This is a genomic window from Pseudomonas sp. SBT1-2 (genome assembly GCF_028640875.1).
Lineage (GTDB): Bacteria > Pseudomonadota > Gammaproteobacteria > Pseudomonadales > Pseudomonadaceae > Aquipseudomonas > Aquipseudomonas chlororaphis_I.
Genome location: NZ_JAQZAA010000095.1, coordinates 1 through 93,409, shown reverse-complemented (window position 1 = coordinate 93,409; position 93,409 = coordinate 1). Strand labels below are relative to the sequence as shown.

The following is a 93,409-nucleotide window of genomic DNA, read 5'->3' as shown; positions in this document are numbered from 1 at the left end:
GCGGTGCCTGGACTGACGCTATCGCGCGCAAGCTGCGCTCCTACAGAAGAGAGGGGGACATTGGTCACCTGGTCTTAGCCGGAATTGGTCATTGGTATGGACTGCGCGCAGGCTTAACGTAGCGCCACATTCACTGGATCTGGAGCCATCCCATGCAACCGCGTATCGACTTCTACACCGCTTCGCCGGACGCCCTCAAAGCCATGATCGCCCTGGAAACCGCGGTCTCGAAACTGCCCCTGGAAAAGTCCCTGATCGAACTGGTGAAGTTGCGCGCCTCGCAGATCAACGGCTGCGCCTTCTGCGTCGACATGCACACCGCCGACGCGCGCAAGAGCGGGGAAACCGAGCGCCGCCTGTACGCGGTCTCGGTCTGGCGCGAAACGCCGTTCTTCACCGACCGCGAACGCGCCGCCCTGGCCTGGACCGAGTCGCTGACCCGGGTCAGCGAAACCCACGCCCCGGATGCCGACTACGCGCTGCTGAGCAGCCAGTTCAGCCCCAGCGAACAGGTCGACCTGAGCCTGGCGATCGCCACCATCAACAGCTGGAACCGCCTGGCCGTGGGTTTCCGCAAAATGCCCCAGGCCTGATTCACCCGGGCTCAATGGCCGTCGCTGGCGGATCGAACGGACCGCCAGCGCCGGCGTTTGGCGAGGAGGAATCAGGGCACCAGCGGAAGCAGTTGGCGCAAGCCGTGGCGAAGACTATTGTTGGCAGTCTGAATAACTGCCCGAAGAGAGCGATGCCATGAACACCAGTGATTTGCTTGAACAGTTGCTGCGCGCCGGCCAGGCCTCGATGACGCAGCAGGGTGGCGGGGCCTCGGCACCGCAGGGCGGCCTGGGAGGCCTGGGTGGCTTGCTCGGCGGCCTGTTGGGCGGGAACAGCGGCGGCGGTGCTCCGGGTGGCCTGGGTGCTGGCGGGCTGGGTGGTCTGCTGGGCGGCCTGCTGGGTGGTTCCGGCTTGGGCGGCGCGATCTCTGGCGGCGCGACTTCCGCTGGAGCCCCTCAGGGCCGCTCCGGCGGTGGCATGAACTACGCCGCGCTGGCGTCCCTGGGGATGATGGCGTTCCAGGCTTACCAAGCCTGGCAACAACAGCAGCAATCGGCGGCCCCGCAACAGGCGTTGCGCACCGTCGACCAACTGGCCGGCCCGGAAGTCGAAGAACACAGCCATGCGATCCTCCGTGCCCTGATCGCCGCGGCCAAGGCCGATGGCCGTATCGACGAGCAGGAAAAACAACTGATCAGCGCCGAGATCGGCCGTCACACCGACGACCCGCAATTGCAGCAATGGCTCGACGACGAAGTCGCACGTCCCCTGGATGCCGCCGACGTGGCCCAGTCGGCCGCGGGCGAGCCGGGCATGGCGGCGGAAATGTACCTGGCCAGCGTGATGCTGGTGGACGACCAGCAGGACGCCGAGCGCAGTTACCTGGACGAGCTGGCGGCGGCGCTGCGGATCGACCCCGAGCTGCAACTGCACCTGGAGCAACAGGCCAAGGGCGGGGTGGCCTGACCCACAAGAACCGGCCCCCGCGGGGCCGGTTCATTGACCATGCCGGGCGTGCCATCGACGCCCGGCAATCCCGCATCCGTATCACTCCCAATCTCAGAGTCGTTTCGACAGTGCGACCACCCAGGGCCGAGGTGGATTGTCGCAGCGCGGATTTATTCGCCATCTCCCGGTGCGGGCAGGGTGATAATGCTGGCCTGTTCATCATGCGAGCGCACCGTCGCCATGTTCGAGATCCAGCCGCAGAACCCCGAGCTTTTTCGCCAGCAGACCCGTCGTAGCACCCTGTTTATCGCCCTGATCTTCCTGTCCCTGGCCATGCTGCTGTCCAGCGCCGCGGTGCTGCTGTTCGGCACGCCTGGCGGCGACAACTTCCGCCTGAATGTCGCCGGCGTGCTGGCCGGGCTGGTGCTGAGCATGGTGCTGATGCGCGTGCGTTTCTGGTCGCAGCCGTGGATGGCCGCAGCGGTCTACGGCTGGCAGCTCAAGCGCAGCCTGATGAGCGTGACCAATGTCATGCATCACGTCACCGCCGGCGTCGAGGCCGCAGACCCGACAGCGATGAAACTGCTGCGCTTCTACCACCTGGGCCTGACCCAGATGCACCAGCTGGACGCCAACTCTAGCGCGCTGAGCCAGGTGGTGCATGAGATCGACCGGCACAAGGAACGGATGGAAGCGCTGGGCATGGACACCGAGCAGAACCGCTTGAATCCGGACTGGATCGAAGCAGTGAAGCGGATCCCGGTAAAAAAATGAGCTGAAAAGGGCGCGGCGTCCAAGGTTTTTCCCGGCCGCCTCCAAGCCCATTTCGCCATGTGACTGCTGCATGAAATCCAAGGGTTACATGCGCTGGATACATGGCAAAAAGGCAAAGAGTTATAACGTTAGATTTTATTTATATAAATGGACATAAGCATTAGCGCTATGCTGCCGTCAGTTTTTTACCTGGCCGCGGTTGATGCGTAGGGCTTATTGATGGATGTGGGTAATTTTGGTTTTGTAATCGCGGGCCTGTTGGTGGGTTTCATTGTTGGGATGACGGGGGTGGGAGGCGGTTCGCTGATGACCCCGATCCTGTTGTGGTTTGGGATCAACCCGGCGACCGCTGTCGGTACCGACCTGCTGTATGCCGCCATCACCAAGTCCGGTGGTGTGCTGGTCCATCAGAAAAACCGCAACATCGACTGGAAGATCACCGGCTGGCTGACCCTGGGCAGCGTGCCCGCGGTGTTGGCCACCTTGTGGTTCCTCAAGAGCCTGGACACCGACCCGCAAGCGCTGAACAGCGTGATCAAGCAGGCCCTGGGATTTGTGCTGCTGCTTACCGCCCTGGCGATCCTGTTCAAGAAAAAGCTGCTGGCGTTTGCCCAGAAGCATGCCGGCGATCACTACCACCTGAAGGATTCCAGCCTCAACGGGCTGACGGTGGTCACCGGCGTGGTCCTCGGCACCATGGTCGCCCTGACCTCCATCGGCGCTGGCGCCCTGGGCACCGTGGCGCTGTTCATCCTGTACCCGTTCCTGGCCACCAAGCGCCTGGTCGGCACCGAAATCGCCCACGCCGTGCCGCTGACCCTGGTCGCTGGCCTGGGGCACGCGAGCATGGGCAACATGGACTGGCAACTGCTGGGCTTCCTGCTGATGGGCTCGCTGCCGGGGATCTGGCTCGGCAGCCACATGACCGGCCGCGTCTCGGACGAACTGCTGCGGCCGTTCCTGGCGGTCATGCTGTTTTCCATCGGTTACAAGCTGGCGTTCTGAATCCGCGCTGGCGGGCCAAGCCAAAAGCCTCCTGCGGGAGGCTTTTGTGTTTTTGGAGTTTGTGCAGATTGAGCCAGATCCTGGCAGACCTGCCTCCATGCCACTCTCAGCGTTGCGCCAACCAGTAATCGTGCAGCCCACGCGCCGCCTGTTCGACGCGGGCTACCGTCTGGCGATGCTGAACCAGATCCAGGTCGGCCGGCAGTTCGAAGTTGTCCTGTTCGGCGCAGGTGACGATGGCTTGCAACTGGGCGGCCTGGGCGGCGGGCAGTTCGGGCCAGTTGCTTACGGCCATGGCGCGCAGGTAGCCGAAGCACCATTCTTCCGCCAGCGTCAGCGGCTGGTCCTGATGTTCGGTCTGTTCGAAGCGCGGCTGAAAGCTCGCCGAGTCGCTCGCCAGTGCGGTGGCGAGGGCATTCAGGTGGCGCACGCTCAGCTCGATGAAGCGCTTGCACTCCTCGGGGTCCTGCCAGTCCGGGTTCTGCCCGCCCCAGATGGCCGGGAACCATTCGGCGATGTCCACCTGGGCCGGGCCGGACACCAGAGCGGTGCAAAAACCGTCGAGCTCGGCCAGGTTGAGCACGGAATGGTCGTCACCGTACTTGAGCAGGGTGTCTTCGATGAATTCGAACTCGGCGGGGCTGAGCGGCTGGTTGTGCATGGATGGCTTCCTTGGAAAAACGTGCGCCCCAGGGGCTGCGCGGAAAAAAGACGCGGAGGATGGCGCGTTCCGCGGCTTTTATCCAGCGCCGATCATCGTCACGGAGTGCGTTGTCATGGCGGCGACGCGCCCCCGGCTGGCCCAGCGACCGGGCCTGTTAACCGACCCGGCCGCTGTTTTGCTCAGGGTTGCTTCGCCGCGCCGACCTGGTCATCCAGGGCCTTGAGCAGGGCATGGGCGACCTTCACCCGTTCGGCGTTGGGGTAGTTCTTGTTCGCCAGCAGCACCAGGCCGATGTCCTTGCCGGGCACGAACAGCACATAGGCGCCGAAGCCGTTGGTGGAACCGGTCTTGTTCAGCAGGGTATTGGCCCGCGGTGCCTGGGGCGGGGTGAGCCAGCGGGTCGGGTGCGGTTCGAAGGCCATCTGCGACGAGTTGCCGGCCAGCAGGGCGTCGAGGCTGAGCGGGTAGGGGTAGAGTTCCCAGCCCAGGCCCTGGATCATGCCTTCGACCTGGTAATAGCCGGTGTGGGTGATGGCGATTGCCTGCGGCCAGGGCTGCGGCAGCGACTCGGGCTTGAGGTTGGCCTGGACGAAGCGCAGCAGGTCGGCGGCAGTGGTCTTCACCCCGTAGGCCTCGGCATCCAGGGCGCCGGGGCCGAGCCGCACCGGCTTGCCGTCCTTGCCGTAGCCCTGGGAGTAATTGCCCATCTGCGACTTCGGCACCTGGATATAGCTGTGCGACAGGCCCAGTTGCGGGAACAGCTTCTGCTCCATCAATTGTTCGAAGGGCTGCCCCAGGCTTTGCGCGGCCAGGTAGCCGAACAGGCCGATGCTCGGGTTCGAGTACAGGCGCTGGGCGCCGGGGGCAAAGGCCGGTTTCCAGCCCTGGTAGTAGCCGAGCATCTTGTCCTGGCTGTCCCACTGCTCCGGGAACTGCAACGGCAGGCCGCCGGCGCTGTAGGTGCCCAGTTGCAACAGGCTGATGTGCTCGAAAGGGCTGCCTTTGAATGCCGGCAGGTAGCGGCTGGCCGGGTCGTCCAGGGACAGTTTGCCGCTGGCCTGGGCATAGGCCCCCAGGGTTGCGGTGAAGAGCTTGCTCACCGAACCGACCTCGAACAGCGTGTCGGCGTCGACGGCTTTCTGCTCCTCTTTGGAGGCCAGGCCGTAGTTAAAGTAATGGGGCTGGCCCTTGAGGGTGATGGCCACCGCCATGCCGGCGATGTCCTGTTGTTGCATCAACGGGCGGATCGCCGCGTCGACCAGCGGCTTGAGGGCGCTGTCCGGCTGGCTGGCGGCCAGGCAGGCGTTGGCGCCGGAGAGCAGCAGGGAAACGGCGAAAAATCCGGATAGGGCAAGGTTTTTGTTGTGCATGATGGGCTGACATTCCATGATTTTGCAGGGTGATGGCCGCTACACTCCGAGCGGCTTTTGCCAGTGCCTGCCCTTGCAGTCAGGGGGCGGGGCGCTGCGAGCCGGCTCAATGTAGGCGGCCGGCGAAGGATCGGCAAACGACGATATTTCGCAGGAGCCATTAGAAAAACTAGGGAATGGTCATGATTCGACCCCATCTGCCGCTGAATGCGCTGCGGGCCTTCGAGGCCTCGGCGCGGCATTTGAGTTTTACCCGCGCGGCCATCGAGCTGTGCGTGACCCAGGCGGCGGTCAGTCATCAGGTGAAAAGCCTCGAGGCCCAGCTCAACGTCACCCTGTTCAAGCGCCTGCCCCGCGGGCTGATGCTGACCAGCGAGGGCGAAACCCTGCTGCCGGTGCTGTGCGAGTATTTCGACCGCATCGCCGAAACCCTCGGCCGCTTCGAAGGCGGGCACTACCGTGAAATGCTCAGCGTCGGCGCGGTCGGTACCTTTGCCGTTGGTTGGTTGTTGCCGCGCCTGGAGGACTTCCAGGCCCGCCACCCGTTTATCGACCTGCGCCTGTCGACCCACAACAACCGGGTCGACGTCGCGGCCGAAGGCCTGGACTACGCCATCCGTTTCGGCAGTGGCGCCTGGCATGGCACCGATGCCGTCCAGCTGCTGGAGGCGCCGCTGTCAGTGCTCTGCGTGCCGGAACTGGCGCGACAGCTGCGCAGCCCCGCCGACCTGCTCGGCCAGACCCTGCTGCGCTCCTACCGCACCGACGAATGGCCGGAATGGTTCAGCGCCGCCGGCCTGCCGGCCAGCACCCTGCCTGCGCGCAGCATCGTCTTCGACTCGTCCCTGGGCATGATGGAAGCCGCGCAGCAGGGCATAGGCGTGGCCCTGGCGCCGCCGTTGATGTTCGCCCGGCAGTTGCACGCCGGCAGCATCGTCCAGCCGTTCGCGGTGGGCATCACCACCGGCAGTTATTGGCTGACCCGCTTGCAGTCACGGGTGCAGAGCCCGGCGATGCTGGCGTTCAAGGAATGGTTGTTGGGGACCGTGCAGGAAGGCTGAATGGCTTGAATCAACGTTAGGTTGAATATTCAACGCTCTGTTGATATTTTCGCTCGATTCTTTTTCCGCGAAACCGCCATGAACAGCCCCGACAGCCATTTATCCCCTGAGAGTGCCGCCGAGCGCCAACTGGTGTTCAAGGTGCTGCACAGCACCCTGAACATGCTCGGTAGCGTGGTCGGCCGGTACACCGAAATCGTTCTGCACGACCTGAGCCGGTCCGAATCCTCCATCGTCGCCATCGCCAATGGTCATGTCACCGGTCGCCGGGTCGGCAGCCCGGTGCTGGCCGGGCCGCGCGAGGACCTGGGGTTTATCGCCGTGCGCCGGGCCATGGAGGATCGCTCCGGCAGCGAGCCGGTGCTGGTGGAGAATTACCCGACCACCGCGCCCGACGGTCGCCCGTTGCGCAGCTCGACGGTGGTGTATCGCGACAGCAGCGGCCAGCCCTTCGCCACCCTGTGCACCAACGCCGACCTCAGCGGCATCGCCGCCGCCCATGCCTGCCTCGGCGAGTTGCTGGGCCTGGGTGCAGCCCCCGAACCACGCCACGACGAGCCCCAGGACATGGAGCAGTTGATGGCACAAATCATTCAGCAAGCCTGCCCCGGCGGCCGGGCCTTGATGAAGAAAATCCAGAAGCTCGAAGCCGTGCGCCAGATGCAGGACCGCGGGCTGTTCATCGTCAAGGGCGGTATCGAGAAGGCCGCCGCGGCCCTCGGCGTCACTCGCTACACCATCTACAACTACCTGGAGCAGATCCGGGCCACAGACCACGCCAGTCAACAGGAATGAAGCCGATGCAGCTCGATATCTTTCAGGTGGATGCCTTTTCCTCCACGCCTTTTGGCGGCAACCCGGCCGCGGTCTGCCCGCTGGACGCCTGGCTGCCCGACGCCACGCTGCAACGGATCGCCGAAGAGAACAACCTCTCGGAAACCGCCTACTTCGTGCGCAACGGCGAGCTGTTCGAATTGCGCTGGTTCACCCCGTCCGTGGAAGTCGACCTCTGTGGCCACGCCACCCTGGCGGCGGCCTGGGTGCTCTTCGAACAGCTGAACGAACCCAGCGAACTGCTGCGTTTCAGCACCCGCAGCGGCGAGTTGCGCGTGCGCCGTGACGGCGAGCGCCTGTCCATGGACTTCCCGGCCAGGCAGCCGGCGGCCGTGGAGATTCCACCCAGCCTGCTGCACGCCCTCGGCCTGCCGCGCGCAGAAGCCCTGTACCGCACCGACGACTATTTGCTGGTGGTCGAGGACGAAGCGATCATCGCCGGCCTCAAGCCCGACTTCGCTGCCCTGGCCCAGTTCGATGTGCGCGGCATCGCTGTCACCGCGCCGGGCACGCAGTTCGATTTCGTCTCCCGCTGGTTCGGCCCGAGCGTCGGGGTCAACGAAGACCCGGTCACCGGCTCGGCCCACACCTCCCTGGCGCCGTACTGGGCCCGGCGCCTGGGCAAAACCCGCCTGAGCGCGGAGCAGGGCGGGGCGCGCAAGGGCCAGCTGTGGTGCGAAGTGCTGGATAACGGGCGGGTGCTGATCAGCGGCCAGGGCGCGCTGTATCTGAAGGGCACGATCTTTATCTGAAGACCTGGCGTTTGCTCCGCCAGGAGCATCAGTGATCGACTCGGGTCGTGCCTGGGGCCCTCAGGATCGATCACTGCCGGGTGGACGATACCTCTGTCAGATAGCCCATGTAGCCCTGGGCGAAGTCCAGGTAGGCCCGCACGATGGCCGACGGGTGACGATGGGACGGGTAGAGCAGATTGATTTGCTGCTCCGGCAAGGGATGGCCGGGCAGCAGCGCCAGCAGCCGGCCTTCGCGGATGGCACGTGCCGCGAGGAAGGGCGGCAGCTCGGTCACCAGGTCACCGGCCAGCGCGCGGCTGCGCAGGTGCGCATAGTCGTTGGTGGCGAGCATGGCCCTGGGCCTGAAGGCCACGTCTCCCAACTGCCAGGTCCCCGGGCTGCCCTGGCTCCAGACACCGCAGGGGTAAGCGTTCAGCGCCTCGACGCTGCTGGGTGGGCCCAGCCGCTCGATCAACCCGGGACTGGCCACCAGCAGGTGGCGATAGCTCAGCAGGCGGCGGGCAACCATGGTCTCGTGGGTAATCGCACCGACCCGCAGCGCCACATCCACACCGTCTTCGATCAGGTCGATGCGCCGTTCCGTGGTATGCACACTGACCTCGACCTGCGGATAGCGGCGCTGGAATGCCGACAGCACATCCCACCAGGGTTCGAACGAGGGCGGCAACGACAGCCGCAAACGGCCCTTCAACAGCGCCTGATCGCTGATCACCGCCTGTTCGCCCTCGACCAATGCCTCGATGCCGCGGCTGGCGTGTTCGTACAGGCGTGCCCCCGAGTCGGTGAGCTTGGTGCCCCGTACCGAGCGTTCGAGCAGTTGTACCTTCAGCTGTTGTTCGAGTTCGCGAATACGCCGGCTCAAGGTCGGCAGGGGAATCTCCAGGCGTTCGGCGGCGGCGGAAAGGCTGCCGGTCTGCGCCACGCTGACAAACATCCGGACGGCGTTGAAGTCCATGATTGCTCCTCTCATTGGTGAGAGGAAGCCTATCTTTTGCGTGGATTATCTTCCAGTTTCGATTGATGGATAGTGAAGCCACTTGCCCAGGCGGCAATGGCTTCAACCCACAACGTACTTGAGGAACTCCACCATGAAAGCTTATGTGATCGAACAAACCGGCGGCCCGGAAGTCCTGCAACTGCGGGATATCCCATCCCCCGCGCCGACGGCCGACGAAGTGCTGATCCGCGTCCGCGCCTTTGGCCTCAACCGCGCCGAAACCTATCTGCGTGCTGGCAAGATGGGCGCCATCAGCGCACCTCGGGTGCCGGGTATCGAGGCGGTAGGCGAAGTCATCCAGGACCCCTCGGGCCAGTTGCGCACTGGCCAGCGGGTGGTCACGGCCATGGGTGGCATGCAGTTCACCCGTAACGGCAGCTACGCCGAGCAGGTGACGGTGCTGCGCAACAATGTGATCGCGCTGGACGACACTTCGCTGTCCTGGGAACAGCTGGCCACGCTGCCCGAGGCGTACCTCACGGTATGGGGCGCACTGGACAAGAGCCTGGGCATCCAGAAGGGCCAGACCTTGCTGGTACGCGGCGGTACTTCATCGGTTGGCCTGGCCGCCATCACCTATGCCAAGGCTCGCGGATTGAAGGTCATCGCGACCACCCGCAACCCTGAAAACAGCCAGCGCCTCTACCAGGCAGGGGCCGATGCAGTGGTGGTCGACAACGGCGACATTGCCCCGCGTATTCGCGAAATCGCACCCGATGGGGTCGATGCCGCCCTGGAAATCGTAGGCGCGCCCACCCTGCGGGACACCCTCAAGACCCTGCGCCCCTTCGGCGCGGTGAGCGTGATCGGACTGCTCGGCGGTGCCCCCACCCTGGAACAATTCCACCTGATGCAGGACCTGCCCGCAGGCGTGCGGCTGAACTTCTTCCCGAGCGGCTTGTTCGGGACGCCGGCCTTGCCCCTGCAGGACACGCCACTGCCTTGGCTGGCCAAGGAACTCGCCGCCAAGCGCATACCGTCGATCCATACCCGAACCTTCGCCTTTGACGAAGTCCGCGAGGCGCACCGCTTGATGGAAAGCGATCGCGCACTGGGCAAGCTCGTCGTGGTGCTTTGATCTCAAGGAGAACAGCATGCGTATCCCATTGATCACACTGATGCTCGGCAGCCTGTTGCTGCCCCTGACGGCCCAGGCCGCCAAGCCGGGCGCCGAGGCGGGGGTGACCGCGGCGGTCACCCAGCAACTCAAACGTTATGAAACGGCGCTGAACACCTCCGACCTCGATCAGGTCATGACCCTGTATGCCGACGATGCGGTGTTCATGCCGCAGAACAGCCCGCCGGCCGTAGGCCGTGACGCGGTACACGCGGCGTATCGGCAGGTCTTCGACCTGATCAGGCTCGACGTGCGTTTCACCATCGATGAGATCCAACCGCTGTCACGGGACTGGGCGTTCGCCCGGACCCGTTCCAACGGAACGGTCAAGTTGCTGAAGGGCGATCAGCCTGCCAGCGCCGAAGGCAATCAGGAGGTTTTCCTGTTGCATCGAGAAAGCGATGGCCAATGGCGTTTTGCACGCTACATCTTCTCGACCACCCAGCCACGCCAGTAGATGAAGGAAGCAGAGGCGCGACGCTGTCTTGGGACCTGCCACGAGTGGATCACAGTTTTCAAGCGCGCCTCTTTTTTACAGGTCACCCGGCAGGCTAAAGGCGCTGAGTTTCTCCATCAGTGCTCCGGCCGCTGCCAGTTGTTTGCGTTCCTTATCCGTCAGGCAGGTGTTCACTGCGCTGTCCAGCCATTGATCACGTTGATCCCGGCTGGCCTGCAACACCAGCCGGCCTTTTTCGGACAGCTCTAGCCAGGTGCGGCGACGATCGCCGGTGTCCTGGGTGCGGGTAATCAGTTCACGGGCTTCCAGGTCCCGCAGCAGCGAGGCGAGGTTGGAGGAGCGCATGTTTTCCTCTTCGGCGATTTTCGAGGGCGTGGCCATGCCGTCCATCCGCTCGATTGCACTCATCACCAGCATCTGCGACCAGGTCTCGGGAGTGTTCTGCGCCTCCTGGCGCAGGCGTTTGCCCAGGCGGGTCAACTGTCCGCGAAACAACGAAATATCCATGCCGTCATACCTATGAAAAAATAGCTATGTAATTATAGCTAAATGCAGTTCGCGACGATGCCCATTCCGAGCGTCGGACCGGGAACATCACGAGGGGGGATTACGATGGCTAACGATCATCCGAGATTCGCGCGGATTCTTCTCACCAACGATGACGGCATAGACGCACCAGGGCTCAAGATTCTCGAACGCATCGCGGGCCAACTGGCGCGTGAGGTCTGGGTTGTGGCGCCGTTGCTCGATCAAAGCGGCACCTCTCATTCGCTGAGCCTTCACACACCTCTGCGGCTGAGTTGCCATGGCCAAAGACGCTTTGCGGTCACCGGGACGCCGGGCGATTGCGTGGCAATGGCGTTGGGGCATCTGCTCAATCACGACCGGCCCGACCTGATTCTGTCCGGGGTCAACCGAGGCGCGAACCTGGGGGTGGAAACGGTATTTTCGGGGACGGTCGGCGGCGCCATGACGGGGTTGCTGTTTGGCGTTCCTGCCATCGCCTTGAGCCAGGCCTTTACCGACAGAAGTGCGGTGCCTTGGGATAACGCGCTCAATCATGGGCCGCAAGCCATCACGCAACTGATGGACATGAACTGGCCCGAGGATGTTTGCTTGAACGTCAACTTTCCCGACTGCGCGCCGGATGCCGTGCTTCCATTGAAACTGACGCGTCAAGGCTCGGGGCGCTTGAACGGCGTTTCCGTGCGTACGGAAAACGATCCTCGCGGGCTTGAATATCACTGGCTGAAGCTGGACAGGCACACGCAAGCCGATGAGCCAGGCACTGAGACGGCGGAGCTTCTCGCCGGGCATATCACCGTGACACCGCTGCAATTCGAGCGGACTCACGACAAGGCACTCCTCTCATTTGAACAACAGAATCGAGGCTCGCTGGTTAGGTAGCGCGGCTTTTTCAGACGGGGGGATGGCCTTCAAACAGCTTCGGGCAAGGTCGACCGCAGACTATTTGGGCGAGTGATGATGTCGAGGGACGGCCTGATGATTCAGGCTTGTCATTACCGGGCGGGATTGGAGGCAGAGCTGCTCCAATCCCGTCCTTTCCATTACTGACCAGCCACCTGTTTACTGTCCACCAACGCCGGAGTCCGCGGCGGGATCAGGCGTTTGCTGCCGGTGGACTCGTAGGCTGCCGCCAGGCGCAGCAGGTTCGAGTCGTCGTAGGCGCGGCCGGCGAAGGTCAGGCCGATGGGCATGCCGATGTCCGGCATGACGCCCATCGGCACGGTGACCGTGGGCACGCCCAGGTGGCGGATGGCGAGGTTGCCGTTGGCCACCCAGACGCCGTTGCTCCAGGCGATATCCGCCGACGCGGGGTCGACATCGGCATTGGCCGGGCCGACGTCGGCCACGGTGGGGAAGATCACCGCATCGAGCCCCAGCGTGTCCATCCAGTCTTCCAGATCGATCTTCCGGGTTTTCTCCAGGCCGCGCAGGCCGTCGGGCACGGTAGGGATCTGATCCCAGGGGGTGATGCCGCGCTCGGCCATCTTCACGTACTCGTCCATGCCGGCGGCCAGGTCGCCTTCGCGGTTGGGCAGGGTGCCCGGGTCGTGAGGGAATATCAGCGGGCCGTCGACGTCCACCAGGCGATTGAGTTTCGGGTCGCCGTTGGCCCGCAGGAAGTCATCGAAGGCCCAGGCGGTCAGGTCCCACAACTCGTGATGCAGGAACTCCTTGGACACCAGGCCGCGGTTGAACACCGTCGGCGCGCCGGGGCGGTCGCCCTCGCAATTGGACACCAGGGGGAAATCCACTTCGAGCACTTCGGCGCCCGCGGCTTCCAGCGCCTGGCGTGCCTGTTGCCAGAGGCCGATCACCGAAGGGCGGGTGTGGATGCGTTGCCCGGTCGGGCCACCGATCCCCGGTGCTTCGCTGGTGCCTGCCTCGGGGTCGGCGTTGATGTACATGCGCGGCACACCGAAGCGTTTGCCGGCCAGGGCGCTGCCGGTGGCGGCCAGTTCCCGATAGGACGCCGGGCGCACCGAGGCCACGCTGGGAATCGGCACCCAGGGTTGCAGGCGCCACAGATCGCCACGGGTGTCCGGGTCTTCGGCGACCACCACGTCGAGCACTTCGAGCAGGTCGGCCATGGTCCGGGCATAGGGCACCACCACGTCCATGGTCGGGGTCAGCGGCCAGTTGCCGCGCACCGAGATCACCCCGCGCGAAGGGGTGTAGGCACACAAGCCGTTGTTCGAGGCCGGGCCGCGGCCGCTCGACCAGGTTTCTTCCGCCAGGCCGAAGGCGGCGAAACTCGCAGCGGTGGCAGTCCCTGCGCCGTTCGATGAACCCGAGGCGAAGGGCGCGGTGAGGTAGCCGGCGTTGTACGGGCTTTCCGCGCGGCCATAGACCCCGCGCTGCATGCCGCCGTTGGCCATCGGCGGCATATTGGTCTTGCCCAGGCAGATCGCTCCGGCGGCGCGCAGCCGTTCGATGGTGAAGGCATCGCGATAGGCGATCAGCTTGGCGAAGGCAGGGCTGCCGGAGGCCGCGGTGAGGCCCTTGACCAGGTAGCTGTCCTTGGCCGTGTAGGGAATGCCATCGAGCGGACCCAGGGTTTCGCCCCTGGCCCGGCGGGCATCGGAGGCCTGGGCTTCCTTGAGCGCGTCGGGGTTGCGCACCACCACCGCGTTGAGGGCGGTGGGGGTGTCGGGGCCGTCGTAGGCATCGATCCTGGCCAGATAGGCCTGGACCAGTTCGACCGCCGTGGTCTGGCCAGATTCGAGCGCGGCGCGCAGTTGGGCAATGGAAACCTCGGTGACTTCGATCATGCGGTTACCGCCGGCTGCTGATGGGTGATGTGGTGAAGGTTGCCATCACATTGGCGCTGGGGGTTGGGCGGCTTGGGCACATCGCTTATCTCACAATGGGTGTTCATATCGGTTCTCGTTGCGCGGCACGACGCGACTGGGGCTGGGCTACAACCTGAGCAGGGTATTTTGCACCAAGTTGCCGGCGGGGGAATCGCTAAACGCTTGGCCGTTGTTGTTGGCTGCTGATCGGTGTCTGGCGCCCGTCGTGTAGGGGCCCCCAGGCATCGGCGGTTTTTACCTCAGTCAGGCCCCAAAAAGTAAGTAGCTGTTTTAAAAACAAATTTATGCATCTTGGTCTTCACAGATACAGAAAAAGTTGATAAATTTCCGCGCGTTCTTGCAGAGGTCCCCCACGGGCCTTGCAGCGAGAGCAGGCAATACCAGAGATAGGGGCGTCGCCAAGCGGTAAGGCAGCAGGTTTTGATCCTGCCATGCGTTGGTTCGAATCCAGCCGCCCCTGCCATCTCTTATCCATCCAGGTACCCCTCGGCCGCCAGGCATGAGGCGAATCCTCCCGAAACACCCATCCTTCTGTTTTTATCAAGCGCTCTCGTAATGCCCGGTATCTGTGTGGATGCTCAAGCGGCGCATTTTCGCGTGCCCGGAATATCCCCATCACCTCGCCCGTGCCCGACGGCTAGCGAAAGCGCTGCGCGATGGCCTCGGCAAAGGGGTAATGGACAAAGTAGGGCCGGGCTTCGTCGATGACCCGCTGGAACGACGGCCGCTGTATCAGCCGCTCGAAATAGGCGCTCAGGTGGCGATGGTCGTCGGCAAAGGCCACGAGCGTGCTGGCATAGAACAAGGCCGGGGCGGCGGCGCAGTCGGCCAGGCTGAAGCCCGGGCTGGCCACCCAGGTCCTCGAGGCCAGGCGCTGCTCGAGCATGGCGTATGCGCTCAGCAGGGCTGCGCGTTCCCGGCTCAGGTCGCCGTGGGTGCCATACAGGCGATCGGCGACTATCCGCTGCATCGGCCCCTGGACATGGCAATCGAAAAAACGGTCCCACAGCCGGACTTCCAGCGCACTGTCCCAATCCTCGGGAATCAACGGCTGCTGGCCCCTATAAAACCGATCCAGGTACTCGATGATCACGCTCGATTCCGGCACATCGCGCTGCCGGGCGTGGTCGCGGATGACCGGGAACTTGCCCAGCGGCCACAGGCTTTGCAGCTCGGCCCGGTCGGCGTCGTTGGCCAGATCGATGATGCGCTTTTCAAAGGCGATGCCGTGTTCGTACAGGGCGATCAGCACCTTGTGGCAGAACGACGACAGCGGATGGAAATACAGGGTCAGCGGCATTTTCCGGTTCCTCGGTGAAGTGTGGGGCGCACGACGTGCCAGCAGGGCAACCCACACAGTATCGGCCTGCCTGGGTGGCAACGCGCTGGCAGGCGACGAGCCGGGCTACAACCCCCCGGAATATTTCACCGCCGCCGCGGCCCGCGACGGCACGTTGAGGATGCGCAGCAGCGAAGACACATGGATGCGCACGGTGAAGGGCGAGATCTCCAGTTCGCGGGCGATTTCCTTGTTGGTCTTGCCCTGGGCGATCAGGCGCAGCACCTCGAGCTGGCGCGTGGTCAGGGTGGCGCCGGTGCCCAGGGGCAGCAGGCCGGAAGGGGCGAACTTGACCAGCACCTCGCCTTCGCGAATGGCCAGGACGGCCTGGCCGATTTCGTCCGGGGCGATGTTCTTGCCGATAAAACCGTCGACGCCGGCGGCCATGACCTCGCCGATCAGCGCCTGGTCATCGACCATCGACACCACGATCAGGGTGGTGCGCGGCAGTTGCTTGCGTAGCTCAGCCAACTGGCTGACGCAGGTCAGGCCCGGAAAACGCAGGTCGAGGATCAGCGTGTCCAGCTCGTCGCCGGCCTGGGTCAGGGCGAGTACGGTGTCCAGGTCGCCGGCCTGTTCGATCCGCGCGTCCGGCAGCAGGCGCTGGACCGTGCGCAACATACCCTCGCGAAACAGCGGGTGATCGTCGGCTATGATAATCCGGCATGCCATGGGGTGACTCTCCTTGGGTCGAGCTTTCCTTGAGGCTGCTACTTTAGCAGCGGGTCAGGCAACTGCCCGTGATTCGTGCTGGGTACGACGACTGCCGGACAAGGATGTTCCCCATGAAATTCGAAAAAAACACCGAGCTCGACCAGGCCAACCTGCGCACCATCGTGGGCAGCTGCGCCTTGGCCTATATCAGCGTGCTGGGTTTCCTGCCCGGGCAGCGGCTCGATACCTACCTGCCGATCGTGATCTATATCGTCCTGTTCCTGCTGCTGTCGATTGTCCTGCGCCAGGCCATCGTGCGCTGGCCCGGGCATTATCCGGCGCGGCGGGTCCTGGGCATGGTCTATGACTACACCGGGACTTCGTTCGGCCTGGTGGTCGGCGGGGAAGCGGCGCTGCCGCTGTACGCGGTGATGGTCTGGGTCAACCTGGGCAACGGCATGCGCTTTGGTTCGCGTTACCTGGCGATTGCCACGGTCCTGGCGTTGGTGGCACTGCTGGCCATCTATCGCCTGACGCCGCTGTGGCAGGCGCAACCCTTCATGGTGCTGATGCTGTTGATCACCAGCACGGTGATCCCGATCTACGCCCATATCTTGCTGGAACGCACGCGCAAGGCGTCGGAGGAGGCGATTGCCGCCAACCTGGAAAAGTCGCGTTTTCTCGCCCAGGCCAGCCACGACCTGCGCCAGCCGATCCATTCCATCGGCCTGTTCACCGCCTGCCTGCGCGAGGCGCGCCTGGGCGACGAGGAGCGGCGCCTGGTGGACAACATCGACCGTTCGCTGCTCAACGTCTCGCAGTTGTTCCGCTCGATCCTCGACCTCTACACCCTGGACAACGGACGGGTGCAACCCAGTTACCAGGCCCTGCACCTGGGCGAATTCCTTGCCGACCAGCTGCGGCAGAACGCCGAAGCCGCGCGCTGGGCCGGGGTCGAGATGCGCCTGCGCCCCTGTTCGCACTGGGTCCGGGCAGACCCGGCGCTGCTCGCCACCATGGTCCAGAACGTGCTGTCCAACTGCTTCAAGTACGCAGCGCGGCGACCGGTGCTGATCGGCGTGCGCAAGCGCGGCGCGGGGCTGGCCATCGTCATCTATGACCGGGGCCGGGGGATTGCCGAGGAGCATCTGCCGAACCTGTTCGAGGAGTTCTACCGGGTGCGCGAGCAACGGGACAAGGACGTCGAAGGCGTGGGCCTGGGCCTGTCCATCGTCAAGCGCCTGGGGCAGTTGATGGGGCTCGAGGTGGCGATCCGTTCGCGGCTTGGCCACGGCACCGCGGTGAGCCTGTACGGGTTGCCCCTGGCGCCACCGCAGTTGCAGGCGGCGAGCCTCGACGAGGCGCGTCAGGCGGGGCTGTTGACTGGCTTGAAAGTGTGCCTGGTGGAGGATGATCGCAATGTGCTGCTGGCCACCTCGGCCTTGCTCGAGCGTTGGGGCTGTGTGGTCCAGGCCGAGCTTTCCGGTAAGGACCTGGTCAGCGACTGCGACATCATCGTCGCCGACTATGACCTGGGCAACCACGCCACGGGCATCGAGTGCATCGACAGCCTGCGCCGGCAGCGCGGCTGGGCGGTGCCGGCGTTGATCCTCACCGGGCATGAAGTCGAGAAGATCCAGGCCGCGTTGCACGACCGCAATATCGCCATCCTGTCCAAGCCGGTGCGGCCGGCCGAACTGCGCGGCAGCTTGCGGGCGTTGCGCCAGCAGTCTGCGTCGGCATCGGTGGCGGGGGTCATGCCCGAGGCGTGATGGCGCGGTTCAGCGAGCCCCGACCGCGTCCCTTGCCAGGATAAGGGGCGCGCTGGGCTTATCGCTTGCAGAGGCAGTCTTGGGTCGCGGTGCTTTGCAGGTCGGCCGGCGTTGCTGCTTGCCAATGCCGGTGTTCGGCCCAGGGCGATTAACTGAACGACGCTGATCGACAAGTACTTCAGCGCCCAAGTGATGGCGTTTGCCGAATTGCTTCACTCCCCACACACCTCCCGCACACAGTCGCGCAGCCAGCGATGCGCCGGGTCGCTGTTCATTCGCGGGTGCCAGAGCATGGACACGGTGATTTCCGGCGTGGCTACCGGCAGGGCGAAGCTGTGCAGGCCGCTACGCAGGTTGTGGGTGTGGCGTTCGGGGACGGCGGCGATCAGGTCCGAGGCGCGGACCAGCGCCAGGGCGGCGGAGAAACCGCCAACGACGGTGGCGATATCACGCGCCAGGCCCACCGCCTGCAATGCGTCGTCCACCAGCCCGCGACCTGGGCCCTGGCGCGATACCAGCACATGCTCGCCGGCAGCGTAACGGGCGGCGCTGATCGGCCCGCGGCTCAGCGGATGGCCGTTGCGCACCACGCCGATAAAACGATCGCGGAACAGCGCGCGGGTGTGGATTTCCGGGCTGGCGTTGGCGTCTACCACGCCGGTGTCGAGGTCGACCGTGCCGTCGCGCAGGGCTGTGCTGTCCTTGCTGGTTTTCTGCAGGAAATGCAGGCGCACCCCAGGGGCTTCGGCGCGCAGGCGAGCGACCAGGGCCGGGCCGAAGTTTTCGACGAAACCGTCGCTGCTGCGCAGGGTGAAGGTGCATACCAGGCGCTGCAGGTCGAGCCGTTCGACGGGGCGCAGCATGGCTTCGGCGTCCTGAACCAGGTGGCCGACCCGCTCGCGCAACTCCAGGGCGCGGGGTGTCGGTACCAGGCCGCGGCCGGCGCGCACCAGCAGCGGGTCACCGGTGGTTTCGCGCAGGCGCGCCAGGGCCCGGCTCATCGCCGACGGGCTCAGCCGCAGGCGTTGGGCGGCGCGCGCCACGCTGCCTTCGGCGAGCAGCACGTCAAGGGTGATCAGCAGATTGAGATCGGGTGTGGACATGGCGGCGGCCCCGTCTGGCGTAGAAGTGAGATGGCGTCAGATGCACGAATAACCTGCAAAGGCTGCGCCTTCCGCCATGTTAGACCGCGGGCTAGATTGGCGACAGCGCCGTTTCGCGCGGGTCAGAGAGGGAGTGCAACGTGAAGCCAGTCAATGCCGGAGCAGAACCGGAAGCGGTATCAGTCGGCTGGGCGCTGGCCAGCCTGTCGCTGTCGATGTTGCTGGCGTCGCTGGGCACCAGCATCGCCAACGTCGGCTTGCCGACCCTGGTGCAGGCGTTCGGGGCGAGCTTCCAGCAGGTGCAGTGGGTGGTCCTGGCCTACCTGCTGGCGATGACCGCGCTGATTGTCAGCGTCGGCCGGCTCGGCGATCTGTTGGGACGGCGGCGCCTGCTGCTGGTCGGGATCCTGCTGTTCACCCTGGCCTCCATACTCTGTGCCGTCGCCCCGACGCTGGGGATGCTGATCGGCGCCCGGGCGCTGCAGGGTGTCGGCGCGGCGATCATGATGGCGCTGACCCTGGCCTTGGTCGGCGAGACCGTCAGCAAGGCCCGCACCGGCAGCGCCATGGGCTTGCTGGGCACGATGTCGGCGATCGGCACCGCTCTTGGCCCGTCCTTGGGCGGGGTGTTGATCGCCGGGTTCGGCTGGCAGGCGCTGTTCCTGGTCTGCGTACCGTTGGGCGGGCTGACTTGGGTGCTGGCTTATCGGTGTCTGCCGGCCGCTGGTCAGGCGCGGACCCTTGAACGAGGCGCTTTCGACCCCCTGGGCACCTTGCTGCTGGCTCTCACGCTGCTGGCCTACGGGCTGGCCATGACCCTGGGCCGCGGCCATTTCGGCCTGCTCAACGCTGGGCTGCTGGTGATGGCGTTGGTGGCGGCTGGCCTGTTTGTCTGGGTGGAGGCGCGGGTGGCCGCGCCGCTGATACGCCTGGTGCAGTTTCGCGACGCGGCCTTGAGCGGCAGCCTGGCCATGAGTGCGCTGGTCTCGACGGTGATGATGGCGACGCTGGTGGTCGGGCCTTTTTACCTGGCCCACGGGCTCGGGCTGGAGGCGCTCGGGGTGGGTCTGGCGATGTCGCTTGGCCCCTGTGTCACCGCGCTGAGCGGCGTGCCGGCCGGACGCATCGCCGATCGTCTTGGCGTGCGACCGATGATCCTCGCCGGCCTTGGCGCCATGGTCCTTGGCTGCCTGATGCTGGCGTTGCTGCCCGTGAGCCTGGGCATTGGCGGTTACCTGGCGCCCATCGTTATCACCACCCTGGGCTATGCAACGTTTCAGACCGCCAACAACACCGTGGTCATGAGTGACGTGGGGGCGGAGCAGCGCGGAGTGATCTCCGGCCTGCTCAACCTGTCGCGCAACCTCGGGCTGATCACCGGTGCCTCGCTGATGGGCGCGGTGTTCGCCGCGGTGGCCGGCGACCTCAGCACGGCAAGCGCCGAGGCCGTCGCCAGTGGTATGGGCTTCACCTTCGCCCTGGCCGCGGGGCTGCTGGTCATGGCGTTGTCTATTGCGCTGGCCAGCCAGCTGCGTGGAGGGCGGACGGTGGATTCGACGGCTTAGCCAGGAGGCAGCATCAGCAAAAGCCTGACCACCGCAAACATCTTCTGTAGGAGCGAGGCTTGCCCGCGAAGACGGACTCCGGTTCGACGCAAGAGGTGGGTTGCATGTAATGGCCCTATCGCGGGCAAGCCTCGCTCCTACAGAGGCGAGGCGGGGAGAGGCCCGCGATTGCGCGGGACAATCGCGGGCTGTTCCTGGTCCGGCGGTTTTATTGGGCGCTCTCGACGTTCACCGCGTCGTTGTTGGCGCCTTTCCTGACGGTGCCGTTGGTGGTTGGGCAATTGGGCTTGTAGGTGCCGACAATGGTGTAGTTGCGCTCCAGATTGTCGTTCTGGCAGCGTTCGCGGCGGGCGTAACCCAGATTGATCGGGTCGTAGCGAGACTCGGGTTTTGGTTCGCGCTGAGGATGAGGCACTGGCAAATCGTGTTTATCCATTCTCAGGAATACGCTGGCATGGACCTTGTCCCGTTCCACCGGCTTGCGACGAATCAGCCCGGCTTTCTTGTAGGCGATATGGGGCAAACCTGTGGCATCGTGGAATTCATCGTGCAGCGGCCCGCCGATGCACTCGGCTGGCCAACTGCTGTTATTGGCGAAGATGCCGGCGTCACTGACGTTGGCCAACATCCAGCGCAGCGGGATGGTTTCCAGCCCCTGGCCGCCCTTGGCATAAGGGCTTTCACCGCACTTGGCGCTATCCGGGGCATTGAGGTAACCACCGCCCACATCGGCATGCACGCCGGCAAACCATACCTCTTCCAATACCTGTGATTTCGTTTGCGGCAGGCCGAAACGCAGCAGGCGGAACGAGGCCCTTTGTTCATCCAGGGACATGGCGTGGTAGCCGCGCTCGGCATACAGCTCCAGGCGGTGTTCGTCGGGTTCTTCCTTCAGGTTGGTGCCTACCGCCGGTACGGTGTCGAACACACCAATGACTTTGACCACGACTTTGTTCTCGTCTTTTTTAGCCGGGTCGTCTCCGTAGACCCGGATGTCGTTGGCGTCTTGGTAGCTCTTCAGGCGCTTGCGCAGCGTGTCATCGAAGCCGGGTACCCCATCGTTGCGCGACTTGTAGATGTCGTACATGTCTTCGACCACATCGTGCATATGGCCGGTCCAGCCCCACAGGGAGCTGTTGTCCCGGGCATCGGCCTTCAGGTTGCTGGGCAGGCCGGCGACTTCGATAAACCCGTTCAGCGAGCGTGCGGTGAAGGCGCCGCGGCTGAACCCGAAGATATAGATATCGTCGCCGGGCCGGTAAGCCTCGATCAGAAAGCGGTAGGCCTGACGGATATTCAGGCTCACACCGGTACCGAACAGTGCGCCGAAGGGCGAGGTGAAGCGGGTCCTTACGCCCTTGTCGTAATAGGGAATGACCCTGGCCCCATCCTTGGCCTGCTCGAGCGCCAGGTTGTACATGCGCCAGATATTGGTGTTGTCCTCCTTGGTGTTTTCCGTGCCGTCGAGCAGCACCACGAGTTTTCTGGGCTTGTTGTCGCTGTACAGGCAATCGAGGAGTTTCCAGCGCTCGCGGACTTTGAAGTAGCCGTCTTGAATACCTTCGGTGTTGAAAGCATCCGCGCATTTTTGTGCCGGTGCCTGTGGTGGGGTCGTTCGGGCTTTGCTCAGCAACTGGGTGTCGAGGAGTTGTGTGGTTTGCAGTTTCAGCGTGCTGTTGTGTGGGGTGGAACAGGCTGCCAGGAGGGCGAGGCTCAACAGAAGGGCTATGCGCATATCGAAGGTCTCCATGACCGGATACGGATGGCGTGGCAATGCAGCCGATCGAGGCCGATGAGCGCGCTCCGCTGGCTGCTCAAGTGAACCTAGCTGAAGGTAATCAAAATGCTATCAGTGGGTCGGGATCAGGTTCCCCAGAGCGACGCCAGCGCCCTGCTTGGGGCGGGCGGGCCAGGGATCAACCCGCGCTTTCCCCCACCAGCAACGCACTGTAGGCCCGCAGCCGCTGCACGAACTCACTCACCGAACCCTGGGGCACATAGGCCTGCTTGAGGAAGAACGCGGCGTACTCGGCCATCCCCGGCTCGGCTGCCGAGAGCAGCTGCGCATGCTCCTCCAGGGTGGTCGGCCAGCCGCGTTCCAGCTCGCCGCGCAGCAGGTTGGCCGAGCGTAGCGCCTTGCGCGCCGCGGCCCGTTGCAGGCGTTGCTGCTGTAAAGGTTCGCGGCTTTGTTCCAGCTGCTGCGCGTAGCCTTCCAGCACCTGGGGGAAGTCGCCATTCAGCGCCAGGGCGATGGTTCGGCTCGGGCGGAAGGGCTCGAAGCGCAGCCCCAGGTCATTGCCCCAGATGCAGCGGCACTGATGCTTGAGCCAGAAACCCCAGCGGTAGCGATTGTCGGGCGCCAGCACCTCGCTGAGCACGCCGATATCGAAATCGATCTTCGACACCTCCGGGTGCCGCGCCTCCAGCGCTTGCCGAGTCTCCTCCAGCCGCTGGCGTTCCTCGGGGCTCGGCGCCCAGGCCAGGACCAGCGTCACATCCAGGTCGGAAGTGCCCGGCCGCGCATCGCCACGGGCCACGCTGCCGTACAGGTACAGGCCGTCGAGCAGCGCCGGAAAACGCCGCGAGAGCATTGCGCACAGCTCATCCACCAGAGGGCTGAACGCCGGTTGCAACGGCTGGTCGGGCAGGGACTGGATAAAACCTTCGGCGTCGACGCCTGGGTACTGCGACATGGTGATCTCGATGGGAGGATGGCGATGAAAGCAGCCCGGCCAGGCGGGCGGTTGGCAGACAGTCTGGCTGACTTCACGGATCGCGCAAGCCGGCGCGGTTCAGCGCCACGCCGTCACGGATCGAGGCTCGCCAGATCGTTACCCAGTGGCGCCGGCGACTCGCCGCTGATCGCGCACAGCAGGGCGCTGATGGTTTGCCCCTCGACCGTGCCGCGTTCTTGCAGCAGGTCCGCCACCGCGCCGACCGCCGGCCAGTAGCGATGCACCAGGCAACTGGCGCGGGCCATGGCCCGGGATTCGGCGTCGAGCAGCTTGCGTGGCGGCAATAGGCTGATCAACTCGTGACCGCGGCTCAGGTCGCCACGGCCGCTGCCTTTTATCAGCTTGTCGGATCGGCCGTGGCGGTAGATCGCTTCGGCCACCGGGCCGGCAAAGCAATGCAGCAGGTCGCGCTCAATGGACTCGACCATCGACGGCAGGTATTCGGCGATCCCCGGGGCATCGAAGGCGGGGCGTGGGACCAGGTAATCGGCCTCCACCAACCCCTCTACATAGCGCGGGTTACCGCGCAGATCGAGCATCGGACCAGCGGCAGCTTCGGCCCTGGTACGCACGCTGACACGGGCGATCGGCTGACCGTTCCACCAAAAGGCCAAGGCGTGGCCGGCTTCGTGGATGGCCGTGCAACGCGGGCGCTGGTTCATGGTCTTCTCCCGTGCTGGGCAGGCTTGGGGCGTGACGAAAACGCGCCAGGCGCCGGAAAGCAGGCGACCCCGCAGGCGCTGTCCCTATCATTGGCTTCAACTGCGCAGGCCGGGTAAAAGCTTGTTCCTATCAACAAGCAATAGCCCGGCTATTAGCGATCCGCCACAGAGGGTCTAGCCTTAATTCAGCGCTGGCATGAGCCGGCCGGATGAGACCTGATCAAGAGATAACGAAGAACGAGTCAGAAGCGTACCGGGCTTACCGTGGGCCACCGTCCTGGCAACTTGCTTGCCGCTCTCCAGCAGCCTGTGGCCACAACCGTCAGTTGAGCGAACTGTGAGCCCTGCAACCTATGTCATTGCTTTCGCCTGTCGCTATTCAGCGCCCGCCCGGGCCGGATAGCTGGATGAATACGACCAAAGGTAGCTCCTCATGGCAAACGAATCGAAATGCCCGTTCAACCACGCCGCCGGCGGTGGTGTAACCAACCGCGACTGGTGGCCGAACCAACTGAACCTGAAGATCCTGCACCAGCACTCGTCCCTGTCCGACCCCATGGGCGAGGACTTCAACTACGCCGAAGCCTTCAAAAGCCTGGACTTCCAGGCCCTGAAACAAGACCTGCATGCGCTGATGACCGACTCCCAGGACTGGTGGCCCGCCGACTTCGGCCACTATGGGCCGCTGTTCATCCGCATGGCCTGGCACAGCGCCGGCACCTACCGCACCGGTGACGGGCGTGGCGGCGCCGGTTCCGGCCAGCAGCGTTTCGCACCGCTCAACAGCTGGCCGGACAACGTCAGCCTGGACAAGGCGCGGCGCCTGCTGTGGCCGATCAAGCAGAAGTACGGCCGCAACATTTCCTGGGCCGACCTGATCGTCCTCACCGGCAACGTCGCGCTGGAATCCATGGGCTTCAAGACCTTCGGTTTTTCCGGTGGTCGCCCGGACGCCTGGGAGCCGGATGAGGATGTCTACTGGGGCGCCGAAAGCACTTGGCTGGGGGGCGACACCCGCTATGGCAAGGGGCCGGGAGCCCCCGCCGCCGAGCCGGGGCGCAACCTGGAGAATCCGCTGGCCGCGGTGCAGATGGGCCTGATCTATGTGAACCCTGAAGGCCCCGAAGGCAACCCGGACCCGGTCGCGGCGGCGGTGGACATCCGCGAAACCTTCGCCCGCATGGCGATGAACGATGAAGAAACTGTCGCCCTGATTGCCGGCGGCCATGCCTTCGGCAAGACCCACGGTGCCGGGCCCGCCAGCAATGTCGGCCCTGAGCCCGAAGCCGCTGGCCTGGAGCTGCAGGGCCTGGGCTGGAAAAGCACCTTCGGCACCGGCAAGGGCGCCGATGCCATCACCAGCGGCCTGGAAGTGACCTGGACCACCACGCCCACCCGCTGGAGCAACAACTACCTGGAAAACCTGTTCGGCTTCGAGTGGGAACTGACCAAGAGCCCGGCGGGAGCGCACCAGTGGACGCCGAAAAACGGCGCGGGCGCCGGCACCATCCCCGATGCCCATGACCCGTCCAAGCGGCGCAGCCCGACTATGCTGACCACCGACCTGTCGCTGCGCTTCGACCCGGTCTACGAAAAGATCTCGCGGCGCTTCCTGGCCAACCCGGACCAGTTGGCCGATGCCTTCGCCCGCGCCTGGTACAAGCTGATCCACCGCGACATGGGCCCGCTCTCGCGTTACCTGGGCCCGGAAATGCCCAGCGAAGAACTGCTGTGGCAAGACCCTGTCCCGGCAGTCGACCACCCCCTGGTCAACCACGGCGATGTCGCCACCCTCAAGAGCAAGCTGCTGGCCTCGGGCCTGTCGGTGTCCCAACTGGTGTCCACCGCCTGGGCGGCGGCCTCCAGCTTCCGTGGCTCCGACAAACGCGGCGGCGCCAACGGCGGGCGTCTGCGCCTGGCCCCGCAGAAGGACTGGCCAGCCAACCAGCCAACGCAACTGGCGACGGTGCTGCAAACCCTGGAAGACATTCAGCGCGACTTCAACGGCGCGCAAGCCGGCGGCAAGAAAATCTCCCTGGCCGACCTGATCGTGCTGGCCGGCAGCGCCGGCATCGAACTGGCGGCGAAAAACGCCGGGCTCAATATCACTGTGCCGTTCACCCCGGGCCGCACGGACGCGAGTCAGGAACAGACGGATGTCCAGTCCTTCGCTCACCTCGAACCCATCGCCGATGGCTTCCGTAACTACCTCAAGGGCCACTACCGCGTGCCCGCCGAGGCCCTGCTGGTGGACAAGGCGCAACTGCTGACCCTCACCGCACCGGAAATGACCGTGCTGATCGGCGGCCTGCGGGTGCTCGACATCAACGTCGGCCACACCCCCCACGGCGTCTTCACCCTGCGCCCGGGTGCGCTGACCAACGACTTCTTCGTCAACCTGCTGGACATGGGCGTGGAATGGAAACCGCTGTCCGATGCCCAGCAAGAGTTCGAAGCCCGCGACCGCAAGACCGGCCAGGTCAAATGGACCGGCACCCGCGTCGACCTGGTCTTTGGCTCCAACGCCCAACTGCGGGCATTGGCCGAGGTCTATGCCAGCGCGGATGCGCAGGAGCAGTTTGTGAAGGACTTTGTCGCGGCTTGGGTCAAGGTGATGAATCTGGATCGGTTTGATTTGAGGTGAGGGCGGTTTCGAGGCCTGGAAGTGACAACCCCGACCTAAGTGTTCAGGTTGGGGCTTCAGGCTCGGAGTAGAAGCTGCATAAGCCATTCGGTGTGACTGAAGAACCATGACGCCTCCCATTGTGGAGGCGTTTTTTTGTCTGCCGACGGGGAAGGCACAGTGACTGTTCGCCAGATGGAGACTGCCTGGGCATTTCGAGAAGGGGGATGGCATATCCGCTTCTCCTTCGCGGGCATCGATAGCCTGCTCCTCCTCTGGCTGCTCAAGTGCATTCGAGATGATCAGGATCAAGTTCCCTTACTGCAATTTTGGATAATTCCTACACCCACTCCCTTGTCTCTTTGGCTATGGTGATGAGCCTGGTATTGGGACAGCTCATGTGACGGTCATACCCCGCGCAGAGTTGTTCGGGGGGACGAGGCAGAGGGTACTGAAGTCCGGCTTCGAGAGGGTGAAGGCAGTGTGCCATCTATCTGGTCCAAGGTTGACCCGTGCGAGTTTTTGCAAATAGGCTGCTGCCCTGACGAGTTGCCCGGGCAGGCCAATACGGCTGGATCATTGAGTCATCTCCAGATCCGATTCAGCTATCAGTCCAGGTATCACAAGGTGTGGTTGAGGCTTGGCATCTGGATGCCTCAATACATTGACCAAGGATAAGTCATATGCGTCAAAGGGATTTGAGATTCACCTTCTCCGTGCTGTCCGGCCGGATGGAGTTCGAGGTCGTAGAGTTCACCCTGGAAGAAGCCATTAGCGAGCCTTATCGGCTGACGCTCGAACTGGCCAGTGACAACCCCAGCATCGATTTTGCCCAGGTCCTCGATCAGCCGGCGTTGCTGACTATCTGGCAAGGCACCACGGCTGTTCGTTATGTCCACGGTTTGGTCTCCAGCTTCACCCAGGGCAAAACCGGCTTTCGTCGTACCCGCTACCGTGTGGTGGTCGAGCCGCAGCTTGCCCGGCTTGGCCTGAGTTCCGACTGGCGCATCTTCCAGCAGAAAAGCGTGCCCGAAATACTCAAGTCGGTGTTGGCCGAGCATGGGATCCTGGACTATCAGCAGAACACCCATACCGAGCACCTGCCTCGCGAATACTGTACCCAGGCGGGGGACACCGACCTTTACTGGTTCGACCGGCTTTCCACGGAAGAAGGCTTGTTCTACTACTTCAAATCCGACGCGACTTCTCACAGGCTGATCCAGAGCGACAAGCTCTACGTTCAGGAACGCATCCAGGGTGAGCCGGTGCTGTACAGCACGCAGCCGGCTGGAGACGCCGAACGGCCTGTGCTGTACGCGTTCAGCTACACGGAAAACGTCCGCACGGCCGAACAGACCCAGCGTGACTACACCTTCAAGCGTCCCGCGTTCAACCAGCAACAGCGCCTGGTCGGCGAGGACCTGGAACACCAGGCCCCACACTATGAACGCTACGACTATCCAGGACGCTACAAGGCCAGCGCAGCAGGTAAGCCCTTCACTGAAAACCGCCTGCGCGGTCACCGTCGAGATGCCCAGGTCGCCATGGTCGAAGGTGACGATCCGCGCCTGATTCCAGGCCTTTCCTTCCAACTGACGGGCCACCCCCGGGAAGACTTCAACCGCTGGTGGCGGTCAGTCCGAATCACCCACAGAGGCGTGCAGCACGCCAGTCAGCAAGAAGAGTCCGCCGACGCTGAAATGGGCGTGAGCTACGACTTCACCGCCGAGATCATTCCCGAGCAAATGGAGTGGCGCCCGGAGCCTCTGCCCAGGCCTCGTATCGACGGGCCGCAGATCGCCAGCGTGGTGGGCCCGGAAGGCGAGGAGATCCACACCGACGAGTTTGGCCGGGTAAAGGTTCAGTTCCCCTGGGACCGGGAGGGCAAGGACAACGAGTTCAGCTCCTGCTGGATCCGGGTCTCGCAGAACTGGGCCGGTGCTGACTGGGGCCATATGGCGATCCCGCGAATTGGCCAGGAAGTCATAGTCGACTACCTAGATGGCGACTGTGACCAACCGATCATCACCGGCCGCACTTACCGTGCGAGCAACATGCCGCCGTACCAACTGCCGAATCACAAGATCCTCAGCACCATCAAGAGCAAGGAGTACAAAGGCAGCCGTGCCAACGAACTGCGCATCGACGACACCACCAAGGAGATCAGTGCCGCGCTGATGAGCGATCACGGCAGTACCGCGCTGCACCTGGGGTACCTGACTCACCCACGCCCCGACGGTGGTGCGCCACGGGGTGAAGGCTTCGAGTTGCGTACCGACGAGCATGGTGCGTTGCGAGCGGCCAAGGGGCTGTTGCTCAGCACTGAAGAGCAGTTGAATGCCAATGGTGGGCATCTGAACCGGGCGGTTGCTGTTCAGGTATTGGAGGCGGCTCTGCAACTGGCCAAGGACTTGGGTGACTATGCCGCGGACCATGAGGGTGTTGGTCATGACACCGCGCCGCAAAAGACCCTCAGTGACGCGGTTCGCGATCTGGGGCATGGGGCCAACGATGAGTCGGGCAAAACCAACGGTGGTAACCCGGCCATTGCCCTGAGTGGTCAGGCCGGTATCGCCGCCGCGTCTCCTAACAGTGTCACCCTGGCGGCTGGCGAGCATATTGACAGCGTGGCCCAGCAGAACCAGCAACTGACGTCAGGGCAGAAGTTTGTGGTCAATGCCGGCACCGACCTTGGGTTGTTCGCCCAAAGCGGCGAGATGCGCCAGATCACCCATCAGGGGCCAATGTTATTGCAGGCCCAGAAAAACAACATCCGCGTGGAGGCGGATCAGAGCGTGGAAGTCAGCGCGAGCAAGCAACATGTGCTGATTTCGGCCAAGGAGCACATCACGCTGATGTGTGGTGGTGCCTACCTTACCCTCAAGGGCGGCAACATCGAATTGGGGATGCCCGGCAACTTCATTGTCAAGGCGGCCAAGCACAGCCTGGTCGGCCCTGCTCACGCCTCAACCACCTTCAACTCCTGGGAGTCCACGCCGTTCGACGACGCCTTTGTCCTGCGGGACGAAAACACCCTGGAGCCCCTGGCCAATACGGCCGTGGAACTGCTGCGCGGTGATGGGGCGCCGCTCAAGCTCACTACCGATGCCCAGGGGCGATTGCCGAGGCAACAGGACCTGGCAATGGATAGGGTTCAAATACGGGTTCTGGCCAAGGGAGCCAGTATCAAGGGTGACAGGGAGTCCACCACATGAGCAGCGAAGCGAATACCCAGGAAGTGATAGTCCCGCGCGCGCGTGACAACCTGGGGCGTCCCATCTACACCAGCCAGCTCACCCGCACTGAGGATCAGCGCGACAAGGTATTGCTGGTGAAGCAGCAGGTCACCATCCCGGTAATTTTCATTCCCGGCATCATGGGGACCAACCTGCGCAACAAGAAGACCTTGAACAGTGTCTGGAGCCCGCCCAATGCATCGTTCAGCCTTGGCGATATCGCGGGTGTCCTGGGGGCATTATTTGTCTGGGGGTTCCGAGGTCCGAAAAGACGACAGGAGTTGCTCAAGCCTGATGATGTCGAGGTCGATGATCGTGGATCTGTCGATCCCGGTGCATCGGGGCTGAGCGAAGAGGCCGCGCGGATGCGCGGCTGGGGCAAGGTCATGCGCACCTCCTACAACCCGATCATGGCTTTGCTGGAAAGCCGGCTGGACCATATCGTCAAACAGCGCGAGCTTCAGGGATGGTGGCAAGCTGAAAGCCTGCGCTCGCCTTCCGACTATGGCGAAGAGTTGGGCAGTGCCGCTCCCCTTAGCAGCGAGGAGCTGACTGCCGCGGGCAAGTATCAGTTCGATATCTGGTGCGGGGGCTACAACTGGCTGCAATCCAACCGCCAATCCGGCCAGGACGTGCGCGACTATATCGAGAACACCGTGCTGCCTTTCTATCGCGAGAAGGGCGGTGTCGATCCTGAGCAACTGGCCCGGACCAAGGTCATTCTGGTCACTCACTCAATGGGCGGTCTGGTTGCCCGATCGCTGACCCAGCTCCATGGCTATGAGCGGGTGCTGGGCGTGGTTCATGGCGTGCTGCCCGCGCTTGGCTCGTCGGCCATCTATCACCACGTGCGTTGTGGCTATGAAGGGGCACCCCAGATCGTCCTGGGAGCCAATGCAGGTGAAGTGACGGCGGTAGTGGCCAACTCACCCGGTGCGTTGGAGCTGGCCCCCTCTGCGGAATACCGGGGAGGGCGTCCCTGGCTGTTCCTTTGCGACGCGCAGGGACAGATCATGAAGGACATCAATGGGAAGCCTCGTGCTTATCCTCAGCACGGTGATCCTTATGAGGAGATCTATAAGAGTTCAGCCTGGTATGGGTTGGTGCCGGAGCAGAATGTTAAGTATTTGGATATGTCGGAAATCGTTAAGAGAAAAATCCCACGGGAGGAGTTTGATCAGCGAATAGACGACGTTTTCACCTTTCACAGTGATCTAGCAGCGGCAGGCTACCACCCCGAAACCTACGCTCACTATGGGGCTGACGACTCCTCTGACAGGCACAGTTGGCGGGACATGATCTGGCAAGGCGATTCAACTTCCTTGGAGTCATCAGGTTCTACCGTCAAGGACAATGAGAACGGTAGTTACAACGGCTGGTTTCGCCGAGGTCTGCCTTCGGTTGTTGAGGGGCCTCTACGATCTGCAATGTCCCAAGAGTCATTTGGCAGCGGCGGGGACGGAACCGTACCGACCGACTCCGGCCTGGCCCCTGGCAAAGCCGGCATCAAGGCCAGCTTCCGCCAGGGCAGCAAGGGCGTCGGGCAGTACAACACCGACAAAGGCTACGAACATCAAAAAAGCTACAACGACAAGCGTGCCCAATGGGCCACGTTCTATGGCGTTATCAAAATTGCCCAGAATGCTGACTGGGCAGGAGGTTCATGATGCGCCTGCGCCAGTTCTTCACTGTTCTTGGCATGGTCGCCTTGATCAGTATCACCAGTTGCACATCATTCTCCTCTTCTCGGAACTCTTCCATGGACAAGACCGGATGGATCACTCATTGCTTTGGCAGATTTCTGATCGACTTGCCGCCCCAGGCGGAAATTAGAGCGGGGTATTACCTCTGGGGCGATAACATCGAGGCGCTCGACGAAACACCGGTCACTCTGGCTGCCAGAATTAGTCAGCGTGAGCAGGAACTGAAGGCTCAACCGCATAGAAGGCAACAAGGTAGCCTGTTTCTTCGCCGACTAGACCTTGGGGGGAACTCGACAGGGCTGCTTTCCTGGAAATCCAATGCCAGTACAGCGATGTATCTATTGGATGCTTACGCTGTTTCCAAACCGACGTGGCGTGCTTACCGTTGGATGGGAGGTGTATCGAAAAGTCTTGAATCACAGGGTATTGAAAGTGCCACTTCTCTGGCCCACAGCCTACGTTCCCGCGAACCCAACGAGATTCCCTCAGAGCCTGGCTTTTGTATTGATCAAGCCTATATCGCGGGTAACAGTTTTCAAGGTGAACGGTTCGATATTGGCGTGACCTTTCCTGAGTATCCTGGCGCCCACTTTGAGTTCACTTCCAGCACCGGCGCCGAAGAGGATCGGCTGCTGGATCGGGTGGGTGGTTTCCTGGCGGGGGCCGCCAGGACGGTTGCGGGTATCGAGACCTTGCGCAAAAGAGAGCGTGGTGGAGCGGTCCCTGCTGATGAATACCTGCTTGCCGGTAGAGACAAGGGGCAGCGCATCTACACCTTCGCTTGGGAGGCGCAGGGTAAGGATGAATCGATTACCGAGCCAAACATTTCAGCCGCGCTTGGCGTACTCGAACGTAGCCCTGACAGCAGCGGCAAGCTGCCAGCACCTCCATTCAAGTCAGATAAAGAGGCCCTGGATCTGTGGGACACCATTATCGATTCGATCCGGTTACGCCCGGTGTCCTCGAAGCCTCGGGGCGATGGAAATGTGGGTAGCCCCTCTCCGACAGCCCCAACTCTGGGGAGTACGAAACCGATGACTGACGACTATGCCATCGAGGAGTTCCTGGCCGACATAAGGCCTAACAACAGCAATTGGATGGATGAGTTGTAAAAACTCCAGTGGCATCAGTATTTGTTGTGACAGGAGGCCGCTTGCGTCTCTGGAATATTGCCCTCCATGACCGAACCCTTGTCCTTCGGTAGGCATAAAGCCTGCCAAAGGACAAGTGTCTGATCGTGTAATGGAAAAGGAACAGGTATGGACAACATTCGAGACGATGAGAACCACAGTGACAACGACGGGTTTCGTCGAGGCCTGCCCTCGATTGTCGAGGGCTTCCCGCAATTCTCCCAGAGGGATGATGGGGCAGGAGGTTCATGATGCATCTGCACCAGTTCTTCACTGTTCTTGGCATCGTCGCCCTGACCGGTATAACCAGTTGCGCATTACTTCCTTCTTCTCGGAACCCCGCCATGGACAAGGCCGGATGGATCACCCATTGCTTTGGCAGATTCCTGATCGATTTGCCGCCCCAAGCGGAAATCAGAGCGGGTTACTACCTATGGGGTGACAATATCGAGGCACTCGACGATACGCCTGCGGCCTTGGCTGCCAGAATCAATCAACGTGAGTCGGAGTTAAAAAACCAGCAACATGATTCGAAGGGCAGTATGTTTCTCCGCCGTTTGGATTTTGGGGCCGGTGCGTCTGGATTGTTATCTTGGTCTTCAGAAGTCTCTTCCGAGATATATCTTCTAGATACCTACCTTGTTTCTCAGCCAGCATGGCGCGCTTATAAATGGGCAGGAAAGGCGTCGACAGATAGAGAGCTTCGCGCCATAGAAATTTCTACTACGTTAGCCCGTGATCTTCGCTCCCGCGAACCCAATGAAATTCCCAGCGAATCCGGATTTTGCATTGATCGTGGCTATATCGCAGGCAGTTATTTCCAGAGTGAGCGGTTCGACATTGGCGTGACTTTTCCCGAGTATCCCGGCGCCCACTTCGAATTCACCTCCAGCACCGGAGCCGAAGAAGATCGCCTGTTGGATCGGGCAAGTGGTTTCCTGGCAGGTGCCGCGAGGATGGTGTTAGGGATCGAGACCCTGCGCAAAAGAGAACGTGGCGGTGCGGTTCCAGCCGACGAATACCTGTTGGCCAGTACCGACAAGGGACAACGTATCTATACGTTCGCCTGGGAGGCCCAGGGCAAAGATGGCTCGATCACCGAGCCAAACATCTCAGCCGCGCTTGGCGTACTCGAACGTAGTCCCGACAGCAGCAGCAAGCTGCCAGCTCCTCCATTCAAATCAGATAAAGAAGCGCTGGCGTTATGGGACACCATCATCGGCTCCGTCCGCTTGCGCCCCGTCTCCTCTGCTTCGTCCGGCGGCAGTGCAGGAGGTTCTTGAGTGCTCATCCTTCGGTACCTGATGCACCGCTACAACTGGATCAGGTCGCATCAATTCAACGATGGGCTGCCGCCCGCCGTGGCCGAAGAAAAACTTAAACCACTGTCTGGGATGGGGTGACCACTACAGGTTGTGTGGCGACTTAAATTGATCAGGTTTCTTTAGCGTTTACATGGATTGAAATGCAATGCCAAAACCTGCTTCTGGACCGATGAAACCGGATCATTCTCTACTGATTGTGTGGTCAGCACTCATCGCTTTCTTTGCCTTGTTGATCGTGCTGCTGCGGATTGCGCAGCAAAATTACATGATGGCTATTGGTGCGGTCTGGGCCGCGAACAGTCTGACAATGGTCCTGCATGCGCTGTACTGGCGACGTTATGGTTTGTCCAAAGTCTGCAAGGTCGCCGTCGTGATTCAGGCCGTGCTTACAATCGCGCCGCTGTTGTTCGGAGAGCTCGGGCTGCTAATGGTTTTCTTCATGTTTGGTGGAGAGCTTCGTTATTGGTAGTGCACCGATATGGCGGTTAATTCATCTCGGACTCCCCGCGAGGGAGTCGCTAAACGTCTGAACATTGCAGCAGAAACGGAACAATCCAAGGAGCAGATATGGACATCATCCGACTCGGCGATTCCACCAGTCACGGCGGAACCGTGATTGAAGCGTTCAACCAAACCGACCTGAACGGCAAACCCATGGCCGGCGTCGGGCACAAGGTCACATGCCCTTTATGTAAAGGCGTGTTTCCTATTTCCGAGGGCAGCGCACTGCTGGATGTTGGCGGTGTTCCGGTGGCGCTGCATGGAATGAAAACCGCCTGTGGAGCCAGCCTGATCGCCAGCGGTCCGAAAGGAGACGCTGAGAGTTAGTCAGGTAAAGTTCTATGAAGGAAAGGCCTAGTAACTGTTGGGTGAGCTCAGACTTTCTGGCGCTTCGGGTGATGTGAGTGGCAATTCGTTGCTCCTTCATCAGTTGCGGCAAAATGGCTTAGGTAATTGAAGGCTGGAACTGAACATCTCGACTAACAGGACGCACATTTATGGAAACGCCCATCTCTCAAGTCAGCGAGCGTTTGAACAATCGCCGGTTTACTGTCGCGAACAACGCCCAAGGGCTATCCGGGGCAGGCACGGTATTTCATTACCGTGTCGAGGAAGATGCCATTTTCAGCACTTACCAAGGCGGGCGGATCCGCATGGGTAATCAAGTCGGGCGCGTGACAGGCCCCGATACCATCGAGCTTCTTTATCAGTGCTTGACGACGGATGGCGAGATGCTTGCCGGCTGGTCGCGTGGCACGGTGGGCGTTGATCAAGCAGGACGTACTACTCTGAGCTTTGTATGGGGTTGGTTGTCGGGCGCGACTGGGGGAGGGGAGTCGAACTACGTCGAGCTTGTCGCGTAGTGGTTAAGGTTCTGATGCTTGCGTCCATCAGCAGCACCATCGAGCAACCCTCGCACACGGCCCCTGAGCGTATCCAACCCCCGAACTATAATTAATAAGCACCCCCATTTGCCCGGCGAGTACCACCACGCCCATCCACAACCCACCACGCTCACCCGCCAGGCAGAGGGCAGTCCAACCAATGGGACGGGACGCCCAACTGATTACGCGAGAGGGGCCCGCCATGAAACTTCATTCCTTCCAGCATTACTCCCATGGTCTGGAAATGGCCGTTCACGATGCCTGGATCACCACTAAGGTGAAGTCGGCCCTGGCCTTTGCCGAACCGACCCGCGGCCTGCATATCAATGTCAAAACCCATGCGGGTATCGTCACCTTGAGTGGTCGGCTCATCACCCATAAGCAGTGTGAGCAGGCCGTCAGCCTGACCCGTGCGGTGCATGGCGTCGTCGATATCGAGGCCAGCGACTTGCAGACCCATATGTTCACGCCGGGCAGCCTGCCTGAAGCGCCCAACGCTGAAGAGAGCCGCGAATACTCTTCGCAGTCGTCGACGAAGAAGGACGACAAATAACGAAGGTGATTGCTTGAGCGTCGCCCCGGGAAAACTGGCCGGCGCTGGGTTCGATAGCCCTTTCGGCAGGGGCTCAGAAGGATCATCAGCACGCTGAAAGCCCCACCTCAGCCGGTGGGGCTTTTTTATCAGGCACCAAAGGCAGCATGAAACCAGGCTACGTCTGGCCAGTTGCAACGCGCAGGCAATCCCTTCAGCCCATCGCGGCCAGCATCAAATCCAGATTCTCCACCGCCGCCCCCGCCGCGCCTTTGCCCAGGTTGTCGAACACCGCCGCCAACAGCACCTGACCCTCACCCTCAAACACCATCAAGCGCATAGCGTCCGTATCGTTCAGCGCCTGTGGATCAAGGCCGGTGAGTTCTTGTGCATGCCGAATCGACATCACCTGCACGCAACCGCTCCCGGCGTAATGCTGCTCCAGACAGGCATGGATACGCGCGGCATCGACACCCGGGGCAAGCAGGCGCAATTGCAGTGGAATGGTCAGCACGATGCCCTGGCGAAACGCACCGTAGGCCGGGACGAACAGCGGCCGTTCGCTGAGGCCGCTGTGTTGCTGGATCTCCGGCACATGTTTGTGGGCCAGGCCCAGGCCGTAGATCTGGAAGGCAGCCGCTTGGGAAGCATTCGGGCCTTCATGTGCTTCGACCGCAGCGCGGCCGCCGCCGGAGTAGCCGGAGATGGCGTTGATGCTGATCGGGTAGGCCTGCGGCAGTAGCCCGGCTTGCAGCAAGGGGCGCAGCAGGCCGATGGCGCCGGTGGGGTAGCAGCCGGGGTTGCTCACGCGTTTTGAAGTAGCGATACGTTGCGCCTGTTGCGGGTGCATTTGCGCGAAGCCGTAGGTCCAGTGGGGGTGGGTGCGGTGCGCCGAGCTGGCGTCGATCACCCGCACGGCCGGGTTGCGGATGCTGGCGACGGCGTCGCGGGCGGCATCGTCGGGCAGGCAGAGCAGGGCGATGTCGCAGGTGTTGATGGCTTCGGCGCGGCGTTGCGGGTCTTTGCGCTGGTCGGCGGCGAGGGTCAGCAGGTGCAGGTCGCTGCGGCCGCGCAGGCGCTGGTGGATCTGCAACCCGGTGGTGCCCTGGTCGCCGTCGATAAATACGAGGGGTGTGCTCATGTTGTGTGCTCGCAAGCCGGAAAAGTTGGGCAAATCTTCCGGCTGAAGCTGAAATAGAGAAAGTTGAATTTAATAACGCTAAGCTTCAGTTTTTCTGAATCTGGAGCGACCCATGCGCGAAATCAGCCTCGACCGGTTGCGCACCCTGGTGGCGATTGTCGACCTCGGCTCCTTTGCCGAAGCGGCCCGCGCGCTGAACCTGGCGCCGCCCACGGTCAGCCTGCATATCGCCGACCTGGAGACGCGGGTGGGCGGCTCGCTGTTGTCGCGCACCCGCGGGCGGGTGCAGCCCACGGCCATTGGCGAAACCCTGGTGGAGCGCGCGCGGCGCTTGTTGGCCGATGCCGAGCAGGCGCTGGAGGACGTGCAGCGCCAGGTCCTGGGCCTGGCCGGCCGGGTGCGCCTGGGGGCGTCCACTGGCGCCATCGCCCAGTTGCTGCCCCAGGCCTTGGAAACCCTCGGCCAGCGGCACCCGGGCATCGACCTGCAGGTGGCGGTGCTGACTTCCCTGGAGAGTTTGAAGAAACTCGCCGAAGGTTCGCTGGATATCGGCCTGGTGGCCCTGCCGCAACCCCCAGTCAAGGGCTTGTGCATCGAGCCCTGGCGCAAGGACCCGGTCATGGCTTTCCTGCCGGCCCGCTGGCAATGCCCCGACCCGGTGACCCCGCAGTGGCTGGCGGCCCAGCCCCTGATCCTCAACGACCACAGCACCCGGCTGTCGCGCCTGACCTCGGAGTGGTTCGCCCTGGGCGGGCAGCAGCCCACGGCGCGCATTCAGCTCAACTACAACGACGCGATCAAGAGCTTGGTGGCCGCCGGTTATGGCGCCACCTTGTTGCCCCACGAAGCCGCCACGCCGCTGCCCGACACGCGGATCGCCATGCGCCCGTTGCAGCCGCCACTGTGGCGTCAGCTGGGCATCGCCCATCGGGACGGGAAAGTGGAGCGCTCGACCCAGCATGTGCTGGAGGTGTTGTGGGGGCTGAGCGCCGATTGACGACGGAGCGTCCTAGCCCAGCAGATGCTTGGAGATGTACTTGGAGATTTCCACCATCGAGGTCTTGCCGGTGAACTCGAACTTCACCCTGCCCAGCGACGAAAAGTAGATCTCCAGCTCGGAATCCAGGTCGAAGGTGCCGGAGGTTTCCACCGAGTAGGCGACGATATTTTTGTAGGGCAGGGAGGTGAAGTCCTTTTTACTCCCAGTGATGCCCTGCACGTTGATCGCGATAATGCGCTTGTTGGTAAACACCACACCGTCGCGCATGGCCTTATAGGCGTCGATCACCTGCTCGCCTTCCAGCAACAGGTCGCTGACCCGTTCCGCGTATTCGTCGTTTTGCTTGAGCTTGAAGAAGCCTTTGTTGTTGAAGTCGATCATGGGGGAGTCCTTATTCTTGAAGCGATATACCAGGTTTTTTGCTGGCAGCTAAGGTTTATCGGACCTAGCTTAGGTTTAATCTGCTCCAACGTATATGAGCGAGCCTACACCGAGTACTGTGCTCTAACAGGGTCGTACATTGGTTTTATGGAAAGCCGGCTGTAGAAAGTGTCTGCTAAAGAAACTGCGCTTTTAACTGCCCATCTAGCACAGCCTGATCCCAGGACTTTATCTGGATAGAATGTGTTGCCTGCGCCGGTTAGTGAATTAAGTTCGAATTTTCCTCTGAGCTTTTTCTCAAATTTATGAAGGTCTCTTTGTTCTTCTGATATTCCAGTTGGGTGCTGAATGGTCTCTGGTTCGTAATGTATTAGAGCATTTCTGAGTTCTATCAGAAGTTTAACGTCCTGATATGGATAGCTGCTTTTGTCAAAAGGCTGACTTTCATTGAGGTCTAAGGCAATTTCGTACTTTTCTAGAATGGAATAGCTTGCTGTTCTGGGGATGCCGCGGGTCCATAGTTTTGCCATTAATTTGCAAGTTGGCAGCGTGGCGACCTTTGCATAAGGTTCTTCAGCGCAGTCTGAGAAAAACTCATTGATTGTTGCCTCTAAGAATGCAACAGATAGCATTATTGTTGATACGATACAGGCATTATGTTCACGTAGTCCGTTTGTGGATTCGCTTTCGCCAAGAGTCAGTGTGGGCTCAAGTTCAGTACTGCGCTTTGCAAATAGACTTGCTGCCGAAAGATGAGAGATTGACAGGTAGTTTCGGCTGGTCATTGTTACTTGTATTTGCATATGGGCGTCTCTTTGGTTTTTTATCTGAGGTGAGTTGTAAAGGGCCTAGCGCTCTTGTTTTAGAGCTTGTGTCATTGGACTTTTTTGAGGCTTCAAAAGAGCTTTTCTGCATGCAAAATAGGTGGGCCTGATTCGAGCTTGCTGGTATTAGATATTAGGGCTTTTTCTATGTTCGCCACTTACTACTCCTGATTCTCCGGCCACGCCTCAGTCGGAAAATACGCCTCCAGCCCCGGCCGTTTGTGCTCTGCGCCATTGTCGATCCAGTAGCAGCTCAGGCGGCTGTAGTTGTCCAGGTCGCCGCGCAGCAGGCAAGTGCTGCTGTGACCGGGCCAGTAGAAACGCAGGACATCGGCTTCGGCGATGCTTGCCCGTTCGACTTTGCCGGTGGCGGTGGTGGTCGTGCCGTTGATGGTTTTCACCAGGGTCAGGGTGCCGTCCTGATAGCGGATTTCGGCGTTGCCCGAGTAGGTCACGCCGCCGTCCGGCTCCTGGCCGATCAGGGCGTAGCGGCCTGGGGTCATGCTGTAGTAGAGGTGGGGCTCCGGCTCGTTCTTGGTGGCGGCGAGGCTGCCGAGGCTGGTGAGCAGCAACCCGAGCAGGGCGCTGGCGGGCAAAAGGCGATTCATGGGGCGCGGTCCTTGGCGAAATCGACGGCCATGATTCCAGACTTGGCGCCGGCGTGGAATCCTCCCGCGCTGGCGCCGATCACGAGGGTTGCCGGTAGCGGTCGTTAAAACAACTTCCAGCTATAACTCAGCAACAACCGGTTCTCATTGATATCGGTCCGATAGTTCGACCTCGCCACCACATTGCGCACCTTGATCCCCAGCCCGCCCAACGGCCCGGACTGGATCACGTAGCCGATATCCAGGTCGCGCTCCCAGTCCTTGCCCTCAAAGCCCTTGCCGGTGTCGACGTTGTCGCCGCGGATATAACGCACGGTGCTGGTCAGGCCGGGCAGGCCGCTGGCGGCGAAGTCGTAGTCGTAGCGCAGTTGCCAGGAGCGTTCGTCGGTGTAGGCGAACTCGTAAGTTGGCACTTCGTTGCCCAGTGGGGTGATGTTGGCGAAGACCCGGGGGAAGGCGCTGTCGCCGAACATGCCCTGGTAGCCGACGTAAAAGGTATGGCCGCCGCGTTTGGCTGACAGCAGGGAAAAGAAGGCCTGGTTGTCGATGGCGCCGAGCAGCTGTTTGCCGTCCTCTTCGCTGTTGTAGTAACCGAGGTTGGCGCCGAGTATCCAGCCGCCCAGCGGCTGGCTGTGTTTCAGGCCGAGGAAGCGCTGGTGGTAGATGTCCTCCAGTTGGCCGTACCAGGCGCTGAGGCTGGTGCGTTTGTCGTTGAAGGCGTAGTCGGCACCAAAGTAGTTGAAGGCGTCGCTGCTGACCGCGCGTTTTGGCACATGGCCGAGCATGGCTTGCAGTTTGCCGTCGCCGGATTCGTTGCGCAGGCTGGTGGAGCGCAGGCGGCCGCCTTGCAGGGTCAGGCCGTCGATGTCGTTGGAGACGATGCTCGCGCCCTGGTAGGACGGCGGCAGCAGGCGGATATCGCTGAAGCTCAGCACTGGCAGGTTGGGTTGCAGCTCGCCGATGCGCAGCTCGCTTTTCGCCAGGCGCAGTTTCAGCGCCAGGCCGAGGCGGCTGTAGTCGTCGGCGGCTTCGCCGTCCTCCTGCACCGGCAGCAGGCCGCTGTTGACCCGGCCCTTGCCGCTGTCGAGCTTGAGCCCCAGGGTGCCGATGGCATCCAGGCCCACGCCTAGGGTGCCGGGGGTGTAGCCGGACTTGAAGTTGAGGATAAAACCCTGGGCCCATTCCTGGGCCATGGACTGCTCGGTGCCGCGGATATCCGAATAGTCGCGGCTGAAGAAGTAGTTGCGGGCCTGGAGGGTGGCGGTGGCGTCCTTGATAAAACCGCCTTCTTCGGCCAGCAGCGGCTGGGGCACGCTCAGGCACACCGCGCTGGCGCCCAGCACGGCGAGGGTCTTTGCAGGTTTCATTGCTTTTACTCTTATTGTTATGGAAAGCAGTTCACTGCGCGCAGGCTAGGGGCGGGTATGGCGCTGGCACTATCCGTTGCGTGCAGACCTGTATCCCTTTTCTGCAGGCATGCTTTTTGGCGGCAAGGGGAGGTGGGCGCAACCGCGAGTCAGTTGCGCGCGAGGCGTCAGGCGTCGGGGTGTTCGGCGCGCAGTTCGTCGATCATCCGCAAACAGTGGCTGAGCCCCGCCGACACATCGCCGACCCGCCGGCTGATGATGATCGGCGAGGTGGCGTTGGCCTCCAGCAGCGGGCTGAAGCCGATGTCGTCGCGGTGCAGCAATTGCACCGAAGCCGGCACCAGGGTGATGCCGATGCCGGCGCCCACCAGGCCGATGGCGGTCTGCAGTTCGTTGGTCCATTGCACGATGCGGATATTCAGGCCGTGGGTGTTGAACAGCGCGATCACGTGGTCGGCGTAGCTTGGGCGCGGATTGCCGGGGTAGAGCACAAAGGGTTCGTCGGCCAGTTGCGCCAGGCTCACCGGCTGGCCGATCAGCGGATGCCCGGCGGGCAGGGCGGCCACCAGGCGATCCTCGGTCTGCACCTTCTGCACGATGGCCGGATCGTCGATGCGGATCCGCCCGAAGCCGATGTCGATGCGTCCGGCCTTGAGCGCTTCCACCTGTTGCAGGGTGGTCATTTCCGACAGCCCCAGTTCCAGGGCCAGGGTCTCGTGGCTGCGCAGGCGGCGGATCAGTTCCGGCAGCAGGCCATACAGGGTCGAGGGAGCGAAGCCGATGCCGAGCCAGGTCTTTTCGCCGTGGCCGATGCGCCGGGTGTTGTCGCAGACTTTGGCCAGTTGCTCCAGCAGCGCGCTGGAATGCTCATAGAAAAAACGCCCGGCTTCGGTCAGGCGCAACGGCCGGCCGCGCTCCAGCAGCAATACCCCGAGTTCCTCTTCCAGTTGCTGGATCTGCCGGCTCAGGGGCGGCTGGGCGATGTGCAGGCGCTCGGCGGCCTTGGTGAAGTTGAGGGTCTGGCCCAGCACCTGGAAGTAACGCAGATGACGCAGTTCCATAAGGCCTCCGCAGGCAACGGTTGGATACCTTCAAGGTATCGATCCAGACCAATTCTATATTGGAACCCCGGAAAAAGCCGTACGAGAATCGGGTCCATAACTTCAAGAACCTGATGGGTATGGAAATGCTTTCGAGTGCCATTGAATCGATCGAAACAATCATCGTCGATCTGCCAACCATCCGCCCGCACAAGCTGGCGATGCACACCATGCAGAACCAGACCCTGGTGCTGATCCGCCTGCGCTGCGCCGACGGTATCGAAGGCCTGGGCGAGGCCACCACCATCGGCGGCCTGGCCTATGGCAATGAAAGCCCGGACAGCATCAAGACCAATATCGACCGTTTCTTCACGCCGCTGCTGCTCGGCCAGGACGGCGCCAATATCAATGCCGCCATGCAGCGCCTGGAGCGCAGCATCCGCGGCAACACCTTCGCCAAGTCCGGTATCGAAAGCGCCTTGCTCGACGCCCAGGGCAAGCGCCTGGGGCTGCCGGTCAGCGAGCTGCTCGGCGGCCGGGTGCGCGACGCCTTGCCGGTGGCCTGGACCCTGGCCAGCGGCGACACCGCCAAGGACATCGCCGAAGCGCAAAAGATGCTCGACCTGCGCCGCCACCGCATCTTCAAGCTGAAGATCGGCGCCGGCGAGGTGGACCGCGACCTGGCCCACGTGATCGCGATCAAGAAGGCCCTGGGCGACCGCGCCAGCGTGCGGGTCGATGTCAACCAGGCCTGGGACGAAGCGGTGGCGGTGCGCGCCTGCCGGGTCCTGGGCGGTAACGGCATCGACCTGATCGAACAGCCGATCTCGCGCAACAACCGCGCCGGCATGGTGCGCCTCAACGCCATCAGCCCGGCGCCGATCATGGCCGACGAATCCATCGAATGCGTGGAAGACGCCTTCAACCTGGCCCGCGAAGGCGCGGCCTCGGTGTTCGCCCTGAAGATCGCCAAGAACGGCGGCCCGCGCGCGGTGTTGCGCACCGCGGCGATCGCCGAGGCGGCGGGCATCGGCCTGTACGGCGGCACCATGCTCGAAGGCGGTATCGGCACCCTGGCGTCGGCCCATGCTTTCCTCACCCTCAATACCTTGAGCTGGGACACCGAGCTGTTCGGCCCGCTGCTGCTGACCGAGGACATCCTCGCCGAGCCGCCGCTGTACCGCGATTTCCAATTGCACGTATCCCGGGCGCCGGGCCTCGGCCTGAGCCTGGACGAGGAGCGCCTGGCGTTCTTGCGCCGCGACAAAGCCTGAACTGCCATTCATCACGTCTTAAGGAGTGCACCATGCTGTTCCACGTCAAAATGACCGTGAACCTGCCGGTCGACATGAACCCCGAGCGCGCCGCCCAGCTCAAGGCCGACGAAAAGGCCCTGGCCCAGCGCCTGCAGGAGCAGGGCAAGTGGCGGCACCTGTGGCGCATCGCCGGCCTGTATGCCAACTACAGCGTGTTCGACGTCGACAGCGTGCAGGAACTGCACGACCTGCTGATGCAACTGCCGCTGTACCCGTACATGGCTATCGAAGTGAACGCGCTGTGCAGGCATCCTTCGTCCATTCATGCGGATGACCGCTGAGCCCTCGCCAGCCCGCTGCACACTCTAATAAATACAAGATGAGGAATAATCATGAACGTCCGAATTTCCCACACTGCCAGCGCCCAGAAGTTTCTCGAAGAAGTCAGTGGCCAGTTCAACGACCAGGGCAACCCGCGCACCAAGGCCCTGGTGTACCGCATCCTGCGTGACACGGTGAACATCATCGAAGACCTCGAGGTGACCCCGGAAGAGTTCTGGAAGGCGGTCAACTACCTCAACGTGCTCGGCGCGCGCCAGGAAGCCGGGCTGCTGGTGGCCGGCCTGGGCCTGGAACACTACCTGGACCTGCTGATGGACGCCGCCGACGAGCAGGCCGGCAAGACCGGCGGCACCCCGCGCACCATCGAAGGCCCGCTGTACGTGGCCGGTGCGCCACTGAGCCAGGGTGAGGCACGCCTCGACGATGGCGTCGATCCGGGCGTGGTGCTGTTCATGCAGGGCCAGGTGCGCAACACCGCCGGCGAACCGCTGGCCGGGGCCATTGTCGATGTCTGGCACGCCAATACTGGCGGTACTTACTCCTACTTCGACACCACCCAGTCGGAGTTCAACCTGCGTCGGCGCATCGTCACCGATGCCGAAGGCCGCTACCGTTTCCGCAGCATCGTGCCGTCGGGCTACGGCTGCCCACCGGACGGTCCGACCCAGCAGTTGCTCGACCAGCTGGGCCGCCACGGCCAGCGTCCGGCGCATATCCACTTCTTCATCTCGGCCGACGACCACCGTCACCTGACCACCCAGATCAACCTCGATGGCGATGAATACCTGCACGATGATTTCGCCTACGCCACCCGCGACGAGCTGATCGCCAAGATCACCTTCAGTGACGATCAGCAGCGTGCGGCGCAGCATGGGGTCAGCGGGCGTTTTGCCGAGATTGACTTCGACTTCACCCTGCAGCCGTCGGCCCAGCCCGAGGAGCAGCAGCGCCTGGAGCGGGTACGAGCGCTGGAGGACTGACATCGCGGCAGATCCCGAATCGGGGCCACGGGATGACTTGACGGTTGTCCCGTGGTTTTTGCCATTGTGAACCGTGGTCGATGTTTTGCGTGATGTGCCAGCGGTGACGAACGATCACCGCCCGATAATAACAATCCCAATAATTAGAACTGGGAGTGACCCGCTTATGGAAACGCATCTGTTGAGTGAGCGCAGCAGGGTATTCGCCCAGGCCGATCCCTATGCCGTGTCCGGCTATGTCAACCAGCATGTGGGCAGCCACTGCATCCGTTTGCCCAAGGCCGGCAGTCCCCAGGCCAGCCTCAATCATCGGCAGTTCGCCAGCCTCGACCTGTGCTCGATCAGCTACGGCGGCAGCGTGCGCGTCACCTCGCCGGCGCTGGAAACCATCTACCACCTGCAAGTGCTGCTGCGCGGCCACTGCCTGTGGCGCGGCCATCGCCAGGAACATTACTTCGCCCCGGGCGAGCTGCTGCTGATCAACCCCGACGATCCGGTGGACCTGACCTATTCCGACGATTGCGAGAAATTCATCATCAAGGTGCCCACCCGCCTGCTGGAGTCGGTGTGCCAGGAGCAGCGCTGGCTGTATCCGGGGCAGGGCGTGCGCTTCGTGGGCAACCGCTACCAGCTGGATGAGCTGGAAGGTTTTATCAACCTGTTGGGCGTGGTCTGCCGCGAAGCCGAATCCGTCGAATGCATCCCGCGGGTGCAGGAGCATTACGCGCAGATCGTCGCGAGCAAGATGCTCAGCCTGATGAAGACCAACATCCGGCGCGCGGGCCTGGGTTCGTCGTCGGCGACCTTCGAGACGATTGCCGATTACATCGAGCGTAATCTCAAGCAGGACATCGGCTGCGAGGAACTGGCGCAGCAGGCGCAGATGAGCCTGCGCTCGCTCTATGCGCTGTTCGAGCGCAACGCCCGCAGCACGCCCATGCGCTACATTCGCCAGAAGAAACTCGAGCGGATCCACGCCTGCCTGCGTGACCCCAGCTGCAACGTGCGCAACATCACCGAACTGGCCATGGACTTCGGCTTCCTGCACCTGGGACGCTTCTCGGAAAGCTACCGCAAGCAATTCGGCGAACTGCCGTCCGACACCCTCAGACGCCGGGCTTGATCCGGCTTTTGCTTCTGCTTCTGCTTCTGTAGGAGCGGCCGGTCGACGCTCGATCGCCGGCGATGGCGAACGACACGTAGGTGTTTGATCCGACGCCATCGCGAGCAAGCTTCGCTCCTACAGAAGCTGTGCCCACCGCATCATTCGTGATTCCTCGTGTAGCCGCTGCCGAGCCCGCGAGGCTGCGATCGACTGCGCAGCAGTCGCAAAACCTGAAACCACGATCGTTCTGGATAAATGCGACGCCCGAGTGGCGGCCACTGCATCGGACTTCCTTGCAACCCGAGCGCAGCCTCGGCGGCTACCCCCTGTAGGACTTGCCCTACAAAACTCTGCAGAAAACGGATAGTGGTCTGCACGCAACGGATATTGCCCCCGCACACCCCGCCCTAGCATGAGCCTTGCCTGAATAAAAACAACGGAGGCGGCGGCCATGACCCTGCGACCCGAATACCTTCACTCCCTGCTTGAAGAAGACCGTGACCGGGGCGTCTACCGCTGCAAGCGGGAGATGTTCACCGACCCCCGGTTGTTCGACCTGGAAATGCAGCACATCTTCGAGGGTAACTGGCTGTACCTCGCCCACGAGAGCCAGATCCCCAACAACAACGACTACTACACCACCACCATGGGCCGGCAGTCGGTCTTCATCGCGCGCAACAAGGACGGCGAACTCAATGCCTTCCTCAATGCCTGCAGCCATCGTGGCGCCATGCTCTGCCGGCACAAGACCGGCAACAAGTCGTCCTACACCTGCCCGTTCCACGGCTGGACCTTCAACAACTCCGGCAAGCTGCTCAAGGTCAAGGACCCGGCCGCCGCGGGCTACCCGTCGAGCTTCAACTGCGAAGGCTCCCACGACCTGACCAGGGTCGCGCGCTTCGAGTCCTATCGCGGCTTCCTGTTCGGCAGCCTCAACCCCGACGTGCTGCCCCTGGTGGAGCACCTGGGCGAATCGGCGAAGATCATCGACATGATCGTCGACCAGTCCGCCGACGGCCTGGAAGTGCTGCGCGGTTCCTCGAGCTACATCTACGAAGGCAACTGGAAACTCACCGCGGAAAACGGCGCCGACGGCTACCACGTCAGCTCAGTGCACTGGAACTACGCCGCCACCCAGAGCCAGCGCAAGCAGCGCGAAGCCGGCGAAGAGATCAAGACCATGAGCGCCGGCAGCTGGGCCAAGCAGGGCGGTGGTTTCTACTCCTTCGACAAGGGCCACATGCTGCTCTGGACCCGCTGGTCCAACCCCGAGGACCGCCCGCTCTACGAGCGCCGCGACGAGCTGGCCCGGGATTTCGGCCAGGCCCGCGCCGACTGGATGATCGAGAACTCGCGCAACCTGTGCCTGTACCCCAACGTCTACCTGATGGACCAGTTCAGCTCGCAGATCCGCATCGCCCGGCCGATCTCGGTGGACCGCACCGAGATCACCATCTACTGCATCGCGCCCAAGGGCGAAAGCGACGAAGCCCGGGCCATGCGCATCCGCCAGTACGAGGACTTCTTCAACGTCAGCGGCATGGCCACCCCGGACGACCTGGAGGAATTCCGTTCCTGCCAGATGGGCTACCAGGGCAGAGGCAATGCCTGGAACGACATGTCCCGCGGCGCCGAACACTGGGTCGAGGGCGCGGACGACGCGGCCAAAGAAATCGACCTGCAACCGATCCTCAGCGGCGTGCGCACCGAAGACGAAGGCCTGTTCGTGATGCAGCACAGGTACTGGCAGCAAACCATGCTCGAGGCGCTTGCCGCCCAAGCCGCGCGAACCATTGCCGTGGAGGCTGTGTGATGAGCATTTCCCATGACACCGTGCGCGACTTTCTCTACCGCGAAGCGCGCTACCTGGACGACAAGGACTGGGACAGCTGGCTGGAGCTCTACGCCCCCGACGCGACCTTCTGGATGCCGTCCTGGGACGACAACGACGAGCTCACCGAAGACCCGCAGCGGGAGATCTCGCTGATCTGGTACGGCAGCCGCTGCGGCCTGGAGGACCGGGTGTTCCGGATCAAGACCGAGCGCTCCAGCGCGAGCATTCCCGACACCCGCACCTCGCACAACCTGAGCAACATCGAGGTGCTGGAGCAGGCCGACGGCCTGTGCAAGGTGCGCTTCAACTGGCACACCCTGAGCTTTCGCTACAAGACCGTCGACAGCTACTTCGGCACCAGCTTCTACACCCTCGATGTGCGGGGCGAGAACCCGCTGATCAGGGCCAAGAAAGTCATCCTGAAGAACGATTACGTTCGTCAGGTCGTCGATGTCTACCACCTCTGAGGCGACTGCCATGACTCATCAAATCGCACTCAATTTCGAAGACGGGGTGACCCGCTTCGTCGCCGCCAACGCTGGCGAAACCGTGGCCGATGCCGCCTACCGCCAGGGCATCAACATCCCCCTGGACTGCCGCGACGGCGCCTGCGGCACCTGCAAGTGTTTTGCCGAAGCCGGGCGTTACGACCTCGGCGAGGAGTACATCGACGACGCGCTGACCGCGGATGAAGCCGAGCAGGGCTTCGTGCTGACCTGCCAGATGCGCGCCTTGAGCGACTGCGTGGTGCGGGTGCCGGCTTCGTCGCAAGTCTGCCGAGCCGCCCAGGCCACCTTCGACGCCACCATCAGCGCGGTGCGCCAGCTGTCCGACAGCACCATCGCCCTGTCGATCAAGGGCGAGGCCCTGAGCAAGCTGGCGTTTCTGCCGGGGCAGTACGTCAACCTCGGCGTGCCCGGCAGCGAGCAGACCCGCGCCTATTCCTTCAGCTCGCTGCAGCGCGACGGCGAGGTCAGCTTCCTGATCCGCAACGTGCCGGGCGGCTTGATGAGCAGCTTCCTCACCGGCCTGGCGAAAGCCGGCGACCGCATGAGCCTGGCCGGGCCATTGGGCAGCTTCTACCTGCGGGACATCCGCCGGCCGCTGTTGCTGCTGGCCGGGGGCACCGGGCTGGCGCCGTTCACCGCGATGCTGGAGAAAATCGCCGAGCAGGGCAGCGAGCATCCGCTGCACCTGATCTACGGGGTGACCAACGACTTCGACCTGGTGGAAATGGATCGCCTGGAAGCCTTCGCCACGCGCATCCCCAACTTCAGTTTCAGCGCCTGCGTGGCCAATCCCGAGAGCCGCCACCCGCTCAAGGGCTACGTGACCCAGCATATCGAGCCCAGGCACCTGAACGACGGCGATGTGGACGTGTACCTGTGCGGCCCGCCACCGATGGTCGAGGCGGTCAGCCAGTTCATCCGCGACCAGGGCATTGCCCCGGCCAATTTCTACTACGAAAAATTCGCCGCCAGCGCGGCCTGACAGCCCCCGCGCCCTTTGTAGGAGCGAGGCTTGCCCGCGATAGCGATAGTGCGTGCAACGCTGACCTTTCAGCCTGTCGGCTGATCGCGAGCAAGCTTCGCTCCTACAGAAGAAGGTGCGGTGGTGCGTCGGTATATTGGCATGAGGTTTTGAGATGAGCAGATTCGAGAAGAAAGTCGCCCTGGTCACCGGGGCGGCGCAGGGTATCGGCCGGCGGGTCGCCGAGCGGCTGGCCGAGGAGGGCGCGCGGCTGGTGCTGGTGGATCGCTCCGAGCTGGTGTTCGAGTTGCAGGCCGAGTTGGCCCCCAGGTTCGAGGTGCTGGCGCTGACCGCCGACCTCGAACAGTACGCCGAATGCAGCCGGGTGATGGCCGCCGCCGTCGAGCGTTTCGGGCGCCTCGACGTGCTGGTCAACAACGTCGGCGGCACCATCTGGGCCAAGCCGTTCGAGCACTATGAAGAGCAGCAGATCGAAGCCGAAGTGCGCCGTTCGCTGTTCCCCACCCTGTGGTGCTGCCACGCCGCGCTGCCCTACATGCTGGAGCAGGGCAGCGGCGCCATCGTCAACGTGTCGTCCATCGCCACCCGCAGCATCAACCGCGTGCCCTATGGCGCGGCCAAGGGCGGGGTGAATGCCCTGACCGCCTGCCTGGCGTTCGAGACCGCCGGGCGCGGGGTGCGGGTCAACGCGACCGCCCCCGGCGGCACCGAAGCGCCGCCACGGCGCATTCCGCGCAACAGCGCCGAGCAGAGCGCCGAGGAAAAGGTCTGGTACCAGCAGATCGTCGACCAGACCCTCGACAGCACCCTGATGAAACGCTACGGCACCATCGACGAGCAGGCCGCGGCGATCCTGTTCCTGGCCTCCGACGAGGCGTCCTACATCACCGGCATGGTCATGCCGGTAGGCGGTGGCGACCAGGGCTGAACCCTCAGGCGTCATCGAAAACCGCACCCTGACGGTAGGAGCGAGGCTTGCCCGCGATGGCGTCCGGCCTGACACACCGCGGCGTCCCGATCGCGGGCAAGCCTCGCTCCTACAAGACTGCGTAAACGCACATCCGGTTTCTCATAAAACAACAACAAGAGTCAGATGCCATGCGAAACATAGACAGCAATCAATTGATCGACGGGGCACGCTTCAATGCCTTTCACTGGCGCGTGCTGTTCTGGTGCGCGCTGATCATCATCTTCGACGGCTACGACCTGGTGATTTACGGCGTGGTGCTGCCGGTGCTGATGCAGGAGTGGGGCCTGAGCCCGCTGCAGGCCGGGGCGCTGGGCAGTTACGCGCTGTTCGGCATGATGTTCGGCGCGCTGTTTTTCGGTTCGCTGTCGGAGCGTATCGGCTGCAAGAAAGTCATCGCCATCTGCGTGGTGCTGTTCAGCGGTTTCACCCTGCTCAACGGGTTCACCACCACGCCCACCCAGTTCGGTATCTGCCGCTTTATCGCCGGCCTCGGCATCGGCGGGGTGATGCCCAACGTGGTGGCGCTGATGAACGAATACGCGCCGAAGAAAATCCGCAGCACCCTGGTGGCGATCATGCTCAGTGGCTACTCGGTGGGCGGCACCCTGTCCGCCGGGCTGGGCATCCTGCTGCTGCCGAATTTCGGCTGGCAGGCGGTGTTCTATGTGGCGGCGATCCCGTTGTTGCTGCTGCCGCTGATTCTCAGGTTCTTGCCCGAATCCCTGGGCTTTCTGCTGCGCCAGGGCCGGGAAGACGAGGCGCGCCAGGTGCTGCAATGGGTCGAGCCGGGCTTCGTGCCGCAACCCGGCGACTCGTTCGTCAAGGCCAACCTCAAGAGCGCCGGCGCGCCGGTGGTGCAGCTGTTCCGCGAAGGCCGGGCGCTGAGCACCTTGATGCTCTGGGTCGTATTCTTCTGCTGCCTGCTGATGGTCTACGCGCTCAACTCCTGGCTGCCCAAGCTGATGGCCAGCGCCGGCTACAGCCTGGGCTCGAGCCTGATGTTCCTGCTGGTGCTGAACCTCGGCGCGATCTTCGGCGCCGTGGGCGGCGGCTGGATCGGCGATCGCCTGCAGCTGCAAAAGGTCCTGGTGGCGTTTTTTGTCGTGGCCGCGCTGTCCATCAGCCTGCTCGGCTTCAAGAGCCCGCACGGGCTGCTGTACGCCCTGATCGCGATTGCCGGGGCGACCACCATCGGCACGCAGATCCTGGCCTTCGCCTGCGTCGCCCAGTTCTATCCGGTGACGATCCGCTCCACCGGCATTGGCTGGGCCTCGGGTATCGGCCGCAGCGGGGCCATCGTCGGGCCGCTGCTGGGCGGTGCCTTGGTGAGCATCGAGCTGCCGCTGCACTATAACTTCATGGCCTTTGCCATTCCGGGGGCGGTGGCGGCGCTGGCGATGTGTTTCGTCTACCAGCGACCCGCCAAGGCGCTGCCGGTCAGCCAGGCCAGCGCGCCATCGCTGTAGCGATGTCATGACCGGCGCGGGCGCCCAGGTGCCTGCGCCGGCGGTTCAGCCATGCCATGCCTCAGGGCTTCGGAGCTTGCATGCGGCAGTTGATCGAGGACTTTTCGTTGTCGGCGCTGGTGGCCGGGTTTATCGCCACGCTGATTTCCTATGCGGGGCCGCTGGTGATCATCTTCCAGGCGGCCAAGGCCGCGGGCCTGCCCCAGGAAGTGTTGTCGTCCTGGGTCTGGGCGATTTCCATCGGCAGTGGGGGGCTGGGCATCGTCCTCAGCCTGCGCTTCAAGGTACCGGTGGTCATCGCCTGGTCGGCACCGGGCTCGGCGCTGCTGGTGGCGTTGCTGCCGGGCATTGGCCTCAATGAGGCGGTGGGCGCCTACCTGGTGGCCAGCGCGCTGATCCTGCTGATCGGCCTGTGCGGCATTTTCGACAAGATCGTCGGCCGGCTGCCGGCGGCGATTTCCGCGGCGATGCTGGCGGGCATCCTGTTCAGTTTCGGTACCGGGCTGTTTCGCTCGATCCAGGATAAACCGCTGCTGGTCGGGGCGATGTTCCTCACCTACCTGCTGTGCAAGCGCCTGTGGCCGCGTTATGCGGTATTGGCCGTGCTGCTGGTGGGCTGCGCCATCTCCCTGACCATGGGCGATATCGATCGTTCGGCGCTGGTGATCGGCCTGGCCACGCCGCACTGGATCAGCCCCGCGTTCAGCTGGAACGCTGGGCTCAACGTCGCGCTGCCGCTGGTGGTGGTGGCCTTGACCGGGCAATTCGTGCCGGGCATCGCCGTGCTGCGCAACGACGGCTACCGCACGCCGGCCAGCCCGATCCTCGCCAGCAGTGCCTTCGCCAGCCTGTTGCTGGCGCCGTTCGCTTGTCACGGGCTGAACCTGGCGGCGATCACCGCGGCCATCTGCACCGGCCGCGAAGCCCACGAAGATCCGGGCAAACGCTATGTGGCCGGGGTCATGGGCGGGCTGTTCTACCTGCTGCTGGGGATCTTCGGCGCGACCCTGGTTTCGCTGTTCAGCGCCTTCCCCCGGGCCTTGATCGCGGCCCTGGCCGGGCTCGCGCTGTTCGCCGCCATCGGCGGCGCCCTGAGCAGCGCCATGGCCGTACCGCGGGATCGCGAAGCGGCGCTGATCACTTTCCTGGTGACGGCGTCGGGCATGTCGCTGTTCGGTTTGTCGGCGGCTTTCTGGGGGCTGCTGTTTGGCCTGGTGGCCCATGGCGTGCTGACCCTGCGTCGCCCGCAAGCCTTGTCTGCGGCGGGGGAGGCACCGGTCCAGGCGCGTAATTGACAGCACCCTGTATCGAAATCCTTGCACAGGCGAATCGCCACCGGCACGGCCTGTGCCTGCGGGCCTGCCGTGCGCTGCTGGTGAAATAAACGTGTGAATCCCCGGAAACCTGTGGGTTTTTCGATACAACCCTTACCCATTCTTTACCTTCATGCGCTGCTCGATGTCGCGCAAACGCTGTCTGAAACGGCGAGAAACTTGTGGTTCTCGTCCTGAAAGAGAGTGAAGTGATGATGTTGAGTCGAGTTGCAAAAGTGGCGGTAGTGATCGCCTTGTTGTCGTCCCTGTCGGGCTGCTGGATGTTCTTCCCGCCGGGTGGCGGCGGTGGTGGTCATGGCGGTGGCGGCCAGCATGGCGGTTTTGGCGGAGGTCCCGGTGGTGGCGGCCCACGCTGACCGCGGCTGACCCGAGCCTGTAGGAGCGAGCTTGCTCGCGAAAAATCCCAAGGGCGACGTGGAGCGTCAGACACACCCTGTTGTCCCTATCGCGAGCAAGCTCGCTCCTACAGTGACCCTGCTGGTTGCAGATACCGCGTCGCCGACAAGCAAGCGGCTGGTCGGATGCGCTGTTGCAAACCCCTTCTCGAGCCTGGGGCGCAGACCCCAGCACCTATACTCAACCCAGGCATGGTCGTGTGGTACCCGGTTGAAGCCTGCCCCGTCGTGGGCGGGTGGCCGTGGTCGACGCTGTGCGAGGGTTGCCATCTTGTACCTGCGTGCGCTGATCGTCGTGATGCTGCTGGTGCTGGCCGGGTGCGCCGCGACCCAGCGCGTCCGCGAGGCGGTGGCGCCGGTGGTGGTGCCGCCCAGCACCTGGCGCCAGGTGGACCGCGAGATCGCCCAGGCTTCGCAAGAGGCGGTGATCCAGGTCAAGGTGTTTGCCCGCGGCTCCATGGAGCATTGGCGGGTGCGGGTCTACGCAGTCACCGAAGAAACCTTCATCCCCTGGTTCAGCAGTTACTGGACCCAGGAATGGATGGCCATGAAAGTCAGTTGGTACAGCCTCACCGCCGGCGACGAGGAGGACGCGGCGGCGACGCGGCTGGCGGCCTACCTCAAGGAGCAGTATCAGGAACAGGTGCTGGCACCGGTGGCGGTGGAGATCGACCCGGATGCGATTCTCAACCAGGCCACGGAGTTCTATGTCGAGCTGCTGGACAAGCAGGTGCAGGTCATTGCCCAGCGCTATCGGCTGCCGGCCAAGCAGCTCGATCAACGGCTCAATGGCATCCAGGCAATTCGCCTGGGGCCGCCGCCGGCGCGCGATGCGTCGTTGTACCAGGTGCTGCACGCCAAGCCCTTGACCACGCTGCCGGCCTACTCGGCGCTGTACCAGCAGATCCATAGCGCCCCCGCGGGCACCGGCGAGGTGTCGTCCGAGGCGGGGATTGTCTCGGTGGCCAGGCAGGCCAGCGAAAAATTCGAAGCGCAGATGGCCGGCCGTGGCATTGCCGGCGCCGCGTCGGCGGTGGCTGGCAAGGTCGCCGGGGCGGTGATCTCCCTGGGGGCCGCAGGGTTTCGCGCGATCGCCCATGAGAGCGACCGGGCCGAGACCGAGGCGCAGATTCGCCAGAGCCTGGGCAAGGCGTTCGACCAGGCCTGGTTCAAGCTGTTGAACAACACCGGCAACGGGGTGATGGCCGGGGTGTATTACCTGGCCGGACAGGTCGAGGGCGAGCTGGGCAAAAGCGCGGTGCCGAACCCTCCGCTGGAGACCGTGCCAGGCTCCGTGCATCCGCCTGCCACGCCGGGCCTGAGCGCCCCGGAAACCGGTTGGCAACCGGAGCCATGAAGCCCGTCGGTCGGCCTCCCGGTTTTTTCGCGCCGAGCTGTCGATTGTCGGCGATGCGGATCGACCAGTTCACAGAAGGGCCGACACCCGGTTCGGCCCCGGATGTTCAACCCCAATCAGCAGGAGCAGGATCATGTCTTATGTCGATGGTTGTGTACTGGCAGTACCCACCGCCAACCTTGAAGCCTTCAAGCAGCATGCGCAGACCGCGGCGAAGGTGTTCAAGGAGTTCGGCGCCCTGAGCGTGGTCGATTGCTGGGGCGACGATGTGCCCGAGGGCAAGCTGACCTCGTTCCCCATGGCGGTCAAGCTCAAGGCGGAGGAGACCGTGGTGTTCAGCTGGATCATCTGGCCGTCCCGTGAAATCCGCGACGCGGGCATGCAAAAAGCCATGGAAGACCCGCGGCTCAAGCCCGACGCCTGCCCGATGCCGTTCGACGGCCAGCGCATGATTTATGGCGGGTTCAAGATGCTGGTGAATGCCTGAGGCATCACCAGCGGAACATCGGCAATGGCCGCAGCGGCGTACGCAGCAACTGCCGGGCCGAAGCGCGCGCCAACATCCAGTGAAAACCCTGGTCGGGGTAGCGTGCCTGGACCTTGCGGATAAACGGGCGGGGCAGGCCGAAGCTGAGCAGGCCCAGGGAGACGTCGATCGTGTCGGCCTGCCGGAACGCTTCGACACTCGCGGCGTGGGCCTGGCGATAGGGGCGCAGTTTGTGATGCTGCTCGATCAGCGCGCTGACCTGCTCATCCAGCAGCGATTCGCCGCGCTCGGCCAGAAAGGCCCGGGCCAGTTGGATCGACGGCGCCAGGTAGTCGAGGGTGCCATGAGTCCAGATACCCAGGTCATGAAAGGCCGCGGCGACCTGTACCGCCGAGGACAGCGGCCGGTCCTGCGGGTTGAGCGCGGTGTAGAAGCTCAGCACGCGATATATATGATTGCGATAGCCGGGCAGGTCCTTGCCGATCACCGTGGCGTAAGAGGCAAGGATCTGTTCGGTGAGCGGGCATTCGAGAACGACGTCCATGTGGTCTGCTCCGGGTCTGGAAGGGCGACAGTATAAGGCTCGGCGCAGGGCTTGAGGATGCGGGCGTCACGGCGTATCGACAGGTCGCGGATCGATTCAACGCCAGGAACAAAGGGCGGACCAGATGCTGGCCCGCCCTTTTTTCATTGCGCCGTTCGCTGGCGGTATTCGGTGGTGGTCATGCCGGCGTAGCCCCAGTTGTCGGTGTCGACTTCCTCGATGACGATGTGGGTCAGTTCCGGGGCCTTGTTCAGCACCCGTTGCAGGGTTTCGGTGATCTCGCGGATCACCTGGGCTTTCTGTTCGCGGGTCACGCCGTCACGGGTGATGCGGACGTTGACGAAAGGCATGGCATTACTCCTAAGGAAAGGATGGAGGTTGCAAGGGACGGGAGGCACGCGGGCCTCCCGCCGGGTTTACCATTTGCCGCTGCTCATGCCGCCGTCCACCGGCAGCACCACGCCGGTGGTGAAGCCGGCGCCGGACAGGTAGAGCACCGCGTCGGCGATTTCCTCGATGCGTCCGACCCGTCCGGCCGGTTGCAGGCCGTCGAGGAAGGCGCGGTGCGCCGGGTCGTGCATCGGCGTGTCGATGATCCCCGGGGCCACCGCGTTGACCTGGATGTTGAACGGCGACAGCTCCAGGGCCAGGGCGCGGGTCATCTGGTTCACGCCGCCCTTGATCAGCACCGGCAATGCCGCCGGGACCGCCAGGTTCGGTTGCAGCGCGACGCTGGCGCTGATGTTGATGATGCGACCCTGGCGCCGCTCGATCATGTGCCGCGCGGCGGCCTGGGAGGCGTAGACCACGCCCTTGAGGTTGGTCTCCAGCAGGCTTTCCAGCTCCTCGGGGCTGTAGTCGATAAACGCCTTGGGCAGGAAGAAGCCGGCGTTGTTGACCAGCACATCGACCTGGCCGAAACGGTCGATGGCGCGTTCGACCAGTTGCGTGGCGGTGGCCGGGTCGGCGATGTCGCCTTCGACCCCGAGAAAACGCTCGCTGTGGCCCAGGGTTTCGGCCGCCGCGGCCAGTCGCTTTGCCGAGCGGGCATTGCCGACCACGTTGTAGCCGCGGGCCAGGTAGGCCTGGGCCAGGCCGAGGCCGATGCCGCTGGAGGCGCCGGTGATGATGACGGTGCTGTTGGGGCTCAGGTTGAGGTTCATGGTGATAGTCCTGTTCTGCGTTGAGAGAAGTTCCAGCGCTGTTGGGCAGAACTATATTTGTGTGCCGAATACTGATAAATAGCGCCTCAGGTACTTCACTTGATACATGGTGTAATCAATGAGTCGGCAATTCGACGATGTGCTGCTGGGCAGCATCGAGCTGTTCTGCATGGCGGCGGAGATCGGCAGTTTTACCGGCGCGGCGCTGGCGGCCGGGGTCACGCCGGCAGCGGTCAGCCGCTCGGTGTCGCGCCTGGAAGAGCGGCTCGGCGTCCGCCTGTTCGTGCGCACCACCCGCAGCATCCGCCTGACCGACGGCGGGCGCGACTATCACCAGCAATGCCGCAGCGCGCTGAACCAGATGCTCGAAGCCGAGCGCCAGTTGACCGGGCAGCAGTTGGCGCCTTCCGGCACTTTGCGCATCAGCCTGCCGACCACCTACGGCCACCTGCGCATCCTGCCGCTGCTGCCGGAGTTTCGCCGGCGCTATCCGCAGATGCGGGTGGAGGTCAACCTGAGCAACCGCAATATCGACTTCGTCGAAGGGGGCTACGACATGGCGATCCGGGTGCGCGCGCAGCCGGATTCCGGGCTGGTCGCGCGGTTGCTGGAGGACGCCGAACTGGTGGTGTTCGCCGCCCCGGATTACCTGGCGCGGGCCGGTACCCCGCAGCGGCTCGACGACCTGGCGCAGCACGAGTGCATCCAGTTCGAGCTGCCCAGCAGCGGCCGGCGCATCGCTTGGCTGTTCAACGGCCCCGACGGCCCCTGCGAAGTGCTCGCCGAGGGGGCCTACGTGTGCTCCGAGGACCTGCTGGGGGGCGTGACCCTGGCCAGGCATGGCGCCGGCCTGTTCCAGACCTACCGTTTCATGGTCGAGCGCGAGCTGGCCGAAGGGTCGCTGGTGGAGGTGCTGCAGCCTTACGGTGGCCGTTCGCGGCCCTTCAGCCTGCTGTATCCCCACAGCCGGCATGTGCCGTTGCGCCTGCGCGCCTTTATCGACTTCCTGCTGGAGAAACAGCCGGGCTGGAAGACCTGAAGCGGGGATGGGCAGCCCGGGATGGATTGGTTAGTATGGCGACCGGGCTTCCTGGGCGCCCACCTCGCGAAAGCGCAAGCACCTTCAATTTCCGCAAGCACCACGCTTGCATACCCCCTCCGGGCCAATAGCGAGCAGGCCGATTCTCTTGGAGTTGGTATGCCTATCAACAAATCCGTTCCCCGTTCACCCGCCAGTCAGGCCGCCAGCCTGGTACTGCGCGAAGCCAAACGCCTGCATCGCACCGCCACCAGCGGTTCGCTGGCCAGCGCCTTGCCGATTCTGCGGCGCTTGCTGGCGAGCAACAGTTTGCCTGGCCTGTCGTTGCCTGAGCTGTATCGACAGCGCGACAAGGTGCAGCGCAAACACCTGCTGCGCACCCTGGCCAGCGAGGCCGGTTTTGCCCATTGGGAGAGCTACCGCCAGGTCCTCGACGAGCTGGCGCCCGAGCAGTTGCAGCACTTCGAACTGGTCTACCGCCAGGCGGGCCATCTCAACTGCTGGTTCTCGTCGCCGGACGAGGCTCGGCAGTACGTGGCCCATCATGGCGGCCGGCTGTTGTGCGTAGGGCAACAGGCGGTGGTGCTGGTGGATCTGCCGGCGGCGTAAGGCGCTATCCATCGTTGTACAGAGGCACGGTACCCGGGATCTGCCCGGGTGCCGTTTTTATTGGCATGCAACATCTGAATCAACAACACACATCTGTAGGAGCGAAGCTTGCTCGCGATGGTCGTTAACGATGACGCGTATCGACCGGGTAAGCGCGCCGCCCTCAAGTTCATCGCGAGCAAGCTTCGCTCCTACAGGACTGCGTTTTTATTTACGTGCCTCGAGAATCAGGTTGAACGGCGTTTCCGCGGCCCGGCGGAACTGGCTGAAGCCGGCTTCGCTGAAGACCTGGCGCAGGCGCGCTTCGCCGGCCTGGGCACCGAGCCCGAGTCCGACTTCCTGGGACAGCGAGTTGGGCGTGCAGATAAAGGTCGAGGCGGCATAGAACAGCCGGCCGACCGGGGTGATGTTCTGATCCAGTCGGTCGTTGGCGAACGGCTCGACCAGCAGCACGCTGCCGTCGTCTTTCAGCGCCTGGAAGGCATGTTGCGCGGCGCCCACCGGGTCGCCCATGTCATGCAGGCAGTCGAAGAAGCAGATCAGGTCGTAGTCGTTGCCGGGGTAGGTCTTGGCGCTGGCCTGGGAGAACTGCACGCGGCCGGTCACCCCGGCTTCCTCGGCGCGTTGCGTCGCGGTGGCGATGGAAGGCTGGTGGTAATCGAAGCCGAAAAACTGCGAAGCGGGATAGGCCTGGGCCATGATCACCGTCGAGGCGCCATGCCCGCAGCCGACATCCGCCACCTTGGCCCCGGCCTGGAGTTTTTCCACCACGCCGTCCAGGGCCGGCAGCCATTCGGCCACCAGGTGCGCCCGATAGCCGGGGCGGAAGAAGCGCTCGGTGCCGCTGAACATGCAGGGGTGATGATCGCCCCAGGCCAGGGCGCCGTCGCCGCGCATCGCCGCCAGCAGTTTGTCCTTGTCGTGAAACAGCGCGGAGACCACCACGGCGCCACCGGCCACGTACACCGGCGAGTCCTCGATGGCCAGCGCCAGGGCCTGTTCTTCCGGCAGGCGGAACTGGCCGTCGAGGTGTTCCATGTAGCCGGACGCGGCATGGGCGCTCAGCCATTCGCGCAGCAGCCGCGCGTTGCAGCCGGTCTTGGCGGCCAGCGCTTCGGGGCTGACGAAACGACTGTCGGCCATGGCCCGGTACAGGCCCAGTTCTTCGCCGAGAATCATATTGGCGAGCATGGCCGCGCCGCCCATGTCTGACACCAGTTTGCCCATGAAATCGTTGAGCTTGGCTTCGTCCATGGCCTTGTCCTCCGCTGTGAGGGTCACTGCCGCAGACGGCCCGGCAGTGGCCGGATGGAGATACGCGACGCACGCGAGGAGGCCATGTCCCGGCGCTGCCGAAGGAATGGGTCTGGCAAGCCAGGCCTGTGCTTTGAAGAGCTGATGCACGGACGCCTCCCGCGTGGGCGGGGGGCGTGCCTACCGTCAGGAAGGTGAGGCAGGCCATCGGGCCTGGGCGTCGAACCCATGGCGGCAGGCGAGGCTGCGCGCAGGTTCCGGGGACGCCCGGAGCAAGCGATTCCTGGTCGGTAGATGAGTCAGTTTAGTTCCCCGGTGGGGGCATCGCGGGGTTGGCCGATAAGGGGGCAGGGCGCCGATCACGGCGCCCTTGGGCAAGGTCGGTCAGGCCTTCAAGGGGTGCCGAACATGGCGGTCCAGTAGATGCCGGCATCGCTTTTCGGATCGATCGCATAGGACGCACCCAGCTCGCGGTATTGCGGGTTCATCAGGTTGGCGCAATGGCCGGGGCTGGCCAGCCAGCCATTGACCACCTTGCGCACGCTGTCCTGGCCGGCGGCGATGTTCTCGCCGATCTGCTGGCCGGCATAACCCGCCAGTTCGGCGCGGTCGCCGGGGGTACGGCCGTCGCGGTCCTTGTGATCGAAGAAGTTGTGGTTGGCCATGTCCCGGGTATGGTCCTGGGCCGCGCTGGCCAGGGTGGCGTTCCAGGCCAGCGGGGTGGCGGCGGCGAAGATCTGGTTGCCGCACTGGCGTGGCTGCGCCCGGGCGCTGTTGAGGCTTTCCAGGAGTTTCTGGCCTTCCGCCTGCCAGTCGCCGAGGCGTGCGGTGAGCAGCGGCCGGGCGAGGACGATGCGCCAATCCTGGCCGGTGCGGCTGACGCCGATATCGACGAACTGCGGGTCCAGCACCACCTGGCAGAAGCTTTCCCGCACCGCCTTCATGGCCGCCTGGGCATCGCGCGGCCCGGACAGGCTGATGGCCTGCACATTGACCATCGGGTAGGCGCTGCTGGCCAGGGCCTGCTGCAGGTTGCCGATGCTGTTGGCGGGCAGCACCAGGCGTGGGTCGGCGGCCAGCGGCGGCAGCTCCTGGGACACCTGGCCGGCGCAGCGCTGGGCCTGGCTGCGGTAGCTGTTGATCGATGTCACCAGTTGCGTCTCGTCGCTCGCCACGGCGGTGGTGGCGAAGGCCATGCTCATCGACAACAGGAGGGACGACAGCAGGGTCAGTGGCAGAGCGGAGGATAGGCAGCGCATGGAGGTCTCCCTTGAGCGAATTGCGCCCATGATGCGCGATTTCGCCCCGGTCGGCGCAAGGTCTTTTTGCCGAAAACGGGCGCCGTTATCCATTCTTTTGGTTGCCGGCATGGCGCCGGTTACGGGCGGACGGCGGCGAACTACACTCAATTCCAGCCGCGCCAGCCGGCAGGCTGGCGGTGGCTTTCCCGTGCCCGGATCGGGCTTTTGGCGAAGGTGCGAGCATGCACCCGACAGCGATTGCCGGCGGTCTCCTGATCCTCCTGTGCGGGGGGCTGGCGATGGCCGCGGGTGAAAGAGCGAACCCCGAAGTGGTGGAGGACAAGGCCCAGGTCCTGGAGCAGAAAGCCGCGGACCAGCAACCGGCGCCCCGCAGCGAAACCATTACCCCTCCCGAGGCCCAGGCGGTGGACCCGGCCGGCGCCGCGCCGCTGGACGATGCCATCACCTGCCTGGCGCGTTCCATCTACTGGGAAGCCAAGGGCGGGGCCGCCGCCGACATGGAAGCCGTGGCCAGCGTGGTGCTCAACCGGCTCGGCCACGAGGGGTTTCCCGATACGGTGTGCGCGGTGGTCAAGCAGGGTTCGCAGCAGCGTGCCTGCCAGTTTTCCTGGTGGTGCGACGGGCGTGCGGACCAGGTGAAGGAAGATGAGCCCTACATCGCGGCCAAGGAAATCGCGCGCAAGGCGCTCAACCAGCAACTCCCGGACCGCAGCCACGGCGCCCTGTATTTCCACGACCGGCGCGTGCGGCCCGCCTGGGCCAGGCAATACCGCAAGACCGCCGAGACCCGGAAGTTTCTGTTCTACAAGCCGCAAGGCGACAGCGCCCGCTAAACCGGTTTACCCAGGCCATCTGTAGGAGCGAGCTTGCTCGCGATAGTGTCCGTGCTGACACGCTGCATCGCGAGCAAGCTCGCTCCTACAGGGACTGCGTCAACTACGCGGGCGGAGTATCATGCCCGGCCCGCCGCCGACGCCTGCTGTCCCAGGCGTGCCTCAACCTTTGGAGCCCTCCGCGCAATGCCCACCATCAGCCATTTCCAGACCCCGTGCCCGGAGGCCGTCAACAGCCAGATCCTGCAGATGGTGGTCGACTACCTGACCGACATCAGCGCGGTAGCGATCCCGCCCAGCAACCTGCTGTACAACATCTACCAGTACGCCATCGGCTACGAAGTGCATCTGTACCTGCAGGCCCTGGACGGCTCCCGGGGCATCGCCGTGGAACTGCTGGTGGCCACTGACGATGATGACCCGCAGCAGGTGCTGGGTTTTGTGCTGTACCTGCCGGTCAAGGACGATCCCGAGGCGTGCGGCGTGGCCTATATGGCGGTGCGTGCCAGCCATCGCCGGCAGGGGATCGCCCGTTCGCTGCTGGCACGGATGCGCGAGCGCTACCCCCATGCCGAACTGACCTGCGCGGCGGGCAAGGTGCCCTGTTTCGAAGCGCTGGGCTTCCAGGTGCTGGGCGTGCGCGGTCCGCAGGTGCTGATGAACACCCGCGATCACGCCACCGACGGTTTGATGGGCCTGCTGGACACGGCGCCGATCTATCGCTCGCTGGAGGTGCGGCAGATCCACAGCTACCTGCTGCAAAAGCATGGCAAGCGGGCGATGCTCGATGCCGAAAAACAGCGCGACCGTCACCTGGACCAGATGACCCGCAACGCCCAGGCGCTGGTCCGCGAGCGCCTGGGGCAGGGCTGAGGCCGCTCGGTCGCTCAGCCCGGCTTGTGCTGGTCGGCGGCCATGATCGAGGGGGCCAGGGAAATGCCCGCCATCTGGCAGATGTCCGCCAGCGTCGCCCTCTGCTTCTGGAAGGCCTTGGCCAGGTCCAGCGCGGCTTCCTGGACGTCGAGACCGAACTCCTTGATCACCTCGCTCTGATCGAACAGGAAGCCATAGGCCAACAGTTCCGGGGTTCGCGATTCGTCCTTGGGCACGATGACGATTTTCCAGAAGCGGGTCGGGTAGTGCACCGGGCCCTTGCCGAAGTCCTGCTCGACACAGGAGTCCCCCAGCACCGGGCCGGCAAAGATGACGGCCTGGCCGCCCCCGGCCTCGATCTGTTCGGCCAGCTCGCCCTCGAAGTAACCCCAGATGCCTTTGCGATTGCGGTACTGGGCGCCGTCGGGCGTTTCCTGGTTGAACAGCTCGTGCTGTGGCGTGCAGTTGGTCCAGTGGTAGGTGTCGGCGTTGGCGTACTCGGTGTCGATTCCCGGCTGGCCCCAGCAGCTGTCTTCGCGGCGCACGATATGGCCGCGATCGAAGTTGCCGGCCGGCGCGTAGATGTCGCTGTTGGTCAGCTGGAATCGGCTCGGCACCCGGCGGTCGAGGCGCCAGCTTTCGCCGCCGAAGCCCCGGCGGCCCCGCGCATCGCCACGGACCTCGGGCCGGTAGTCGGCATTGGAGGCGGCCCACATCGGCATGCGGTACTTCTTGTTCATCACCAGCGAATAGCGGTGATAGGGCAGCTCCAGCGGAGCGTCGTCGTCCAGGTGGGAGAGCCTCATGGCCGGCACATTGCGCGCCGAGGCGGCATGTTCGCGGTAGTCGCCGACGCGGTAGAGCTGGGCCAGCTGGGCGCCCTCGACGAAGGGCGGCGGGACCGGCACCCCGAGAAAATCCGGGTCGTAGCCGGGGCGGGCCTCGTAGTCGAGGTCGAAGGTCAGGGTCTTTTCCAGGGCCGCGACTGCCGGAGCGGAGTCGGTTGATGCCGGCTCGGCCGGCGCCACGCTCAGGCTGGAGGTAATGCTTGCCGGGCTGTCCGCGGCATGGCTGAGGATGTTGATGGTGGTGGGGCCGGAGATATGAAAGATGTTCTGCGACCTATCGGGCAGGCCTGGGCGGAGCGGCGTAACGGCCACTGCTTCGTTGACGCTGAGCGCGGCCAGCGGATCGGCGGTCTGCTCCATGAGCTGGGCCAGCAGCTCGGCCGGCCTGCCGCTCAGTTGCAGGGCCTTGAGCGCGCCGACGATGCTGCTGACCCGGGTGCCCTCGTTGGCCACCCAGTCCACGGTGCTTTCCTCGTCCCCTTCGGGGTTCCAGAGGCTGTGGTCGGTCTTGAGGATGTTGCCGGCTGCGTCGGTCCGGGGGATGCCGCAGTGATGCAGGGCGATCAGTTCCCAGTTGTCGCTGAACACCGGGGAGCCGGAGGCGCCTTCAGCGGTGTCGGTTTCGTAATGCAGGAAACCCTGGTCGAGAATGTCCAGCAGCCGGTTGTGGGTGGTGGCGTACTGGCGCGGGCCGCCATCGGGGTGCTGGATGATGTTCATCGGCCGGCCACGCAGGGTCTTGCCGGTGGCTTCGATCAGGCGGATGCAGCCGTAGTCCGACAGTGCCTCGCCGCGCGTGCCCTGTGTGGAAATGGCCACCAGGCAGAAGTCCAGCGCCTCGTCGGCGAAGTAGAACTGGTCCGGCTGCAGGTTGAAGTAGGTGCCTTCGTTGATGCCGCGCTCCTGCCTTTCGTAGAGAAAGTTGGCGGCGCAGTCCACGGCATCCACATACCGGGGAAACACATGCTGGTTGGTCAGCAACAGGCTGGGCGAGACCAGGAAGCCGGTGGCGAAGCCCTCGACCACCGTGCCCGGGCGTGGCGCATTGACCAGCCGCGCCACCGGCCTTGCCGCCTGGCGGGCGGCCTCGCTGGGGGCGTAGAAGGTCGGGTCCCAGGTGCCGATCCGGCGTTCCAGCCCGGCGCGGGTCAACAGGGCACGGGCGTTCTCGCGGGCAACCCACTTGGCCAGTTGCTGCGGTGAATCGCCGGCGCCCGGGCCCAGTTCGCGGATGCGCGACAGCGATGCGGTTCGGGTATTGGCTTGCTGGTTCCAGCGCTCCAGGGCTTTGGCCATGTTGCTTCTGCGGGCACTGGCAACGGCATCTGGCGTCTTGCTCATGGGCACCTCCTGGCGAGTACGGGATTCCTTTCGGGCTAGCCATTTGAGCGTAGACAACAAGTGCCGCGGCAGACGGCTGGCGTCATGCCAGCTCGTCGGATCCGCCGCTCTTTATGCGCCTTTTATGCACCTTTGCCGGCGCGCTCCTGCAAGCGCTCGAGCAACACCTTGGCCACGCCCTGGGCCGAGCCCGGGTTCTGCCCGGTTACCAGCTCGCGGTCGATCACCACGTTTTCGCTCCACGGCGAGCGGTTGCTGCGGTACAGGCCGCCGGCCTGTTCCAGGGCGGTTTGCGGATAGAAACGCATGGCGCCGCCGCCCAGCAGGCCCTTGGCCAATTCCTCTTCCTGGTTGCTGATCACCGTGAACTGGTAGCCGGCGTAGATCCAGCCCGGGGCGCTGGCCTTGCCGCCGCTGGCCAGCTGTCGGGTGAAGTCCTGCGCCTGGGGCAGGGTCGACAACAGGGCGATCGGGCCGTGGCAGACCAGGGCGGTGGTCTTGTTGTTCTGATGGAAGTTGCTCAGCAGCCGGCCCAGCTCGGGGCTGTGCAGCAGGTCCTGCATCGGTGCGTGGCCGCCGGGCACGTACAGCGCATCGAAATGCTCGTAGCCGATCTGCTCGACCCGGGCCAGGCTGATCACCGGCGATTCGCCGGGGGAGGTGATTTTCAACTGGTCGAGCAGCGCCTGGTGCGCCTGCAGCGCGGCGACATCATTGTTGAAGTACATCTTGTCGGTGGAGGAGCGGTCCAGGGTCGGCGCCTTGCCCTGTGGGGTGGCGAAGGTTACCGAGTGGCCGGCGTCGAGCAGCTGCTTCACCGGTTGCATCAGTTCGTTGAGGTAGAAGCCGGTGGAAAACACCTTGCCGTCCTTAAGGTCGAGGTGGTCGGAGTCCGAGAGCACCACCAGGACGTTTCCGGCCTGGGCGTTGAAGGTGGCGGCGGTGATGCTCATGGCAAGAGCGAGGGTGCTGAGTGGGCGCATGTGGGTGTCCAGTATGTGAGGTCAGGGAGCCGGCGGTGGCCGACGGGTGATTCACTGTATTCATGCCTCTGTGGGCGATAAACTCGCGCCACTGGAAATCACTTGTTCCCTGGAGGTTAAGGTGAGTCGCCGATTCGATTATCTGGCTGACGTCGAGGTGTTCGTCAGCGTGGTGGAGAAGGGCTCGTTGAGCGCTGGCGCGGTGGCGCTGGGCACCACCCCGTCGGTGGTCAGCCGGGCGATTTCCCGGCTGGAGGCGCGCCTGGGCGTGCAGCTGTTGCGCCGCACCACAAGGCGCCTGAGCCTGACCGAGGCCGGCCTGTTGTACCTGGAACAGTCGCGCGCGGCGTTCGAGTTGATCGACGGCGCGGAGCGCAGCATCCAGGGCCAGGACGGCGAGCTGAACGGCCGGGTGCGCCTGAGCGTGCCGACCACCTACGGCCATTACCGGCTGCCGGCGCTGCTCGGCGGCTTTGCCCGGCAATACCCGCAGGTGCGCATCGAGCTGAGCATCAGTAACCGCAATGTCGACCTGGTGGCCGAAGGCTACGACCTGGCGATCCGCCTCGGCCAGTTGCCCGACAGCGGCCTGATCGGGCGCAAGCTGGAGGACGCGCCGCTGTGCCTGGTGGCGTCCCCCGACTACCTGCAACGCGCCGGCACGCCGCAGCAGCTGGAGGACCTGGCGGCCCATGCCTGCCTGCCGTTCATCATGCCCAGCAGCGGCCGGGTCGGTGCCTGGCTGCTGCGCGAGCAGGGGCGGGACCTGGAGTGGACACCCCAGGCGAATATCCAGGTGGCCGACGATGTACTGGGCATTGTGTCCCTGGCCGAGCACGGCATGGGCATCTGCCAGACCTACGAGTTCATCGTCCGCGAACGGATCGCCAGCGGTCGCCTGGTGGCGCTGCTGCCGGAGGCGGGCGGTCGTTCGCGGCCGTTCTCGGTGATCTATCCACCGCATCGCCAGCTGTCGGCGGCGGCGCGGGCCCTGATCGATCACCTGACCCAGGCCGTGGCGCAGTGACAGGCCGACTGGCCATCAGCCCCGGTGTTGCTCGGGAGGAGGATTAAAAAAGCGCCCACTCCCGTGGGGAAGGGGATTTACTGAGAATCGGGCGCTGATTACAATGATAATCATTGCTATTCATGTCCTTCCCTCCCTTGAGTGCACACCTTGAAGTCATCCTGTCCGCGTGCCCGCCGTAACACCCTGATCAAACGCCTGTTGCCGACACTGTCCTGCTGCCTGGTCGCCAGCCCGCTGTGGGCACAGGAGGCGGTCGAACTGCCGACCACCGATATCCAGGCCGATCGCCTCAGCCAGGACACCGGCTACACCACCTCGCAAGCCAGCACGGCGAGCAAAAGCAATGTGCCGATCAAGGAGGAGGCACAGTCGATCAACGTGGTGACCCAGCAGACCCTGGCCGACTATCAGGTGCGCTCGCTGAACGACGCCATGAAGTTCGTCAGCGGCGTCAGCCAGGGCAACACCCTGGGCGGTTCCCGGGACTCGCTGGTCAAGCGCGGTTTCGGCACCAACGACGACGGCTCGATCCTGCGCGATGGCGTGCGTTCCAACCTGGGGCAGAACTTCAGCGCCACCACCGAGCGGGTCGAAGTGCTCAAGGGCCCGGCGTCGATGCTCTATGGCGCGCTGGAGCCGGGCGGGCTGATCAACATCATCAGCAAGCAGCCGCAATACACCCAGAGCACCACGCTCAGCGGCTCGGCCTACAGCGAAGGCGGCGGCACCATGGCCCTGGACACCACCGGGCCGCTGGGCGATACCGGCCTGGCCTACCGCCTGATCGCCGAGCGCGGCCATGAGGACTACTGGCGCAACTACGGGGTCAACGAGCACACCCTGGTGGCGCCGTCGCTGACCTGGACCGGCGAGCGCTCCAGCCTGACCCTGAACTACGAATACAACGACTACTCCAGCCCCTTCGACCGCGGCACCGTGTTCACCAACGGGCATCCGGCGGACATCGACTACGACAAGCGCCTGGACGAACGCTGGGCGAAAAGCGTCGGCATCCGCGAAGTGGCCAGCGCGCGCTTCGAGTACCAGCTGAGCGATGACTGGAAAACCCGTGTCACCTACGGCTGGAACAACGACCGCTACAGCCTGTCGATCGCCCAGCCCAACAGCCTGACCGGCAACACCCTGCGCCGGGCTGCCAACGGCGCCCACTACGACGACGAAACCCGCTACGCCAGCTGGGACTTCATCGGCCAGCAGGAGCTGTTCGGCCAGCGCCATGACCTGCTGGTGGGCGTCGACAGCGAGCACTCCGACCAATACCGCGGCAAGACCTACCGCAACATCGCCCAGGGTGGTTTCAACATCACCTCGCCGGTCTACGGCAAGCTGGCCGAGCCGAGCCTGGTCAGCGCCACGCAAAGCAACCTGCGCAACCAGCTGACCTCGAGCTCGGTGTACTTCAAGGACAACTGGCATTTAAGTGAACAGTGGATCCTGGTGTTCGGCGGTCGCCAGCAGCATTACGACCAGTACAGCGACCAGGGCCTGGGCCGCAGCTACAAGGTCAATCGCGACAGCAATGGCGACACCTTCGTGCCGTTCCTCGGCCTGGTGTTCAAGGCCACCGACAGCCTGTCGCTGTACGGCAACTACAGCCGTTCGTTCAAGCCCAACACCGATGTCGACGATGCCGGCAAGACCTTCGATCCGGAAGAGGGCCGCAGCTACGAGGTGGGGGCCAAGTACGATCCGCTGCCGGGCCTGAACATCAACCTGGCGCTGTACGACATCGAGAAGAAGAATGTGGTGACCACCACCACGGTCAATGGCGTGAGCCTCTCGGAAGCCGCCGGCAAGGTCGGTTCCCAGGGCGTGGAACTGGACGTCACCGGGCGTATCGCCGAGCGCTGGGACCTGATCGGCACCTACGCCTACAACCACACGGAAATCCTCGACGACCCGAGCAACGAAGGTCACCGCCTGGCCAACGCCCCCAAGCACACCGCCAGCCTGTACCTGAGCCACCACCTCAACGTGCCCGCGGAATTCGGCGCCTGGCATGCGGGCGGCGGTGCCCGTTATGTCGGCGAGCGCGCAGCCAACAACGCCAACGATTTCTGGCTCAGCAGCTATACCGTGGCCGATGCCTTCGTGCGCTGGGAATCGCCGCTGTTCGGTTATAAAACCAGTTTGCAGTTCAATGTCGACAACCTGTTCGACAAGCAGTACTACCCGTCGTCCACCGGCAGCCAGCTGCAGGTCAACGTCGGCGAACCACGCACCGCACGCCTGAGCGCCAGCGTGACCTTCTGACAATATCCGGACCGCTGCGCGTCGCCCTATCGGGTGGCGTGTCGGCGGGATCCGTCTCGCCGCGGTCGCTCTTCCCCCCACCCATTCCGCCCTTCATGGCATTCCCGCCAATCTCCCGACTTTGCCCACCCGCGACCCGATTCCCCGTGGCCCGGCGTCAAGAAAGCCCTGGTCATGTCGATAGTTGAAAAGGCGAACTTGGCTATTTGCCACTATCGTTGCTGACTGAACCGCTCGCCGAAAGCGGTCACTCCGTTTTGCCCTCTGCCGTTTTTCTTCCCGTCACGTACATGGAGTAAGAGTGCATGGCTTTCCCCCCGCGTTTTCTCGAGCATTACCGCAAAGCCGACCGCATCATGATGGGCCTGATCTGGCTGATGTTCGCCTATGCGCTGGGCCTGGCGTTCTGGCACGACACCTTCACCCAGGCGCTGCTGGTGGGCGGTGGCACCACCCTGGTGCTGAGCCTGCTGTACCGCGCCATCAGCGGCACGCGCCTGATGCGCTGCTGCATCGCCATCGGCTTCATGCTCATGGCGGCGCTGCATATCAACCAGGCCAAGGGCTTGATCGAAGCGCACTTCGGCATTTTCGTGCTGCTGGCGGTGCTGACCTTCTATCGCGACTGGCTGCCGATTCTGCTGGCGGCGGTGACCATCGCCCTGCATCACGTGGTGTTTCATGTGCTGCAGCACCAGGGCTTTCCGGTCTATGTCATGGCCCATCACGGCGGTTTCGGCATGGTGGCGGTGCACGCCTTCTACGTGGTGGTGGAGACGGTGATCCTGCTGTACCTGGCGCTGCACAGCCATGCCGACGCGGTGGAGAGCCAGGACATGCTGGACAAGATGCTCGCCGCCACCTCCCAGCTGACCGTCGAGGTTCATCAGGGCGAGAGCGGCAAGGTGCATGTGTCGCTGGCCCAGCGTTTCGACCACTTCATGCAGCAGATCACCGCGCTGGTGGATGGCGTGGTGCGTGACACCCATGGCCTGCGCGAACTGGGCCAGGACCTGGCGAAAACCAGCCAGACCCTGGAGCAGGGCGCCCAGCACCAGTTGACGGAAATCACCCAGATGACCGGCTCCATGCAGCGCATGGGCGATGCCATGGGCGACATCGCCGTGCACGTCGAGCAGGCGGTCGAGCGCGCCGGCCAGGCCAGCGCGCAAATCAGCCGCGGCCAGCAAAGCGTCGATCGCGCCCAGGCGGAAATCACCCAGTTGGCGTCACGCATCAACGGCACCAACGAGACCGTGCAACGCCTGGCGGGGCAAGCGGAACAGATCGGCAACGTGCTGGAGGTGATCGGCAGCATCGCCGCCCAGACCAACCTGCTGGCCCTCAACGCCGCCATCGAGGCCGCCCGCGCCGGCGAGCAGGGCCGCGGTTTCGCCGTGGTCGCCGATGAGGTGCGCAATCTGGCCCAGCGCACCGCGCTGTCCACCCAGGAAATCAAGACCATCATCGAAGCCCTGCAACAGGGCAGCCGCCAGGCCGCCGAAGCCATGCACGACAGCCACGAAGGCGCCCAGCGCTGCGTCGAAGACAGCCGCCAGGCCTCCGCGATGTTCCAGGCCGTCGGCGCCGACATCTCGCATATCGACCAACTCAACGGCCGCATCGTCAGCACCACCCGCGAACAATCCAGCGCCAGCCTTGACATCGTCGGCCGCCTGCACTCGGTCCAGGCCATCGCCCAGAACACCGCCGACGACATGGGCAGCCTGGCCCTGAGCAGCCAGCGCCTGCCACCGATTGCGATCCGCCTGGAGGCGTTGGGGCAGACGTTTCATAAGTAACGGGGGAGGGGCGCCTGCTTGCCGATAGGCCGCGGGCGCCATCACTGCTGCTGGTCCGCAGGCCCTGACCGGAATCCGGACTACAGGTCATTCAGACCGGTCAGCGTCAATCTCAGAGTTCTCCAAGTTTCCAGGAACCACCCGATTCGCCAAGTTAGGAGGCCTCGCACCCGGCATAGCCAGGGCGAGGTTTTCTGGGGGAATGGGGAGCAACATGGATGAGTGGCTACGTCGCCAATAACCCGAAGGGCTATCGCAACAAGGGTATCGAACCGGTCGATCTGGGGGCCCAGCGTTGGGCTGAGTACAAGGATCTTCCAGCGAAAGCAGAAACCAAACTGGCTAACGCTGGATGCACCTTTACCAAACCCTGCAAGCTGGCTGACGGGGTTATCAACTACGCCAGCTCTTTCATCCCCACTGAGGCCGTCAAGGAGTACGGCGAGTTTGCGTTGTTGGGTGGGCGTGAAACCGATGCGGCGGGAAACCTCAGGCTCGGAAGGATCAGTGGAAGTGTGCCTCCCGCGTTAGGTGGGCTCATGCTCGGCGCCAATGCACTGGTGCCTGTTGGTGCGTCGTGCGGTGGTCTTTGCGGCACGGCCGCCAGCGGTGCCTTCACTTCTGGTGTGGTTGCGGGAGGCCTGCTCGGTGTTATCGCCATGCTCGTGCCGTCGAGCCTGGGCGATAGCGCTTTGTATACGGAGGAACAGCTCAAGTCGCTCAAAGAAGGCCGGACCCGGGTTCGACTGCATATCGAAGAGCAAGCCGATGGCACGCTCAAGGGTTATGGCTACAACACCGAGAAGCGCCGCGATTGGGAAATGATCCCCGTGGTCCGGTTTCAGGCCCGGGATCAGCTGCAGGTGGCCGACTTCGGCGATGGCGTCACCCTGATCTGGACGCCAGCGGTCGACCCCTCCAGCACCTCGGGTATCCCGCCGTTAGAGGCCGCACCGCAAGCGCCCCCCATCTGGATTTATCCGCCCACCGAACAGGCGGATACCATCATCGTCAATCCGCTCTATCCGCCGCAGTACCAGGACTTCATTCTGGTGTTCCCGCCTGGTTCGGGAGTACAGCCGCTCTATATTGTAATGAATGTCCGGTTCAATCCGGGCGTTGTTACTGGCGAGGGTAAAGATGCCATGGGCATCTGGCTTGCCGGTGCTGGTATTGGGCTGGGATCACCTGTACCTGCAGTGATTGCCACGCAACTGCGCGGGAAAAGTTTCGGCAGCTTCAATAGCTTCAGGCGAGCCCTGTGGAAAGCTATCGCCAATTGTCCTGAGTTTGCAGGGCAGTTCACAGACAACAATATCGACCGGATGCGAGCGGGCAGTGCACCAAAGGCACGCTACAGGGACAGGGCAGGAAAGCGCGGATCATTTGAGCTGCACCACCTTGATCATATTGCCAAGGGTGGAAGCCTCTATGATGTCGACAACCTGAGTGTCGTTACCCCGAAACATCACATCGACATTCACCGAAAAGGATGACGTTTATCAATGAAGAACAGCATCACTGACTTTACCGAAGACGAATTTGTCAGCTATCTGAAAGAACTGCTCGCTGCTAACAAGACCGCAACCGACGATGTGCTTGACGATCTTCTAGAGGAATTCTGCGAGATTACCGGTCACCCAGGCGGCACCGATTTGATTTACTACCCGGAGGACGGTTCAAAGGGAACCGCCGAAGACATCACGCGAGTTGTGAAGGTGTGGCGTGCGGCGAATGGGTTACCGGGATTCAAGCAGTGATGATCAAAAGAGAGGGCGAGTGTCTGATATCACATTCATCAAAAGTGAGACCTCCAAAAATCTTGCTCAAGGTTAGCTGCCATGTCTTTAGATAAGGCTCGGATCGAGCACTACACAGAGTGTGAGTTCCTACAGCTGATCAATGAGTTCTTCAGTGAAACCAACGACCTTGAAGGTCCCCAACTCGAAAAGTATCTGAGTACGCTGGCCGATCATTTTGAGAAAGTCACCGGGCATCCGGCGGGTTATGGACTCATTTACTACCCGGATCAAAACGGTATTGAAGACAGTCCTGAGGCGGTATTGAGTGAGGTGAAAGCGTGGCGGGCCGCGAACGGTTTGCCGGGCTTCAAGGCGTGATGCCCCACCTTGTTGAGCACCAGACAGAACCGATAAAAAGCCCCGCTTATGCGGGGCTTTTTCATGGCCGGGAACGGGTCAGCCGGGAGGCAGGCTGGCGCGTATGTGGCTGACGCGTTGTTTCACGTCTTTCCAGGGCGCCTGGCTTGCCAGGTCCTGGCGCAGGAAGGTCAGCAGGTCGGCGATCTGCTGGTCGTCGAGGCTGTGGCGGAACGCGGGCATGTAGCCCAGTTCCGGGTTGGCCGGTTGGGCGATGCCTTCGAGGATCACGCGGATGGCGTTGTCGGGGTTGTCAGCGTAGAGGTTGCTGTTGAGGGCCAGGGAGGGGCGCACGCCGGTCAGGGTCGGGCCTTTTTCCTGGGCGTGGCAGGCCATGCAGGCCCCCGAGAACAGCCGGGCGCCGGGGGAGCCGAGGGGCTCGGTGCGTTGCTCGGCCTGGTGGTTCAGGGTGTCGGCGCTGCCTTGCGGGGCGCTGGCCGGTTGCAGGCTGGACAGGTAATGGGCGATGGCCTGCAGGTCGGCCTCCGGCAGTTGCGCCAGGCCTTCGTGGATCACCGGCGCCATCGGGCCGGCGGCGACGCCGTGGCGCGGGCTGTAGCCGTGGCGCAGGAAGTCCAGCAGGTCCTGCTCGGTCCAGGCCAGCGGCGCCTTGCCGCCGGCCAGGGCATGGGCGCTCCAGTCTTCGGCAACACCGCCGCTCAGGTGGTGCCGGCCGCCGCGTTCGCCAAACAGCGGATCGCGGGGCGAGTGGCAGGCGCTGCAATGTCCCAGGCCCTCGCTCAGGTAGGCGCCACGGTTCCACAGGGCGCTGCGCCCGGGCTCGTCGGCCATGGCGCCGGGCCTGAGGTAGAGCCAGTTCCAGGCGAGGATGCCCGGGCGGATATTGAAGGGGAAATGCAGGTCGGTCTGCGGTGGCTGGTGGCGGACCGGCGGCTGGCTCATCAGGTAGGCGTAGAGCGCCTTGAGGTCCTCGTCGCGGGTCTTGGTGAAGGCGGTGTAGGGAAACGCCGGGTACAGGTAACGCCCGTTGCGGTCGATGCCGTGGCGCATGGCGCGCTCGAAGGCCGGATAGGACCAGCTGCCGATCCCGGTCTCCGGATCGGGGGTGATGTTAGTGCTGTACAGGGTGCCGAACGGGATGCGCATGGCCAGGCCGCCAGCGTTGCGCGCCCCGCCCGGCGCGGTATGGCAGACCGCGCAATCGCCCAGGGCCGCGAGTTGCTCGCCCTTGGCAACTTGCGCATGGCTGAAGTACTGGGTGTCGTGATTGTCCAGCGGCGCGATCGCCGGCTGCCAACTGATGAACACGCCCGCGGTGACGGCCAGGCTCAAGGCGGCCAGGCTCCAGCCGACGAGGGTCTTGAGTTTGCTCATGGGTGGGCCTCCTGGCCAGGGTGGTCAGCGTCGGGGGCTTGCTGCAAGGCTTGCAACAGACTTTCCGGGGTAAAGGGCACTTGCCGCAGGCGCACGCCGACCGCGTCGAAAATCGCGTTGGCAATGGCCGCGGCGCTGGGTACCGAGGCCGACTCGCCGGCGCCCATGGAGGGTTCTTCCGGGCGGTCGAGCAGTTGCACATCCACTTCGGGCAACTCGTCGAAGCGCAGGATCGGATAGCCGCCCCATTCCAGGGAAGTGCTGCCGCAAGGGTCGAAGCTGACGTATTCCTTGAGCACCCGGCTGCACGACTGGACGATATTGCCGTGCACCTGGTGACGGACGCCGGCCGGGTTGACCATGCGCCCGCAGTCGTGGCTGACGAAGATCTTGTCCAGGCGGATCTGCCCGGTGCGCCGGTTGACGCTCAGGTCGCAGACCCACGCGGCCCAGGCGGCACCGAAGCCTGGGAACTTGCTGTGGAAATACCGGGCATAGGCAAACCCCCGACCCTTGACCCATTCCTGCGACGGCGGCGCCGGGTGGCGGTGGGCGCTACCGTCCTGCCAGCCGGCCTGCTTTTTCAGCGCCTCGATCAGCGCCAGGGCGCGCGGGTCGTCCAGGTAGCGCAGGCGGAAGGCGATCGGGTCCTGCTGGGCGATGTAGGCCAGTTCGTCGATCCAGGATTCATGGGCGAAGACATTGGGCAGCGCGGAAACCCCGCGCATCCACGAGGCGCGGACGATCGGCGCGGCGTCCTGGCAGACGATGCGCATCTGCGGGAAGCGGTATTGCGGGATCGCCGTGCGGTCTCCCATCTGCTGGATGTCGGGGCGGTTGGCGACGGTGCCGGTGAGCAGCAGCGCCAGGGTCCGGGCGTTGTTCGAGGGGTAGCAGGTTTTCAATTCGTAGGCGGCCACTTCGCGTTTGCCGTCCAGGCCACCGCGGACTTGCATCAGCTGCGCGGTGCCCTTGGGTTCCCAACCGGCCTCCTGCTCGCGCATCAGTTGCACCCGTACCGGCCGCCCGACTGCCTGGGAGAGCAGGGCGGCGTCGGCGGCCACATCGTCGGCACAGTTGCGTCCGTAACAGCCCGAGGCTTCCATGCGATTGATCTGCACCTGTTGCGGTGTACGCCCCAGCAGCAGAGCGATGTCCTTGCGCAGGTCATGGGGGTTCTGGCTGCCGGTCCAGACCTCGGCGCGTTCGGCGTCGATCATCGCCACCGCGCAGGACGGGCCGATGGAGGCATGCTGGTGGTAAGGCCAGACATAGTCAACATTGAGCGGGCTGTTGAGCGTGCCCAGGCTGCTGTCGATGTCGGGATCGTCGCGCAGCACGCGGTCCTGCTTGGGATGGGCCAGGAGCGTCTTGTGCAGCGCATCTTGCCGCAGGTCGGGCAGCGCATCCCAGGTTTTCCACTGGACCTTGAGCTGGCGCATGGCGTCGATGGCCTGCTCCTCGCGCTCGGCGACGATGCCGACAAAGTCACCGATCACCACGAGTTTGACGATGCCCGGCAAATGCGCGATGGACGCCACATCCACCGCGATCAGCGCATGGCCCAAGGGCGCGCTGGCATCGGCGCCGGGGTAGGGCGGGCGTACCACGCGACCGTGGAGCATGCCGTCCAGGCGCAGGTCGTGGACATAGGTCAACTGGCCGCTGACCTTGGCCGGGATGTCCACGCGCGGGGTGGACTGGCCGACATAACGACCGGCACCGACGGCCTTGAGTTTGACGTGTGGGTCCAGGGGCAGGTGCAGGTCCTGTCCGCGGGCCAGTTCGGCGTAGCTCAGGCGTCGTTTGGGGCTCGCGCTGGCGTAGATCTGCCCTCGTTCAACCCGCAACCCGGCAATCGGTTGGTCGAGGATTTCCGCCGCGCCTTCCAGCAGCCACTGGCGCAGCTGGGCGGCGGCCTGGCGCAGGGGCAGGGCGCTGACCTGCAGGGTCGCGCTGGCGATGGTCGGGCCCTGGTCCGGGGTGCTGGCGGTGTCGCCGAGAATCATCCGCACCTGCTCGAAGTCGACATCCAGCTCGTCGGCGACGATCTGCGCCAGCGCCGTGCGCACCCCGGTGCCGAGGTCGACATGACCGCAGAACGCGGTCACGTGGCCGTCGGCGCCCAGGGCGATAAAGCTGTCGACATGGTCCGGCGTCGGGTCCGTTGGCAACGGGGTCGTAGTACGGGTTTCGGCCATGGCCAGCAGCGGTTTGGGCAGCAGGGTGCTGATCATGATCAGGCCGCCGGCCTGGAGCAGGCGGCGACGGGTCAACGGCAGGTCGTTCATGGTCGACCCCGCTCTGCCAGCAGCTGACGGGCCCTGGCCGCGGCTTGCAGGATCTCGAAGTGCGCGCCGCAGCGGCAGAGGTTGTAGGCCAGCTCGTTCTTGATCCGTTGCTCGTCGGCCTCGGGCTCGCGCTCGAACAGCGCCACCAGGGTCATGATCATGCCGTTGCTGCAATAGCCGCATTGCGCGGCCTGCTCATCGATGAACGCCTGTTGCACCGGGTGCAGGCGCTCTTCCTGCGCCAGGCCCTCCAGGGTGGTGACCTGTTTGTCCTGCACGCTGGACAGCGGCAGGGTGCAGGAGCGGGCGGCGACACCGTCCACCAGCACCGTGCAGGCGCCGCATTGCCCCAGGCCGCAGCCGTACTTGGGGCCATTGAGGCCCAAGTCGTTGCGCAGGGCATACAGCAGAGGTGTGTCTGGCGGCAGCTGATCCAGTAAAAGGTGGCGGCCGTTGAGGATAAAAGTCATGGCAGCTTGGGTCCTGTGAGTGAGTGGCGTGGCGCGTTGAGCACGCGACAGCGGTCAGGGCAGGTATGAGCCGGCAACGTGTCCCGGTCAGGGACTGGACAACAAGGTTGCGCTCAGGTGCTGGGCAGATTTGCGGGGGCGAAGCATGCGGGGTTTGAGGTGGTCGATAAATAAGACGATTCTGGTTTTTTGTAGGCCGAAGCCAGGGGGTGATTCGGCTTTATCTGATCCGATGCCTGAGAAAATGATGGCTAGTAGCCATAATTGTCGCTTGTGACAGCCTTGGCCACGGCGTAGGATGCGCGCCCTGATCAGCCTGGCTGAACCGTTTTACCCGAATGCGACATGGATTGTTATGACTCACTCCCCCCGTTTTTTCTCGCCATTGCTCATCCTGGCACTGGTGACGATCCCGGCTTTCGCCGATCCAGGTGCCCAGCGCGCCGAGCTGCTGCAGGTTTACCGCCAGGCCGTCGAGCATGACGCCCAGCTGTCCGCGGCGCGCCACGAGTACCAGGCCCAGCGCGAAAGCATCCCCCAGGCCCGGGCCGGGTTACTGCCCACGCTCAATGCCGGCAGCACCGTGGAATCGGTGCGTCTGGAGCGGGACGAGCCGGGCCTGACCCGCACGCGCAGCACCACGGTGTTCCAGGCCAATCTCAACCAGCCGCTGTTCCGTGCCGATCGCTGGTTTCAATTGGAAGCCGCCCACGCCAGCACCGCCCAGGCCGAACTTGAATTGGGCGCGAAGGAGCAGGGGCTGGTGCTGACCACGGCCCAGGCCTATTTCGAAACCTTGCGCGCCCTGGACCTGCTCGCCGCCTCCAAGGCCGAGGAAGCGGCGCTCGAGCGTCAGCAGCAACAGGCCCAGGCCCGCCTGGAGAATGGCGCCTCGAGCATCACCGATGTGCTCGACGCCCAGGCCGCCCATGACAACGCCGGCGCCAATCGCAAACTCGCCGAGCGCAAGGTCGACGATGCCTTCGAGGCCTTGTCCCGCTTGACCCGCCAGGACTATTCGACGATCGAGGGTATTCAGCATCAACTGCCGGTGGAACTGCCGGTGCCCAACGATGCCAACGAATGGGTCAGCCGCGCGGTGCGCCAGAACCTGGCGTTGCAAGCCAGCAGCTACGCGGTGATTGCCGCCGAACAGACCAACCGCCAGCGCAAGGCCGGTTATGCGCCGACCGTCGATGCGGTGGCGTCCTGGCGCAAAGGTGAAAACGACAGCTTCGGCTACAGCAACCCCACCGACTTCGGGCGGGATGGCTATCGAGGCAATGTCACGCAAAGCAGCATCGGCCTGGAGTTGAATATTCCGCTGTACTCCGGCGGCATGACCCGTTCCCAGGTGCGCGAAGCGACCGAGCGGCTGGCCCAGAGTGAAGACGAGCGCGAGGACCGCCGCCGCGAAGTGGTGCAGAACACGCGCAATTTCTACCGCGCGGTGAATTCCGATATCGAGCAGGTCATTGCCCGCCGGCAGACGATTCGTTCCGGCCAGGCTTCGGTCAAGGCCAACCAGGTCGGGCGCGACCTGGGCTCGCGCAACACCGCGGATGTGCTCAATGCCCAGCGCCAGCTGTACAGCGCGGTGCGTGAGTACAACAACGCGCGCTACGACTACATCATCGACACCCTCAAGCTCAAGCAGGCGGCGGGAACCCTGAGCCCGAAAGACCTGAGCGACCTGGCGATGTACCTGACGAAAGACTACGACGCCGACCGGGATTTCCTGCCACCGCAGGAGCGCAAGGCGCTCTGACGAGGGATTCATACAATCGAGTGAAATAAATCTCAATCGATGATGTCGTATTGATACTAATTATTTCATTCTTGATGTAACATCTTGAAATATTAGGACTTTACGGCCGCAACGCGGCATGCATGGAAGCTTATGAGCGAACAAGGAAGGGGCGCCGAGTCGCCCACGCCAGACACTGGCCTGGTCTGTCTGGTGATGCTGGCCCGGTTTCATTCGGTGGCGGCATCCGCCGAGCAATTGGCCCACGAGTTCGCTCCAGAGAACCAGCCGTTCACCCAGCGCGAACTGCTGCTCGCCGCGCGCAAGCTGGGGCTCAAGGCCAAGTCGGTCAGCACTTCAATCGCTCGCCTGGAGCGCACGCCGTTGCCGGCGATCGCGGTCGATGGCGACGGCACATTCTTCATCATTGCCAAGCTCGACCAAGGCCAGGCGCTGATCCAGGACCCGCGTTCGGACCGGCCTGAAGTCATCTCCTTCGAGGCCCTGGCCGCGCGCTGGACCGGCGAGCTGGTGCTGCTGCGCTCCGAGGCCGGGTTGCCGGGGGAAACCTCGCGGTTCGACTTCACCTGGTTCATTCCCGCCATCGTCAAATACCGCAAGTTGCTCGGCGAAGTGCTGCTGGTGTCCTTTGCCCTGCAGCTGTTTGCCCTGGTGACGCCGTTGTTTTTCCAGGTGGTGATGGACAAGGTGCTGGTGCACCACGGGCTGACCACCCTGGATGTCATCGCCGCGGGGTTGCTGGGCATCATGCTGTTCGAATCGGCCTTGAGCGGTTTGCGCAGCTACGTGTTCGCCCATACCGCCAGCCGGATCGACGTGGAACTGGGCTCGCGCCTGTTCCGTCATCTGATCAACCTGCCGCTGGCGTATTTCCAGGCGCGCCGGGTCGGCGATTCGGTGGCCAGGGTGCGCGAGCTGGAGAACATCCGCAGCTTCCTGACCGGCAACGCCATTACCTTGTTGCTGGACGTGCTGTTCTCGCTGGTGTTCATCCTGGTGATGTTCTACTACAGCGGCTGGCTGACCCTGGTGGTGCTGTTGTCGCTGCCCCTGTACGTGCTGGTCTCGCTGTTTGTCACCCCGCTGTTGCGCGCCCGCTTGCAGGACAGTTTCACCCGCGGCGCGGAGAACCAGGCGTTCCTGGTGGAGACGGTGAACGGCATCGACACAGTGAAATCCATGGCCGTCGAGCCCCAGGCGATCCGCAAGTGGGACAACCAGATGGCCGCTTATGTGGCGGCCGGGTTCAAGACCCAGACCTTGTCCACCATCGCCAACGAAAGTGTGTCGCTGATCGGCAAGCTGGTTACGGTGGCGACCCTCTGGCTGGGCGCGCGGCTGGTGATCGACGGGCAGCTTTCGGTGGGCGAACTGATCGCCTTCAACATGCTGGCCGGTCGGGTCAGCGGCCCGATCATGCGCCTGGCGCAGTTGTGGACCAGCTTCCAGCAGACCGGCGTTTCCGTACAGCGCCTGGGCGATATCCTCAACACCCGCACCGAGCTGTCCCAGGCCACCCGCAGCGCCTTGCCGCCCCTCAGGGGGCAGATCGAATTCGACCAGGTGCATTTCCGTTATCGCGCCGACGGTTCGGAGATCCTGCGCGGGATCAACCTGCAGATCGCCGCCGGCGAAGTGATCGGCGTGGTGGGGCGTTCCGGCTCGGGTAAAAGCACGCTGACCCGCCTGCTCCAGCGCCTGTACGTGCCCGAGCGTGGACGGGTGCTGGTGGACGGCATGGACCTGGCGCTGGCGGACGTTTCCTCCCTGCGGCGGCAGATTGGCGTGGTGTTGCAGGACAACATGCTGTTCAACCGCAGCATCCGGGAAAACATCGCCCTGAGCGATCCGGGCGCGCCGCTGGAAACGGTGATGCATGCCGCCAGCATGGCCGGGGCCCACGAGTTCATCCTGGAACTGCCCGAAGGCTACGACACCATGGTCGGGGAGCATGGCACCTCGCTGTCCGGCGGCCAGCGGCAACGCATCGCCATCGCCCGGGCCCTGATCGGCAACCCGCGGATCCTGATTTTCGACGAGGCCACCAGTGCGCTGGACTACGAGTCCGAACGGATCATCCAGCAGAACATGCAAAGCATCTGCGCCGGGCGCACGGTGATCATCATTGCTCACCGGTTGTCGGCGGTACGCGATGCCAATCGCATCCTGGTGGTCGACCGCGGGCAGATCGTCGAGCAGGGCAACCATGCCGAACTGCTGGCGCACCAGGCCGGCCACTATTCGCGCCTGCACCGTATGCAGCAGGGCTGAGCGCCGCCCGATTCACAGGTTATTTGTTCGGCCGCCGCCCCCGCCGCAGGGGGCGGGGCTGGATGCCATCCGGATTCAAGGACCGATTGCCCATGAGCGCCACTCCTTCGTTATTGCAGCGCTACCGCGACGCCTGGCAACACGCCTGGCGCCAGCGCAAAAGCATGGACAGCGTGCAGCGCCTGCCCCATGAGGCGCAGTTCCTGCCCGCCGCCCTGGAGTTGCAGGACACCCCCGTGCACCCGGCGCCGCGGATCTTTGTCTGGAGCATCCTCGGTTTTGCCGTGCTGGCCCTGCTGTGGGCCTGTCTCGGCAAGATCGAAGTGGTGGCGGTGGCGCCGGGCAAGATCGTGCCCAATGGCAAGACCAAGCTGATTCAATCCAGCGAAACCGCCGTGGTCAGGGCGATCCATGTCAGTGACGGCCAGGCGGTGAAAGTCGGCGAGCTGCTGGTGGAACTCGACCCGACGGCGGCGGATGCCGACGTCAGGCGGATTCAGAACGAGCTGCTGGCGGCCCGGGTCGACAGCGCCCGTGGCGCGGCGATGCTCGATGCGATCAACCAGCAACAGCCGCCGGCATCGCTGATCGGCGCGATTGCCAATGCCAACCCGGAGCAGGTGCTCAGCGCCCAGCGCTGGTTGCAGGGGCAGTATCAGGAATACCGCAGCAACCTGGAGCTGGTGGACGCGGAAATCCTCCAGCGCAGCGCCGAAATCCAGTCCGCCCAGGCCCAGGTGGCCAGCCTGCGGCAAACCGTGCCGATCGCCACGCAATTGGCCGAGGACTACCGGCGGCTGCTGGAGCAACAGTACGTAGCGCGCCACGAGTACCTGGAAAAGGAACAGGCGCGCCTCGACCTGCTGCGCCAGTTGAGCGTGCAGCAGGCCAGTGTCTTGCAGTCCACCGCGGCCCAGGCTGAGGCGCGGCGCCGGCGCGAAGGCGTGGTCGCGCAGAACCGCCGGGCCATGCTCGACCTGCAACAGGAAGCCAACCAGAAAGCCGCAAGCCTGGTCCAGGAACTGGCCAAGGCCCGTTACCAGGAAACCCTGACCAGCCTCAAGGCCCCGGTGGACGGCACCGTCCAGCAACTGGCGATCCACACTGTCGGCGGCGTGGTCACCCCGGCCCAGCCGCTGATGGTCATAGTCCCCGCCGACCAACCGGTGGAAGTGGAAGCGATGCTGGAAAACAAGGACGTGGGTTTCGTCCGCGCCGGCCAGCCGGTCACGGTCAAGGTGGAAACCTTCACCTTCACCAAATACGGCACCGTCGACGGCGAAGTGCTCAGCGTCTCGAACGACGCCATCGAAGATGAAAAACGCGGGCTGATCTACAGCAGCCGCATTCGCCTGAAGTCCGACCACCTGCTGGTCAACGGCCAACGCGTGGCGCTGTCGCCGGGCATGTCGATCACCGCGGAAGTGAAGACCGACCAGCGCCGGGTGATCGACTACTTCCTGAGTCCGTTGCAACAGCATGTGGATGAGAGTTTGCGGGAACGCTAGGGCTGTTGAAGTGAAGTTCCCAGCGTATCGCCAGGCATCAATGATTCTTTCAACGTGGAGGGAGTAACCGGTATGGCCAGATCCACAAGCCGAAGCCTGTACTGGCTCGGGGCGGGAGCGGCAGTTGCGCTGCTTGTGTACTACTTGCTGCCCACCACGCAAGACAGTCCCTATATGAAACTTCATTCAACCGGGGATGGCAGTGGTTTTACCGGGTGCGAGTTTTCACCCATCAAGCAGGACCTGCCTGCCTTTCGATTCTCCATGAGCCCACAGGCCTGTCGCCTGGTGCGTTATGACGGCAGCAGCGGCATTGAATTCACCCTCGAGTATCCAACGGCAGAGGTGGTCAGCGACGACGCCAAGGGCAGCCGTTACCCGATAGCCTTGTTTATCGAACGCATTTCCATGGAAGGCTTCGACGCCGACAGGCACCTGCGCGGGAAGCACCCCGTGGCGCTGGCGGACGGGGTCGAGCGTTATGAGGTCGGTGGTTTTCAGGAGCGCAAGTTCACAGGGAAAGACGGTGTCTCGGTGTATGTCTCGGACTACCTGGCGACGGTCCGGGCGAACCGCCTGTATGGCAGTGGATTATGGGTTTTCTACCAATACCCAAAGGAACTTACGGATGTAAGGGCTGTGGATGAGTTTGCCCTGAGTGTTCTTGATAAGGTAATTGCTGAGTAAATTGTGAAATAAAGGGGGGCTAACCCCAGAAAAAAGTTTAAAGCGGCGGTGGTTGGGGTCCATGCAAAAAAAAAGAGAGGGAAGAGATGGCTGCTTTTAAGAGATTATTATTTAAAGCGTTAATTTTTGTATGGCAGCTACTTCGAGTTTTTGTTGCGATTTTCCTGTTGGTAGGGCTTTGCTATTACATTTTTTTCGTAATGTTTTCTCCGAAGGTTTTAGAAAGTGTGGAGCCAGTGTCGGTGCAGTCTATATGTGGTCGCCTTTCAGGGCGGGCAATAGTAGTGCCTCGTAACTATGTTGTTTTTTGGGCCGAGTATGAAGGCGAGAGCTCTTGGGATAAAAATACCTTTCATAGTCAAAAAACTTGTGATGCAAATATGACTTCCTTGCCTATGGTCGTGTCCTGGCCAGATTTTCTACCCGCGAACCAGTCTAAGTACTTTAGTGAGGGACTGAGGTTTGATGGCTTGGAAATTGTAGTCTCGCCTATTAAGTACAAGGACTTTGATTTGAGGTCACGACTTGCTGCCTTTCTTGGGGCTGCAGAAGGAAAAGAAATCGAAGGTGCTACTTATATTGAGGAGTTAGGGCTCTATTTTGTTAAGCGCAAAGACAGAACCTTTCCAGAAATTCTGAATGGTTATTATTGGAGTGAAGAGGGCGGAGAGATTCAAGCAGTGTTTGAATGCCTCGGTGATCAGGCAGGGGAAGGTTTTTATAATTGTCGGGGAGAGTTTGTCTTTAGTCAGCTTGATGCACACATGAAGGTTGGATTCACACCGGAAAAGTTAAAGGCCTGGAAACGTATCGTAAGTTTAACGGAAGAATTTGTTCTGTCTAAAGTAGAGAAATAGGGAGAGTCTTTGTGCCGCAAGGATTAACGGTTGTAGATTTGGATTATGCGAAAGCACTGTTGAGTTCGGCGGGGCCCGGCGCAATGTATGATTACCTGGCGGTCAGAGGGTATAAGTATGCTGTGCTTGCTAACGGAGTTGCAAAGGGGGACTCTATAGCAGGGGAAGTGGCAATCAATTTCATGAAGACAACAGCGGCAGATGCAGGCCATGTTATGTCTGAAGACGATGTGAATCGGATTCGTAGGCAAATGGCTAGCGAATACGTCAGCACATTGAGTGACAAGCTGGACGCCAAAGGTATTGTTTCCGCAGATATAACTTATGAAGAAGCTTGGGGGTTTCATCGTAAGGTTTTTGATAATAACGGGCTGTCAGTCGACGCTTGGACATTGAATTCTGTATTTGAAGTTTTGGGTGAAAATAGCCGGGCAGTTTACTGGGGTAATGTTTTGGACTTTGCCGGCAGTCCTGGATGGGAGCTTGCGCTTTCTTACGAGACAGACAAGCTTATGGCGTTAGCTGCTCGTATAGGTACTGCTGAAACCAAGCAAATAGCAATGAACTGGATTAACCGGGTCGACTCTCCTTCGGGAGACTGGACCGTTGTTACTAGTTTGACATCTCAAGTTTACAAATGGGTTCGTGGACTGATAGTTGACGAGGCCCCCGATATGTCGGTCCCTAATCTTATTAATATCGACATTAATCCCTCGCCCCAACCCCAACAACACATCCAGGGCGAAAGCAAAGCCCAGCAGGACGTCGCCAACGGCTTCATTCAGAACTCGGCGACCAACAGCATCTTTGCCGTCGGCGGCATTCTCAGCAAAACCGATTTCACCTCGACCCAGATGGCCAGCCTGGCCTCGGGTGGCATTCGCCCGGGCGAAATGCAGCTCGACCCCAATGCGCGTCCCAACACCTACCTGACCCAGTTCTACCAGCCGTCCAGCCCCAATAAGCCGGACTTCAGCCTGCGTAATGCGGTAACGCTGAACGGCCTGTCGGCCATGACCACCTTCAACACCTACGTTGACCCGTTGCTACTGGACCTGACCGGCAACGGCGTGCACATGACCGACATCCGTGACGGCGTGCTGTTCGACACCGACCACAGTGGCACGCTCAAGCGCAGCGGCTGGGCGGATCGCAGCACCGGTATGCTGGTGATCGACGATGGCAGCGGCCAGATCAAGGACGTCAGCCAGATGTTCTCCGAGTACTACGGCGGCAAGGCCGGGGTGAACGGCGCGGCGGGCGAGGCGAAATTCAAGGACGGTTTCGCGGCACTGGCCAGCGAGGACGCGAACAAGGATGGCGTGATCGATCAGCGCGATCCGATCTGGAGCAAGCTGCGGGTCTGGGTCGACGGCACCCATGATGCGAAAGTCGATGCCGGCGAACTCAAGACCCTGGCCGAGCTGGGCATCACCCAGATCAACGTGCGGGCTGCGGCGTCCACTCAAACCGAAGTGCGTGACGGCAACCGGGTGCTCGCCACCGGTTCGTTCACCATCAATGGCAAGAACCAGGAAGCGCTGGCGGTGGATTTCCTCGGTGACCCGGTCAGCAACACCCTGACTGCCCTGGGCGCGGGTACCAAGGTGACCTCGACCACCAATGGCATCACCACCACCGCCTATGCCAGCCAGAGCACCACCGGCGAAACCCTGGACGCGGCGCAGCTGGGCGTGGGCAACTTGTATGGCGGCAGCGGCAACGACACGCTGATTGCCGCGCCGGCCGGTGGCTGGCTGGTGGGTGGCGGCGGCAGCAACACCTATGTCGGTGGCAAGGGCGACGACGTCTTTGTGATCAGCGCCTCGGACGATCCGAAAAATATCCACGGCAATGGCGGCCACGACACGGCGATCATCGTTGGCGACAAAGGCGTGGTGCTGAACATGGCCCAGGCCGGCCTGACCATTGCCCAGGGCGGCAGCGGCGACGACACGATCATGAGCGGCGGCACCGGCAGTGCCTTCATCAAGGGCGGCTCCGGCAATTCGACCCTGGTGGGCGGGGCGGGCAGCGACGTGCTGGTCGGTGGCAGCGGCCACAACACCATCATCGGCGGCAGCGGCAAGGCGGTGATCTACGCCGGGCCCCAAGGCGACGTGATCTACGCCGCCGAAGGCGGCAGCATCATTCACGCCGGTGGCGGCGCCGACCGGATTTTCGGCGGCGCCGGCAATGACGTGATCGAAGTCGGCCATGGCAACGCGACCATCGACGGCGACGGCGGGATCAACCTGGTGACGCTGCATGGTAACCATGGCGATTACCGCATCACCCGCACTGCCAGCGGCTATGAAGTGGCTGACAAGGTGGCTGGGCGCGACGGCACGGTGACCCTGAAAAACATCCAGAAGCTGAATTTCTCGGATATCTCGGCGGTCGACCTGCAGACCCCCAACGCCATGCCGGTGGCCGACGTGCTGACCCTCGACAAGGACGGCAAGGCCTTCAACCGGACCCAGGCCCACCTGATTTCCGCGCAGAGCCTGCTGGCCAACGATCAACACCTCAACAGCCAGGGCGCGCTGCGCATTGCCAATGTCGGCGACGCGGTCGGCGGCACCGTCAGCCTCACCGCCCAGGGCGACGTGCTCTTCACTCCGGATGCGCGCTACACCGGCCTGCTCAGCTTCAAGTACGGCGTGGTCGATGCCGCCGGCAACCTGTCGGCCTCGGTGGTGGACCTGAGCAGCGGGCAGACCGCGCCGATGCGCGCCGGGGTGACCTTGCTGACCCCGGAAGTGCCGCTGGACCCATTGGCGGCCCAGGAGTGGTACCTGAGCGACACCAACGTGCTGCCGGTCTGGAAGGACTACACCGGCAAGGGCGTACGCATCGGCCAGTTCGAGCCGGGCGGCCAGTTCGCCACCGCGCCCGAGATCTTCGACATCGCCCACCCGGACCTGGCCGCCAACGTCGATAAGGCCTGGCTGCAGACCCAACAGAGCAACGGCAGCTTGCCGGGCCTGGTGTCCAACCACGCCACCATGGTGGCGGGGGTGATGGTCGCGGCCAAGAATGGCGCGGGCGGGGTAGGGGTGGCCTATGGCGCGACGCTGGGCGGCTACTATCTGGCCAACAGCGGCGCCGACCTCGCCGGGCTGGGGCACATGGTCAGCTTCGACATCGCCAACAACAGTTGGGGCTTCACCAACGATTTCGCCCTCAGCAGCTTCCAGGACGGCTTCGTCAACACCGCCACGGCGCTGAGCATGAATGCCCAGTACGCCGCGAGTAACGGTCGTGGCGGCCTGGGTACGATCATTGTCGCGGCCGGCGGCAACAGCCGCGCAACCGGCGGCAATGCCCAGGGCTCCTTGACCAACAACAACCGCTTCTCGGTGGAAGTCGGCGCGATCAATGCCCAGGGCGACTTGTCGACCCTGCAGATCGGCTCCTCGCCGTTCTCCAACCCGGGCGCCAGCCTGCTGGTGTCGGCGCCGGGCAGCAACGTGGTGTCCACCAGCCATATGCTGGAAACCGATCGTGGCTCGACCTTCGGCAACGACTACACCAGCATGCAGGGCACCAGCTTCGCCGCGCCGATCGTCTCCGGCATCGTCGCGCTGATGCTCGAGGCCAACCCGAACCTGGGCTATCGCGACGTGCAGCAGATCCTCGCGCTGTCCGCGCGCAAGATCAACGACCCATCCACCCAATGGAGCGACAACGCCGCCCACGGCTGGAACGGCGGCGGCATGCACACCAGCAACGACTACGGCTTCGGCGAAGTCGACGCGCGGGCCGCGGTGCGCCTGTCCGAAGCCTGGATGACCCAGAGCACCGGGGCCAACGAGTATGTCTACAGCGCCTCCAGCGGTGCCCTGGGCAAGAGCCTGGCGGCGGGGGGCACGCTGACTTCGTCGATCGCCATGAATGCCGGCCTCAATGTGGAACACGTCGAGATTGACTTCGACGCCCAGGTGGGCCGCCTTGGCGACCTGACGCTCAAGCTGATCTCGCCCGACGGCACCCAGAGCATCCTGCTCAACCGCCAAGGCAAGGTGCCGGACGGCATGCCCGGCGCGAGTGCCAGCGATGTCGGCAGCACGCAGTCGGGGTCGTTCAAATACACTTTCATGACCACCCATGACTTTGGCGAGCGCTCGACGGGCAACTGGACCTTGCAGGTAAGCGATGCGGCTTCCGGCCAGCCGGTCACGCTCAATGCCTGGTCGCTGCGTTTGTACGGCAGCAAGAGCACCCCGGACGATACCTATTTCTACACCGACGAATACCTCAAGTCGGTGGTCGGGCATGCCAACCGTGCAGTCCTGGACGACGCGGTCAATGGTGTCGCGGGCGGGCGCAATACCCTCAACGCGGCGGCCGTTTCCGGGGATAGCTCGGTCAACCTGTTGACCGGTGTCGCCAGCATCGGCGGCGCGGCGTTGACGGTGAAAAATCCTGCGAGCATTCAGAACATCGTCACCGGCGACGGCAACGATGTGCTGGTCGCTGGCAAGGCCGATGCCTTGCTCGACGGCGGGCGTGGCAACAACAGCCTGACGGGCGGGGCGGGCAAGGACTTCTTCGTGGTCCACCGCCGGGAGGGTGGCAGCGATGTCATCAGCAACTTCGAGGCCGCCCGTGGCGAGATCATCGACCTGGTGGGCTTTGCCGGGAAGAAGTTCAGCGACCTGGTGCTCAGCCAGCAAGGCGCGGACGTCAAGATCGACCTGGCCAAGGGCCAGAGCATCGTCCTGAAGAACCAGCTGCTGGCCGGGATCGGCGCGGCGAACTTCAAGTTCCAGGACACCTTTGTCGCCCCGACGGCCTACGTCAACAGCGACGCCTCGGCGGTCCAGCCGCAGGAAGGCCTGGGCACCGTGCTGCTCAACGGCGGCGCTAAGGGCGTGATGTACAGCAGCGACGCCCAGGGCAAGATGGTGGCTTCGTTGAGCGGCACCATCTACAGCCATGACAGCGCGACTTCGGATGTGTTCGTGGTGGCGGCCCAGTCGGGCGTCAAGGACTACAACAACGCCCTGCGCGGCTTCCGCCACGGGATCGACAAGATCGACCTGCGCCAGACCGGGGTGACCGATTTCAGCCAACTGACCATCGAGCACAAGAATCGCGCCACCCTCAACGGCCTGACGCAGATTCATGGGGTGTACGTGACACGTAACGGCGCCCAGGGCGCTGCCTCGAACGTCAACCTGGTCTACCTGGATGCGTTAGATGTAGCGCAGGTCAGTGCTTCGGACTTCATCTTCGCCGAGCATGCGCCGCAGGTGGTGCCGACCGTTGGCCCGGTGCCTGCGGTAACCGAGCAGCCGACGGTGACTGTGCCGGGTACGCTGACGCCGATTGTCGAGCGCCCTGGCGTGGACAAACCTACGGTGGTGTCGCCGCTGCCGCCGGTCGATCTGCACCCGACGGTCAGCGTTCCGGTGGTCGACCCAGTGTTGCGACCTACGGTCACGATCCCGGACATCACCCTGCCGGAACACAAGACGATCGATCAGATCCTTGCCGAACGCGGTATCGACCTGAACCCGAAGGTGCCGGAGCACAAGACCGTCGACCAGATCCTGGCCGAGCGTGGCGGCAACCAGGGGCCAACGGTTCCCGAGCATAAGACCCTCGAGCAGATTCTCGCCGAGCGCGGCATAGGTTCGCTGGAGCCTTCGAAGGTGCCGGATATCGGGCCGGTCGGGCGTGATCAAGTGGGACGTACCCCGGTGGACGTGCCGAGCCCAAGGCCGATCGTGATTCCCGATATCCCGGTGGTCGATATCGCACACCGCGACCTGGATATTCCGAGTCGTCCGCGGGTTACCGTGCCGGATATCCCGGTGGTCCAGGACCCTCGGCTCAAGTTCGACGATATCCCTGGAGCGACCGATACCTCGGACTTCTCCTATGCGTCGATCCGCGACCGGATCCGCGTGCGCCCGACACCGACCACCGTGGAGCCGGTAACGAGCTCGTCGCGCGACCCGCTCACGCTGAGCCCGTTGCCGACGGTCGATCCCGCGCCCGTGGCCAGCGATCCCAACACCATGACGGTCAAGGGCTTCTTCGCCAATGTCAGCCTGGGCGACGAGAGCAAGACCATCAACGTCGAGGCTACGGGCGCCAAGCTGGTGGCCGGCAACGGTGACAACAAGGTCAACGTGACGGGCCGCCGGGCCGAGATCACCCTGGGCAATGGCAACAATGTGATTGCCGGCGACATCAACAAGCTCACGGTCGGCCATGGCAACAACAGCATCACCGACAGCGGCTCCTTCGCTACGGTGAAGCTGGGGGATGGCAACAACAAGGTGGTGGTCAGCGGCAGCATGCCCACCGTGGAAGTCGGGCACGGGGTCAACGACCTCGAGTTCAGCGGCAGCATGGGCCAGCTGGTGTTCGGCCAGGACATCAGCCCCGAGCGCTTGTGGTTCCAGCATGAAGGGCCGGACCTGCAGATCTCGGTGATCGGCAGCCAGCAGGAGGTCACGCTGCACAACTGGTACGCCGCAACCCCTGAGCGTCCACGGGACATCATGACCGGCGACCGTCATCGGTTGCTGGGCAACGATGTGGAAAACCTGGTCCAGGCCATGGCGGCGTTCGCGCCGGCAGCACCGGCGACCATGACCTTCGGCGCTGCCGAGCAACAGGCCTTGCAGCCTGTGCTGGCGGCCAACTGGACATGACCGCGCAAGCTTGATCCGGTAACAGGGCCCGCGATGCTTGTCGCGGGCTTGTGCCGCTCTCGTTCGGGAGCGGCATTTTTTTATCCCCCCTGATCCCCCCATTTCCCCATCGGACTTCGTCGGGCTTCCCGATAACCCCGTTGCTCAGCCGACGCGGGTGGCAGGACCTGTCCGAACATTTCATGTCAGGCACAGCTGAATACAGCTCTGTTGACGTCAGAGATAGTGGCCATTTAGTATCGCGGCACCTGAGTGATGTCAAAGCGCTATCGCAAGGAAGCTGAGAATTGTCTGTACTTAAAGTCGGGCTGTTGTTACTCGCTATCCTCCCTGCTATTTCGCTTGCCGCTCCGACGCCGGGCGAACAGGACCTGATCCGCGAACGCCAGGACCGCCTGCTCGAAGAGCAGCGCCGGCGCCTGGAAGAACTCAAGGACCTGCCCGGCAAAGAGGCGGCCCCCACCGCGCCAACCGCACCTGCCGACACCCGCTGCTTCCCGATCCAGGACATCGAACTCAAGGGCGCCGACAGCCTGTCCGCCGCCGAGCAGGCGCGCCTGCTCAAGCCCTATATCGGCCAATGCCTGGGCGTCAGCCAGCTCAACGAGTTGCTCAAGGTCATCACCGACTACTACCTCGAGAAGGGCCTGGTGACCAGCCGTGCCTACCTGCCGCAGCAGGACCTGTCCGGCGGACACCTGAAGGTGCTGGTGGTCGAGGGCCGGCTCGAAGGCTTGAAAGGCGCCGCCGACAGCCAGTTGTCCGAGCGTGAGCTGGCCATGGCCTTTCCCGGTCAGGTCGGCGCGCTGGTCAACCTGCGGGAAATCGAACAACTGGTGGACCAGCTCAACCGCCTGCCGTCGAACCAGGCGCAAATGGAGCTGGCCCCCGGCAAGGAGGTCGGTGGCAGCCAAGTGCTGGTCAAGAACACCGCGCAAAAGCCCTGGCGGGCCGGGCTGTCGCGCAGCAACGACGGCCAGCGCAGCACCGGCGAGCAGCAGTGGGGCACCACCTTCGACTGGGACAGCCCGCTGGGGCTGGCCGACCAGTTGATGTTGCGCGGTGGCCACGATGCCATGAGCGACCACCAGCACACCTCCAACAACGCCATGCTCTCTTACAACCTGCCCTGGGGCTGGTGGAACTTCAGTTACACCTACAGCCAGAGCGAGTACCGCTCCCAGGCCCAGGCCAATGGTTTCAGCTTCAAGCAGACCGGCGACAGCCAGAACCACCAGCTGCGCGCCGAGCGGGTGATCCTGCGTGATGCAGTGAGCAAGACCTCGCTGAATGCCGGGCTGGCCTACCTGCGCACCAACAACTTCATCGAAGACAGCAAGCTGGCCCTGAGCAGCAATCGCCTCAGCGAAGCCCAGTTCGGCATCAACCACGGCCGGCGCATCGGCGGTGCCTTCGTCAACCTCGACCTGGGCATGCAGCACGGCATCGGTGCCTTCGACGCCCAGGACAATGGCCACCCAGGGCCGGGCGAGCCGAATGCGCGCTACCGCAAATACACCGCCACCCTCAGTTACCTGCAGCCGTTCAAGCTGTGGGGCGAGTCGTTCAGCTTCAGCAGCCTGATGACCGGCCAGCGCAGCGAAGACGTGCTGTTCAGCCCGCAGCGCACCAGCCTGGGCGGGCAGTCGTCGATTCGCGGGTACAAGGATCAGTCGCTGTCCGGCGACAGCGGCGGTTACTGGCGCAACGACCTGCGCTGGAGCCGTCCGGTGACCCTCGGCTGGCTGCGCCCGGTGTTCGCCGAGTACGGCAGCAGCCTGGGCTACGACCAGGGTGTGATCCGTGGCGACCGCTACAACGGCGAGCAGCACGGGCGTCTGTCGAGCAACTCTCTGGAGCTGTTCGCCCGCGGCCAGCACCTGGCGACCAGCGTGACCTTCGCCCATTCCCTTGAACGCCCGGATGTCCTGAGCGAGCGCGAAGCGCCGATCTACTTCCGCCTGGATTTCCTCCTCTGATTCGCGTTTTTTCGAGACCTTCGACATGGATGTTCGCCAATTCGCTTTCCTGGCCCGCCAGCCTTCTGCTGCCCTGAAAACCCGCGAGCACTTCTGGGGCATGCCCAAGCGCGGCCTGGCGTTCATCCTGGCCAACGCCATGTTCTGGCAACCGCTGTGGGCCCAGGCGGAAGGCATCGTGGTCAGCGCGCCGGGCACCAGCCTGGGGCAGGCGGGCAACGGCGTGCCCATCGTCAATATCGCCACGCCCAATGGCAGCGGCCTGTCGCATAACCAGTTCCACGACTACAACGTCGGCCAGCAGGGTCTGATCCTCAACAACGCCACCGACCGCACGCAAAGCACCCAGCTGGGCGGGATCATCGTCGGCAACCCGAACCTCAAGGGCGTCGCCGCGCAAACCATCCTCAACGAAGTCAACGGTGGCAGCCCCAGCCAACTGCGCGGTTACACCGAAGTGGCGGGGCAGTCGGCCCATGTGATCGTCGCCAACCCCTATGGCATCAGCTGCAACGGCTGCGGCTTCATCAACACCCCGAAA

Annotated in this window: 80 protein-coding genes and 1 tRNA gene; 54 read left to right on the top strand and 27 right to left on the bottom strand. The window is 63.4% G+C overall.

All coding sequences use genetic code 11. The features are described 5' to 3' along the window. The first annotated feature begins 152 nt into the window (after positions 1-152). From PVZ78_RS20935 to PVZ78_RS20920, 4 genes are all read left to right on the top strand, one after another. Positions 153-593, top strand: a complete 441-nt coding sequence (locus PVZ78_RS20935) for a carboxymuconolactone decarboxylase family protein (protein WP_009049972.1) — start codon at positions 153-155, stop codon at positions 591-593. A 157-nt stretch (positions 594-750) separates the two neighbouring features. Continuing rightward, a complete protein-coding gene (locus PVZ78_RS20930) occupies positions 751-1,521 on the top strand; it encodes a DUF533 domain-containing protein (protein ID WP_053269559.1) in 771 nt (256 codons plus the stop codon). Positions 1,522-1,743: 222 nt separating this feature from the next. Further along, positions 1,744-2,277 (top strand): DUF3087 domain-containing protein, encoded by a 534-nt coding sequence (locus PVZ78_RS20925; RefSeq protein WP_028682079.1) that lies wholly within the window; start codon positions 1,744-1,746, stop codon positions 2,275-2,277. Positions 2,278-2,496: 219 nt separating this feature from the next. Then, entirely contained in the window at positions 2,497-3,282 is a 786-nt protein-coding gene (locus PVZ78_RS20920; protein WP_009049969.1) for a sulfite exporter TauE/SafE family protein, read from the top strand. 106 nt (positions 3,283-3,388) lie between these two features. Here PVZ78_RS20920 and PVZ78_RS20915 read toward each other — a convergent pair whose 3' ends face one another. Both PVZ78_RS20915 and ampC read right to left on the bottom strand, forming a co-directional pair. Beyond that, complete coding sequence (locus PVZ78_RS20915) at positions 3,389-3,943, bottom strand: UPF0149 family protein (RefSeq protein ID WP_273829189.1); 555 nt, start codon at positions 3,941-3,943, stop codon at positions 3,389-3,391. A 182-nt stretch (positions 3,944-4,125) separates the two neighbouring features. After that, positions 4,126-5,316 carry a class C beta-lactamase gene (gene ampC / locus PVZ78_RS20910; RefSeq protein ID WP_273829188.1) on the bottom strand — a complete coding sequence of 397 codons (1,191 nt, stop codon included), beginning with the start codon at positions 5,314-5,316 and terminating at the stop codon, positions 4,126-4,128. A gap of 182 nt (positions 5,317-5,498) precedes the next feature. Here ampC and PVZ78_RS20905 point away from each other — a divergent pair, with 182 nt between their 5' ends. The 3 genes from PVZ78_RS20905 to PVZ78_RS20895 all read left to right on the top strand — a co-directional run bounded on the left by PVZ78_RS20905 (position 5,499) and on the right by PVZ78_RS20895 (position 7,963). Then, a complete protein-coding gene (locus PVZ78_RS20905) occupies positions 5,499-6,377 on the top strand; it encodes a LysR family transcriptional regulator (protein WP_273829187.1) in 879 nt (292 codons plus the stop codon). Between the two features lie 78 nt (positions 6,378-6,455). Then, complete coding sequence (locus PVZ78_RS20900; RefSeq protein ID WP_273829186.1) at positions 6,456-7,172, top strand: helix-turn-helix transcriptional regulator; 717 nt, start codon at positions 6,456-6,458, stop codon at positions 7,170-7,172. 5 nt (positions 7,173-7,177) lie between these two features. Further along, the gene (locus PVZ78_RS20895) at positions 7,178-7,963 is read left to right on the top strand and encodes a PhzF family phenazine biosynthesis protein (RefSeq protein ID WP_103331802.1); all 786 of its coding nucleotides are present in this window, start codon (positions 7,178-7,180) and stop codon (positions 7,961-7,963) included. A 70-nt stretch (positions 7,964-8,033) separates the two neighbouring features. On the opposite strand, the gene PVZ78_RS20890 is transcribed toward PVZ78_RS20895, so the two are convergent. Further along, entirely contained in the window at positions 8,034-8,921 is an 888-nt protein-coding gene (locus PVZ78_RS20890; protein WP_009049961.1) for a LysR family transcriptional regulator, read from the bottom strand. A gap of 133 nt (positions 8,922-9,054) precedes the next feature. On the opposite strand from PVZ78_RS20890, the gene PVZ78_RS20885 reads away from it, so the two are divergent. Then, positions 9,055-10,041 (top strand): zinc-binding alcohol dehydrogenase family protein, encoded by a 987-nt coding sequence (locus PVZ78_RS20885; protein WP_009049960.1) that lies wholly within the window; start codon positions 9,055-9,057, stop codon positions 10,039-10,041. Between the two features lie 16 nt (positions 10,042-10,057). Further along, positions 10,058-10,537, top strand: coding sequence for a YybH family protein (locus tag PVZ78_RS20880; protein WP_009049959.1), 480 nt, complete (start codon positions 10,058-10,060; stop codon positions 10,535-10,537). A gap of 75 nt (positions 10,538-10,612) precedes the next feature. Here PVZ78_RS20880 and PVZ78_RS20875 read toward each other — a convergent pair whose 3' ends face one another. Continuing rightward, positions 10,613-11,044 (bottom strand): MarR family winged helix-turn-helix transcriptional regulator, encoded by a 432-nt coding sequence (locus PVZ78_RS20875; RefSeq protein ID WP_009049958.1) that lies wholly within the window; start codon positions 11,042-11,044, stop codon positions 10,613-10,615. Positions 11,045-11,149: 105 nt separating this feature from the next. Here PVZ78_RS20875 and surE point away from each other — a divergent pair, with 105 nt between their 5' ends. Then, positions 11,150-11,944, top strand: coding sequence for a 5'/3'-nucleotidase SurE (surE, locus tag PVZ78_RS20870; RefSeq protein WP_009049957.1), 795 nt, complete (start codon positions 11,150-11,152; stop codon positions 11,942-11,944). A gap of 161 nt (positions 11,945-12,105) precedes the next feature. Here surE and PVZ78_RS20865 read toward each other — a convergent pair whose 3' ends face one another. Continuing rightward, positions 12,106-13,833 carry an amidase gene (locus PVZ78_RS20865; protein ID WP_009049956.1) on the bottom strand — a complete coding sequence of 576 codons (1,728 nt, stop codon included), beginning with the start codon at positions 13,831-13,833 and terminating at the stop codon, positions 12,106-12,108. Between the two features lie 430 nt (positions 13,834-14,263). On the opposite strand from PVZ78_RS20865, the gene PVZ78_RS20860 reads away from it, so the two are divergent. Then, positions 14,264-14,338: transfer RNA gene (locus tag PVZ78_RS20860), tRNA-Gln, on the top strand. Positions 14,339-14,512: 174 nt separating this feature from the next. Here PVZ78_RS20860 and PVZ78_RS20855 read toward each other — a convergent pair. Both PVZ78_RS20855 and PVZ78_RS20850 read right to left on the bottom strand, forming a co-directional pair. Then, positions 14,513-15,175, bottom strand: a complete 663-nt coding sequence (locus PVZ78_RS20855) for a glutathione S-transferase family protein (RefSeq protein WP_009049955.1) — start codon at positions 15,173-15,175, stop codon at positions 14,513-14,515. 105 nt (positions 15,176-15,280) lie between these two features. Continuing rightward, entirely contained in the window at positions 15,281-15,886 is a 606-nt protein-coding gene (locus PVZ78_RS20850) for a LuxR C-terminal-related transcriptional regulator (RefSeq protein WP_009049954.1), read from the bottom strand. Between the two features lie 113 nt (positions 15,887-15,999). Between PVZ78_RS20850 and PVZ78_RS20845 the strand changes: the two genes are divergently transcribed. Then, positions 16,000-17,640 carry an ATP-binding response regulator gene (locus tag PVZ78_RS20845; RefSeq protein WP_009049953.1) on the top strand — a complete coding sequence of 547 codons (1,641 nt, stop codon included), beginning with the start codon at positions 16,000-16,002 and terminating at the stop codon, positions 17,638-17,640. A 212-nt stretch (positions 17,641-17,852) separates the two neighbouring features. Here PVZ78_RS20845 and PVZ78_RS20840 read toward each other — a convergent pair whose 3' ends face one another. Beyond that, positions 17,853-18,743 carry a LysR family transcriptional regulator gene (locus PVZ78_RS20840; protein WP_038633857.1) on the bottom strand — a complete coding sequence of 297 codons (891 nt, stop codon included), beginning with the start codon at positions 18,741-18,743 and terminating at the stop codon, positions 17,853-17,855. Positions 18,744-18,883: 140 nt separating this feature from the next. Between PVZ78_RS20840 and PVZ78_RS20835 the strand changes: the two genes are divergently transcribed. After that, entirely contained in the window at positions 18,884-20,308 is a 1,425-nt protein-coding gene (locus PVZ78_RS20835; RefSeq protein WP_273829185.1) for an MFS transporter, read from the top strand. A 208-nt stretch (positions 20,309-20,516) separates the two neighbouring features. On the opposite strand, the gene PVZ78_RS20830 is transcribed toward PVZ78_RS20835, so the two are convergent. From PVZ78_RS20830 to PVZ78_RS20820, 3 genes are all read right to left on the bottom strand, one after another. Further along, a complete protein-coding gene (locus PVZ78_RS20830) occupies positions 20,517-22,043 on the bottom strand; it encodes a phospholipase effector Tle1 domain-containing protein (RefSeq protein ID WP_273829184.1) in 1,527 nt (508 codons plus the stop codon). Between the two features lie 181 nt (positions 22,044-22,224). Beyond that, the gene (locus PVZ78_RS20825; RefSeq protein WP_053269548.1) at positions 22,225-23,001 is read right to left on the bottom strand and encodes a nucleotidyltransferase domain-containing protein; all 777 of its coding nucleotides are present in this window, start codon (positions 22,999-23,001) and stop codon (positions 22,225-22,227) included. 113 nt (positions 23,002-23,114) lie between these two features. Then, entirely contained in the window at positions 23,115-23,705 is a 591-nt protein-coding gene (locus PVZ78_RS20820; RefSeq protein ID WP_038633849.1) for a hypothetical protein, read from the bottom strand. Between the two features lie 433 nt (positions 23,706-24,138). On the opposite strand from PVZ78_RS20820, the gene katG reads away from it, so the two are divergent. The 9 genes from katG to PVZ78_RS20775 all read left to right on the top strand — a co-directional run bounded on the left by katG (position 24,139) and on the right by PVZ78_RS20775 (position 35,660). Then, positions 24,139-26,349 carry a catalase/peroxidase HPI gene (gene katG, locus PVZ78_RS20815; RefSeq protein WP_273829183.1) on the top strand — a complete coding sequence of 737 codons (2,211 nt, stop codon included), beginning with the start codon at positions 24,139-24,141 and terminating at the stop codon, positions 26,347-26,349. 662 nt (positions 26,350-27,011) lie between these two features. Next, positions 27,012-29,543 (top strand): type VI secretion system Vgr family protein, encoded by a 2,532-nt coding sequence (locus tag PVZ78_RS20810; protein ID WP_273829182.1) that lies wholly within the window; start codon positions 27,012-27,014, stop codon positions 29,541-29,543. Continuing rightward, positions 29,540-31,231, top strand: a complete 1,692-nt coding sequence (locus PVZ78_RS20805) for an esterase/lipase family protein (protein WP_038633841.1) — start codon at positions 29,540-29,542, stop codon at positions 31,229-31,231. The genes PVZ78_RS20810 and PVZ78_RS20805 overlap by 4 nt, the downstream gene beginning before the upstream one ends. Next, positions 31,228-32,379, top strand: a complete 1,152-nt coding sequence (locus PVZ78_RS20800) for a T6SS immunity protein Tli4 family protein (protein ID WP_038633839.1) — start codon at positions 31,228-31,230, stop codon at positions 32,377-32,379. The genes PVZ78_RS20805 and PVZ78_RS20800 overlap by 4 nt, the downstream gene beginning before the upstream one ends. Positions 32,380-32,645: 266 nt before the next feature. Beyond that, a complete protein-coding gene (locus tag PVZ78_RS20795) occupies positions 32,646-33,680 on the top strand; it encodes a T6SS immunity protein Tli4 family protein (RefSeq protein WP_273829181.1) in 1,035 nt (344 codons plus the stop codon). A 187-nt stretch (positions 33,681-33,867) separates the two neighbouring features. Further along, complete coding sequence (locus PVZ78_RS20790; RefSeq protein WP_100208959.1) at positions 33,868-34,191, top strand: hypothetical protein; 324 nt, start codon at positions 33,868-33,870, stop codon at positions 34,189-34,191. 98 nt (positions 34,192-34,289) lie between these two features. Beyond that, positions 34,290-34,550, top strand: coding sequence for a PAAR domain-containing protein (locus tag PVZ78_RS20785; RefSeq protein ID WP_023964134.1), 261 nt, complete (start codon positions 34,290-34,292; stop codon positions 34,548-34,550). Positions 34,551-34,720: 170 nt separating this feature from the next. Then, entirely contained in the window at positions 34,721-35,086 is a 366-nt protein-coding gene (locus PVZ78_RS20780; RefSeq protein WP_016702350.1) for a hypothetical protein, read from the top strand. 223 nt (positions 35,087-35,309) lie between these two features. Then, a complete protein-coding gene (locus tag PVZ78_RS20775) occupies positions 35,310-35,660 on the top strand; it encodes a BON domain-containing protein (RefSeq protein WP_028682062.1) in 351 nt (116 codons plus the stop codon). A gap of 193 nt (positions 35,661-35,853) precedes the next feature. On the opposite strand, the gene argC is transcribed toward PVZ78_RS20775, so the two are convergent. Then, a complete protein-coding gene (gene argC, locus PVZ78_RS20770) occupies positions 35,854-36,780 on the bottom strand; it encodes an N-acetyl-gamma-glutamyl-phosphate reductase (protein WP_273829180.1) in 927 nt (308 codons plus the stop codon). 112 nt (positions 36,781-36,892) lie between these two features. Here argC and PVZ78_RS20765 point away from each other — a divergent pair, with 112 nt between their 5' ends. Next, positions 36,893-37,777 (top strand): LysR family transcriptional regulator, encoded by an 885-nt coding sequence (locus PVZ78_RS20765; RefSeq protein ID WP_273829179.1) that lies wholly within the window; start codon positions 36,893-36,895, stop codon positions 37,775-37,777. A 12-nt stretch (positions 37,778-37,789) separates the two neighbouring features. Here PVZ78_RS20765 and PVZ78_RS20760 read toward each other — a convergent pair whose 3' ends face one another. The 5 genes from PVZ78_RS20760 to PVZ78_RS20740 form a co-directional block, all read right to left on the bottom strand. Beyond that, positions 37,790-38,161, bottom strand: a complete 372-nt coding sequence (locus tag PVZ78_RS20760) for a PH domain-containing protein (RefSeq protein WP_016702346.1) — start codon at positions 38,159-38,161, stop codon at positions 37,790-37,792. 104 nt (positions 38,162-38,265) lie between these two features. Then, entirely contained in the window at positions 38,266-38,964 is a 699-nt protein-coding gene (locus tag PVZ78_RS20755; RefSeq protein ID WP_273829178.1) for a hypothetical protein, read from the bottom strand. Positions 38,965-39,146: 182 nt separating this feature from the next. Then, positions 39,147-39,593: a hypothetical protein gene (locus tag PVZ78_RS20750; RefSeq protein WP_273829177.1), complete on the bottom strand. Its 447-nt coding sequence runs from the start codon at positions 39,591-39,593 to the stop codon at positions 39,147-39,149. A 104-nt stretch (positions 39,594-39,697) separates the two neighbouring features. After that, entirely contained in the window at positions 39,698-40,960 is a 1,263-nt protein-coding gene (locus PVZ78_RS20745; RefSeq protein WP_273829176.1) for an OprD family porin, read from the bottom strand. A 167-nt stretch (positions 40,961-41,127) separates the two neighbouring features. Beyond that, positions 41,128-42,021, bottom strand: a complete 894-nt coding sequence (locus tag PVZ78_RS20740; protein WP_009049932.1) for a LysR family transcriptional regulator — start codon at positions 42,019-42,021, stop codon at positions 41,128-41,130. 125 nt (positions 42,022-42,146) lie between these two features. Between PVZ78_RS20740 and PVZ78_RS20735 the strand changes: the two genes are divergently transcribed. The 13 genes from PVZ78_RS20735 to PVZ78_RS20675 all read left to right on the top strand — a co-directional run bounded on the left by PVZ78_RS20735 (position 42,147) and on the right by PVZ78_RS20675 (position 55,017). Beyond that, positions 42,147-43,274 (top strand): muconate cycloisomerase family protein, encoded by a 1,128-nt coding sequence (locus tag PVZ78_RS20735; protein ID WP_162098611.1) that lies wholly within the window; start codon positions 42,147-42,149, stop codon positions 43,272-43,274. A 32-nt stretch (positions 43,275-43,306) separates the two neighbouring features. Continuing rightward, the gene (gene catC / locus PVZ78_RS20730; protein WP_009044734.1) at positions 43,307-43,597 is read left to right on the top strand and encodes a muconolactone Delta-isomerase; all 291 of its coding nucleotides are present in this window, start codon (positions 43,307-43,309) and stop codon (positions 43,595-43,597) included. Positions 43,598-43,648: 51 nt separating this feature from the next. Beyond that, the gene (gene catA, locus PVZ78_RS20725; RefSeq protein ID WP_009049930.1) at positions 43,649-44,578 is read left to right on the top strand and encodes a catechol 1,2-dioxygenase; all 930 of its coding nucleotides are present in this window, start codon (positions 43,649-43,651) and stop codon (positions 44,576-44,578) included. Positions 44,579-44,744: 166 nt separating this feature from the next. Beyond that, entirely contained in the window at positions 44,745-45,701 is a 957-nt protein-coding gene (locus PVZ78_RS20720) for an AraC family transcriptional regulator (RefSeq protein ID WP_124340501.1), read from the top strand. Between the two features lie 433 nt (positions 45,702-46,134). After that, complete coding sequence (benA, locus tag PVZ78_RS20715; protein WP_273829175.1) at positions 46,135-47,496, top strand: benzoate 1,2-dioxygenase large subunit; 1,362 nt, start codon at positions 46,135-46,137, stop codon at positions 47,494-47,496. Beyond that, entirely contained in the window at positions 47,496-47,984 is a 489-nt protein-coding gene (benB, locus tag PVZ78_RS20710; protein ID WP_016702337.1) for a benzoate 1,2-dioxygenase small subunit, read from the top strand. Before benA ends, benB begins: the two co-directional genes overlap by 1 nt. 10 nt (positions 47,985-47,994) lie before the next feature. Continuing rightward, entirely contained in the window at positions 47,995-49,008 is a 1,014-nt protein-coding gene (benC, locus tag PVZ78_RS20705; RefSeq protein WP_273829174.1) for a benzoate 1,2-dioxygenase electron transfer component BenC, read from the top strand. A gap of 154 nt (positions 49,009-49,162) precedes the next feature. Beyond that, the gene (locus PVZ78_RS20700; RefSeq protein WP_038633812.1) at positions 49,163-49,936 is read left to right on the top strand and encodes a 1,6-dihydroxycyclohexa-2,4-diene-1-carboxylate dehydrogenase; all 774 of its coding nucleotides are present in this window, start codon (positions 49,163-49,165) and stop codon (positions 49,934-49,936) included. Positions 49,937-50,106: 170 nt separating this feature from the next. Continuing rightward, the gene (locus PVZ78_RS20695; protein ID WP_273829173.1) at positions 50,107-51,444 is read left to right on the top strand and encodes an MFS transporter; all 1,338 of its coding nucleotides are present in this window, start codon (positions 50,107-50,109) and stop codon (positions 51,442-51,444) included. 80 nt (positions 51,445-51,524) lie between these two features. Then, positions 51,525-52,739: a benzoate/H(+) symporter BenE family transporter gene (locus PVZ78_RS20690; protein WP_273829172.1), complete on the top strand. Its 1,215-nt coding sequence runs from the start codon at positions 51,525-51,527 to the stop codon at positions 52,737-52,739. 230 nt (positions 52,740-52,969) lie between these two features. After that, on the top strand, positions 52,970-53,134 hold the full coding sequence (locus tag PVZ78_RS20685; protein WP_200877304.1) for a hypothetical protein: 165 nt from the start codon (positions 52,970-52,972) through the stop codon (positions 53,132-53,134). A gap of 310 nt (positions 53,135-53,444) precedes the next feature. Then, the gene (locus PVZ78_RS20680; RefSeq protein WP_009049921.1) at positions 53,445-54,530 is read left to right on the top strand and encodes a hypothetical protein; all 1,086 of its coding nucleotides are present in this window, start codon (positions 53,445-53,447) and stop codon (positions 54,528-54,530) included. Between the two features lie 133 nt (positions 54,531-54,663). Continuing rightward, complete coding sequence (locus tag PVZ78_RS20675) at positions 54,664-55,017, top strand: DUF1428 domain-containing protein (protein WP_041988230.1); 354 nt, start codon at positions 54,664-54,666, stop codon at positions 55,015-55,017. A gap of 4 nt (positions 55,018-55,021) precedes the next feature. Here the strand turns inward: PVZ78_RS20675 and PVZ78_RS20670 are convergent, their stop codons facing one another. From PVZ78_RS20670 to PVZ78_RS20660, 3 genes are all read right to left on the bottom strand, one after another. Next, the gene (locus PVZ78_RS20670; protein ID WP_041988228.1) at positions 55,022-55,561 is read right to left on the bottom strand and encodes a phosphohydrolase; all 540 of its coding nucleotides are present in this window, start codon (positions 55,559-55,561) and stop codon (positions 55,022-55,024) included. Positions 55,562-55,704: 143 nt separating this feature from the next. Further along, complete coding sequence (locus PVZ78_RS20665) at positions 55,705-55,911, bottom strand: tautomerase family protein (protein WP_007922853.1); 207 nt, start codon at positions 55,909-55,911, stop codon at positions 55,705-55,707. Between the two features lie 66 nt (positions 55,912-55,977). Beyond that, entirely contained in the window at positions 55,978-56,724 is a 747-nt protein-coding gene (locus tag PVZ78_RS20660; RefSeq protein ID WP_037005758.1) for an SDR family NAD(P)-dependent oxidoreductase, read from the bottom strand. Positions 56,725-56,842: 118 nt separating this feature from the next. Between PVZ78_RS20660 and PVZ78_RS20655 the strand changes: the two genes are divergently transcribed. Together PVZ78_RS20655 and PVZ78_RS20650 are read left to right on the top strand one after the other, a co-directional pair. Beyond that, on the top strand, positions 56,843-57,763 hold the full coding sequence (locus PVZ78_RS20655) for a LysR family transcriptional regulator (RefSeq protein ID WP_041988223.1): 921 nt from the start codon (positions 56,843-56,845) through the stop codon (positions 57,761-57,763). Between the two features lie 159 nt (positions 57,764-57,922). After that, a complete protein-coding gene (locus tag PVZ78_RS20650) occupies positions 57,923-58,372 on the top strand; it encodes a hypothetical protein (RefSeq protein WP_041988220.1) in 450 nt (149 codons plus the stop codon). Between the two features lie 207 nt (positions 58,373-58,579). On the opposite strand, the gene PVZ78_RS20645 is transcribed toward PVZ78_RS20650, so the two are convergent. Both PVZ78_RS20645 and PVZ78_RS20640 read right to left on the bottom strand, forming a co-directional pair. After that, a complete protein-coding gene (locus tag PVZ78_RS20645) occupies positions 58,580-59,626 on the bottom strand; it encodes a class I SAM-dependent methyltransferase (protein ID WP_016702328.1) in 1,047 nt (348 codons plus the stop codon). A gap of 392 nt (positions 59,627-60,018) precedes the next feature. Continuing rightward, positions 60,019-60,828, bottom strand: a complete 810-nt coding sequence (locus PVZ78_RS20640; RefSeq protein WP_443218362.1) for a CAP domain-containing protein — start codon at positions 60,826-60,828, stop codon at positions 60,019-60,021. A 281-nt stretch (positions 60,829-61,109) separates the two neighbouring features. On the opposite strand from PVZ78_RS20640, the gene PVZ78_RS20635 reads away from it, so the two are divergent. Then, positions 61,110-61,721: a cell wall hydrolase gene (locus PVZ78_RS20635; RefSeq protein ID WP_443218361.1), complete on the top strand. Its 612-nt coding sequence runs from the start codon at positions 61,110-61,112 to the stop codon at positions 61,719-61,721. A 186-nt stretch (positions 61,722-61,907) separates the two neighbouring features. Beyond that, positions 61,908-62,594 (top strand): GNAT family N-acetyltransferase, encoded by a 687-nt coding sequence (locus PVZ78_RS20630; protein WP_101282883.1) that lies wholly within the window; start codon positions 61,908-61,910, stop codon positions 62,592-62,594. A 14-nt stretch (positions 62,595-62,608) separates the two neighbouring features. Here the strand turns inward: PVZ78_RS20630 and PVZ78_RS20625 are convergent, their stop codons facing one another. Together PVZ78_RS20625 and PVZ78_RS20620 are read right to left on the bottom strand one after the other, a co-directional pair. Next, positions 62,609-64,783, bottom strand: coding sequence for a DNA/RNA non-specific endonuclease (locus PVZ78_RS20625; RefSeq protein ID WP_028682039.1), 2,175 nt, complete (start codon positions 64,781-64,783; stop codon positions 62,609-62,611). 122 nt (positions 64,784-64,905) lie between these two features. Beyond that, positions 64,906-65,766, bottom strand: coding sequence for a type 1 glutamine amidotransferase domain-containing protein (locus PVZ78_RS20620; protein ID WP_009049910.1), 861 nt, complete (start codon positions 65,764-65,766; stop codon positions 64,906-64,908). Positions 65,767-65,887: 121 nt separating this feature from the next. On the opposite strand from PVZ78_RS20620, the gene PVZ78_RS20615 reads away from it, so the two are divergent. From PVZ78_RS20615 to PVZ78_RS20590, 6 genes are all read left to right on the top strand, one after another. Continuing rightward, positions 65,888-66,793 carry a LysR family transcriptional regulator gene (locus PVZ78_RS20615; RefSeq protein ID WP_124337039.1) on the top strand — a complete coding sequence of 302 codons (906 nt, stop codon included), beginning with the start codon at positions 65,888-65,890 and terminating at the stop codon, positions 66,791-66,793. A gap of 150 nt (positions 66,794-66,943) precedes the next feature. Further along, entirely contained in the window at positions 66,944-69,070 is a 2,127-nt protein-coding gene (locus tag PVZ78_RS20610; RefSeq protein WP_273829170.1) for a TonB-dependent siderophore receptor, read from the top strand. A gap of 305 nt (positions 69,071-69,375) precedes the next feature. Beyond that, the gene (locus tag PVZ78_RS20605; RefSeq protein WP_124301887.1) at positions 69,376-70,872 is read left to right on the top strand and encodes a methyl-accepting chemotaxis protein; all 1,497 of its coding nucleotides are present in this window, start codon (positions 69,376-69,378) and stop codon (positions 70,870-70,872) included. Positions 70,873-71,090: 218 nt separating this feature from the next. Then, on the top strand, positions 71,091-72,368 hold the full coding sequence (locus PVZ78_RS20600; protein ID WP_103331630.1) for an S-type pyocin domain-containing protein: 1,278 nt from the start codon (positions 71,091-71,093) through the stop codon (positions 72,366-72,368). A gap of 9 nt (positions 72,369-72,377) precedes the next feature. Continuing rightward, positions 72,378-72,632, top strand: coding sequence for a bacteriocin immunity protein (locus PVZ78_RS20595; protein WP_103331631.1), 255 nt, complete (start codon positions 72,378-72,380; stop codon positions 72,630-72,632). A gap of 81 nt (positions 72,633-72,713) precedes the next feature. Next, positions 72,714-72,992 carry a bacteriocin immunity protein gene (locus PVZ78_RS20590; RefSeq protein WP_016702320.1) on the top strand — a complete coding sequence of 93 codons (279 nt, stop codon included), beginning with the start codon at positions 72,714-72,716 and terminating at the stop codon, positions 72,990-72,992. A gap of 78 nt (positions 72,993-73,070) precedes the next feature. On the opposite strand, the gene PVZ78_RS20585 is transcribed toward PVZ78_RS20590, so the two are convergent. Genes PVZ78_RS20585 through PVZ78_RS20575 form a run of 3 tightly spaced genes read right to left on the bottom strand, consistent with a single transcriptional unit; the run spans position 73,071 to position 77,127 of the window. Beyond that, positions 73,071-74,366: a cytochrome c gene (locus tag PVZ78_RS20585; protein WP_273829169.1), complete on the bottom strand. Its 1,296-nt coding sequence runs from the start codon at positions 74,364-74,366 to the stop codon at positions 73,071-73,073. Next, complete coding sequence (locus PVZ78_RS20580; protein WP_273829168.1) at positions 74,363-76,657, bottom strand: xanthine dehydrogenase family protein molybdopterin-binding subunit; 2,295 nt, start codon at positions 76,655-76,657, stop codon at positions 74,363-74,365. Before PVZ78_RS20580 ends, PVZ78_RS20585 begins: the two co-directional genes overlap by 4 nt. Then, a complete protein-coding gene (locus tag PVZ78_RS20575) occupies positions 76,654-77,127 on the bottom strand; it encodes a (2Fe-2S)-binding protein (RefSeq protein ID WP_009049901.1) in 474 nt (157 codons plus the stop codon). Before PVZ78_RS20575 ends, PVZ78_RS20580 begins: the two co-directional genes overlap by 4 nt. A gap of 355 nt (positions 77,128-77,482) precedes the next feature. Here PVZ78_RS20575 and PVZ78_RS20570 point away from each other — a divergent pair, with 355 nt between their 5' ends. From PVZ78_RS20570 to PVZ78_RS20535, 8 genes are all read left to right on the top strand, one after another. Continuing rightward, the gene (locus PVZ78_RS20570; RefSeq protein WP_036985205.1) at positions 77,483-78,895 is read left to right on the top strand and encodes a TolC family outer membrane protein; all 1,413 of its coding nucleotides are present in this window, start codon (positions 77,483-77,485) and stop codon (positions 78,893-78,895) included. Positions 78,896-79,027: 132 nt separating this feature from the next. Then, positions 79,028-81,166 carry a type I secretion system permease/ATPase gene (locus PVZ78_RS20565; protein ID WP_273829167.1) on the top strand — a complete coding sequence of 713 codons (2,139 nt, stop codon included), beginning with the start codon at positions 79,028-79,030 and terminating at the stop codon, positions 81,164-81,166. 92 nt (positions 81,167-81,258) lie between these two features. Next, on the top strand, positions 81,259-82,674 hold the full coding sequence (locus tag PVZ78_RS20560) for an HlyD family type I secretion periplasmic adaptor subunit (protein ID WP_273829166.1): 1,416 nt from the start codon (positions 81,259-81,261) through the stop codon (positions 82,672-82,674). 72 nt (positions 82,675-82,746) lie between these two features. Continuing rightward, positions 82,747-83,361: a hypothetical protein gene (locus tag PVZ78_RS20555; RefSeq protein WP_273829165.1), complete on the top strand. Its 615-nt coding sequence runs from the start codon at positions 82,747-82,749 to the stop codon at positions 83,359-83,361. Positions 83,362-83,447: 86 nt separating this feature from the next. After that, entirely contained in the window at positions 83,448-84,218 is a 771-nt protein-coding gene (locus PVZ78_RS20550; protein ID WP_273829164.1) for a hypothetical protein, read from the top strand. Between the two features lie 674 nt (positions 84,219-84,892). After that, on the top strand, positions 84,893-90,889 hold the full coding sequence (locus tag PVZ78_RS20545) for a S8 family serine peptidase (protein WP_273829163.1): 5,997 nt from the start codon (positions 84,893-84,895) through the stop codon (positions 90,887-90,889). A gap of 287 nt (positions 90,890-91,176) precedes the next feature. Continuing rightward, complete coding sequence (locus PVZ78_RS20540) at positions 91,177-92,868, top strand: ShlB/FhaC/HecB family hemolysin secretion/activation protein (RefSeq protein ID WP_198919133.1); 1,692 nt, start codon at positions 91,177-91,179, stop codon at positions 92,866-92,868. Between the two features lie 25 nt (positions 92,869-92,893). Further along, the coding region (locus PVZ78_RS20535; RefSeq protein WP_273828635.1) for a filamentous hemagglutinin N-terminal domain-containing protein at positions 92,894-93,409 on the top strand (516 nt) is incomplete at its 3' end.

What these genes read in the sequence shown, in the direction of transcription:
- PVZ78_RS20890 (WP_009049961.1), bottom strand. Translation starts at nt 8,921, where the DNA reads ATGGACTTCAACGCCGTCCGGATGTTTGTCAGCGTGGCGCAGACCGGC.
- PVZ78_RS20695 (WP_273829173.1), top strand. Translation starts at nt 50,107, where the DNA reads ATGCGAAACATAGACAGCAATCAATTGATCGACGGGGCACGCTTCAAT.
- argC (WP_273829180.1), bottom strand. Translation starts at nt 36,780, where the DNA reads ATGAGCACACCCCTCGTATTTATCGACGGCGACCAGGGCACCACCGGG.
- PVZ78_RS20595 (WP_103331631.1), top strand. Translation starts at nt 72,378, where the DNA reads ATGAAGAACAGCATCACTGACTTTACCGAAGACGAATTTGTCAGCTAT.
- PVZ78_RS20810 (WP_273829182.1), top strand. Translation starts at nt 27,012, where the DNA reads ATGCGTCAAAGGGATTTGAGATTCACCTTCTCCGTGCTGTCCGGCCGG.
- PVZ78_RS20665 (WP_007922853.1), bottom strand. Translation starts at nt 55,911, where the DNA reads ATGCCTTTCGTCAACGTCCGCATCACCCGTGACGGCGTGACCCGCGAA.
- PVZ78_RS20850 (WP_009049954.1), bottom strand. Translation starts at nt 15,886, where the DNA reads ATGGCATGCCGGATTATCATAGCCGACGATCACCCGCTGTTTCGCGAG.
- PVZ78_RS20880 (WP_009049959.1), top strand. Translation starts at nt 10,058, where the DNA reads ATGCGTATCCCATTGATCACACTGATGCTCGGCAGCCTGTTGCTGCCC.
- PVZ78_RS20545 (WP_273829163.1), top strand. Translation starts at nt 84,893, where the DNA reads ATGTCGGTCCCTAATCTTATTAATATCGACATTAATCCCTCGCCCCAA.
- PVZ78_RS20795 (WP_273829181.1), top strand. Translation starts at nt 32,646, where the DNA reads ATGATGCATCTGCACCAGTTCTTCACTGTTCTTGGCATCGTCGCCCTG.
- PVZ78_RS20655 (WP_041988223.1), top strand. Translation starts at nt 56,843, where the DNA reads ATGAGTCGGCAATTCGACGATGTGCTGCTGGGCAGCATCGAGCTGTTC.
- benB (WP_016702337.1), top strand. Translation starts at nt 47,496, where the DNA reads ATGAGCATTTCCCATGACACCGTGCGCGACTTTCTCTACCGCGAAGCG.
- PVZ78_RS20670 (WP_041988228.1), bottom strand. Translation starts at nt 55,561, where the DNA reads ATGGACGTCGTTCTCGAATGCCCGCTCACCGAACAGATCCTTGCCTCT.
- surE (WP_009049957.1), top strand. Translation starts at nt 11,150, where the DNA reads ATGGCTAACGATCATCCGAGATTCGCGCGGATTCTTCTCACCAACGAT.
- PVZ78_RS20720 (WP_124340501.1), top strand. Translation starts at nt 44,745, where the DNA reads ATGGAAACGCATCTGTTGAGTGAGCGCAGCAGGGTATTCGCCCAGGCC.
- PVZ78_RS20630 (WP_101282883.1), top strand. Translation starts at nt 61,908, where the DNA reads ATGCCCACCATCAGCCATTTCCAGACCCCGTGCCCGGAGGCCGTCAAC.
- PVZ78_RS20865 (WP_009049956.1), bottom strand. Translation starts at nt 13,833, where the DNA reads ATGATCGAAGTCACCGAGGTTTCCATTGCCCAACTGCGCGCCGCGCTC.
- PVZ78_RS20895 (WP_103331802.1), top strand. Translation starts at nt 7,178, where the DNA reads ATGCAGCTCGATATCTTTCAGGTGGATGCCTTTTCCTCCACGCCTTTT.
- PVZ78_RS20580 (WP_273829168.1), bottom strand. Translation starts at nt 76,657, where the DNA reads ATGAACGACCTGCCGTTGACCCGTCGCCGCCTGCTCCAGGCCGGCGGC.
- benC (WP_273829174.1), top strand. Translation starts at nt 47,995, where the DNA reads ATGACTCATCAAATCGCACTCAATTTCGAAGACGGGGTGACCCGCTTC.
- PVZ78_RS20765 (WP_273829179.1), top strand. Translation starts at nt 36,893, where the DNA reads ATGCGCGAAATCAGCCTCGACCGGTTGCGCACCCTGGTGGCGATTGTC.
- PVZ78_RS20620 (WP_009049910.1), bottom strand. Translation starts at nt 65,766, where the DNA reads ATGCGCCCACTCAGCACCCTCGCTCTTGCCATGAGCATCACCGCCGCC.
- PVZ78_RS20755 (WP_273829178.1), bottom strand. Translation starts at nt 38,964, where the DNA reads ATGCAAATACAAGTAACAATGACCAGCCGAAACTACCTGTCAATCTCT.
- PVZ78_RS20740 (WP_009049932.1), bottom strand. Translation starts at nt 42,021, where the DNA reads ATGGAACTGCGTCATCTGCGTTACTTCCAGGTGCTGGGCCAGACCCTC.
- PVZ78_RS20685 (WP_200877304.1), top strand. Translation starts at nt 52,970, where the DNA reads ATGATGTTGAGTCGAGTTGCAAAAGTGGCGGTAGTGATCGCCTTGTTG.
- PVZ78_RS20745 (WP_273829176.1), bottom strand. Translation starts at nt 40,960, where the DNA reads ATGAAACCTGCAAAGACCCTCGCCGTGCTGGGCGCCAGCGCGGTGTGC.
- PVZ78_RS20675 (WP_041988230.1), top strand. Translation starts at nt 54,664, where the DNA reads ATGTCTTATGTCGATGGTTGTGTACTGGCAGTACCCACCGCCAACCTT.
- PVZ78_RS20575 (WP_009049901.1), bottom strand. Translation starts at nt 77,127, where the DNA reads ATGACTTTTATCCTCAACGGCCGCCACCTTTTACTGGATCAGCTGCCG.
- PVZ78_RS20560 (WP_273829166.1), top strand. Translation starts at nt 81,259, where the DNA reads ATGAGCGCCACTCCTTCGTTATTGCAGCGCTACCGCGACGCCTGGCAA.
- PVZ78_RS20550 (WP_273829164.1), top strand. Translation starts at nt 83,448, where the DNA reads ATGGCTGCTTTTAAGAGATTATTATTTAAAGCGTTAATTTTTGTATGG.
- PVZ78_RS20635 (WP_443218361.1), top strand. Translation starts at nt 61,110, where the DNA reads ATGCACCCGACAGCGATTGCCGGCGGTCTCCTGATCCTCCTGTGCGGG.
- PVZ78_RS20825 (WP_053269548.1), bottom strand. Translation starts at nt 23,001, where the DNA reads ATGTCGCAGTACCCAGGCGTCGACGCCGAAGGTTTTATCCAGTCCCTG.
- PVZ78_RS20605 (WP_124301887.1), top strand. Translation starts at nt 69,376, where the DNA reads ATGGCTTTCCCCCCGCGTTTTCTCGAGCATTACCGCAAAGCCGACCGC.
- PVZ78_RS20920 (WP_009049969.1), top strand. Translation starts at nt 2,497, where the DNA reads ATGGATGTGGGTAATTTTGGTTTTGTAATCGCGGGCCTGTTGGTGGGT.
- PVZ78_RS20660 (WP_037005758.1), bottom strand. Translation starts at nt 56,724, where the DNA reads ATGAACCTCAACCTGAGCCCCAACAGCACCGTCATCATCACCGGCGCC.
- PVZ78_RS20645 (WP_016702328.1), bottom strand. Translation starts at nt 59,626, where the DNA reads ATGGACGAAGCCAAGCTCAACGATTTCATGGGCAAACTGGTGTCAGAC.
- PVZ78_RS20640 (WP_443218362.1), bottom strand. Translation starts at nt 60,828, where the DNA reads ATGAGCATGGCCTTCGCCACCACCGCCGTGGCGAGCGACGAGACGCAA.
- PVZ78_RS20600 (WP_103331630.1), top strand. Translation starts at nt 71,091, where the DNA reads ATGAGTGGCTACGTCGCCAATAACCCGAAGGGCTATCGCAACAAGGGT.
- PVZ78_RS20780 (WP_016702350.1), top strand. Translation starts at nt 34,721, where the DNA reads ATGGAAACGCCCATCTCTCAAGTCAGCGAGCGTTTGAACAATCGCCGG.
- PVZ78_RS20830 (WP_273829184.1), bottom strand. Translation starts at nt 22,043, where the DNA reads ATGCGCATAGCCCTTCTGTTGAGCCTCGCCCTCCTGGCAGCCTGTTCC.
- ampC (WP_273829188.1), bottom strand. Translation starts at nt 5,316, where the DNA reads ATGCACAACAAAAACCTTGCCCTATCCGGATTTTTCGCCGTTTCCCTG.
- PVZ78_RS20820 (WP_038633849.1), bottom strand. Translation starts at nt 23,705, where the DNA reads ATGAACCAGCGCCCGCGTTGCACGGCCATCCACGAAGCCGGCCACGCC.
- PVZ78_RS20905 (WP_273829187.1), top strand. Translation starts at nt 5,499, where the DNA reads ATGATTCGACCCCATCTGCCGCTGAATGCGCTGCGGGCCTTCGAGGCC.
- PVZ78_RS20775 (WP_028682062.1), top strand. Translation starts at nt 35,310, where the DNA reads ATGAAACTTCATTCCTTCCAGCATTACTCCCATGGTCTGGAAATGGCC.
- PVZ78_RS20845 (WP_009049953.1), top strand. Translation starts at nt 16,000, where the DNA reads ATGAAATTCGAAAAAAACACCGAGCTCGACCAGGCCAACCTGCGCACC.
- PVZ78_RS20690 (WP_273829172.1), top strand. Translation starts at nt 51,525, where the DNA reads ATGCGGCAGTTGATCGAGGACTTTTCGTTGTCGGCGCTGGTGGCCGGG.
- PVZ78_RS20930 (WP_053269559.1), top strand. Translation starts at nt 751, where the DNA reads ATGAACACCAGTGATTTGCTTGAACAGTTGCTGCGCGCCGGCCAGGCC.
- PVZ78_RS20935 (WP_009049972.1), top strand. Translation starts at nt 153, where the DNA reads ATGCAACCGCGTATCGACTTCTACACCGCTTCGCCGGACGCCCTCAAA.
- PVZ78_RS20875 (WP_009049958.1), bottom strand. Translation starts at nt 11,044, where the DNA reads ATGGATATTTCGTTGTTTCGCGGACAGTTGACCCGCCTGGGCAAACGC.
- PVZ78_RS20565 (WP_273829167.1), top strand. Translation starts at nt 79,028, where the DNA reads ATGAGCGAACAAGGAAGGGGCGCCGAGTCGCCCACGCCAGACACTGGC.
- PVZ78_RS20760 (WP_016702346.1), bottom strand. Translation starts at nt 38,161, where the DNA reads ATGATCGACTTCAACAACAAAGGCTTCTTCAAGCTCAAGCAAAACGAC.
- PVZ78_RS20735 (WP_162098611.1), top strand. Translation starts at nt 42,147, where the DNA reads ATGCTTTCGAGTGCCATTGAATCGATCGAAACAATCATCGTCGATCTG.
- benA (WP_273829175.1), top strand. Translation starts at nt 46,135, where the DNA reads ATGACCCTGCGACCCGAATACCTTCACTCCCTGCTTGAAGAAGACCGT.
- PVZ78_RS20555 (WP_273829165.1), top strand. Translation starts at nt 82,747, where the DNA reads ATGGCCAGATCCACAAGCCGAAGCCTGTACTGGCTCGGGGCGGGAGCG.
- PVZ78_RS20750 (WP_273829177.1), bottom strand. Translation starts at nt 39,593, where the DNA reads ATGAATCGCCTTTTGCCCGCCAGCGCCCTGCTCGGGTTGCTGCTCACC.
- PVZ78_RS20585 (WP_273829169.1), bottom strand. Translation starts at nt 74,366, where the DNA reads ATGAGCAAACTCAAGACCCTCGTCGGCTGGAGCCTGGCCGCCTTGAGC.
- PVZ78_RS20625 (WP_028682039.1), bottom strand. Translation starts at nt 64,783, where the DNA reads ATGAGCAAGACGCCAGATGCCGTTGCCAGTGCCCGCAGAAGCAACATG.
- PVZ78_RS20700 (WP_038633812.1), top strand. Translation starts at nt 49,163, where the DNA reads ATGAGCAGATTCGAGAAGAAAGTCGCCCTGGTCACCGGGGCGGCGCAG.
- PVZ78_RS20805 (WP_038633841.1), top strand. Translation starts at nt 29,540, where the DNA reads ATGAGCAGCGAAGCGAATACCCAGGAAGTGATAGTCCCGCGCGCGCGT.
- PVZ78_RS20885 (WP_009049960.1), top strand. Translation starts at nt 9,055, where the DNA reads ATGAAAGCTTATGTGATCGAACAAACCGGCGGCCCGGAAGTCCTGCAA.
- catA (WP_009049930.1), top strand. Translation starts at nt 43,649, where the DNA reads ATGAACGTCCGAATTTCCCACACTGCCAGCGCCCAGAAGTTTCTCGAA.
- PVZ78_RS20855 (WP_009049955.1), bottom strand. Translation starts at nt 15,175, where the DNA reads ATGCCGCTGACCCTGTATTTCCATCCGCTGTCGTCGTTCTGCCACAAG.
- PVZ78_RS20800 (WP_038633839.1), top strand. Translation starts at nt 31,228, where the DNA reads ATGATGCGCCTGCGCCAGTTCTTCACTGTTCTTGGCATGGTCGCCTTG.
- PVZ78_RS20900 (WP_273829186.1), top strand. Translation starts at nt 6,456, where the DNA reads ATGAACAGCCCCGACAGCCATTTATCCCCTGAGAGTGCCGCCGAGCGC.
- PVZ78_RS20925 (WP_028682079.1), top strand. Translation starts at nt 1,744, where the DNA reads ATGTTCGAGATCCAGCCGCAGAACCCCGAGCTTTTTCGCCAGCAGACC.
- PVZ78_RS20915 (WP_273829189.1), bottom strand. Translation starts at nt 3,943, where the DNA reads ATGCACAACCAGCCGCTCAGCCCCGCCGAGTTCGAATTCATCGAAGAC.
- PVZ78_RS20650 (WP_041988220.1), top strand. Translation starts at nt 57,923, where the DNA reads ATGCCTATCAACAAATCCGTTCCCCGTTCACCCGCCAGTCAGGCCGCC.
- katG (WP_273829183.1), top strand. Translation starts at nt 24,139, where the DNA reads ATGGCAAACGAATCGAAATGCCCGTTCAACCACGCCGCCGGCGGTGGT.
- PVZ78_RS20570 (WP_036985205.1), top strand. Translation starts at nt 77,483, where the DNA reads ATGACTCACTCCCCCCGTTTTTTCTCGCCATTGCTCATCCTGGCACTG.
- PVZ78_RS20840 (WP_038633857.1), bottom strand. Translation starts at nt 18,743, where the DNA reads ATGTCCACACCCGATCTCAATCTGCTGATCACCCTTGACGTGCTGCTC.
- PVZ78_RS20590 (WP_016702320.1), top strand. Translation starts at nt 72,714, where the DNA reads ATGTCTTTAGATAAGGCTCGGATCGAGCACTACACAGAGTGTGAGTTC.
- PVZ78_RS20790 (WP_100208959.1), top strand. Translation starts at nt 33,868, where the DNA reads ATGCCAAAACCTGCTTCTGGACCGATGAAACCGGATCATTCTCTACTG.
- catC (WP_009044734.1), top strand. Translation starts at nt 43,307, where the DNA reads ATGCTGTTCCACGTCAAAATGACCGTGAACCTGCCGGTCGACATGAAC.
- PVZ78_RS20785 (WP_023964134.1), top strand. Translation starts at nt 34,290, where the DNA reads ATGGACATCATCCGACTCGGCGATTCCACCAGTCACGGCGGAACCGTG.